The following is a 115,343-nucleotide window of genomic DNA, read 5'->3' on the forward strand; positions in this document are numbered from 1 at the left end:
GGCTGGCAAGCCTTTTTTGTTTGTTCAAGCTTCTAAGATTTTCGTTGCAATACTATCTACTTTTATATTGCCATAAACAACACTAATTCTTTCCATGCTAAAAACATATCCTCAACCTCTTCTTCTTAAGTTAATTATTCCTTTAATGATGTCAAGCTACTCTATCATACCTGTATTATATACTAACTACAATTTATTAATACTGAACATTTTATGCTAATGATAAGAAGATTCCATGAAAAAACCTCCGAGAGAGCGGTTAGGCTATCTCGGAGGTTGAGCGATTTTTGAGCGAAACGGTTATTCTATCTTATTACTGTTAAAAGCTTTAAACTTATCTTTCTTCACTTGTCAAGTATAGAGTGTGTAAGCCAACACCTGGTTCGTTTGGATCTGCACCGATAGTGATATCGTATGCGCCAACACGGTCATGAACTGGGAATGTTGCTGTACGGAATAGTGTAGGAATGACTGGTAGTTCTTCCATGAAGTACTCTTGCCAATCTCTGAAGACTTCCGCACGCCATTCAGTGTCAAATCCTTGCTCACTTAACATTTGCTCCATGAAGGCATCGTTTTCTTCTGTTGCCCAACGAGTGTAGTTAAATGGAGCTGTACGTCCGTATAGCCCATCAGGAGTTGGGTCAGTACCTGTTCCCCAAGCAGCTTGGTAGATATCAATGGCAGGGTCATCTGCTTCAACACGGTCATAGAAGGAGTTAAACTCATGTAGACGTCCTTCAAGTAGTTGAACATTAAGTCCAATGTTTCTCCATGATTGCATGTAGTACTCAGCAATTGGTTCTGCAACTTCTCCACCAGACATAGAAGCGAAGTTAATAACTAACTCTTCTCCTTCTGGCGTTTCACGGAATCCATCTCCATTTGTATCTACATATCCAGCTCCTTCAAGAAGTTCAATGGCACGTTCTGGATTATGTGGGTATCCTTCTAGGTCTTCGTTGTGGAAATCAGCGAAGTTAGGGATGATTGGAGAGTTAGCACGACGACGTAATCCTTGGTAGAAACGAGCACCAACAGCATCGTTGTCAATTGCATAAGCCATTGCTTGTCTTAAGTCTCTGTTAGCCATCTTAGCATCTGGGTTAGGAACAACTTGTGCTGGCTCTACTACGTTACCTTCAGCATCTGTTTGCGCATCTTGCCACTCACCCAATTTGAAACCGATATAAGTGTATGAGTTTTCTGGTTGACCTAAAACTGTGTAGTTTTCAATGTCAGCATAGTTCTCAAACTGGTCAGTAGGCATACCTACAAAGAGATCAAACTGTTCGTTTTCCATAGCTGCTACAGCTGTAGTAGTAGGGATAACTTCTAGTTCAATACGCTCTATGTTAGGTGTTCCCAAGTAGTAATCATCAAATCTTGTGTAAGATACTGCTTCACCAGGTACAATGTTTTCTACCTTGAATGGACCGAAACCGATTGGTCTTTCACGAATTTCTGGTGCTGATTCTAATTCAGCTACTGGAATATGTTCCAAGTAGTGACGAGGAGCAGCAGAAGACCAAACTCCACCACCAGCTTGTAGCATTTGTACCCCTACAGATTGGTATTCAATTTCTAAAGTTAATTCGTCTAGTATACGTACACCTTCAATAGAGTCTGCTTCACCGTTTTTGTATGCTTCCATACCAACGATATTAGCAAGGTCTGAACTATAACGAACGCCTGTGTAATCTGGGTGACCAATAATTTCTAAGGCAAAGGCTACGTCACTTGCAGTAACAGGTTCGCCATCATGCCATAAAACGCCCTCTTTAACTGCAATAGTTACAGTATTATTTTCTTGATCAAGTTCGAATGTTGCTGCACCTGAGTCATCAATTTGATAGTTTTCATCATATCCTAGTAGTGTTCCCATTGTATAACTCATAACGGTTGCATCTGGGGCACCAGTGTATAACTCCCAGCTGAAGATTCCTGTAAATGGTGAATCTGTTACGAAACCAATACCTAACGTTCCGCCATCAATTGGATCGCCTTCGTTTTCAACACGTTGTTCAAATTCAACTGGTGCAGGACCGTCAGCTTGTTCGCCGTCAGTTGTCTCACCGTTTTCGTCGGTGCCAGTATCTGTTTCTTCCCCCGTATCTGGCTCAGTTCCACCGTTACCAGTGTCAGTACCTGAATCTGTACCCCCGTTACCACATGCTGCCAAGATGAAAGCGACAGCTGCAGTACTTGCTAGCATGCTATACTTCTTTTTGTTTGACATAACTATTCTCCCCTTCTCTTATCCTAGTCGTTGTTTAGCGTCTGCCGCACGTTGTAAAGCACGACCGACGTAGTTTATACACAGCACTAGCACTAAAATAAGTGCAGAAGCTGGTAACCAAACCCAAGCTTTATTCTCCAGAATATCTGGATTGGTGGCATAGGAAACTAGTGTACCTAAACTTGGTGTTCCGGAAGGTAATCCGAATCCTAGGTAGGTCAAGCCTGTTTCTAAGCCGATACTGCCTGCAAAGTTCAATGTTAAGTTAACAATAATCAGTGAACTGATATTAGGCATCATTTCTCTAAGCATAATAATAATTGATGGTGTTCCCATTGTTTTGGAAGCACTAATAAAATCAAGTCGACCAACTGTTAACGCTCGACCCCTGATAAAACGGGCCTGACCATGCCAGTTGAATAAAATTAATATTCCTGCGAACGTAAACACGTTGTAGCTCGGTACCAAAGTGATGAAGATAATAATAATCATCAGCTGTGGAAGAATCATGATAAAGTCGATGATACGCATGAGCACATTATCAACCATTCCAGCATAGTAAGCTGCTAAGATTCCGACTACAATACCGATAATACTCGTTACCACTGTTACTGACCAACCTAAGGTAAGTGAGTTTCTAGCTCCAATAAGTAGTAGCCCGAAAATATCTCTTCCCGCTGAATCTGTCCCTAGGATGTACCGTGTCCCTTCAAAGGCAGGGTCTTCACTAAAAGACATAGGTGGTAAATAAGAGTCCCATAAGCTTACTGTAGTAACCACATCTTGATCAACAATGAATGACCAAATAAATATTGTAACCAATAATACTACTAATAATATTAAAGAACCTAACGCAAGTTTATCTCGTGCAAATTCCCGACTGATAACTTTAAAACCCATCGGTGGAGTAGAAGCCGCCATGTTATCCGATAAGACTGCTGCTTCTGCATCTTGATTTGCTGCCATAAGATTCATTCATTCCCTTCTATTAACTTTACATTAATTAATCAATTCTGATACGCGGATCTACAGCCATCAGTATCAAGTCGGACAATAATGTCCCTATTAAACCTAAAAATCCGTAGAACAAAACTAATACGAATATGACACTGTAATCTCGTGTATTAATTGATTGCAGGAATAAATAACCCATTCCACTATAAGTAAAGATTTGTTCAATAAAGATAGATCCTGTAAATACTCCAACAATTGTGTAGCCTAAACCGGAAGCAATGGGTAAAGATGCGTTTCTAAGAATATGTCTCGTATACACTTTCTGGATTGGTACACCTTTGGAACGTGCCGTTTTTACATAATCTGAAACTTTTGCATCAATAATTTCACTTCTTAAATACTGAATGATAGATGTCGTTCCAAGTACTGCCGTCGTGATTGCGGGCAGGATAACATGGTAGACTTGACTACTGAACACTTCCCAGGTCGTATTCGCGTTAACACTGACACTTCCTCGAGCCGGGAACCACGCTAAGTTGTATCCGAAAATATAAACCATGAGTAATGCCAAAACAAAGGTCGGAATGGCAAAGCTGACAAAGTTATAAACTAAAACAGCTTTATCAAGGATAGACTCATTATATCTTCCAGCCAAGATACCCAATGGTAAACCAATCGCATACGTTAATATAATTGATACAATGGATAATCTGACTGTATTGCCTAATCGACCAGCAATAACTTGAGTAACGGGACGTTGGAAGTTAAAGCTTCGTCCAAAGTTTCCTCTTAAAGCATCCCCCATCCAGTCAACGTAACGAACAGGAAGTGGATCATTAAGTCCGTATGCTTCTCTCATCGCTTCGATTTGAGCTGGATCTAAGTTCGGATCAACAAGTCCCGTAAACGGGTCCCCTGGCATAAAGTCAGCCAGTATAAAGATTAAAATACTTAAAATAAGAATTTGAGGGATCATGAGTAACAAACGTCTTATAATTGTTTTCCACATAACTAGATTCCCCCTCCTTTATTAATCGTTTCATTTAGTAAGGAAGAGTTCGGTTCATTCGGCTTTAAAGCAACAAAGTGATTATCACCAAATGGTTGAAGGTCGTATACTCGTCCCTCGGAATCATAATAATTCGTTTCCTGTGCAGTATATTCTGCTTCCACTCGTTGTCTTTCCACTTTATGGGCCGCTCGTGTCGTAGGGTCCATATCTGGAATAGCTGAAAGCAATCGTTTCGTATAAATATGCTGTGGGTTACTATAAATTGCTTTTTTGGACCCTTGTTCAACAAAACGTCCTTTATGCATAATAGCAATATCATCGGCCATGTGCTGAACTACTCCCAAGTCGTGAGAGATAAATAAATAACTCAAATCATATTCTTTTTGAATACGTCTCATAAAGTTTAACACCTGGGCTTGTACGGATAAATCAAGAGCTGAGGTAGGCTCATCTGCAATAATCAATTTTGGATCAGAGGCTACCGCTCGGGCCACACCGATTCGTTGACGTTGTCCACCTGAAAATTCATGCGGGTATTTATACATCGCTTCAGGTCTCATGCCAACTATTTCAAGTAGATCTACGACCCTTTTTTTAATCTCATCAGGTGTGTAATCAAAATAATTACGCATGGGTTCAGCCATTACATCAAGGATTCGTTTTTTAGGGTTCATAGACGACGTTGCATCTTGAAAAATCATTTGAACGTCTTTGTTATAATTTGCATATTTCTCTTTCCGACTTCTTGCTTTATTTGTAACATTTTGGCCTTCGTAGAAAATCTTTCCAGATGTTGCTTTTTCGAGACCAATAATTGTTTTACCAATCGTGGTTTTTCCTGAACCGGATTCTCCAACTAAGCCATATGTCTTACCACTTTCAATAGTTAAGTTCACACCATCTACAGCTTTTACATAGCTTTGTATTGTGTTTAAGATACCACCACGTACTGGGTAGTGTATTTTCAAATCTTTGACTTCAATAAATCCCATACTAGTGTGCCTCCCCTTCAAAGTGGAAATGTTTCCAACAAGAGCATCTCACTTTATGATTGGGTGACACTTCGTGCAATACTGGATGTTCTTCGTGTGCCTCTGCAGGTATCCAAGGAATACGTGGAGCAAATCTGCATCCTTTTCTTGGAAGTGTCTGAAGTGATGGTACAGTTCCTTGAATCACGTGCAACTCTTCTTCATCGTCATCCAATTCATGAGGAATGGAGTTTAATAATGAACGAGTATAAGGATGTAAAGGATTGGCGAATAGTTCTTCAACAGGTGCTTCTTCAACGATTTGACCAGCGTACATAACGGCTACTCTATCAGCTGTTTCTGCAACAACACCCAAGTCGTGAGTAATAAGAATAATTCCTGATCCTGTTTCATTTTGAATATCTAACATTAAGTCCAAAATCTGAGCTTGAATGGTTACATCCAAAGCTGTGGTCGGCTCATCTGCTATGATAATTGGTGGCTTGTTCGCTAATGCAATCGCGATAACTACCCTTTGTCTCATCCCGCCCGATAACTCGTGTGGGTAAGCTTTCATAATTTGTTCTGGTCTTGGAATACCTACTTGGTTTAATAACTCAAGCACTCGCGTCATACGCTGTTCTTCATTTAAATCTGAATGGTATTCAAGTGATTCTCCGATTTGGTCTTTAATAGTCATCAATGGATTCAATGACCCTAAAGGATCTTGGAAAATCATTCCTATATCGTTACCTCTAATACGGTTATACAGTTTTTCGTTTAAATCAAGGAGGTTCAAGTCTTTATACAGGACTTCTCCTTTGATTTTAGTATTCTTTGAATCATGAAGTCCCATGATTGATGTTGCAAGAGTAGATTTTCCACATCCGGATTCTCCTACAATTGCTAAGATCTCATTGTTTTTTAACGTTAGAGATACTCCATCTACTGCGTTATGGTATTCATCACCAAAACGAAAACCTGTTTCCAAATTGTTAATCTCTAACAAGCTGCGTTCGACGACCACTAGTTAACCTCCTATGCTATCCTTCTCACTTTAAAACTGAGAAGATTACTAAACTTTCATTTGTTTCTAATCAAAAGCTTAATAATATAAATCGAATTATACAATGCATTTACTAATATAGCAATGCTTTTTTTAATTTTATAACAATTAGTTAAATTTACAATAGTGTTTTATCATTATTCTCTAATTTAATTTGAGTTTGACAAATACTGTTCATATTTATTACATGCGGTCGTGAATATAATCGACTGCTTTTCCAACTGTAGTAATTTGCTCAGCGTCTTCATCAGAGATTTCATTACCAAACGTATCTTCCAGTTCCATAACCAATTCCACTATATCTAGAGAATCAGCCCCTAAATCATCTTTAAAGGTTGTGTCTCGATTAATTTTACTCTCATCTACGCCCATCCGCTCAACGATGATTGCTTGAACTTTGTCGAAAACTTCTTCTTTAGTCATGTCTTCTGCTCCTCGTCTCTTTATCTGTCTCTCTGTTACGTCTTTATTATAATTCGCTTACTAAATCTTCATTTAATTCACAATTGTTATTGTATCGCATTCGTTTTGTAATTTCCATCACTTTTTGAAATTTAGTGACTTTTATAGTGAATATTATGAGAGTTTTATTAACAAGCACTAATCTTTATTATCAAAATAATGGATTAAATCGGGCAACATATTGGTTTTTAACATCTCTCTCGTTTGTCTAATGGTATGGTAAACAGGTTCGGCAGTAGCGGATCCATGCGTTTTTATAACTGGTGCATTCAAGCCGAATAATACTGCGCCTCCGTATTTTGAATAATCTAACACATCTTTTAAAGATTTTAAACTATCCTTTAAAAGGATGCCACCAATTTTTGATTTCATTCCGCTATTCATAATGGAATCTTTTAGTAAGCCCATCATAGACAAGGCGGTTCCTTCAATTGTTTTTAATACAGCATTTCCAGTGAAGCCGTCTGTAACGATGACATCAGCTACGCCATTTAAAATATCTCTTGCTTCCACGTTACCAATAAAGGTTATAGAATCATTGGCTTTTAATAATTGGAAGGCTTCTTTAGATACTTCATTTCCTTTATTTTCTTCTGTACCGTTATTGAGTAGGCCGACAGTCGGCTGCTTAACCCCGTGAACATGTTTGGCGTATTGAGAAGCTAGTGTCGCATACTGGTTAATGTTTAATGGTTTTGAGTCGGCATTCGCTCCGACATCTATCATGTTAAATACAGACCGTTTATCCGATAATGATGGAAAAGTTGCCAATAAGCCCGGACGGTCAACGCCTTTGATTCTCCCTACTATTAATGTACCTGAAGCGAGTAAGGCACCCGTATTCCCTGCAGATATCAACGCATGATTCTCACCTGATTTGACTGAGTGAGCCGCTTTAACCATAGAAGATTCTTTTTTACGTCTGATGGAACGAACGGGGTCATCTTCACTAGAAATCACTTCCTCAGAATGAACAATTTCTATATTTGGAAGATTTTCTTCCAATTCATTTCTGATGGCATCTTCTTTTCCATATAATACTACTGTTATATCTTTAAATTCTTTTGCAGCGCGCACGCTACCTTTAACTATTTCTTTGGGTGCATGATCTCCGCCCATTGCATCTACCGCTATTCTCATGTTTTCACCTTCCTGTTTAATCTAACTGGGTATTAATCTAACACAAACAGATGACTCGCTTCTATACCTACTTCTTGCCTGATTAATTGGTATTCCTCACTTTCAAAAAAGACTTTTGAATTGAGTAATAGTGACGCCTTATGCCTTGCTTCTTCTAAGATAGGGAAATCCTCTACAATATCGCCCATTTTAAATTGAGGGATACCTGATTGTTTCTTACCAAACAAGTCACCTTGGCCTCTCATTTCTAAATCTTTTTGACTGAGTACAAAACCATCTGTTGTTTCTGTAATAATCTTCATCCGCTCAGCACCTTTTTCACCTTTTGGATTGGCAATTAAAATACAAAAAGACTCTGTGCTTCCACGTCCTACCCGTCCTCTTAACTGATGTAACTGTGCCAAGCCAAAACGGTCCGCATCATGAATGACCATTAAAGATGCATTGGGTACATTGACCCCTACTTCAATAACGGTTGTTGATATTAAGACTTGAAGATGATTATCTTTAAAGGCTTGCATAATATCATCTTTTTCTTTAGCGGGCATCTTGCCGTGCAAAAGACCTACGTTGATACGTGGCCCTAAAATCTCTTGATAGGTCCGGTGAAGAGCCGTCGCATTTTCTAAATCCATCATTTCAGACTCTTCAATTAATGGACTAATCACATACACTTGATGACCTTTATTCAGTTCTTTTTTCAAAAAGCCTATCATCCGGTCAAAATGTTTCGGTCTAATCCAGTACGTTTTTATAGGTTGTCTGCCCGCTGGCATCTCATCAATGATTGAGACATCCATTTCTCCATAAGCGGTGATTGATAAGGTACGGGGAATCGGAGTAGCGGTCATAAACAAGACATCCGGGTTCAAGCCTTTTTCTCTTAAGGCCTTTCGTTGATTGACCCCAAACCGATGCTGCTCATCTGTGATGACTAAGGACAAATCTTTAAAGAAGACATCGTCTTGAATGAGGGCATGCGTCCCTATAATACAATCGACTGTGCCATCTACTAAACCTTCCAATATGCTGTCACGTTCTTTTTTCTTTGTCGAACCTGTCAGCAACTCCACACGAATGGCTGTCTCTTTAAACATCTCGTCTAGAGACTCCTTATGCTGGGTAGCTAATATTTCAGTTGGAGCCATTAAAGCCGATTGTTTATCCGCTGTTTTAGCCGCTAAAATAGCTGCCGCTGCGACAACTGTCTTTCCGCTCCCCACATCACCTTGCAGTAATCGAAACATCTGACCAGGTGATTTAATATCCTTACAGACTTCATTAACCACTCGCTTTTGAGCATTGGTCAGTTCATATGGAAGAGATGCAAAAAATGCCTTCAGCTTCTCGACATCATAATCAATACTCAAGCCAGCCTGTGCTTGCTTTATCTGCTTTTTCATCCAACCAAGTTTCATTTGGTATAAAAAGAATTCTCTGAAAATAACTGAATACCTAGCTTTCTCTAGTTCCCACTCGTGTTCAGGGAAGTGCATTAAGTATATGGTATCTTTTAAAGGCAGGAGATCGTGTTCCTTTAAAAAAGGTTGAGGGAAGCTATCGTCAATATACGGATGGTATATTTCCCATGCAGCTTTAATAAGCTTTAAAATGGTCCCTTGCTTAATGTATTTACTTGTAGAGTAGATCGCTTCCCTAGCCGCACCTTCTGCTACTTGAGGGAGTATTTTTACTCCATTCAGCTGTTTTCTCACACTATCCCATTTTCCAAATACTTTTATGTCTTTGCCCGCTTCTATTTGGTTTTGCAAATAAGGTTGGTTAAAAAACACAACAGATACAATCACATGGTCGCAGTTCATTCGAAAGGTTAATCGGTTTTTCCGTCTGCCAAAATGAGTGACGACACCATCTGAAATGGCCACCCCTTCTAACACTACTTTTTCAGTGTCTTCTATATCTTCTATAGACTTAACAGTTAAATCCTCATATCGAAAAGGATAATGCGTTAATAAATCCATGATGGTTCGAATACCTAAATCTTCAAGCGCTTCGACTCGTTTCTCGCCTACGCCGGGAAGTTTAGTAACCGAATCGTTTATAGATACATCCACATCTGTCCTCCTCTCTCTCTTTAAAGTGATCTTATATAATAGAAAGAGCCCTAGTGTTCATATTAAAGCCATGAACAGTTAGGTAACACTCCCATAATAATAAAAAAGAATAGAGAAAACAACAGAAGAATGAGTTGTTTCTCTATTTCTCTTTTATTCTACTGATATTAAATAATGATAGACCGGTTGCCCACCTTCGTGAACCTCAACTTCTATTTCAGAATAGTTTTCTTCCAAATAATCCGTTAGTGCTTCAGCTTGTTCCGTGCTTCCCTCTTCACCGATTAATATCGTGACGATTTCACTGTCGTCATCTAACATGTCTTTAATTGTATCGACTGTCACGTTAAACAAATCATTAGCAGATACCTTTATGTTTCCATCAACAATACCCATAAAATCATCTTTTTTAATAGCCAAGCCGTTAATTTCTGTATCTCTCACCGCAAAGGTGACTTGACCAGATTTAACATGGCCCAACTCTTCAGTCATTGTTTCCTTGTTTGTAGACAGATCGGCTGTTGGGTTATAGCCAAGCATTGCCGTCAAACCTTGCTGAATGGTTTTCGACTCGACAACAGCTGCGTTACCCTCTATGACTTGAGTGGCTTGTTCAGCTGCCATAAAGATGTTTTTGTTGTTAGGTAAAATGATATAGTTTTTAGCGGGTACACTTTCCATCGCTTTTACAATGTCTTCTGTACTTGGATTCATCGTTTGTCCGCCTTGAAGTACGCAATCGACTCCTAGACTTTCAAACAATTCTTTCAAACCGTCTCCAGCTGCAATCGCAACGATCGCAAAGTCTTTAACAGGCGTCGCTTCTTTCGTCGTTGTATCATCTGACAAAGCTGAATGCTGTTCACGCATATTATCTACTTTAATTTTCATTAACGAACCAAATTTTTGACCATAGTTCATGACTTCACCTGGTCTTTCGGTATGCACGTGTACTTTAATTACTTCTTCATCTGCAACGACTAATAAAGAATCACCCATTTTATCTAAGTAATTCCTAAATTCTTCGTAGTCAAATTCACTTTCTACTGTTTCGCCTTCACCTCTACGAACCATGATTTCTGTACAGTAGCCAAACTCGATATCTTCCGTATTTAAATGTTCATGGACGCCTCCGCGGTGGTGTTCTGCACGAACCAACTCCTGTAAATCCGTTTCTTCTTCTTTTGGCTCTTCGCCAGTCATTGAAGACAAGAATCCTTCATAAATGTAAACCAATCCTTGACCACCACTGTCCACTACCCCTACCTCTTTCAGGATAGGCAGTAAATCTGGAGTCTTTTTAAGTGAACGCTTCGCCGCACTTAGTACAGTCTCCATGACTTCGACAACGTTGTCTGTTTCCTCGGCTTTTTTCACTCCTGCTCTAGCTGAATGACGAGCAACGGTTAGAATCGTTCCTTCTACTGGTTTCATGACTGCGCTATAAGCTGTGTCTACTCCACCTTGAAAGGCTTGAGCTAGATCTTTAGCAGAGAGCTCAGTTTTGCCTTCTGCTGCTTTTGCAAAGCCTCTAAATAACTGAGACAAGATAACGCCTGAGTTCCCTCTAGCCCCCATCAATAACCCTTTAGCTAAAGCTTGAGTAACGTCTCCCATCCGATCACTCGTTGACTCTTTAACAGCAGCAGCGCCACTGGTAAAAGATAAATTCATGTTCGTTCCAGTATCACCATCTGGTACAGGAAAGACGTTCAATGAGTTGACATATTCTGTATGTTTTTCGAGACGCTGTTTCCCCAGCACCACCATATTTTTAAATTGACTCGCTATTAAATTCTTATCATCCACTTTTTTACTTCCTCCTTTGCCACAAAACTCGTGACGTTGGCTTACAAAATAGCCTGAACTTTAACACCTTGAACAAATACATTAACCGAAGTTGCTTTAATACCTAAATCATTCTCTAGTTGATAAGCTACTCTTTCTTGGACATTCTTTGATACTTCAGTAATTTTTGTCCCGTAGCTTACAATAATATGCACATCAATGGCAATGTCTTCTTCCTCTTGACGGACAATGACTCCACGAGAGTAATTATCTCTGTTAAGAATCTCGTTTATGCCATCTTTGACCTGATTTCTGCTGGCCATCCCTACAACGCCAAAAATCTCTGTTGTTGCACCGCCAACCACAGTGGAAATGACGTCGTTAGACATTTCAATTGTTCCAAATTCAGAGTTTAATAAAATGCTCATTCTCTTTCCCCTTTCTCTTACTTATTCATTCATTTATTTATCAGTTGCTTTGATATTCAAACATATTTTAGCATACCGTACGCAATAAAAAAAGACAAGCCTTATAAAGCCCTACTTGAGCGGTTTCTCTCCTGTAGAATCTTATTCTATAATCTAATTGATATTGTGAAACAGCTTCTCTTAGTATACACTGTTATGGAAGGAATTTACAGTTTGTATTTGCATAAAGGCAGACTTCTTTACACTTTCCTTCTATGGATTAGGCGTTTTTCAATCAGCTGTAAAGTAAAAACACTTGATTGAATATGAAAAAATACTTGCGTCTTACTCAGAAATATGCTATTTTATATAAGTATGATTTAGCTTTGTAAGTAGGAGCTATGCACGAAGGAGGAGAAAAAATGGCTAAAGAATGTTATATTACTGGACGTAAAGCTAGAAGCGGAAATAACCGTTCACACGCTAACAACAAATCAAAACGTCGCTTTGCTGCGAATCTACAAAAAGTTCGTATCATGATTGATGGAAAACCTACTAAAGTATGGGTATCTGCCCGCGCTTTGAAATCAGGTAAAGTTGAACGCGTCTAATTTAAGATTAACATAAAGCCGGTATACACTACTTTCAGTGTCTACCGGCTTTTTATGTTTTATTTATTATAAGATCTAATCTCCAGTTGACAAAAAATCTGTCGTCGATGTCAAATCAATTGAGTTCACTGGGTCTCGGAAAACTCTCGGTCCATATTGAATCAACTGATACTCGCCATCTTCAACCGCTATCGTTAATAACTCTTCTTCTTCATCAAAAGACATTGTGTAATCAGCATACGTCTCCATATGTGTAAACGGAGTCGTGTACCGATCGATTTGTGTATCTATGCCATAATAGGTTAGTCCTTTGTCTTCAAAACTTAAAAATGTACTTCCTTCAATCGTTAAAGCAAAAGCTTCACCGTCTTCTAACGAATCTTTGATTCGTTAGAAGACGGTTTGTTCATTGCTTGTGCATCCCATTAATAAAGAGACCATTAATATGCCTAACGTTATCATTCGTTTATTCAGCTTGATCACCCTCACTTCCTTTTGCTTACTCTGTCATATTAATTTGATTCTACTATATTTTTTTCAAAACAACATATGTTAAGTTCTTGTTGTCCTATACTAATTTATTTTATTGAATACAAAAATACGCCCTCCATAGAAGTAACCATTAGGTTTGCCTTCTATGAAGGGCGTTGTGTATCTTCATAAATAAGGAATCGCTCATCAATCGGGTCAATCCCCACTTTGAATAACAGCAAGGATGCCTTTTTCAAAGGACAGTTGAGCATCATGGGTGAGGATTTCATTACTGACTAACGCCATTGGGTAGGTGTATGTTGCTTCACTTAATAGATACTTCATGCCTGAAAGGGTCAAGTTAGTCACTGGCGTCATGCCAATGACTGACATATACGTTTTGTCCTCTTCTTTTTGAATCCTATGCTGACCTGGTTTCAAAAAACTTAGCGTATTTTGCTTATTCTTAAATATCAGTTTTTCAAGAATCGATTCAAACCTTGGTTGATAAGCGAAAAATAACAGGCTCAATAGATGGTCGACTCTGCCACCCATCCAATTATATAGGATCATTTGCTCTGGGTTAAAGGTTTCCCATGCCCGACTGATAGCCAGTTCTGCATCCGTGTCATCTTTGTCTGCTTTAAATTCCTCAAGGCGGTCTGTATAAACAGCTAATTGCTTTTTCTCTTCAAGCGTAATGGAGTCGAAGTCTCCTAAAGCCAGATCAATCGGAATCCCTCTTTTATAACACTCGACAGCTCCACCGTCTACGCCTATAATCACATCTGTTTCTTTAGGTGTCGGAAATAAAGCATCTGGATCTGGGGCACCAAGAACAATATGAGCGGTCTTAATCACTGGCCGTCACAGCCTCTTTAAGCGCATCAATTGGGACTTTCACGTCTTTTGCACCGTAGATGTAAGAACCGGCAACAAACACATTCGCTCCCGCTTGAGCACAGGCTTTGGCTGTTTCAGGATTAACGCCACCATCCACTTGTATATCGAAAGCCGTATCGTGTTTTTCCTGCCAGTCTTTTAACTGACGTATTTTCGTTAAACTGTGCGCAATAAAGCTTTGACCACCAAAACCTGGGTTTACAGTCATCACCAATACCATATCTACCATCGGCAAGACATCTTCTATGGAAGAAACGGGTGTCGCTGGATTGATGACGATACCCGCTTTTATTCCTTTTTGCTGTATCATTTGAAGGGCACGGTGGACATGCTTGGTACTTTCCACATGAATAGAGATAACGTCCGCACCTGCATTGGCAAATTCTTCAATATAATATTCTGGATTATTGACCATCAAGTGGCAGTCCAAAGGCAAGGACGTATGCGGTCTTAATGCTCTGACGACATTTGCCCCAAAGGTCAGGTTAGGCACAAAGTTTCCATCCATTGAATCAATGTGAATCCAGTCGGCACCTGCTTGTTCAACTTTTGCTACTTCGTTTTTTAAATCAGCGAAATCAGCACTTAATATAGATGGTGCAATGATCATCTGCGATCCCCTTTCTTCCCATACTTAGGTTTTCTATTTTGTACTTCTTCGAGTAAGGACAGATAGTTTTTGTAACGGAATGCTTCAATCTCTCCTGAATCAACGGCTGCTTTTACAGCACAATTGGGTTCGTTTTGGTGAATGCACCCACTAAAGCGGCAGTCTTTTCCATGCTCCCATATTTCTGGAAAACAAGTCGGCAGTTCTTGTTCATCGATGACTTCAAACTGAATCGCACTGAAACCAGGAGTATCAGCGATTAAACCTCCAAGCATAGGGACCAATTCAACATGACGAGTCGTGTGTCGACCCCGTCCAAGTGATTTAGACGTTTCCCCTGTTTTGAGTTCAAGAGTCCTATCCATTTTATTTAGTAATGTGGATTTGCCGGCACCAGACTGTCCCATAAACACGGAGGTTTTTTTCTCCAATTTTGGTCTGAGTAAGTCATGAATCTCTTCAGATGTCAACACCACTCCTTGTTCAGGCAAGATCACCGTATAGCCTATCTTTTCATAAGCTTCGCAAATCAGCTTAATGTCTAGATAGGTTTCTTCAGACGCAATATCGGTTTTTGTGACATAAATAACCGGTTCAATATCATTGTATTCCAAAGTTACTAAATTACGGTCCAAAAGCGACACAGAAAAATCCGGATCGCTTATAGACATGACCACGACACCCACATCAACGTTCGATACAGGCGGTCGTTTCAATTCATTTTTTCTTGGCAGTATGTCTTCTAAGGTCCCTTCTTTATCTGTTCCATAGGTAAAATACACATGGTCTCCAACAAGGGGTGTGATATTATCTTTTCTAAATATACCCCTAGCACGAGTTTGATAAATATGTCCCTCTTCAGAGTGGATATAATAAAACCCACTCAACGCTTTAATGACTTGACCCTTATCCAAGCAAACACACCCTTCCTAATCGTTTGGTCCGATTCCACTCTCTTCCATTATAAGCTCTCCGTCTCGGTAAACTCTATAACTGGCCGTTCCTTCTTCTTCAACAACGAAATTTAGGAAAACAACCGTGTTTTCAGTAATATCAAATTCTCTATAAACAGTATCAAACGAATGATTGGCATCATCAATATAAATTTCGATACGGTTCGGTTCTGGTGAGGCATCTTCTGCTTCTTCCTCTTGTGTTTCCTCACCTTCGCCAGTTTCTTCACCCGTTTCAGCTTCTTCTTCTGTTTGCTCCGGTGTTTCCTCTTCGGGAGCCACGTATTCAACTGTAATAGGGTACTCAAATTGAATGTATTCTGGCTCTTCTGGTCCAGTTGAGATGACAACAGAAATGCGTTGTCCGGAAAAGACTTCTGTCCCTGGATCAGGTGATTGACTTGCTACTTGGCCTTCTGGCACGGTATTCGATGGTCCGGATGTAAAGTTAACTGATAAATTCAAGTCTGTCGCGTAACGGTCTACCCCGTCTTGCGTGTAGCCAGTTAAATCCCGTAAATCATAACCTTGAGGCCCACTACTGACGACAAGGGTTACAGTCGTTTCACTTGGGACGACATCTTCTCCTGGATTAACACTTTGTGATAAGACGGCGCCAGCGTCAACCGTGTCACTATACTCTTGAGTACTTGTTACAGAAAAACCAAGAGTGGTTAAAATGGCTCGTACTTCTTCGTAATTATCTCCCACATAATTGTCCATGCTGACACTTTCTTCACCCAAACTGACGTATAAATCGACTTCAAATTCTTCTCTAACAATGAATCGTTCGTCTGGGCTACTCCGTATAACCACCCCAGCATCCACTTCTTCATTGTGCTCTTCAAAGACTTCTCCAACTAAAAGATTTAAATTAGCTAGTCGCTCTTCTGCTTCTTCCAAAGTCAAACCTGATAACTCGGGAATCGAGACTTCTCTAGGTCGAGTCATGCTGAATATCAGATAACCTACAAAAACGAGTAGGAGCAACATAATGGTAGACAATATCCCTTTTTTAGATTTCTTTTTCTTTTCGTTACCCTCGCCATCCTTACTAGGATTGGCAGTTTCCGTCGGCTTTCCAGGCTGACTAGTTTCGCTAGCCACAACCTTCTGCTCAGGCGTGGTTACGGGTAAAGGTGTCAAGATACGAGTGGAATCATCTACGTTTGATTCCGGTTCAAATTTTGCTTCGTTGGCTCTTGATGGCGATAAAGCCGTCACCAAGTCTTCTTTCATTTCTCTAACTGATGTGTAGCGTTGATGTGCTTCTTTGGCTGTTGCTTTTAAAACGACATTTTCCAAAGGTTGAGGAATAGATGCATCCCGTGCTCTTAATGAAGGCATGTCTTTTTGGAAATGCTTCAATGCGATAGAAACGGCCGATTCGCCATCAAAAGGCACTTCGCCAGTCAATAACTCATACAGTAAAATACCCAAAGAATAAATATCGGACTGTTTTGTAGCCATACTACCACGAGCTTGTTCAGGTGAGACATAATGAACAGATCCGAGCAAGGAGTTCGTCTGAGTGATTGAGTTTTCAGATAAGGCAACCGCTATGCCGAAATCAGTGATTTTAACTGTATCGTCTTTATCGATTAAGATGTTTTGTGGTTTTAAATCTCTGTGTATAATATTATGGGCATGGGCATACTCAACAGCATCCAATATTTGCTTCATGATATTAATCGTTTTTTTGTAAGCTATTGGGTAATGGTCTTTAATAAACTCTTTTAAATCACTGCCCTCAACATATTCCATGACTATATATTGGTTTTCCTCTTCACCTACATCTACTACGTTAACGATGTTTGGGTGAGTCAGTTCAGTCGTTGACAACGCTTCTCGTTTAAATCGGCGAATGCTGGCTTCATCATTATGGAAATTATAGGCCATCAACTTAACCGCTACTTCTCTTTCCAGTATTAAATCTTCTGCCAAAAAGACATTAGCCATGCCGCCTGAGCCAATTTCTCTAATAATCTTATACCGATTGCTTATGCGTTCTCCGGATTTCATCTCGATTCCTCCTTCCCTTTTACTGTTTGAGCTTCTTCATTGGTCGAATGTGGGTCGATTAGACAGACAGTGATGTTGTCTGTTGACCCATTTAATAAGGCTTGTTCAACCAATTGGCTTGCTTTTTCTTCAAGCGTCCCGTTTTCTTCTAAAATAGACGAGATAGCTGTCTCTTCCAACTCATTTGATAAGCCGTCTGAACATAACATGATTAAGCTGGTTTCTTCGGTGTTAAGGATAAAGAAATCAACTTTTACTTTATCAAATACACCTAAAGAACGTGTCAAAGCATGCCGTTGACGATGTGTTCTGGCTTCGTCTTCAGTGATTTCGCCACTTAATCTCAGCTCATTGGCAAAAGAATGATCGACGGTGACTAACCTCAATTGGTTCTTTGTTAATTGGTAGGCTCGACTATCGCCGATGTTTCCAATAATGATATCCCCATTGATAAAGGCGGCAGCTACTAGAGTTGTCCCCATGCCATCAAGGTCAGTGTAGCGTTTAGCGACTCGATAAATCCGTTGGTTTTCTATGTTGATATGCTTCTCTAACCAAGCTTGACTCTCCACTGTCGTTAAACAGGCAGTCTGCTCCCATCGGTGGCCTAATTGAAGAACAGCCATTTCACTCGCTATGTCACCCGCTTTATGACCACCCATCCCATCACATAATATAGCTAACAGTTGATCGGATTGATTGACAAAAAACTCGACGTAATCTTGATTGATTGCACGTTTACCTATATGGCTTTTTTTGTATAGTTTCAGTTTTATTCACTCCTGAACGGTTCATTCCTGTGCTTTTGTTTATGTAATGCCTAAACGGTGCCATTCAGTTACTCACGACACCTTAAAAGCATCTCATTATCTTTTTCTGATACTGGCTATAAAAAATCCATCTGTCCCATAATAGTGTGGATACAAATGAAGAAATCCTTCTTTCGATTTTGCCAACTCCTCATGATGGGTGTAGACAGGTTCTAAATCAAATGTTGGATTCTCTTTTATAAATTGCTTAACGACTTCATCATTTTCTTTTTTAGTAATGGTACACGTACTGTATATTAAACGGCCACCCTTTTTAAGTAGTGGAGCTACACTATTTAAAATATCACCTTGTACTTTTTGTAAAGACAAAATATCCTTCATTGATTTTTGATACCGAATATCTGGTTTACGCCTCATCAGACCTAAGCCTGAACAAGGGGCGTCAACTAGGATTTTATCGAACTGTTCGTGCTCTAACTGGTCAGCACTCTCTCTGGCGTCCATTTCTTTAACCTTCACACGGTCTTGTACCTTTAATCGGTCAGCATTTTCTAAAACACGTTTCAGTTTATTGGCATGAATATCAAGGGCCAACACACTTCCACCAGCCTCTTTCGTTAGAAAAGTAGCCATGTGTGTGGTTTTGCCACCAGGTGCTGAACAGGCATCTAAAATCCGATCGCCTTCTTCTACTTGCATAGCTTCTGCTACCAACATGGAACTTTCGTCTTGAATGGTGATGATGCCCTCTTTAAATAAACTAGACTGCACAGGTAAACCATTTTCACAAATCAAGCCATCTTTTGCGACTTCACTTTGCCTGACGTTAAAGCCTTCTTCTTGAAGTTGCTTGATGACCTCTGTTACCTTCATGAGTGTTGTGTTGACTCTTAAACTAAGTTTTGCTCTAGAAGACAATGATTCTAGAACCTTTTCCGTTTCATCTATACCAATTTCTTCCTTTAATAAACCAACAATCCAATCAGGGTAGCTGTATTGAATGGCTAAGCGCTCGTCACTATTTTCAATAGCCGATACTAAACGGGTGCCATCACGGTCAATTGACCGCAACACCCCATTCACAAAGCCGGATGTTCCCTTGTGACCGCGCTTTTTTGCGATGCGAACCGCTTCGTTAACGACAGCATGCATGGGTATTTTATCAAGAAGAGTCATTTGATACAAGGACAGTCTGAGCAACTGCTTTACCCAATTGTCTATTTTCTTTTGCTTTTTGATAAAGGGCTCCAATTGATAGTCTAACAAGCGTTTATTTTGAATGACGCCATATACCAGCTCAGTCAAAAACGCTCGGTCCTCAGGTGTTAAAGATGCTCCTTGAACGGTTTCGTTTAGTAAAACATTACTGAATGACTGGTTTTTTTCTACTTTTTCTAAAATAGCGACGGCTAAATACCGGCTAGTTTGACTAATCGGCTTGGGTTGACTTTTATTCGGATGATTCTGCAAAGTGCATCCCTTCTTCCAAATAATTTAATGCCCCTGATAAAAAGCTCTCCACAGGCATTTTCGCTTTTCCAAAAGGCTGAACTACTTTGAGTGACAGAGCTGTCCCGTTTCCACAAGCAACCACTAGATTTTTCTTGTCTAGCTGGATAATGGTTCCTGGTAACTCATCCGTTTTTTGTTCAGTCACTTTCGCTTCCCATAGTTTAAATCGCTCACCGTTAAGTGTAGTATACGCTCCTGGAAATGGATTCATGCCTCGTATTTGATTTGCAATAACTGTTGCTTGTTTATCCCACTGAATTTGTTCTTCTTCTGGTTTAATCATTGGGGACAAGGTCACGTCTGCTTCGTTTTGTTTTATAGGTGTGATCGTGCCTTCGAATAGGCCAGGCAAAGTATCGATAAGCAAATCCCTTCCTAATAAACTCATTTTTTCAAATAATGTTCCGACATTATCGTCTTCTTCAATAGGTAAGGTCCGTTGACTAATGATATCACCGGCATCCATTTGTTTAACCATATACATAATCGTCACGCCTGTTTCTTTTTCACCATTGATTAACGCATAATGAATCGGCGCTGCTCCTCTGTATTTTGGCAGCAAGGAAGCGTGGACGTTAATGGCTTTGAACCGTGGTGCATTGAGTAAGGTTGTTGGAACATATTGGCCATAAGCTGCCGTCACAAGTAAGTCTGGATTTAACGCTAAAATGTCTTTCATTTCCTGTGAGCCTGATAATTTTTCAGGTTGAAACACAGGAATATCATAGTCTAGTGCTTTTTTCTTTACTGGAGGCGGAGTGACGAGCTTTTTTCTGCCAACTTTTCTATCCGGTTGGGTGACTACTGCAATGACGTCTACGTTAGACTCATTAATTAAAGCATCCAATATCGGCACCGAAAATTCGGGTGTACCCATAAATACGACTCTGTACATCATGTTTCACTCCTCTTTAACTCTTTCAATTTAATCCTTTAAAGCGTGTATTATATAAAATCAAGTGGCTGATAGTCGATGGAAATCATCACGCCTTTACTCTGCTCTTTTTGAGTGGCAGATAATAAGTCGTGCAATTTAGCCATCAACTTCTCTTCTTTTTTGTATTTTATCATCACTTGGAAATGGTAACGATTATGCGTGCGGGCTATCGACCGTGGCGTTGGTCCTAAGATAATGCTTTGATCAGATAAGGCCGGTTTAATAAAGTCCAAGTACTGGGCTATTTTTTTAGCAGCAGTCATCTCATTTTCATGACTAACTGATAATTTAATCAAGTAGAAATACGGGCTGTACTCACTAATATGTCTTAAGTGCATTTCCTTTTTATAAAAGGAATCGTAATCATGCTGCTTAGCTAATTGAATCGCATAATGATCTGGATTATAAGACTGAACAATGACTTTACCTTCTTTTTCACCACGTCCAGACCGTCCACTGACTTGGGTCAGTAATTGAAAGGTTTTTTCTGCCGAACGGAAATCAGGTAAACCAAGTGACGTATCCGCATTAATGACACCAACCAAGGTTACATCAGGGAAGTCTAATCCTTTAGCAATCATCTGTGTTCCGAGTAGAATATTGGCTTCTTTATTTTCAAAAGCTTTAAAGAGCTTCTCGTGGGCACCTTTACGACGAGTCGTATCCACATCCATTCGAATAATTCTAGCATCTGGCAGGAGCTCCTTCAATTCTTCCTCAACTTTTTGAGTACCTGTCCCAAAATAGCGAATGGATCGGCTGGAACAAGAGGAACAAATAGAAGGAATCCCTTCTTCGTGGCCACAGTAATGGCATTTCATTGTTTTGGTATCCATGTGAAGCGTCTGAGAAATATCACAATTCGGGCATTCTAATACGAAGCCGCAGTCTCTGCATAAAACAAATGAGGAATAGCCTCTTCTATTCAATAAGAGAACTGATTGCTCGTTCAAATCGATTCGTTTTTGCAATTCCTCTTTTAAAGTCGCCGAGAACGTCGAGTGGTTGCCTTGTTTCGCTTCTTCTCGCATATCAACCACGCTTACTTCTGGTAAGGATTGGTTATTTGCCCGTTTGTTCAATTCTAGTAGGGTATAGACCCCTTTAGTGGCACGTGCTCTGGACTCCAGTGATGGTGTGGCACTACCTAATATAACTGGGCAGTTATGATAGTCGCCTCTCCAAATGGCCACGTCTCGCGCATGATATTTAGGGAACTCTTCTTGTTTGTAGGTGGTTTCATGCTCTTCATCGATAATAATTAACCCAATATCTTTAAGGGGCGCAAAAATACTTGAGCGAGCGCCGACAACGACTTTGGCTTCCTCATTTTCTATCTTACGCCATTCATCGTACTTTTCCCCGTCAGACAAGCCGCTGTGAAGGACAGCCACTTCTTCTCCAAACCGGCTTTTGAATCGGTGAACCATTTGGGGCGTCAGTGCTATTTCAGGAACAAGCATCAAAGCCCCTTGACCTTTTTCAAGGACTTCGGCGATGGACTGAAGATAAATTTCTGTCTTACCACTTCCCGTTATGCCTTTAAGTAAAAAGACATCTGGACGGTTAGCTTCCATTGCTTCATTTATTTGCTTGTAGGCTACTTTTTGATCGTCTGTCAATGTCATAGCTACTGTCGGGGTAAACGTCGTGGAAGCGAAGGGATCTCGGTAGACCTCTTCTTCAATAATGTCGCACCAGCCTTTTTCCACTCCCGTATTGATAACGGCAGTCGATACCCCTTTTTCTTTAAAGGATGCTACAGTGGCTGCTTCTTTCCCCGCCTGTTGCAATAACTCCACTAGTCGTTTTTGTTTAGCTGCACGAAGAGATAGGCTTTCTTTTATCTCTGCGTATGCTTCAAAGCTTAATAACGGCTTTACTTTTCTTATGGTTTTCATATTCTTCTTATCATGCACATCGTATTCAATGCTTAATTTTTGTTCTTTTACTAATTTTATTGCCTGGTCTAACACACCTAACTCTTCAGCTCGCTCCCACTCTAAATCTTCTTTCCCTTTAAAGACTTCCCATAACAGGTCTTCAGGAATGTCATCAATGATTTTAAACCGTTTCGTATAGGTCGCTCTTAAAACAGCGGGAAGCATCGTCTGGTATAACTTCACTTGGAAACTGAAGGTTAGATGGGACAAATCTTGTCCAAGTTTAATTAATTCGTCTGTCAGTACTGGATTGGCATCCATGACAGTCGATATGTTTTTCATCTCTATATCTAAATCGAGTGGTAACTCGTCATGACGAACGTCGACGACAAACCCTTGAATACATCGAGAGCCTTGACCAAAAGGTACGATGACTCTCATGCCTTTACTAACTACCGTACTTAACTCATCAGGCACTAAATAGGTATAGGGTCTATTCGTCTGTAACGTTGGGACATCAACGATCACATCAGCAAGCAGGGGCATCTTACCTTTCCTTTCTTTTAAAAACTATCAATCAGTCCATGACTTTTAGGGATCAGTTACCTTCTAAATGGTCGGCTACCCAGTGCATGATATCCATAGCGATTGATTCTTTTTTTTTCAATTGGATGACTTTAGGTTCATGGTCATGTGTGAAGAAGATGACCTCATTATCATCCGAATCGAAGCCTCTGTCTTTTTTACCGACATCATTCGCTACGATCATGTCGGCCTGTTTATTAAGTAGTTTCTGTTGAGCGTATTCTTCTAGCTTCTCTGTTTCAGCAGCAAAGCCAACTAAATATTGATTCGCTCTTTTTTTACTACCCATTTCTTTTAGTATATCTGGATTCTTTTTAAGTGATAAAGTTAATTGATCTTGTTTCTTCATCTTCTGATCCGATGTCGACTCTGGCGTATAATCCGAAACGGCCGCTGACATAACCAAAACATCTGTTTCATTAAAATAGCGATCTACAGCACTATGCATCTCAAGAGCTGATTCGACAGACACGCGTTTAATTTGTGAGCGTGTTGAAAGAGAGCTGGCGGTTACCAAAGTAACATCGGCGCCTAGTTGCCATGCGGCTTCTGCCACAGCGTGACCCATTTTCCCGGAAGAGTTATTTGTTAAATACCTAACCGGATCGATTCGTTCCTTCGTTCCCCCTGCCGTCACCAGCACTTTTTTTCCAGTTAAAGGCAAAGTCGTGTTTTGTTTGCGTAAGAAGTATTCGAATTCTTCAACGATTCGTTCTTTTTCAGGGAAACGACCTTTTCCGCTGTACCCTTCTGCTAAAAAGCCAGTATCAGGTTCCATGACGTAAATCCCTCGGCCTCTTAACAATTGACTATTTAATTGAGTCGCTTCATTGTCGTACATATTCCCATTCATCGCCGGCACAGTAAAAATAGGGCTTGTCGTCGCAAGCAGCGCAGACGTTACAAAGTTGTCTGCTAAGCCGTGAGCAAGTTTCGCCAATGTATTCGCTGTTAGAGGAGCCACCATAGACGCATCCGCCCAGTCAGCTAAATGGATGTGGTTCACGACTTCAGGCGTCTCTTCGTCAAACGTATCAATGTGGACCTTATGTTTACTCAGTACTTGAAAAGTCAACGGAGACACAAATTGAGCAGCCGACGGTGTCATAGCCACTTTTACCTCTGCCCCTTTTTTTATTAGTTCTCTCATCAAATCAACAGCTTTATAGACTGCAATACCACCTGTTACAAAAAAGGCAATCTTTTTTCCCTTTAACATGGTCTCACCCTCGCTTTATATTTACTCACCTATTCTACCAATAAATACACTCGGTGTCTGTATATTCGGCGTACTTTCGTAAGACTTAAGAATGGAGGGAAAGACAAATCAGTCACTTGAGCAAGCGTTCCTTTTATAACCAGAAAAAACCTCTGCTCCACGTCTCTTGAAGGGTTCTCAAGTATAGATGTGGACAGAGGCGATATGACTCATTTATTTGCTGATGCTATCAGGATCAAGGACTAAATCTCCAGAAATGATTTCTTCCAAAGCTTTCCCTACGTTCTTTTTGCTTCCGTAAGTATCCAGCATTTCAGTTGCCGTATTATTATGCAGTTCTTTAGCACGTTTGGCTGCTAAAATAACTAATGAATATTTCGAATCAATTTCTTTAAGCAAGTCGTCCTGCGAAGGATATAACAACATCTACTCCAGCTCCTCAATAATTTCAGTAAATTCTTTTAGATTTCGTGTCACTTTCAAGTGTTCACTTTCAATAATATTTCTAATCTTCCTTGCGGCATTATCAACCGTGTCATTTTCCACAACATAGTCATAATATTGAATCAATTTTAATTCTTCAACGGCTTTCTTCATTCGTTTTTCAATCATTTCATCCGAGTCCGTTCCGCGATTAACAATACGGTTTTTTAGCTCCTCAAGATTAGGGGGCGACAGAAAAACAAATATTCCCTCCGGCATTTTTTCTCTAACCTTCAGTGCGCCTTGAACTTCAATTTCAAGAAATACATCTCTGCCTTTATCCAACGTCTCATTCACGTATTCTAAAGGTGTGCCGTAATAGTTTCCTACATATTCTGCGTATTCCAGCAGTCCGCCTTCCTCAATTAACTGTTCGAATTCTTCTTTCTTTCTGAAGAAATAATCGACAGCTTCGACTTCCCCTTCACGCTTTGGGCGGGTAGTCATTGAAACAGAATAATCAAACTCATTGGTGTAATTATCAAAGATTGCCTTTCTGACTGTTCCTTTCCCGACTCCTGAAGGTCCGGACAATACGATTAATAATCCTCTAGCTTTCATTAGTACTTCCTTCCCAACACATACTTCTTAAAAACTTATCCTCAATTTTACCATATATATTAGGAAAAGGAAAACAAATTTTCATTTATCGTTATGGTTGCGCTTACGGATGTACTGGCAAAAGAGTGCGATAATAAATGGAAAAGGTCTAATAGTAATAAACAACTGATATAATGGGTTAGTCACGTTCATTCTGTCGTTATCAATCTGCTCAATAAGGTAAGCAACCATTTGCCGGTTAGATAGTAACGGTTGTGTTTCTAAAAAGTGATCGGTCCACTCTGAACCGCTTAATACAAAAGGTAAATCAAATGGATTTGAATCTGAACTTCTCTTTTCCCTGAGTAGGATACTGACTCGCTTATCTATTTCTTGGCAAAAATCAGTAACAGCATACCGTCTGTCTGGTAGTATATTGAGTAATTTACCAGTTATTTCCATTAAAGCAAGAAAAACAGTCTGTTCATCTATTGTCCCATCCCACCTTTTGTTTAACTCTCTATATAAAGCGAGCTGGCGATTCTCATTTTTAATGTAATCGTAAAAATCACTTAATCGCTCACCTTCTAAAAACTCATGTAAGGCGACAAGAAACTGTTCGCTTTCACGCTTAACATCATCGGCTTCAAAACTATACCAATTGCCTACATAGTGACTTGGGTAGGCAAGCTTCATGGTTTCATCGTAGCCTAGACGGATATTTATTTCTGTTCTGTCTTTATCAAATAAAAGCATATCTCCAAGTGGCCATCTGCTTTCAATCCATAGCGTCTCGCTTTCGTCTAGCCGGTAATCCTTTTTAACGAGTCCAGGCCCTTTAATATCCACAATAATGAGTTGGTCAAGTGCTTTATCTAACGCCATATTGATGGGGATATTATTCAAATATCCTCCATCAATATAAGGGACCCCATTGATTATCGTTTTTTCCATCGCCGGGTAAAGGGAGGCACTTGCCAATAAATAGGTGTTCAGTTCGCCTTTTGGAATATCATCTAAGAAAAAGTATTCAATTTGTCGAGTTGATAGATTCGTTGTCGATAAACCTAAGTCAATCCCACTGTGACGAATCGCTTCTTCATTGGGTAAGTATTGACTAATCATGTCTTTTAAAGGCTTGGAGCTAATGCCTTTATCTCTTACTAATTTGATAAGGAAGCCGGTAAGTGATCGGCGGTAATCTTTAAAGCTATCAATATCAAGTGGCAAGTTGACATCAAGAATCCGTCCAGTTTCAATCTCTTTCCACATCCGCTCCGCTTCCTTTACATCTCCAAGCGCATATAAAGCTGCGTTTAAAGCACCGACTGATGTCCCTGTAACGATAGAAGGCTTGTAGCCAATATCTTCCAACGCCTTCCAAACACCAATCTCAAAAGCGCCTCTTGCCCCACCACCACCAAAGACTAGGGCTCGTTTCGCATCACGTTTTCTAAAAAATGAATTCAGCACTCCATCACCTCCCCTTTGGTCTAAGTATAACTGACTATGAGTATCTTTGAAAGCAAGGTGCAACGGTTTGCTTAGTTACTTATTCAGTTGCTTATTTTCTTTCTTCATCTGCATTAACAATCGTATCTTTTTCTTCTACTTTCAAAACAATAACTTTTCCTGGTCCTTCAATCTTATCTACAGGTATTTGTTACTTTATACGTCTCCTATCAACTTGGGTTCGTTATAGATGCGAAAAAGGAGGAAGCCAATTAGCTTCCTCCTTTTTGTTCTATTTATTTTCTATTTTTCTATTCTTTTTTTCGAAAGTCAAAATGATTCTTTCTACCAACTATTTTTTTATGTATACCATCCAGTAGGTACAATTCTCTAATCTTTATCGATAAAAAAATACAGCCTAAAAACACGACCAGAATAGAATGAGATAAGGGATCTATTAAATAAAAGACTATTAAAAATAAAATAGAAAGAACTAATACTAAAAAAAGCGAAGTTATTGCTTCCCTCTTTTCTATAGTGAAATTAGTCAACCACTATTTACTCGTATAGAAAAACAAACTGCTATTGATAGTGTGAATATACCATAAAAAAAAGCGGTGTCAATCATGCAAAAAAATTTGAGTATTAAAATAGAGTATAGTCGCACGTCTCTTTTTTCTACAATGCAAAAAAGCCACCCGTAAAGTCAGATTTCATTTTAATCTGCTTTACGGGTGGTTTTTTCGATTTTTTTAATTATTGTCCCATGTCTTTTACTTTCATGAGTCGAGTAATTGCCGCACGTTCACTTTCATCCAATTTCATTTGAATAAAGTAAATCGTTTCTTCCAATTGAGGAATGGTCATATACTCTAAAGCATTAACTCGGCGTCTTGTCTTTTCGATTTCATCGGCCATCAGCTGGCACGTTTTTTCAATCTCAGCCAATTCAAGCATTTGTGGCATGACATCAATTAACGAATCAAAGGTTAAATCGAGTTCGCCATTCGAATTCAAGAATCCATAGCTCAAGTCACTTGATTCTTCATCTGGATTGACATATCGAAAATGCATCTGTGGGACACGCACACTCATAATGTTTTTACGGTCAATCTGTAAAGACACACTGCGACTGGGCACTGCCATCAACTCTTCAATATAATTTTCATGAAGCAAGGATTTAGCCATGGAAAACGACTGCATCGCCTTCTCCAGCTTTTCTTCAACAACATTTCTGAGTTCATTGTTTTTTCTGATCAAGAGGATGAACTGACGCATCAGTTCATCTTGCTTGTCCTTCAATAGTTTATGCCCTCTAGTTGCCAGACTTAATCGTCTCTTTAAATTGGCAAGTTCCATTCGAGTGGGATTGACATTTAACTTAGCCATTTACCTCACTCTCCTTTTGGTAGATACTTGTCCAGCATATCATCTTTAATACGTTTAAGTTCAGCACGTGGCAGAACTTTCAGCAAGTCCCATGCAAGATCCAATGTTTCTTGAATGGTTCGGTTTGTGTAGTTCCCTTGGTTCACGTATTCTTTTTCAAATTTATTTGTGAATTCAACGAATTTTCTATCTGTTTCAGATAGGGCTGCTTCACCTAATACAGCTGATAACTCTTTCGCTTCTTTACCTTGAGCATAAGCCGAGAACATTTGGTTCATAGTAGCCGCATGGTCTTCACGCGTTTTACCTTCCCCTGTTCCTTTGTCTTTCAAACGAGACAAGGATGGCAAGACATCTATTGGAGGCTGGTAACCTTGGTTATACAGCTCTCTAGATAAAATGATTTGCCCTTCGGTAATATACCCGGTTAAGTCAGGTATGGGGTGAGTAATATCATCTTCCGGCATCGTTAAAATTGGAATCTGAGTGACCGACCCTTTCGTTCCTGTCAATCGACCGGCACGCTCATACAATGTTGCCAAGTTCGTATACAAGTATCCTGGGAAGCCACGACGGCCTGGAACTTCACGACGAGCCGCAGAAATCTCACGCAAAGCTTCCGCATAGTTGGTCATATCAGTCATAATAACTAAGACGTGCATGTCTTTTTCAAAGGCCAAATATTCAGCAGCTGTCAAAGCCATACGTGGTGTAGCAATACGCTCAATTGCAGGGTCATCTGCTAAGTTAATGAAGACAACAGAACGGTCAATTGCTCCGGTTTTCTTAAAGTCATTCATAAAGAACTCGGCTTCTTCAAAGGTAATACCGATTGCTGCGAAAACAACCGCGAATTTCTCATCAGAATTGGTTACAGATGCTTGACGAGCAATTTGAGCAGCCAATTCTTTGTGAGGCAGTCCTGAACCAGAGAATACGGGTAATTTTTGACCACGTACTAAGGTATTCAAATGGTCGATTGTTGAAATACCCGTTTGAATAAATTCATCTGGGTAATCACGTGCAATAGGGTTAATGGCAATCCCGTTAATATCTAAACTTTTTTCAGGGATTAAATCCGGACCGCCATCATTTACTCGACCCATGCCATCAAATGTTCGTCCGATCATGTCTTCTGATACATCCAATGTTAAAGGTTTAGCTAAAAAGCGGACCTTTGTATCTTTTAAGTTAATACCGGTTGAGCCTTCAAACAACTGAACAACAGCCTCGTCTCCATTTATTTCAAGAACTTGACCTCTTCGTCTTTCACCTGTTTGCATTTCAATATCAACCAGCTCGTCGAATTTAACGCCCTCAACACCTTTTACAGTCATTAAAGGACCGACAACTTCGGAAACTGTTTTATATTCTTTAAGCATCTGACTCAACACCGCCTTTTTCTAAAACCTTACGAACATCTGTCTCGATTTGATCGCGAATTTCGCCAATACGGGACATCTCTTCTTCAGGAATAAACTTCATACGTCCAATACGTTCTCGCACGCCATCTGTTCCTTCAATAATTTCATCATAATATGCACCAAGATTCATTGCTTTAATCGCTTCATCTTCATAGTGCAAAATAGTTCGCAGCATTTCATATTGTTTATCTCTTGACGTATAGGTATCCACGTCATCAAACGCGTTTTGCTGTAGGAAGTCTTCTCTAATCATACGAGCAGCAACTAATTTCAAACGGTCGCGTTCTGATAGGGATTCAACCCCAACCAGACGAACAATTTCTTGTAATTCTGATTCATCTTGTAAAAGTGATTTAGAACGCAAGACCATGCCATTCCAATCGACGTTTAGCTGTTTACCAATATACTCATTTAACTCATTTGAATAGAGTGAATACGATGATAACCAGTTGACAGATGGGAAGTGACGTCTTTGTGCTAATGAACTATCCAGTCCCCAATACACTTTTGCCACACGCAAGGTGTTTTGAGTAACCGGCTCAGACGTATCTCCTCCGGGAGGCGATACGGCACCAATGGCCGTGATACTACCTTGGCGTTCGTCGCTACCAAGAGCAACCACGCTGCCTGCACGTTCATAGTACTCAGCTAAACGGCTACCTAGATAAGCTGGGTAACCCTCGTCACCAGGCATTTCTTCCAAACGGCCTGACATTTCACGTAAAGCTTCTGCCCAACGAGAAGTGGAGTCCGCCATAATGGCAACAGAATAACCCATATCACGGAAGTATTCCGCAATAGTGATACCTGTATAAATAGATGCTTCCCTTGCAGCAACTGGCATGTTTGATGTGTTGGCGATTAATACCGTACGCGCCATAATTGACTCACCAGTTGATGGGTCAATCAGTTCTGGGAACTCGTTAATAACGTCAGTCATTTCGTTTCCACGCTCACCACACCCAACGTAAACAACAAGATCTACGTTTGCCCATTTAGCAATTTGGTGCTGAACAACGGTCTTTCCTGCTCCAAATGGCCCTGGAACGGCAGCCGCTCCACCTTTGGCGACCGGGAATAACGTATCTATAACTCGTTGGCCGGTGATTAAAGGTTCAACAGGATTCAATTTCTGGGCAATAGGTCTGCTACGACGAACAGGCCACTTTTGCATCATTGAAAACTCTTTGTCTCCCTCTTCTGTTTCCAGTACATAAACCGTATCCGTTACAGTAAAAGAGCCACTTTTAATGCTCTTTACTGTTCCAGACACGCCATGTGGCACCATAATACGGTGTTCAATCACATTTGTTTCTTGTACCGTTCCGACAATATCCCCTTCAGATACGCGAGTTCCTTCTTCTACTTTAGGAAGGAATTCCCATAGTTTATCTCTGTTAAGAGGTTCAATCGTCATACCTCTTTCCAAAAAGTTACTCTGCGTTTTTTTCATAAATTCATCAAGCGGACGTTGAATACCATCAAACATCTGAGCGATCATGCCTGGAGCTAATTCAACTGACAATGCCTCTCCTGTTGTTTCAACACTTTCTCCAGGGCCGACCATTGAGGTTTCTTCATAAACCTGAATAGAAGCGACGTCGCCTCTCATTTCAATAATTTCACCGATAAGGCCTAAGTTACCTACTCGGCATATATCTTGTATATTGGCTGTTTCCATCCCACTAGCCGTAACTAAAGGACCGGAAACACTCACAATTGTTCCTTTACTCAAATTCGTACCCTCCTATAAAATATTTTGACCCACAGCCTTCTCAACATTCTGCTGGACACGACGTTTTCCTATGCCACGAGAGCCAGCATGATTAGGGATCAAAATGATGGCAGGTTTCATTTTTTTATCATACCGTTTGATTGTATCAGGAACCATCTCTGCCAATTGTTCCGTCAAATAGATGACTCCGTAATCTTTATCTGCCAAACTGTCAATCAGTCGGCGGGTTTCTTTTGCTTCAGATGCGAAATAAACAGAAAAGCCAAGCATCTTAAATGCTAAAACTGATTCTTTATCTCCTATAACACCTATTTTACTGGCCATAGTTCATACGCATCCTTTCTCTAATGTGCTCAGCTGACACGCCGCTTTCTTTACCTGTCAAAATCAAACGAAGGTTTTTCACTTCAATTTCTTTAGCATAGATATAAGCAAGAACCGGCATGGCACCAAATGCTTGCAAGCGAGCCTCTCTCATTCGTGTCATGTAAGCATTATCTGTTTCAAAGTCAACTTTAACGGTAGATAATTCACCTGTTTCTGAATCAACACATCGGTCAATTAATTGGCGATACTGTGTGCCTCTAAAATACTGAAGCACAGCCGAATAATCTTTATCAGCCAAGTCGACTAAGGCTTCTTTTGGAATCGAACCAGAACTGGACAAGACCGTCGTTAAAAAGTTCCGTGTCCGTTTTTGCTTCATCCCACGTACCAGAGTGGATAGATTATTGTAATCAATCATTGTTTCCACTACTTCTGGAATCTCAGGCTCTTGCGTCTCATCAGCCAGTTGTCTCAAATGTGTAAAATAACGTCTGTCTAAGATAATATCGACTGCTTGAACATTCTGATATTCTTCATAGTCCGTTTTCACTTCATTGATACTATCTAAATAAGCTTTTGGCAACACATCCGATTCCCCTGTACGAACAGCTTGACGGAGGTCTGACAGTGGGTAACGACCGATTGGTATAACTATATGACTAAGGTCTTGATTAGTCACTTCTTCTTTAAATAATACTTTCAAGTTATGGTACGCATACCTTAAGCCAGCCAATTCGATCAGTTCCTTATTAGGTACTATCTCGAATAGTTCCTCAAAGGTTTGGTGCAGTTCATTCATAAACATGGAATCATAATCTCTATCTTCTTTAATACGGTCCACATCGTTACGGTAAGGTGTTTCACGCAAGACATTGACTGCCTGTTCAAATGACTCGGCAGACAGCATTCTTTCGTAATGAGCTCGAGTGAGGAGGTCATTCTCATATATACGAATGAGGACGTTACTTGATCCATACACTGTATCTTTCAAAATGATTCCTCCTCTTTAAAATAAGTCTTTAGATATATCTGATAGCAAGTCTGGTTTAATATCTTCGACCAATGAATCAAACAAGAAGTTATAATCGATTCCATCTTTTTCAATAATTAACCCGGATTGCTTTTGAACCGTTTCATTCGCCAATTCAACCGTCATCGTTTTAGGTGCCTGTGTCTCCACCCATTTTTGATCTAGTAAATTAGCTGTTTTTTCACCTAACACGAGTCTTAATTCACTGCCCGCTTCAAACTGATTCAATACGCCCAAAGCAAAACGCTGGAAATCCGCTCGTTCGATTTGGTCCAATTGTTTTTTGACATCCTTAAACACTTTATCCAAGACCACTTGTTTAGCCCCCAACAGTTGATTACGTTTATCAATCTCAAGGGTATTTTTCTTAATCGTGTACTCGTTTTGTGATTTTAGTGTCATGTCTTCTCTTGCTTGCTTTTCTCTAGCGACTTCTTTTGCTTTAAATGCTTGAATATCATCTTCAGCTTGTACTTTAGCAGCTTCTATACGTTCTCTAATCGCTGCTTTTTCTTTTTCTACTACTCGTTCAGTTAATAGTTTTAAATCTGCCATGGTTTCCCTCCATTCAATATCAAAGTAAAGAAAGAAAGGAATTCAGTTTCATTCGCAAAAGCCTATTCATCTTTCACTCACTTCATCTAAATTCCTTCGCTTTATTAATTATACAAAGATAATCATCATTAGAGAGATAACAAAACCTAAGATAGCATATGTCTCAACCATCGCTGAGAAAATAATTCCTTTTGTTGTGTGTTCTGGTTTTTGTGCAAGTATTTGCATAGCTGCTGCAGAAACGCGTCCTTGTAATGGACCAGAAATTAAACCAGTTACCCCTACTGGAAGTCCAGCGATTAGGTAGTACCAACCCATTGAAGGGTCGATGTTAGCGCCTAAGTTGATTGTAATCAATAAACCAATAACGAAACCATATAAACCCTGTGTAGCAGGAAGCATTTGTAGTACCAATGCCAAACCAAATTTTTCAGGTTGTTCTTTAACCAATGCAGCTGCTGTTTCCCCTGCTGCTCCAACCCCTCTTGACGATCCGATACCAGATAGGATAACAGCTAACGCTACCCCAATTGCTCCAAATACCATACCTAAGTTTTCACCGAAAAATAGTAAGAAATTATCCATTATTATTGTCCTCCATTATTTATCTAAAATTTTTATTCTTTTATTGAAATGTGTTTCTCAAGTGTTTTGAGCGGTGTCAGCGGCTTGCCTCCACCTTCATAAAACTTGCCGAAAAACTCAACGTACTGAAGACGAGATGTATGCACATACGCGCTCAACATGGTTAAACCAATATTTATTGCATGCAAGGCAACCATGAGTAATAGCCCGACAGTAAATCTAAAGATTGGAGGCAATAACCCAACAATCATATTAAAGGCCATTCCGATATTGGCACTCGCTACTGCTAAAGCCATTAAACGGGTATAACTGACTGCGTCTCCAACATAACCAGAGATGCCGTAAAGATTGTAAAGCCCTAAACCAAGTCCTAGTGCTTTATTCGAATTGGCTAACATACTGATAATTAAAATACCGATCACATTAATCACAGCAAGGATAATACCCGCTTGAGCGACTAAATCGTTATTAAAGACCATTGATCCTAATACCCATATGACGATACCAACAAGAATCATTGCCCAGGCGAAGCCATCGACATAAGCTGAAGACTTGTCGTTTTCGCTTGTCTTAATCACACCATTTAAAATTAAGCTGTAAATCATTTGAATTAGTCCCAGTGCGACAGACAATATCATTACTGTCAGGACATCATCTTGAAGTGATAAGACATTAAATGGCAATTCGGCTCCAAATATACTCCCGAAAAACAATCCAAAAAACATGGTTGAGTAGGAATTAATATGAAGGAACTTCATAAATCTAGCAGCGCCACTTTTGAGGTGTAACAATTTTAATGCTGCTAAGGTAACCCCAAATAAAAGCAGACCATAACCTAAATCGGCACTCATTATACCGAAGAATATAATGAAGAAAGGCACCATATGACCAGTCGGATCAACTCCTCCGTAACGTGGGAAGGAGAACATTTCCGTAATCATTTCAAACGGTTTAACGATCGTGTTGTTTTCAAGTACGACTGGTACATCTTGATACTCATCAACATCAATATCGTCGGTCAGTATCGCCACATTACTATCGCCACTTGTGTCTAACACAAATGCCTTCAAATCGTCGGCTTTGGCTTCTTCAATCCATCCAGTAAGCAGGAATAAATGTTCACTATTAACCAACAAGTCTGTTGCTGTTTTTCGTTCAGACAGATTGTAATAATATTCTTCGGCCAACTCCAGCTGTCTGTACTGCTCTTTCCACTGCTTCATCTCTAGTTTGATGGAGCTCACTAATTCTCTTTTCTCTTTTTGAGTTAAGAGATTCTGATACAAGGCATCTTCTGGTAGTACCTTGTACTCATAGTTAACTTCTTGAAAGCTGTATTGATTGGTTATTTGAGTTAATTTTTTGTGCTCTTCTTTTGGAAGTATGATGAGATAAGCATGCTCATCTCCTCTAATATAAATCTCTTCAAAATAAATTCTGCCATTTTCTTTGAACTCGTCGATCATGGGCGCGGCATGTTCTTTATCAACAGAACCGATCAACACGTCCATTAATCTTAAGTGAGCAACTTCCTCTGGCAAAAAGTTAAGGGAACGCCATCTTCTTAGATAGTCTTCTTCTTGTTTTAAGTCTTTCATCTCTTCGTCAAGCTGATTCAACTGCTTCTCTTTTTGAGAAACTTGGCTGATGACGCCTTCAATATCGTACTGTTCGACGCGCTCTTCCAATTCCTTCAATGTAAAGACTTCTTTTTTGGTTCTTAATTTCTCTAGGGTGCCTGGACCAGGTACAAAATCGTCCAAGTAGTTTAACGTGTATCTTATATCTTGAAGTGTCTCACTGATATCTGCTAAAGCAGTAGTATCAGCCGGGGTTTGTTCGCTATTCAAACCGACTAGCATGGTTTTTCCCATTTCCTCGCCTAAAGACATCACTTCAAGACTCTGCATTTCTTGAACACTTTTCAGAATCTCATCCTTATACTCTTGTTCAGCAAGAATGGTCAGTTTTTTCATTTTAGCTATTGCCATATCGACGCAACACCTCCTCTGCTATTCGAGTGGCTAATGAATCTTTCTTTTGTTCATAAGCTAACTCATAACGTTCGGTTTCTTTAGCAACTTCTTGATGAAATTGCTCTTCATCTTTTGCTAGTGCCACTTGTGTTTCTTGATTGCTTTCTTTTTGAAACGCATCAATAGCTGAATCTGTTTCTTGTTTCATTCGTTCTATTTCTGCTTCTTTGTGTTTTTTTATTTCCTTGATTTCGTCATCGGCTCTTAACCTCAGTTCATCAACCCGAGCTTCTGCTTCTTTGACATAGTTAATCGCTTCTCGGTTCATTATAATCCCCCTTTCAAAAAAAGGGCGTAGCTAACAAGCTTCTTCTCACCCCAGAAGAAATTTACCTTGAAAGCTAACGCCCAACCGTTTAATTAATATTTTAATCTCACTTCTATAATTTTAACACACGTCACAATTATGTCAATAGATGTGCTTGTGTAGTGGTGGCTTTCGGATATATTTTGGTATTATTTTATTTCAGTGGTTTCTCGGTTAACGCCATAGCTAAAAATGGATAGAGAGCCGAATCCCGTATGAGAAGCAACCGTTGGCCCATAGCTGCTGATAAAAATATCTTTAGGATTAGCACGTTCTTTTAATTCAGCTTTGATCTGTTCGGCTTCTTGCGGAACGCCCACATGACCGATAAAAATAGGGTGGTCTTCACTAGTTTCTAAATGCTTAACCGTCTGATCAATCAAGTACTTGATGGATTTCTTCCGGCCTCTTACTTTTGATTGAGGAACAAGTTTTCCGTTCGCATTCATGATTAAAATAGGTTTAACACTTAACAACGAACCAACTGTGGCGGCTGTAGCTGAAATTCTGCCTCCTCTTTGCAGGTGCTTGATATCATCCACGGTTACCCAAGAATGGTAGTGAAGCTTGTTCTGCTCAACGAAATTAATCAAAGCATCTTTCGTGTACCCTTCTTCTTTTTTCAAAGCTGCTTCGTATACTAATAGTCCTTGTCCTAAACTGACCGCTTTGGTGTCGATAATCGTAATATCCACCTCGCCATATTCTTCTTCAAGCATCTGTTTTGCTTGACGGGCACTGTTTTGTGAACCGGATAATTCAGACGACATGGCTAAGTAAATAACCGGTATCTTCTTATCCATGTAATGCTTAAACTTCTCAAGATACTGGTGCACATTAACTTGGGATGTCGATGCCGTCTCTCCATTTTTTAACCTTTGGAAAAAGTCATCTTTATCAAACGTTCTACCCATATCATCAAGCAGTTCTTCTCCACTAATATTGATGACAAATTGCATAATATCTAGATTAAAACGATCAACCATTTCCAACGGCAAATCACAGCATGAATCAGTAATCAGCTGATACTCAGTCATAATCTCCACTCCTTTATCATTACATATCTATTATACGTATTTTTATCAAAAATAGAAACGTATCCTATTGGAAATTTCTTTTTTTAAACTTTTTCACATCATTCTATCGCTTTAATAATTAGATTTAAAAAAAGAATTGACTAAAGAACGCTTGTTCGCTATACTAATGGTAACATATGTTCGGGAGGTCCATTATGGGAAAACAAGCAGCGGATACACCACTAGTTGACTATTTAAAAAGAGGCTATGGGTCCTTGGTGTCATCCTTTTCAAACGTTCAGCCTCAAATGCCTAAAGAGCAAATCGCCTTCTTTCTAAAACAAGCGGTTAGAAAACAAACACGTATTATTGTCCAAGTAAACCCTACTAGTCACGCAGATAGAATCACAGAATTTGGTGGAGTAGCCTATTTCTCTCCTAAATCGACTCAAATCATTTTGAAAACCGATAACCAACAAACGACTTACTTACTTAATGCTAAAGACATTCGACATATTCGTCGAATGGTGAAATAAATGAATAGAAAAAAACATCCTTCAACCACTTTCAAACGGTTGAAGGATGTTTTTTAGTTTAAGGTGTCTTGATTACAGTCTTTCATTAACTTTTACGAGCTCGGCTAGACGGATCTAATCGTCTCTCTAACCAAGCCAATACCAAGTCAGCAAGAACGGCCATCAAAGCTGTTGGGATCGCACCAGCAAGAATAATGGCACCACCACTGGATGCGTTCACTCCACGTTGAATGATGTCACCCAACCCTCCGGCTCCGATAAAGGTTCCGATAGCTGTGACCCCGATACCAACCACTAATGCATTTCTTAAACCGGCCATAATGACGGATAGAGCCATAGGCAGTTCCACTTTATAAGTCAATTGCCACCATGTCATTCCCATCCCTTTACCTGCATCGAGTAAAGCATTGTCAACGTTTTTAACGCCTGCGTAAGTATTCTTAATGATAGGTAGAATGGAGTATAGAAATACAGTAATGATAACGGTATTGGTCCCTATTCCAAAGCCCAACATTAAAATGGACAACATGGCTAGAGACGGAATCGTCTGGATAACGTTAGCGATACCAATAACCCAATCTGCCAGTTTTCCATGACGGGCAATGTAAAACCCTAGAGGAATAGCAATAATAGCAGCAAGAAGCACACCATAAATGGATATAAGGAAGTGTCTTAAAAATTGTTCCCAAAGGTAAGGACCATTTTGCTGAACATAATAAAACAATTGTTCTAGAATAGTCATATCTGTGACATCAGTTAATCCTTCTATATTCAGCATATTATTCCCCTCCTATCGGTTCTAGATATGGTTCAGTGTCTTCAAAATAATTGTTTTGTTCTAAAAATTCACGGGCTACAGTTGCTGGTTCAACTAAGTATTCATCAGCAACATAGTTCAGTTCTTGCATCATTTCCGTTGCGATAGTGCCTTCCATTTTTAACAAAATTTCATCTAGAATAGGGTATTCTTCAATAAGTTCAAATGTCGCTCCCGGACTTGCATCATAGGGTGGGAAGAAGTTTAAATCGTCTTCCAAGTAAACCAAATCATAACTGGCAATTCTTCCATCAGTTGAATAACCTAAAACGACATCCATATTACCAGAAGCAACCGCATCGTATACTAGACCAATTTCCATCGGGTAAACCGTTTCAAAATTAAATTGATAGGTCTCTAAGAACGCATTGTACCCATCACCTTCTCTTACCATCCAGGAGTTATCAACTCCGGCTGTTAACTCATCAGCGATAGGCGCTAAATCACTGACCGTTTCTAAGTCATACTCTTCGGCCATGTCTCTACTCACTAAGAAGGCGTAACTGTTCGCAAATCCATATGATGGATAAAACTTTTGGTTATATATGTCCGCAAAACCTTCTACTACTGTTGAATAAGCTAGGTCAGGATCAGTAATCGGATCCATGCCCAATTCACCAGTCAAAGCTGTTCCTGTATACCTAGCGGCCGCTATATCTGCATCCCCTTGAACAAGGGCCTGGTTAACCATGGTGGATGAGCCCAAGTTTTGAATCACTTCGACTTCTAAATCGGAGTAATGTTCAATCATTCCTTCTACAACGAAGCCTAAGATAACCATTTCCGTCGACGATTGAGTGGCAACGGTTATCGTTCCTTCTTCTAAATCCCCTCCTAATCCAGGTAAAGAGCAGGCCGCTGTCAATGATGTTGCCGCAGCTAATGCAGCTAATTTTAATTTATTATTTGTATTCACTATTTTTTAGCCGTCCTTTCTATCCTGAGATTAAGTTTCTAGGCGTTACTTTCTTTTCAAGTAAACCTAATAAGAAATCAACGAGTAATGCCAAGATGGTCACAGGGATGGTTCCGCCTATTATTAATTCTGGAATGTAGGCATTCAAACCATTAAAGATGAAATCGCCTAATCCTCCTGCACCAATGTAACTAGCCAAGGCTGCCCAAGCGATAACATAAGTACCCGATAAACGGATACCCGCCATGATAACCGGCGCTGCTTGAGGCAATTCCACTCGACGAATCAATTGCATTTCGGTCATACCCATTCCCCGTGCTGCATCCACCAAATCAGGATTCACTCGTCGCATCCCTGTATATGTGTTTCTCAAAATGGGAAGCAACGAATAAATGAACAAGGCAATAATTGCTGGTAATTGCCCGATACCAAATAAAGGAATCATTAGCGCTAATAAAGCAAGTGAAGGGACAGTTTGCAAAATAGAAGCTATTCCAATAACAATATCAGCCAATTTACCCGTTCGTGTTAACGCAATTCCTAAAGGAACAGCAACCAGTACGCCAAGGAACAAAGCAACTAGCGATATATATAAGTGTTCAAAGATTAATCGTATCAATTCCGATCCATATCTAGAAAAAAAATCGACCATTATGCATCCTCCTTACTCTACTTCACTAGGGATAATTTGCCCTAACGGTTGGCTATCTGCTTCCTCATCGCCTCCCCAAATCGTATCGTAAACGATATCTACTAAGGACGCGCGTGTGACCAGACCTTTTAATCGGTTCTCTTCATCTAATACAGGAATATTTTTAAATCCTCTTTTAAGCATTCGGTCCGCAGCATCACGTAATAAGGTGTGTGATTTAACATAAAAAACAGGTGTTAGAATTTCTTTTACTAAAGTTGCTTTATTTCGATTCCGGTTGATTGCTTCAAAGTCAATCATGCCAAGCAAGTGTGCCGATTCATCAATAACAAATAATTGGTCAACTCGCTTGTTCCTCATGATACGAATCGCATCTCCCAGTGTGGTATCAGCTGCCACACTGATTGGGTTTTTAACCATGACTTCGTCCACTGTTTGAATTGGCGAACGTTGTTTCAATCGGTCTTCACCTAAGAAACTCTCGACGAATTCGTTGGCTGGGTTCGCAATGATATTATCAGGTGTATCGTATTGAACAATTTTACCTTCGGACATAATGGCAATTTTATCTGCTAATTTTAACGCTTCGTCCATGTCATGTGTCACAAAAACAACTGTACGTCCCATTTCTTCTTGAAGGTGTTTTACTAACTCTTGCAATGCATCACGCGTGATAGGGTCCAGTGCACCAAAAGGTTCGTCCATCAATATAATGTCTTGGTCCGCAGCCAACGCTCGAATAACACCCACACGTTGCTGTTGCCCACCTGATAGTTCCTGTGGGTAACGATCTAAAAATTCGTCAGGCATATCCACACGGTCTAACAGACGTTTGGCAGACTGTTTCATTTTCTCTTGATCCCATTTTAGTAATTTAGGAACCATAATGATGTTTTCATAAACCGTCATATGAGGCATCAAACCGGTTTGTTGAATAACGTATCCAATTCGGCGTCTTAATTTCACTGGATCCTCATCTTTTATGTTCTTTCCATCAATCAGTATCTCTCCTGCAGTCGAATCGACCATACGGTTAATCATTCTCATGGTCGTAGTTTTCCCGCTTCCGGACGTTCCGATAAGTACGACAAATTCACCTTTATTTATCTTTAGCGAAATATTGTCAACAGCGACTGTACCATCATTATACTCTTTTGATACATTCTTAAATTCAATCATGTCCTCTACTCCTCTGTAGTAAATTTGACTGTTTTATTCACTTTATTACCTCATTCATTGACCAAAAAAAAGCTGTGTGAACGTCACAAAGGTAGACTTTTGCCATCTCCTCTATCTCACACAGTGCCATTGACGTGTTACCCTTATGTAAATGATGAGGGTAAGCTATCCAGTCAATCTCGTTTCTCATAACAATTGTATGCAACTATTTTAATGAAAAATTAGCTCCTCAAATATTATTACAGAAAGAGAAAGGGATTGCAAATGATAAGATTACAAGCATTACAGACTTCCACTGCGGGTTTGTAACTGATTTCAACCACTTTTCATAAACATAAGTAATTATTAGAATATGATGAGTTTTCACATTTATATATCGATTCTGACTTTTTTTATGCATTCGAACTGTATAAAACAAAAAAATGACCAACCCTCGTTATAAAGGCTGATCATTTTTTCTTTAAAGTATTGGTGAGAATAATCGACTAAACTGTTGTTTAAATATTTCCCATAAAGAGTAATTTTCAATAATTTCCTCTGTCAACAGGTAAGATTTTTCTACATCTTCTAAAAACACCTTCACTTGTTGTTTAGCTAGTAGCCGGTCGTAAACAAAAGCATTCACTTCGAAATTTAAGCGGAAGCTACGAATATCAAAGTTAGCTGTCCCTACAGACAGTATTTCTCCATCGATGACAATGGTTTTGGCATGTAAAAAACCATTATCGTAAATATAGACTTCAGCACCGTTTCTGACCAATTCTTCCGCGTAACTTAAGGTGGCTCTGTAAATAAAGGGATGATCCGGTTTATTAGGAATCATCAACTTGATGTTAATGCCTGATAATATGGCGATCTTCAACGTCTCCATAAGGGCTTCATCCGGTACAAAGTAAGGGGTTTGTATATAGACCGATTCTTTAGCCATGCTAATCATTTTAATAAACCCTTTTTTAATCGCCTGAACTTCATTATCCGGTCCACTGGAAACAATTTGAAGGTCCGTTTTTCCTTTTAATGGTGAAAAAGGGAAATAATCCGCCTCGTATTCAACAGCCATATCTTTGGCTGATGCATTCCAGTCCATTAAAAACCGGGATTGTAAAGTCAATACGCCATTTCCTTCAATTCTTAGATGAGTATCGCGCCAGTAACCCATTTTTTTGTATTCTCCTAGGTAGTCGTCTCCGACATTAAATCCACCCGTATAGCCTACTTCTCCATCAATTACCACAATCTTACGGTGATTTCGGTAATTTAAACGTAAATTAATCAAGAAGAATCGTGAATCCAAAAATGGTTCAGCTTGGCCACCGTACTCTCTCAGTCGGTCAAAGAAGTGTTTCCCTATCAATCGCGCTCCAACCGGATCATAGAGGAGCTTGACTTCAACCCCCTGCTTCGCCTTCTCTTCCAAAGCCTTCACTATTTTTGACCCTATCTTATCGCCTCTAAAAATGTAATAGGTCACGTGAATATGATGTTTAGCCTGACTAATATCTTCTAACAGGCTATCAAATTTGTCTTTTCCATCTGTAATCAGTCTTACCTTATTTCCTTTAGTCAAGACGGATTCATTGCTTTCTAAAAAGAGTCGAATCATTTCAAATGTTTTTTCTTGATAGTTCGATTCAGGTACGTCCAAATTTTCATTTTCAATTAACGTTTTTTGGGCTTCCACTAATTCATGCATCCCGATTTTTTCTTGGGATTGGATGTCAAAAATGTGATCCCTGGAAATTTTTCGTCCTAAAAATAAATAAATAACAAAACCGATACCTGGAAGCATCGTGATAACCAACAACCATGCCCAAATAGCTGCTATGTCTCTCTCTTTTTCTCTAAAAACGGTAAAAATAGCTAAAGCTGAGTTTAAAAAAATAAAAGCCCAAAATAGTGTGCTCAATAGTCCCATGTTCTGCTCCTCATATGAATGCTTTCGTTTCGTTTCTTTAGTTTACAATAGTAAGGCTTAATTTACCACAACATTTCGTTAACAGAGGGCAAAAATGGGTATTCTTGTACCCCTTTTTCTATTTCTTAGGCAGAAAAATTAAAGGTGTGCTTTTGACTAGCATGAACAAAACAATCGATGCCACGGTTGCTGTCGCAAAAAAGCTTAACCCGTTCATAACAAGTGAAAACACCATCGCGTTCATTCCCCATAAGGCGTAAGTTCCCCAAAAAATCCAGCCAGCTATAAAATGCCAGAAATAGCGTGCCAACGTCCCAACGATTGTCGCAATGAAAAGATAAAGGATTGTTTTACTTGTATCATTCGTCTTTATTGTCTGCCTAATTTTTGCACTGTATAAACCAGCAAAGCCCACACTGGCATAAGTAATGGTGTATTCAATCACTACTTGGTAGATATTAAGCATATAAACAGAGCCGGTCACAAAGTGCAATATTCCCCATAGAAACCCTGAAAATACCCCTGCAACAAATCCTCGTCGAACGGAAAAAAATAGTAGGGGAACCATCCCAAGAGATACACTAAAGGATGATCCGATACCCGTTGGAATAAAAGACAAAACCATTGCCATAGCGGCAAACAGTGTGCCTTCTAAATAGACTAACAACTTCTTATTTTGCATAAAAAAACTCCTCCCTCATTTTGACTGAACTAGGGAGGAGAAAAATAATCGGTCTGAGGGCATGATAAGCCATACTCTCACATTGATACACTATTTTTCATGTACTCTTCCTACGCACGCATGAACGTACAGGTTCGAAGGGTCTGAACTCACAGTTCACTCTCAGCCAATAGTATCGACTCCCCTAGTACAGTATTCATTTCTATTATAATGATTTATTTTAATTTGTAAAGCGACGATTTTGATTAACTTCCATAATGACTGGCAAGATAATTGGACGACGTTTTGTCTTTTTGAATAAATGATTACTCAATGTATCTCTAATATCTTGTTTAATGGAACCCCAATCGAAATCGTTGTGAGCTAAATTCTTTCGGACAATTTCTTTGACGAGATCAGTTGATTCATCGATTAAGTCCTGACTTTCTTTAACAAACACGAATCCTCGCGTCACAATATGTGGATTAGATACGATTTTCTGTTTCTTACGGTCAATCGTCACCACTGCGACAAAAATACCATCTTCAGACAGCAAGCGTCTGTCTCTTAGGACAATGTTCCCGATATCTCCAATACCAATACCATCGATTAAAGTATTGTCAGCTGATACTTGACCACTTTGAGTCATTTTGTTTTTCGAGTAGCTAACGACATCACCATTACTTAAAATGAAAATATTTTGGTATGGAATGCCGGTTTCATTCGCTAAGTTGGCATGCGCTGATAACATGCGGTATTCACCCTGAATCGGGATGAAGTATTTAGGTTTTAATAAGTTAATCATTAACTGCAAGTCGTAAGGTGTCGCATGTCCAGACGCTTTAATTTTGTCTGATAACTGGACAACGGATGCGCCTGCTCTGTAAATGAGGTTTTCTGTTTCTGCAACGGTTACTTCCATAGCGATAGACGGACTTGTCGCAATGAAAATCACGTCGCCTTCTTTGATGTTCACTTGGTCATGGTTACCAGTTGCCATACGGTTAAGCGTTTTGATTGGCTCTCCTGCTGCTCCAGTTTCCAAAACTAAAATCTGATCATCATCATACTTATCAATCTTATCTACGCTGACAATCAACTGATCATCTGGCAAAGTTAATTTATCAAGTTTTAAAGCCGTTTCGATAATGGCTTCAAGGTTCTTACCTGTAATGAAGACATTTCTTCCTGAATCGTGAGCCGCGTTTAATACTTGCTGAATACGCAAAATATTACTGGCTACTGCAGCAACGATAATTCGACTGCTCGTGTTTTGGAATATATCCACGACTTCCTCTTGCACGCGCTTTTCAGAAACGTTCTCCACAGGGCTTTCTGCATCGCCTGAATCACTCAACAAAGCAAGCACGCCGCCTTTACCCAAATCTGATATGTGGGATAAATCAGTGCTGTACATGTTTTGAGCACTTTGATCAAACTTAAAGTTACCTGTATAAACAATATAACCCTCATCTGTGTTAATGGCTATCCCCATTGAATCAGGGATTGTGTGAGTGGTTCTAAAGAATTTGATCGTTGTTTTATGGAAATCAATTTCTGTTTTTTCATCAATCACATGATAATCATCGAATTTCGGATTCAAATTGGACTCTTTAACAAATAATTTCGCTAAAGCAATGGTCAGTTCCGAGCCGAATACGGGCACATTAAATGTATCCAAGAAATAAGGCAATGCTCCAATAGCATCTTCGTGGCCATGCGTTAAAAAGACGCCTGCTATTCTGTCTTTATTTTCTTCCAGATACGTAAAGTCGGGAATGATTGCATCGATTCCAAACAAACCATCTTCTGGATACATTAAGCCGCAATCCAGGACAAATATATCCTCATCCACTTCTACGACATACAAGTTTTTACCATTTTCTCTTACTCCTCCAAGAGGAATAATTTTTATATTACTCACTTTTTTCCACCTCTAATTTAGCTTTTTAAGCTCAGTATTTTATAAATAGTGACATCTATTGCACGTATCAGTTCATATTTACAGTAATTTAAGTATAGCATAGATATAGTCAAAATCCTACTTATCCGGTATACTGGGCCTGTCAATTCGTTTATCATTTCAAAGGAGGTTCTTGAACTGGAATTAGCTATCATTCACCAGCTACAGATTGTTTACCCGCGCTCGATGAGTTTGCGGACCCTTTCATCACGTCTTAACGTCTCAGAAACCGAGTGCTTAATTGCTATTCATCGGCTAACAGATAAGCATTTTCCCATTACCGAAGAACAGGAAGGTTACCGCTTGAACATCCCTATGGTGACTCCCTCTATTATAGCAAAACCTATTGAACAGTTGGGGATTGGCCACTCCATCCTTGCTCTTGAAACAGTCGCATCAACGAATACTTATGCTCTGGACCAATTGCCTTCTTTAGACCACGGGACACTGGTGTTGGCTCTTGATCAATCCAAAGGTAAAGGACGCTTAGGTCGGGAGTGGCACGTTCCACCTGGAAAATCTGTCTCTCTTTCCATTGTCTTAAAACCTACTATTAGCTCAGATACATTGACCCTACTGACTCAGTTAACCGCAGCCGCTCTTTGCAGAAGTTTGAAAGCATATGGTGATGCGAAAATAAAATGGCCGAATGATATCTTAATGGATGGGAAAAAAGTAGCTGGCATCTTAATTGAATCTCACTTTGAACAAATATCTTTAACTGGTGTCGTCATTGGAGTCGGCATCAATACCAATCTTTTACCGGAAGATTTTTCTGATGAGTTGAAGGAAAAAGCTAGCTCGTTAAGGGATCTCTCTGGAAACGTCATTGATCCTAACCCTTTGATAGTGGACGTTATCCGTCAGTTGAATTTATTGTATTATGAGTGGATTGAGTCAAAAGATGCTTCTTTGTTTATAGACATCTGTAGGAAGGAATCTATTCTGATTAATAAAGACGTGCGTGTCTATTCTCCTGATGGGACGCACAAAGAAGCCAGAGTCACCGATATTAACTCGTTTGGCGAACTAATGGTTCAGTACGAAGGCCAACAGTCTCCTGAACCGCTGAGAACATTGGATTTTTCGGTTAGAGGTGTAAACGGCTATATCTAATAAACAATCCGACTTCCCTTTTTCAAGAATGGAGTCGGATTTTATTATAGTGTGGCAAGCCATATGAGCACAAGTTGATGCATTGGATAATAAACGTAAAAGAAATAACGAGGCAGTCGAGGAAGCTTGATTCTTGTTTTTATTGAGAAAAAAACGAGCGCCAGTAAGGAATAGCTCTGAAGTGAGATGCCATATATAAATTGAACAGCGATGGATAACAGTGTGCCTTGCTTCCAATCTTTTTCTTTAAACCAGTAGATGGCCCATCCAAATAAAAAGCCATAGATGCTGTATTCAGTAAACAGGCTAAGAAAACCGAATAAGACCGTCCACCGTTGGTACTTTAACGATAGTGAAAAACAAACAAGCAGAAAAATTACATTAATCGTATTGGGCGTGATGGGCATGGATAAGATGCCGACTAGTACCATTCGACTAATATACCGACCATAATGCTTTGTACGCTGAGTCCCTTCAATGGTCGAATACAAGAAGCATGGAAAAGCGAGTCGGCCGATAAGACGTAGCAATCTCCCTTGCGGAAAGAGAAAATACCCGATATGATCAATCGTCATCGTTATAATTCCGATCCATTTGATGAGATTTAAATGATGGTCAAATTCTTTTTTCATCGTTCCCTCGCCCCTCACCTACTCTACGATACTGCCTTTGAAAATCAATACATTTATTATAAATCGCCAATGAGTGGAACTCCAGATATTTTTTGCTTTAGTTAGTCTCAATATGAGTTTGGTCACAAGTTAATTTCCGTTTTTCATTTTAACTTGTATCAATATGGAGTTGGTCATAAGTTAGTTTCTGTTTTTCATTTTAACTTGTCTCAATATGGGTTTGGTCACAAGTTAGTTTCTGTTTTTCTTTTTATCTTGTCTCAATATGAGTTTGGTCACAAGTTAGTTTCTGTTTTTCATTTTAACTTGTATCCATACGAAAAAAAGCACCGCTCCTCTTTCTCTTTTGAGAAAAACAGGGCGGTGCTGATCGTTCAGTTATTATTCGCTGTCCGTATTCATGATCGATTTACGAGACAAGTTCACTCGTCCCCGGTCATCAATTTCTGTTACTTTAACGTCAAGGGTATCACCGACTGAGAATTCGTCAGCAACGTTCTTAATGTATTTGTCGGACAATTCTGAAACGTGTACCAAACCGTCCGTTCCTTTAATAATTTCTACAAAGGCTCCGAATTTTTCGATACGTTTAATTGTTCCAGTATACACTTTACCAACTTCTACTTCTTCAGTTAATTGCTGAATGATTTCAATGGCACGTTTGATACCGTCTGGGTCTTGACCGTAAATAGACACGTTACCTTCTTCATCGATATCGATTTTAACTTGCGTTTCATCAATAATTTTATTGATGGTTTCTCCGCCTTTACCGATAACCACTTTAATTTTGTCAGGTTTAATTTTGATTGACTCAATTTTTGGAGCGTAACGGCTTAACTCGCCACGAGGTGAATCAATAGTCGCTTCAAGGTTATCAAGAATTTCCAGACGTGCTTGTTTCGCTTGGACCAACGCTTCTTCCAAGATAGCACGTGTAATGCCTTCAATTTTAATATCCATTTGAAGTGCTGTGATTCCTTTACGGGTTCCAGCTACTTTAAAGTCCATATCTCCAAGGTGGTCTTCCAATCCTTGAATGTCTGTTAAAACAGTATAGTTGTCCCCGTCCATCACAAGACCCATTGCAATACCGCCAACTGGAGCTGTAATCGGTACACCCGCATCCATTAGAGCTAATGTGCCTGCACAGATACTTGCTTGGGAAGATGAACCGTTTGATTCTAATACTTCAGATACTAAACGAATCGTGTAAGGGAAGTCGATTGAGTTAGGGATAACATAGCTTAATGCTCGCTCACCCAATGCACCGTGTCCGATTTCACGACGACCTGGTCCTCTTGAAGGTCCAGTGCTTCCGACAGAGAACTGCGGGAAGTTGTAGTGGTGAATGAATCGTTTGCTGTCTTCACTGCTCAAACCGTCTAAGATTTGGTGCTCATTTAGTGGTCCTAATGTTGCAACAGATAGAGCTTGCGTTTGTCCACGAGTAAAGAGACCTGAACCGTGTACGCGAGGCAACAAGCCAACTTCAGATTCAAGCGAACGAATCTCGTCAACTTTACGGCCATCAGGGCGTGTGTTTTCTTCTGTGATTAAACGACGGACTTCATCTTTTTCAAGATCTTCTACAATCGCATTGACATCTTTTAATACAGAAGCAAGCGACGCATCGTCTTGGTATTTTTCTTCATAAGTAGCTACGATTTCGGCTTTCAATTCTTCAGTTTTTTCAGCACGTTCTTGTTTGTCGAAAGTTTGAATGGCTTCTTTCATTGCATCGTTGTATTCAGCAGTGATTTCGGCTTTCAAATCTGCATCAGGTAGAAGCAATTGAACGTCCATTTTTTCTTGACCCACTGCAGCAACGATTTCTTCCTGGAAAGCACATAATTCTTTAATCACATCGTGACCGAATAGTAAAGCCTGCAACATATCTTCTTCAGATACTTGATCGGCTCCACTTTCAACCATGTTAATGGCATCTTTAGTACCCGCAACAGTTAATTCAATGTCTGACTGTTCCATTAATTCTTCAGAAGGATTGATAACAAATTCGCCATCAATACGACCAATAGTTACCCCAGCGATTGGGCCATTGAAAGGAATGTCGGATATGCATAGAGCTAAAGATGAGCCTAGCATGGCTGACATTTCTGGTGAATTGTCTGGATCAACAGACATCACTGTGTTTGTGATTTGAACTTCGTTACGGAAGCCTTCTGCAAACATCGGACGAATGGGTCTGTCGATTAGTCGAGCGGTTAGGGTTGCGTTTTCTGAAGGGCGTCCTTCACGTTTGATAAATCCTCCTGGAATTTTACCAACGGAGTACATTTTTTCTTCATAGTTAACGGTTAACGGGAAGAAAGGCATCGTACTTGGGTTCTTACTCGCTACAGCTGCCGTTAAAACAACCGTGTCTTCGTAACGGACCAATACAGCGCCATTCGCTTGTTTAGCCAATTGACCTGTTTCGACAGTTAACGTACGACCACCGAGTTCTGTTGTAAATGTTTGTTTTGCTGACATAATATTCTCCTTATTTATTAACAGGAGGCCCCACCTACTAAACAAACCTCAACCGTCTTGGATTTAAAACGGCTCACATTTGTATAGTAGACTGGCAGGCTTCCTGTAAAGTGTATTTTCATCCACTATCATTATATAGGAATGTTTATAAAAAAGCGAGATTCCTAAGAATCTCGCTTTAACTATTTAACATCTTTATTTAAATCCTACTGCCAAAAGCAGTTAGTGTATAAATTAACGACGTAGTCCCAGTCTTTGGATTAGTTCACGGTAACGTGCAATATCCTTGTTACGTAGGTAAGCAAGTAGGTTACGACGGTGACCGATTTTTTTCATTAGTCCACGCATAGAATGGAAATCTTTCTTGTGTGTTTGAGCATGATCGTTCAACTCATTAATGTCAGCAGTTAATACAGCGATCTGTACTTCGGGAGAACCAGTGTCCCCTTCGTGACGAGCGTATTCTTTCATGATCTCTTGTTTTCTTTCTTGTGAAATTGCCATTGTTTACACCTCTTTTCTATTTTATGAATCCATTTACCGAGAACGCGTTGGTGAAACGACGAACCAAGTAAAGGTCTGTGCGTCTTAAGCACATTGTAAAGATTACACCAATTGGAGTGGAAAATCAAGCACATTGATTAAATTAAAACTAATCCGTCACTTCATGTACTTCGTTTTCAGTTCCATGACAACGTCTCTTAATTCAGCTGCTTTTTCGAAGTTCAAATCTTTCGCCGCTTCTTTCATTTCCAGTTCCATTGTTTCGATCAGTTCCATTCGTTCACGTCTACTTAAGTTCTTAATCGTTTCTTCAGATAGATCTTTTTCTTCATCGTCGACAGCTGTTGAAATACGTATCAAATCACGTACGTCTTTGCGAATCGTTGTTGGTGTAATGCCGTGTGTCTCGTTATGCTCTTTTTGGATAACACGGCGACGTTGCGTTTCGTCAATGGCTAATCGCATGGAGTCAGTAATGCGGTCTGCATACATGATGACACGCCCATTTTCGTTACGAGCTGCTCGTCCAATGGTTTGAATGAGTGACCGACCACTTCTTAAGAACCCTTCTTTATCAGCATCAAGAATCGTAACCAGAGACACTTCAGGTACATCCAGTCCCTCTCTTAATAAGTTAATGCCGATTAAGACATCGTATTTTCCAATACGCAAATCACGGATAATCTGCGTCCGCTCTAATGTTTTAACGTCACTGTGTAGGTATGCTACTTTTATACCAACTTCTTTCAAATAATCTGTCAAGTCTTCTGACATTTTCTTCGTCAAAGTGGTAATAAAAACCCGTTCATTTCTCTCCGTGCGTTTATTTATTTCTTCAATAATATCATCGATTTGACCTTTAATTGGCCTAACTTCAATAATCGGATCCAGTAAGCCTGTCGGGCGAATAATTTGTTCAACGACTTGAGAGGAACGGTTGATTTCATAGTCTGCCGGTGTAGCAGAAACATAAGTGATTTGAGGTACTCTTTCTTCAAACTCTTCCAAACGGAGTGGACGGTTGTCCAAAGCGCTTGGTAAACGGAAGCCATGATCAATGAGCTGTTGTTTTCGAGCTCTGTCTCCATTATACATCCCTCTAATTTGAGACATTGTCATATGCGACTCGTCAATAATAAACAATGAATCCTCGGGGAAAAAGTCCAGCAATGTATAAGGTGCCTCTCCAGGAAGTCTACCATCCATGTGTCTAGAGTAGTTTTCAATCCCTGAGCAGTAACCCATCTCCATTAACATTTCCAAATCATAATTGGTTCGTTGTTCCAATCGTTGTGCTTCAAGTAATTTATTTTCAGCTTTAAATTCTTTTAGGCGATCTTCCAGTTCTGCTTTAATCGCTTCAATAGCTGAACGAGTTTGTTCATCGTTGGATACGAAGTGAGTAGCTGGGAAAATAGCCGCATGTGATAAATCAGCTTTCACTTCTCCGGTTAAAACATCCACTTCTCTTATCCGGTCAATCTCGTCTCCAAAAAACTCAACTCTGATCGCTTCACTTTCACGTGACGCGAGGAATATTTCGACAACATCTCCTCTTACTCTAAACCGACCACGCTGAAAATCGATATCGTTACGTTCGAACTGCATCTCAACCAATCTGGTTAATAAAGCATCCCTGCTTATTTCCATACCGGATCTTAGTGACAAGACATGGTCTCTGTAATCTTTTGGGTTAACCAGTCCGTAAATACAAGAAACGGAAGCCACCACTATGACATCTCTTCTTTCCAAAAGAGAACTGGTTGCTGAGTGACGCAGTTTATCAATTTCATCATTGATACTGGCATCTTTTTCAATAAATGTATCTGTCGAAGGAACATAAGCCTCTGGTTGATAGTAGTCATAATAACTGACAAAATACTCGACGGCGTTATCAGGAAAGAATTCTTTGAATTCTGTATATAACTGACCTGCCAATGTTTTATTATGGGCCATAACCAAGGTCGGCTTATTGACTTGTTGGATCACGTTAGACATCGTAAAGGTTTTACCCGTACCGGTGGCACCGAGTAAAACTTGTTCTTTTTGGTTATCATTTATTCCTTGAACCAGTTTCTTTATAGCTTCTGGTTGATCCCCACTGGGTTGGTAAATCGATTTAAGTTTAAACGAATCTTTCACTCAAACAGACTCCTTTCTCAATCATTTATTAGTTCATAGTTTACCACAAAAAAAGTATTCTCAGAGGCGGACTGCCTAGTGAGAATACTTTTTTAAGTTAGTCATAATTAAGCTAATTTTTTGCTTAAACGAGATTTAATTCTAGCTGCTTTATTTTGGTGTAAAAAGCCTTTAGAAGCTGCGTTGTCAACACTTTTAACAGCTTTATTGAAAAGCTCTTGTGCGTTGTCAGCTTTAGCGTCTGCTGCTACCTCGAATTGTTTAACTGCTGTTCTTGCTGCAGAAACCTGTCCTTGGTTGTTTTCTCTCTTTTTAACGTCTTGTCTTTGTCTTTTAATCGTTTGTACTGTGTTTGCCATGTTTAAAACACTCCTTATCATTTAATGGTTTGAATTGAATCGTGACTGTGACGATACACAGCCTGTTCTGCCCGTATGGGTATTGTTCTTCATTCAACATTCTCCATTTTACAACAGTTACTGTCACTTTTCAATGAAAACTTGACATCCTGTTCAGTTAATTTACTTTGAAAGCCATAAATCAGCTTGTTTATGACAATGTTGAAAACTTCCATATAAATAATTCCACTGATATTTCTGGATTAACACGTCCTGTCTTAATGTCGTAATCAGTGTCAATTAACAAATGATGGGCTTGAGACAATACTGATTGAGGAAAGGCTTTTTCCTTTTGTATAGCTAGTTTAATCCGGTAAGGGTGGACCTTTAACAGCGATGCAATGTCTGCTTGTTGATAACCTTTTGAACGCAGTATTTTCACTTGTAAAAGTAATCTGAATTCTGCAATCATCAAGGCAATAATTTTTATCGGGTCTTCTTTTTGATTCAACAAATCTTGATACAACTCAATAGACCCTTTCACATTTTTCTTCAACACTCGTTCATTCAATTCAAATATATTCTGTTCCAAGGATTTCGATACCAATTTATGAATGGTTTCGTCTGTAATGTGTTTATCTGTTGAATGATACAACATCAATTTTTCTAATTCTTTCTTTCCTTTAGTCAATTGTCGGTCTGTAAGTTGCATTAAGAGGGCCAGTGACTCTCTAGATAGGTGATAGCCTTCTTCTTTAGCATAGGTTTTCAAATAAGTTGCCGTGTCGTGATCGGATGCTGGAGTCGCTTCAATGACCTCAGCATGCTTGAGCAGCAACTTCGTCACTTTTTTACGTTTATCCAATTTATCATAAGGGGCAAGGAAAACCACAATGGAAAAATCAGATGGATTAGTGATATAAGTCTCTAATAATTCCAAGGAATGATTAACCGAGGATGATACTTGCTTACCAGTCAATATGTAACTTGAATGAACAATGATGAGCTTTTTTTCTCCAAAAAACGGGAAGCTTTCCGCTTCGTAGATCACATCATCAATACTGGTTTCTGTTAAATTAAAATGGGAAATATTCATGTCATCTTCGTTGTTGTCTTTCATTCTATTAATAAATGTACGAGTCACTTCTTCTAGTATCATTGACTCCGTACCCCATGCCACATACAAAGATTGCATGTTGTTTTGCATAATTTTATTCAATTGAGCCGTCGTGTTCTTCATTTTAATCTCCTTCAGGCTGATAATAAGTGTTTATTGTGGGCCTTCGCTTGAGCCAGTCAGTTAATTTAGGATGGTGCGCATATCTATACTGAATGCCCCCCATCTGATCCGTCCGGTAAGGCATGATGTCGTAATCTTCCAGACGACTTAAAACCGACGGATGCGGATGACCATAAGCATTTTGTCTTCCTAAAGATAGCCATGCGTACGATGCATTTAATTGAGAGAGCAGTGTGTCATGAGTGGACGTGTCACTGCCATGGTGGCCTACCTTTAAAATATCCACCTGTAAATTGGGGTATAAATTAACTAAGGATGCTTCCCCTTCTTTTTCAAGATCCCCTGTGAAGAGCCATGTGTAGTCACCGATTTTAGATAGCAAGACAAGCGACTGGTTATTGCCACTCTTCTCCCCCACATCATTAATCGGATAGATGAGTCGGGTTCCTTTTGGAAGATAGTTTATAGAATCAGGGTGTTGTGAACGAATTGCTTTATCTTTAAGTTCAGAGACTGCTAGTATGCTCTGGACTTTTTCATCTGTTAGTGTCTGTTCACTAGCCATTACCGCTTTTATATTGAGCGAGGCTGCTATATCGCTTAATGCATCCACGTGGTCTGTATCTGGATGAGTCAAGAGAACGGTTTGCAGTTCATGGACCCCTTGTGATTTTAAAACCGGTACAACAATATCTGTTCCCACCGAGAAGGGCTTGGCTCTCTCTTGCCAAGGCTCTTTCTCTCCCCAAGACACCGTTCCTCCCGTGTCAATTAAGTAACTCCCTTTGCCCCAGGGTTCTTTAATCAGTATCGACTCCCCTTGCCCCACATCGATCATCATGACTTGCCCAAAGGGAGAATAACGAACAGACAGAAGAGTGGCTAGTATCAACATCAGTGAAACAGCTTGTAAACCGTTTTGTTTTTTTGTTTTTTCAAAAGATAATAAGAAAATGATTACGCCTACCACTAAAAATACAGAAGCAAAAAGCGATAGCCGCCCTGTAACAACCGTAAAATCAACTGATTGCTGAATGAACTGTGCTGACTTTTCCATTACTAATATAAGGCGTTCCGAGACAGATAGCAAGGCATTGAATAGTAGCGTTTGAGATAAGACGGGAGACACGAGAACACTAAATAACAGCATAGGTAATAGAAGCAGTGACACAAACGGAATAAACACCGCATTTAACAACACTACTCCCCAAGAAAATTCGAAAAAATGAAAGGTCAAAATAGGGAGAGAACTGAGAAATAGCACAAGGTTCATGACTCCATAGGCTTTGATTTTAGAATAGTTAAGAAAATAAGGTTGCGCGGTTAATATGATGAGAATCAACGTCATCACATAACTCAACTGAAAACCAATTTCAAATATAATGTAAGGATTAATCAGTATCGATACGGAGAATAAAATAGCCCACGTATCTAATGCCGGTAGTCTTTGCTCTCCTTTATCACTTACTAATCGAATCCAAGTCATACCAATTGCTCGAAACACACTCACTCCAAAACCAGTGAATAAACCATAAATAGGCAGTGTTACTAGAAGAAAACCCCTAATGCTTTCTTTTGTCATACGAGAGTGGATTAAAACTGACTCAAATAGATGAATAAATAAGTGGACGTGTAGGCCAGAAATACTGAGTAGATGAACAATACCCAGTTGTCTAAAGGAATCAGAAACGACATCCGGGAAATCTCTTTTATCCGCAAACACGAGCGCTTTTGTATAGATAGCCGCTTGTTTGGAAAAAGTCGAATCAATATAAGCCAGTAGCTTTTCCCTTATTGAATCCATTCGGTATAGCAGTGTGCGATTTTGACTAAGTGTTGGGACAGGAATTAATGCTTCTGCCTCAATGACTCTATAAATCTGTTGTCTATTCAAGTAGTTTTTATAATCGAATTGATGACTATTGCTAGCCTTAGTTGGACTCTTGGCTTCCCCTTTTACCCGATAGCTATGGGCCTTCTTTTCTTTTAATGCCACCATTGTCTCTTCTGTGGGACTTGTGTACCTGACTATCACTTCTTCGCGGGTCGTTTCGTCAGTATACATCCCCTGGAAGACTAAGCGGTCGCCGTCCCATTTCACCGTCGACGCCTTCACTTCAATGACGTAATCCTGAGTGCCTTCTTTCCAATCGACCACCGTTTCTTTTTGATGAAAGGACAGCCTGACAATCATCAACAGGCTAATCAAAAAGGTGAATAGGATGAGCTTGGGTTGACGAGTATAAAGGATACGACTAGACCAGACTAAAATCAATAAGAACGCTAAGCGCGAATCATCCGCTAGCATAAATAAACTGATAAAACAAAGCAGGACTGAAGGAAAAAACACCTTTCCTCTCAAGTGACCTTATTCCATTGCCTTTCGGTCATCTTGAAAGGTGGAGCTGTTGGTTGTTGGCATATCAACCTGGTCAGAAAGGTTATAATGCGACGTGATGCTACTGAAAAAATCAGCTGGTACAGATATTTGTTCTGTTTCCACATTGGCTAAAGCTAATAATTCTTCAGCATAAGGGTGATTTTTGTAATCGTTTAAGTAGTAAATTTTGGCGATGCCACTTTGTATCAGGAGTTTTGTGCACTGGAGGCAAGGAAAATGAGTCACATAGATATCTGCGCCTTCCGTTTCCACTCCAAATTTTGCACATTGAAGCAAGGCATTTGCTTCAGCGTGAATGGTTCTAAGGCAATGACCGTCAACGACATAACAGCCCTGCTCGGAGCAATGGACATCTCCACTGACTGAGCCGTTATACCCTCCTGAGATCATTCGCTTATCTCTAACGATGGTCGCTCCGACTGCTAAGCGAGAGCACGTACTTCTCATAGACAATAACATACTTTGTGACATAAAATACTGATTCCATGGTATCCGTTGAGTCATGTTAAACACTCCATTCTGTCGAATTCGTTTGGTATTCAATGAGTTGATTAAAAGCTTTATATCCTTAAGTATACAAAAGCAAGGCAAGTGAAGCAATCTAATCTGTCAGTCGACTACGACCTCCTCCTTCAGGCCTTCAAAGGTCTTTTCACCAATCCCCGATACATTCATCACATCCTCTATTGTTTTAAACAAGCCTTCTGTTTCCCTGTACTTAATAATCGCTAACGCCTTTTGTGGACCGATGCCACTTAATTGTTCAAGTTCTGTTTTAGGAGCTGTATTGATATTGATTTTTCCGGGAACCTCTTCCTCCGTAGTAGCATCTTCTTGAATGACTGGGGGCTCTTCTCCTTCTACTGGTATATAAAGTAGCATTTCATCTGTCAATTGTTTGGCGAAGTTAATTCCTTTCGTGTCTGCTTCATCCACTAAGCCCCCTGCTTCCGCAATCGCATCAATAATCCGCTTAGAAGTGTCTAATTCATACACCCCTGGGTAGTTAACAGCTCCTTTCACATCAATAAAAACGGCGTGTACAAGCTCCTCCTGTGGTCCTTCTGGTGTGTCTTCTAGTTGATTTGTTTCAACTGGTTCAGGAAGCAATAAATCATCAAGGTAGGCTTCCTCTGGTTGTTCTAATTCAATTGGCTTATCTTGCCATAAGCTAACGACAAAAGCAGTCACTAAAACAGCAACAATGGTCGTCATAGTCCCTTTATACTCTTTTAGTTTGTTTAATGTGTCCATTCGCTCATTCCTCCTGAAAAAACTCCCTACTATATATATTACCTTTTAAATCTCAAAAGCACTTTTTTTCTTCAGGAAAAATGAAAATAGGTGGTGATTTTACCTTTTACAGTAAAATCACCACCTATTTGGACGCTTTAATCCATATCGTTCAATTCATTTAAATAAGCAATGGCATCGCTAATATGTTTGACGGGAACGATTTCCATTTCTGTGTCGATATCTTCAGCTGCCTCAACGGCTACCTCATAATTTGATTTATAATCAGGAAAATACTCTAACGTTAATGCATCCGCTTCATCATCGGGAACAAAAAAGACAGAAGCCCCTTCTCTATCAGCAGCCACAACTTTTTTGTCAACCCCGCCAATACGGCCGACCAGTCCGTCTTCCGTAATCGTCCCCGTTCCTGCAATGGTATGGTCTCCTCTGATCGGCTCTTCTGTAATCATTGAGTAGATTTGCAAAGCAAACATCAAGCCAGCAGACGGGCCGCCGATGCTGCCCGATTCGATGGATACAGATGGTTCTGTTTGGACGGTTGAGCGAGTAACTAAACTAATGCCTATACCCGGGTTACCGGTTTCAGCTAATTCAACTAACTCTCCGGACGCTTTGAATACCTCTGATTCTCGCTCGACAGTTAACGTTACCGTATCCCCGTTGTCTTTATCAGCAATGTACTGGATAAACTCTTCCGTATTGGCAAAAGCCTGTCCATCAATGGATAATATACTGTCTCCAATTTCAAGACTATCACTGAAATCAGACTCTTGTGAAATAGACATGACATAGACACCAAAGAATTCGAGCTGATAAGGTAAATCTGCTGCATTAAAAGCGGCTGCTTTAGCCGTATTTTTAGAGTGAGTCATGTAATAATTTTGAATCAGACGGTAGGCGTCATAATCTTCTACATTACCTAAAAGCTCTTCTTCACCTAGTACCGTATGATAAGGAAAGAGTTGTAATAACGAGCTGAGTGGAGTGGCTTGAAGCATTTCTACCGTTGTCATCATAAATTCACCCTCTGATTCATCCCCCTCACCATTGACCTCAACCATTGAATTAACTTCAATCGCACTTCCGGGTCTTTCGATGTAATAAGGTATCGGTTGAAAAACAAGGAGATAAATCGCAATGACGATGAACAAACCTTTAAAAAGACGTTTGTTATTTTTCAATTAACCTTACCTGCCTTTATTAAACTTTGGAATCAAGGCTTCTTTTACATGTTCAGGAACGAGTTGACCCAATTCTCCATGATAAAAAGCAATTTCTTTAACCATTGTGGAGCTGATTGATCGATACCGTTCGTCTGATATAAGGAAAACCGTCTCCAGTGTCTCATGTTGCATCTTATTCAGTGTAGCAATATCTACTTCATATTCCATGTCTTTAACTGAACGAATCCCTCTTACCAATACGTTCGCACCTTGATCCTTAGCTAATCCAGCAGTCAATCCATCATAGCTCATGATGCTTGTGTTTTGCACACCAGTTTTTTTTACCGCCTTTTCAACCATGTCTAAGCGTTCATCAAGTGTAAACAAGTAGTTTTTTGATGTACTCACGCTAATAACAACAATAAGTTCGTCAAACAACTCGGCAGCCCGTTCAATAATATTTAAATGGCCATTGGTTAAAGGGTCAAAACTCCCGACATACATTGCCTTAGTCATTCGCTCTACTCCATTCATAAACAACTAATTTAGTCGTTCCATATACTTTTTCTTTGTATTTACTATAACCTGACTCATTAGGTTCAACAGCTGTATGCTTATCTGTTTCACATACAATGAGTGCATGGGGGTTTAACAAGTCGGCATGCACTAAATTAGATAACAAGGCTGTCCAGTCTTCCTTTTCATAAGGTGGGTCTAACAACACCAAGTCAAAGCTTACGCCAGACCCTTTTAATTGAGTTAATGCCGTCGTATCTTTCTTTTTCCATATCATAAACTTGTCTTCTTCTTTTGTCATTGCCACATTTTCTTTAATGGTTGTGATAGCCCCTGGGTATTGGTCGACTAAATAAGCTGCATCCATTCCTCTGGACACAGCTTCAATACCAAGAGAACCACTACCAGCATACAGATCAAGGGCTATTCCTCCGTCAAAATAAGGACCAATCATGTGAAACAAGGATTCCTTAATTTTATCCGTCGTCGGACGTGTGTTCGTTCCCTTGACCGCTTTTAACGGTCGCCCGCCATATTTTCCAGAAATAATTCTCATCTTCTCTTCCTCATTTGTATACTAAAATACCAATCTGGCCGATTCATCTTCTTTTTTCTTTACCGCTAATGCAGTCACTTGATCAAGAACACCTTCAAATGTTTTTGGTAACTCGCACTGGTAAGAATCCTCCACACGTCTAACAAAATGCTGTTTACTGATTGCTTTGCTTACGGACTCTTTCTCATCTCTATTGACATAAACAATGGCATAGTTCATATTTTTAGACACGTAATGGATTAATCCATAACGCTTTAACTTATTTATATACTTTGATGTGTATAACCAGACGACCAAGCCTGCTCTGGTTGGTTTAACTTCTTCCATTCTTTTCACCTACTTGTGTTTTTTTCATTATAACAAAAATAACACTTGGAACAATAGGCTTTATGAATAAAAGGTAAGTAGTATGTTTTTGGTTATAAAAAAGCACCCTCTCATCACGAAAGGGTGCTTAAATACTTTAATTAGTTGAGTTATTTTCGTAAGCTTCTGTATACACATCGTTAAGGTGTTTTTCAAGAGTACTTAACATCAATTGGCCTTCTTCTTCTTCAATCATGCCAACTGATACAGCGAATTCAACTTTTTTTGAAAAACCGAACATTTGCGTGTCAATCACTTCTTCAAATGCAGGACAAGACACACAGAGATGTTGCTGATTTTCAATTAATTGAGTAATTTTTCTTGCATCGTCGTTTAACACGTCTCTGGCAAGTTCAATTTGTAATTGATCCATTTTAGCATTTCCTTCCTTCTACTCATCCTACTTATTTAAAGCAAGTATATCACAATGTGTTTGTGAAAGGAACAATAAGCCAGCATTAGTCATCGGTTAGTCAAAGTTTAGCCGTTTGCTTTTTTCGCTGCTTTTTCACGCAAGTTTTTGTTTAGTACTTTCTTTCTTAAACGAATAGATTCAGGAGTAACTTCACAGTATTCATCGTCAGATAAGAATGCTAACGATTCTTCTAATGTTAAGATTTTTGGACGTTTAATGACGTTTGTTTGGTCTTTATTAGCTGAACGAATATTGGTTTTTTGTTTCTCTTTAACCACGTTAACGGCTAAGTCATTGTCACGGTTATGCTGACCAACAATCATCCCTTCATAAACTTCAGTACCCGGCTCGATGAAAATCGTTCCACGGTCTTCTAAGTTCATGATACTGTATGTCGTTGCCGCACCATTTTCCATTGAAACAAGAGCCCCAATACGACGCTCACCAGTATTTCCTTGTAAAAGAGGCAAATATTGGTCAAAGGTATGGTTCATGATACCGTACCCTCTTGTAATAGATAGAAATTCATTGGTAAAGCCAATCAAGCCTCTAGCTGGAGCTAAGAATACGATACGCACTTGACCATTGCCAGTGTGAATCATATCAAGCATTTCCGCTTTACGAGAACTTAAGCTTTCAATAACAGACCCCATATACTCTTCCGGTGTATCCACTTGAACTCGTTCAAATGGTTCATGTTTTTTCCCGTCAATTTCTTTGATAATAACTTGAGGACGAGACACTTGAAGTTCATACCCTTCTCTTCTCATGTTTTCTATTAAGATAGACAAGTGAAGTTCACCACGTCCAGAGACAACCCAAGCATCAGGTGATTCAGTTGGATCAATTCTTAAAGACACATCCGTTTGTAACTCAGTCATTAGTCTCTCTTCAATTTTACGAGACGTGACCCATTTACCTTCTCTACCTGCAAAAGGCGAGTTGTTGACGACAAAGGTCATCTGTAAGGTTGGTTCGTCAATGTGTAGAACCGGAAGTGGATCAACATGATTAATAGGTGTAACTGTTTCTCCAACAAAGATGTCTTCAAAACCAGATACAGCAATTAAATCTCCAGCTTTCGCTGTTTGAATCTCAACTCGTTCAAGTCCGAAGAAACCAAATAATTTTGTTACACGGAAGTTCTTAGTTGAACCATCCAATTTACTCAATGTCACTTGGTCTCCAACAGAAATCGTTCCTCTAAAGACACGGCCAATACCAATACGCCCAACATAGTCATTGTAATCAAGTAATGATACTTGGAATTGCAGTGGCTCGTCACTGTTATCGATTGGAGCTGGGATAGCTTTTAGAATTGTTTCAAATACAGGCGCCATTGTTTTCTCTTGATCAGCAGGATCATCTGAGAAGCTGCTTGTTCCGTTTAATGCAGAAGCATATAATACGGGGAAGTCCAATTGATCTTCGTCTGCATCCAATTCAATCAATAAGTCTAAGACTTCATCAACGACTTCTTTAGGTCGTGCAGTCGGCTTGTCAATTTTGTTTACTACAACGATTAAACGCATTTTTTTCTCTAACGCTTTTTTCAATACAAAACGGGTTTGAGGCATTGTTCCTTCATAAGCATCGACGACTAAAATAACTCCATCAACCATTTTCATAATACGCTCAACCTCACCACCGAAGTCCGCGTGACCAGGTGTATCCATAATATTAATGCGGTGAGTGCCATAATTAACGGCTGTATTTTTAGCTAAAATAGTAATGCCACGTTCTTTTTCTATATCGTTTGAATCCATCGCACGCTCGTGTAGTTCATTACGGGCATCCAGTGTATCAGATTGCTTGAGTAATTCATCAACCAATGTCGTTTTACCATGGTCAACGTGGGCAATAATAGCAATGTTTCTAACTTTGTCTCTTTTTTTCATAAAATTCCTCCAAATACTTTGGGTGTTCATTTTTTTCTATACAGTTGACAGAATGTCTTTACAGGTCATTTTCATATGGTTTTCATTGTGTTTCACACAAAAAAGCACCCATTCCTGATAATCTTCCTCATCAAAGAATAAATGCTCCACCATATATCCTCTTTTTGCTGCAGTGAGTATTATACCAGTAAATCACATAGAAACACAATGTTTTTTATTGACTATTATGTGAATTCACAATTTCTTTGTGAGCCGGTTCAGTCCCAAAGACCGCATGGTTACTTGATAGCATATCTAATTCACTTCCATCAAATTGAGTGGCTTTCATACCCAACTCTTCCATGAACACTACTCCAGGAGCAATATCCCAAGGTTTTAAATTTCTAGCCATGTAAGCAACCACGTTTCCTTTTGCCACTTCTACCACTTCAAGCCCCGCCGACCCAAGTGCTCTCACGCCCATACTTTGACGGCCAAGCTCTCTTACATACGCATTCTCTTCATTAACCATTAACACGGAACTCGTTGCTAATAAGCCTTCGGACAGCGGTAAAGACTCGGGCTTCTCAAGTGTTTGCCCGTTGCAACGAATACCATCGCCTTTTCTTGCTGAATACAACTTGTCTCTCATCACATCATAGACAGCTGCTAATTCCCCAACACCATCCACAAAGACACCAACCATCAAGGCAAAATTTTCTCTTTGTTTAACGAAGTTAAGGGTCCCATCTATGGGGTCTAAAAACCAAATAGTACCGTCTAAGGTATCAACATCGTCTCCATAACCTTCTTCTCCAACGATACGATCAGTTGGAAAATTCTCTCTAATTCGTGACGTCAATTCCTTCTCTACTGACTTATCCATGTTAGTAACCAAGTCATTGAAGCTTGTTTTTTCTTCTATTTCCATCGCTTCATCTTTATTTTTCACGATATCTTTCCCTAGTTCTTTCATCCACTCCAGGATTAATGTTTCTCTTTTTTTCATTTCATCCATGAAACAGCCCTCTTTTCTTCATCTTATCTATATTCTAATTGAGTCCACTAGATATTGCAAAAGTTTGCTTTTGGGGGTCAGTGTATGTAAAAACCCCTCGCCACAAGTGACGAGGGGTTTTATTAAACTATTACATGTGGATTGGGAATCCAAGAGCTGCTTCAGCAGCATCCATAACCACTTCACCTAATGATGGGTGACCGTGAATAGTCAAGGCGATATCTTCAGCGTTCATGCCGCTTTCGATAGCCAAACCAATTTCAGCGATAATGTCAGATGCGCTAATTCCAGCAACTTGAGCACCAAGGATAACATGGTCTTCTTTAGTCGTAATCAGACGGACAAAACCTTCTGTTGCGTTAAGAGACAATGCACGACCGTTACCACCAAGTGGGAATTTAGTGACTTTGATGTCCATTCCTTGCTCTTTAGCTTCCGCTTCAGTTAAACCAACAGATGCAATTTCAGGATCTGTAAAGGCAACAGCTGGCATAGCACGGTAATCAACAGCAACTTTTTTGCCTGCGATTGCTTCTGCAGCAACTTTTGCTTCATAACTTGCTTTGTGAGCTAGAGCTGGACCAGGTACAACGTCTCCAATAGCATAGATATTTTTAACGTTTGTACGGCTTTGGTTATCGACTGGAATAATTCCACGTTCGCCAATTTCAACGCCTGCTTGTTCTAGACCTAATTCATCAGTGTTTGGACGACGACCAACTGTAACTAATACATAATCAACATCTAGTGAGTGTTCTTCACCGTTTGCTTCATATTTAACTGTTACACCGTTGTCGCTAACAACTGATTCTTTAGCCATTGCTTCAGTAATGATTTCTACGCCACGGTTTTTGAAGTTTTTCTCAACTAATTTAACCATGTCTTTGTCAAAACCGTTTAGGATTGAAGGAAGACCTTCAAGAATCGTTACTTTTGTTCCAAGGTTAGAGTATACGCCTGCTAATTCAGAACCAATGTATCCTCCACCAACGATAACCATAGATTCAGGAATATCTGTTAAGTTAAGCGCGCCTGTTGAATCCAATACGCGATCACTGAACTTGAATCCAGGGATTTCTACGGGACGGCTTCCTGTAGCAACAATTGCGTTGTTGAATGAGTACGTTTGAGCACTGTCTTCACTCATCACGCGCAATGTGTTTTCGTCTACGAAGAAACCTTCACCTCTAAGGATTTCTACTTTGTTTTTCTTAAGAAGCATTTCTACTCCTTTAGTTAACTTAGAAACCACTTCATTGTTTTTCCACTCTTGAGTTTTAGCGAAGTCAATAGTGACGTTTTCGCTTGACACACCAAAAGAAGTTGAATCTAATGAGTCTTGGTATTTATGACCAGCAGCGATTAGTGCTTTAGAAGGAATACACCCAACGTTTAAACAAACGCCTCCGATGTATTCTTTCTCAACGATCGCTACTTTTTGGCCCATTTGAGCTGCACGGATAGCCGCGACGTATCCGCCGGGGCCAGCTCCGATAACAACTGTATCTAATTCAATTGCGAAATCTCCTACTACCATTTACGATTCACCTTATCCTTCCATTAATAACAATTCAGGATCAGCAAGTAATCTCTTCAATTCGTTCATTGCTTGTTGTCCAGTTGCACCGTCAATAACACGGTGGTCAAATACGAGTGACAATTCTTGAACACGTGCTGGAACAATCTCACCTTCAGCGTTAACGACTGGTTTTTGAGCAATACGTCCGACACCAACGATAGCCACTTCTGGGTGGTTAATGATTGGAGTGAAGAAGCTTCCGCCTACAGAACCAATGTTACTGATTGAGATGGAACCGTCAGCCATTTCGCTGCCTTTAAGTTTTCCATCGTGAGCTTTACCTGATAATTCAGTAATTTCTTTAGCAATTTGGAACATACCTTTGCTGTCTGCATCCTGAATAACTGGTACATATAAACCACGGTCAGTATCAGTAGCTATACCGATATTGTAGTAGTTTTTGTAAACAATTTCGTTTGTTGTATCATCTAATGATGTGTTCAACTCAGGGAATTTACGAAGAACTGCGATAACTGCTTTAACGATATATGGCAAGAATGTTAATTTAACATCTTGTTCAGCAGCAACGTCTTTGAATTTCTTACGGTGATCCCATAGTTTGTCAACAACGACTTCGTCAAACAAAGCAACAGAAGGAATAGTCAAATTACTGTTAACCATTGCGTTAGCGATAGCTTTACGAGTCGTAGACATCTTCTCTCTTGTTTCTTGATCTGAACGACCAGATTTGAACGGTTTAACGTCAGTTGACACTGCTGTTCCAGTAGAAGCTGCAGTTGAAGTAGACTCTTGAGTTGATTCTTCTTGAGTTGAAGTAGCTTCTTGTGCTCCTCCGCCTTGTAAGAATGTATCAATATCTTCTTTCGTTACACGTCCACCTTTACCAGTCGCTGTTACGCGGCTGATGTCAGCATCTTTTTCACGTGCATATTGTCTAACTGATGGCATAGCCAATACGCGTTTGTTCGGATCAGATGTTTCAACAACGTCACCAGTTGGCGCGCCTTCAGATTGAGCAGGGTCTGTTTCTTTCGCTCCTGCAGTTGCTTCTTCAGAAGAAGCCGCTGTTTCAGTTGCTGTTTCTTCTGCTGCATCGCTTGAATCTGAGCTATCTTCGTGACCTTCAGCATCGATCTCAACGATAGGATCTCCTACAGATGCAACCGTTCCTGGTTCTACTAAGAATTTTTTAATTGTGCCATCTACTGGAGAAGCTAATTCCTCAACAGATTTATCGTTTTGAATCTCAGCAATCGAATCGCCTTCTTCAACTGTGTCGCCTTCAGATACTAACCAGCTGACGATTTCGCCTTCTGCCATACCTTCCCCAACATCAGGGAGTTTAAATGTATAAGCCATTAATAGTCTTCCCTTCTTTAATTAAGTTTAAATCACTCATTAATCAATAAGAACACACTTCCTCTTCTATCTTTATGAGAAAGTGCGGTCCTTTTATCATTGATTATTGACGATTAAAATTCAACTACTTTGTTAATTGCTTCAGTAATGTCTGCTGCGCTTGGTAACCATAGGTTTTCAACTTGACCGAATGGATAAACCGTGTCAGGTGAAGTAACGAATTCAACAGGTGCTTCCAAGGAAAGGATAGCGCGTTGAGATACTTCAGAAATAACAGTGTTTCCAACACCAGCTTGACGTTGTGCTTCTTGGACCATAACCATACGACCTGTTTTCTCAACTGATGCAACAACTGTTTCATAGTCGATTGGAGAAACTGTACGTAAGTCGATCACTTCAACAGATACATTGTCTTTTTCTAATTGTTCAGCTGCTTTAAGAGCTTCTCTTACCATGTAACCGTAAGCCACAACCGTTACGTCCGAACCTTCTTTAGCAACATTTGCTTTTCCAATAGGAACAGTGTACTGCTCTTCAGGTACTTCGTCACGGAATGAACGGTAAAGTTTCATGTGCTCTAAGAAGACAACAGGGTCTTCGTCACGAATAGCTGAAGTCATTAACCCTTTAGCATCGTACGGGTTAGATGGGATAACAACTTTAAGTCCTGGAGACTGAGCCATTAATCCTTCTAAACTGTCCGCGTGCATTTCAGGTGTGTGAACCCCACCACCAAATGGTGAACGAACTACAACCGGCATGTTCAAGTTGCCGCCCATACGGTAACGTTGACGTGCAATTTGACCAACGATAGAGTCCATAACTTCGAATACAAATCCGAAGAATTGGATTTCCATGATTGGACGGAAACCTTGGACAGCTAAACCAAACGCCATACCACCGATACCAGATTCTGCAAGTGGAGTATCATTGACGCGTTCTTCGCCAAATTTATCGTAAAGACCTTGAGTAGCACGGAAAACACCGCCGTTTTTACCTACGTCTTCACCAAAAACCAAGACCTTTTCATCACGAGCCATTTCTTGGTCGAGAGCTTCTGTGATTGCTTGAATCATTGTCAGATTCGCCATGATTAATTATTCTCCTTTGCTTCGTATTTCTCAATCTGCTCAAGGATGTTTTGACCAGGCTCATTGTACATACTTCTTAGGAAGTTAGAGATTTTCATCTTAGGAGCTTGATCTGCTTCTTTAGCAGCTTGTTTCACTTCTTCTTTAGTTTTTTCGATTAATTCTTCTTCAACTTCATCAGACCATAGGCCTTTTTCTGTTAGGAAGTTACGGAAACGAATAAGTGGATCTCTTTGCTCCCAGTAATCAAATGACTCTTGTTCACGGTAACGTGTTGGGTCATCTCCTGAAGTTGAGTGTGGTCCGAAACGAGAGGTGATTGTTTCGATTAATACTGGACCGTTTCCTGCTGCTGCCCAATCACGAGCTTGTTTAGATACAGCGTAGACTGCTAATGGATCCATACCGTCTACTTGGATTCCTGGAATTCCTGCTGCTGCAGCTTTTTGTGCTAATGTGTTAGCTGCTGATTGCTTCTCACGAGGAGTAGAAATCGCATAGCCGTTGTTTTGAATATAGAAGACAACTGGTGCTTTGTAACGTCCAGCAAAGTTCATACCTTCATAAACGTCACCTTGAGAAGACCCACCGTCACCTGTATAAGTGAATGTGACCTCGTCTTCTTTACCAGCTAATTTTTGTCCTACAGCGTTACCCATAGCTTGGATATACTGAGCACCAATAATGATTTGTGGTGGGATAGCGTGTAGATCTTCTGGGTAATTGTTTCCTTCTACGTTACCACGTGACCATAAGAATGCTTTTGGTAGTGATAAACCGTGTTGGATCAATTGAGGCACATCACGGTAACCTGGATATAGCCAGTCTTGTTTCTTAAATGCGAAATGACTTGCTAATTGTGATGCTTCCTGACCCATTGTTGGAGCGTAGAATCCTAATCTCCCTTGACGAGCTAATGCCATCGAACGATCGTGAAGAACTCTCGACCATACCATTCTTCTCATCAATTCTACTAATTCATCATCTGATAAATCTGGCATGATGTCTTCATTGACAACTTTACCGTCTTTATCTAAAATTTGAACCATCGGAAACGAAGCTTCAATTGAACTCAATAATGCTTCGTAATCAACTGGTTGCTTTGCCATAGATAACCCATTCCTCTCTTGTGTGTTAAGTTTTAAAATGTAACAGTTATTTTTAGCTGTTTCATTTTTCCTCATACCTTTTTAAAGGTATCATGTTTCTAAGGAAAATGCAAGCGTTAATGTTCTGTAACAACCTTATAAATTACTGTTATATAAAGGTTTTCGCCTTTTGTGAATAAGATAACTTAGTTTCTGTTATACCTGAGAAAGCTCATTTTATATTGTTATATTGTAAGTGAAGTGATACAGGCTTTTTATCTGTTATATAAAAGAGGGCGCTCTCAATCTAGTGTATCAGTGTCATTTATAACGATTTTCTTATGTGAATGACCTAACATGGTCTGATTGTTCCCTCTATCCCTGTTTTATCGTGTTCATTTAATTGAAAAACTGTTAGAATAGTAGAGACGTTTATTACTTACTGTATTCTATTGTATGTACGCATTACAAATAGAACAGTACGTTCAGAATATTTCATTTAATTAGGAGGTTATCTTATGATAACAATGGAAGATATTATTAGGGAAGGTCACCCTACTTTAAGAAAACAAGCCGAGCCCATTACGTTTCCACTAGATAATGACACGAAGGAACTTGCAGAGGACATGTTGGAGTTTTTAATAAACAGTCAAACACCAGAAATTGCAGAAAAATATGAGCTTCGCCCAGGTGTCGGTATTGCGGCTCCTCAAGTGGATGTTTCCAAAAGGCTCGTTGCCGTTCATTTGCCAGCGACGGATTCTGAGGATGATCCTGATGAATTTAGCAAAATTTTAATCAACCCAAAAATCGTCAGTCACTCTGTTCAGCAAACGTGCTTGGCAGATGGGGAAGGATGCTTATCAGTAGACCGCGACGTTCCTGGTTATGTCCCTCGCCATAAACGCATCACGGTGGAATACTATGATCTAGATGGAAATAAACATAAAGAACGACTTCGAGAATTTCCAGCTATCGTTGTTCAACACGAAATCGATCACTTAAATGGCGTCATGTTTTATGACCGCATCGATAAAGACAACCCACTTGCCTTACCTGACGGCATTGATGTCTTAGGTGCAGTTGAAGAAGAGTAATTGATTAAGCAACAAAAGCCATGAGGTGCGTCAATACGCATCCCATGGCTTTTGTTTTATTTATAACGCTTTTAATTAAACGGATACAGATTATTGCGTCACTGTTCCTTCTGGCTTATCCCTTTTCTCCTGGCGCAATAACCTTAAGCCGTTGAGTATAACTAAAATCGTTGATCCTTCATGGAACACCACGCCCAAAGGTAAGCCGAGTAGTCCAAAGAGGTTAAATATAATAAGAGCGACAATAACAGCGATTGAAAAGATGACATTTTGAAGAATAATTGTATTTAACTTTTGACTCAAATTAAAGCTATAGAGCAGTTTAGATAAGTCATTTTTAACAATCACGACGTCAGACGACTCCATGGCAACGGACGAGCCACTCCCCATCCCAATACCGATATCTGCATTGGCCAAAGCAGGCGCATCGTTAATCCCGTCACCAATCATCCCAACGACTTTGCCTTCAGCTTGTTTTTTTAAAACAACGTTAATTTTATCCTCTGGTAAGCAGTTCGCTTCAAAGCTGTCTACTTGGACTTCCTCTGCCACTTTTTTCGCTACCAATTCATTATCTCCCGTTAATAAGATGACGCTTATGCCTTGTTTTTGAAACCCAGCAACCGCATCAGCCGCTTCTTCTCTCACTTGATCAGCTAATGACAAGTAGCCAACAATCGTTTGATCCCTGCCAATTAAAACAGTGGTATAACCTTCTTTGGCTTTCTTTCGGTACAGATACGGATCTTTATACTCATTAAATAAAGATGGTTTTCCTACCGTTATATTTCCTTTTTTCAATCCAGATCCCGGCACTTCTTCTACTGCTTCTGTAAGGTCAACCGTGTCGAAAGTTAACTCTTTGAAAGAAGAGACAATCGTATCCGCGATGGGATGACTGGACTGCTGCTCCATGTAAACCACTTCTTTGAGTATATATTCATCTGCTTCATACTCAACGACTTGAAACTCGCCAAAAGTGAGTGTCCCTGTTTTGTCAGTGTAAAGAACAGCCATTGAGCTTAATGCTTCCATAGCTGCCCCACCTTTAACTAATACTCCATTTTTAGCCCCGTTACTTATCGCACTCAAAGTAGCTGGAGTCGCTGATGCCACCAAGGCGCACGGACTGGCTACTGTTAGCAAGACCATGCCTCGATAAAAAGCTTCTTGGAAGGATAAATGGACAACCGAATACAGGATTATGATGAAAAGAGGAACCGTAATCAAAACTCCTAAGACGTATGTTGACTCGATCCGGTCGATAAATTTTGAAATACTGGACGGTCTCGTTTGGGCTTCTTCCACCATCCGAACAATGTTGGAGAAGATGGTGTCACTGCTTAACTTGTTTACAGTTAAATAAAACACATTTCCCTCATTGATTGTTCCGGCAAATGCTTCTTCACCTACTTGTTTTTCTACTGGTACAGACTCACCAGTCAATGCCGCTTCATTCACCTTGCTTTTCCGATCGACATACCCGTCGATGGGCACATGTTCACCTTTTGAGACAACCACCATGTCCCCAATTTGTAAGGCATTCGTTTGCACTTCAATGACTTCCCCATTTGCTTTTAGTACATGAGCGGTCTCAGGGATATGTGACATCAATTCTGAAATGGCGCTCGTCGATTTGTTTGTCGCATAGTCTTCCAGTACTTCTGCCCCTGCAAAAATCAGCAGCAGGACTGCCCCTTCCGATTCGTAGTTAATGGCAACAGCCCCTAAGGCAGCTAAAATCATAAGTAAGTCCACGTTCAACGCTTTCTTAAGAAAGGTATCCACTACCGCATGCTTAGCTGCGAAAAAACCTAAAAAAAATATTGCAATATAAAAAGCCAGACTGCTGCTTATATCATGGATAGGTATTAAGACAAAACCTAATACGGTCATGGCTATTCCTACCATTAAAAACTGCCCGTTTCTATTTTCTTTTAAGTAAGACAGCATGATGAATCATCCTTTCACTTAGTTTATTTTTTATTTAGGTATTAAAAAAGACACACTATGAGACAGACGTTACTGTCTCACAGATGTGCCTTAACGGACTAGTCTGCTGCCACCACCGGTGACCGGGCTGCGTTTTCTATTAAATAGAGGCGCAGCTTGCTCAGATTTAAAAAAGTTCCAAACAAATCGTTCAAATAGGATTTGCCTAAGAACTATTGAATTGTCAAGTAAGGATATCTTCAGCTATATGTTAACGCAACCAAATAAGTTTGTCAATCGTTTCACATGGTTTTTCAATAAATAAACCAAGGAAAGAAACCATCTCTTCCCCTGGCTCGCCATTACTTATGCTTCTTCTAGTGGGTCGTTGTCAAGATAAGCTTGGAACATCCAAATCGTCTTGTCGACTTCACCTTGAATAGCAATCAGCATATCGTTAGACACGAAATCTTTATGGTCATCTGTTAACTGAATGCCTTCGCTTAACGAATCACGTAGCTTTTTGTAGTCATCTACCAATGCTCTAACCATTTGATCTTGAGGCAAATTCTTATCTTCCACTCGCTCCTCTAAAACAGAATGCTCCAAGAATTCTCTTAAGGTCGCATACGGTTCCCCACCGATGGCTAACAATCGCTCTGCTACTTCATCCATGTCTTCTGTCACTTTGTCATACAACTCTTCAAATTGCTCATGCAAAGCAAAGAAATGCGGTCCCTTCACATACCAGTGGAATTGGTGAAGACGCGTATAAAGTAACCCCTGAGTAGCCACTAATTTGTTCAAATAGTCTTTTACTTCTGTACTGAACATATTTCTTCCTCCTTAGCGTATAGTCATACCTTTAAAGTACAACGATTATTTCTTCTTTATAATCATTATAAACTAAGCGATTTATAAAGCAAGACATTTGCATCGGGATAATTGAAGTATTCACTTTTTAATATTTATAAAAAAGAGACTGGACAAAACGTTATAAATGAGACATAATAGTAAAAGAGATTTAACGGGGGTATAGCTCAGTTGGGAGAGCGCTTCGCTGGCAGTGAAGAGGTCATCGGTTCGAGCCCGATTATCTCCATACATAGTTAACATTGAAGGGACGCCGTTTGTGGGCGTTCCTTTTTTGTTTGACTACTTCTTTTTCCAGTTAAAAGCACCATAAAATTGGTAGGTTCGAGTAGAGGTTGGAGTATTAGTCTAGAAATGGGAATTGAGATGCTGATTTTTGCATCTCGTTTCCCATTTTTTGTAGACATTGATTGATTCCTGGATGGTTACATACTCAGCATAAAGCTATTAAATATATCTGCAGTCTTATCTCGCTCAGCCTTAGTTACATGAGCGTATATATCCATAGTCGTTTTGATATTACTGTGACCTAAACGCTCTTTTACACTGTTCATTTCAACACCAGCTTCAAACAATAAGGAGCAGTGGGTATGACGAAACCCGTGTACAGTGATGTGTGGTAATTTGTGATTAGATGTCACTCTTTTGATAATTCTTCTTAAATAGGCATCTGTCATAAAATGATTATTCTCTGAAGTGAAAATTAATTGATCTGGTGAATTTACATTATGACCTCGTCCTATCAAAAACTCACGTTGATAATTTTTCCACTGCAGTAATATTTGAATAGTGTTTTTGTCTACTCCTATTTGACGAGTACTATTTTTAGTTTTAGGAGTAGAAAATTGAAATTGCTTAATCTGTTGATTGTAGATGAGAGTTCGTTCTACTGACAGTGTCATCTTATCAAAATTAATATCCCTCCACTGTAAACCAAATAATTCCCCGCGCCTTATACCCGTAAATGCCAGTAGATGAAACATTGTATATGCTTTTAATGATTCATCTTCTTTTACAGCTTTCAAAAATGTGAGTAACTCATTTTTTTCAAAAAATGGTGCATCGTAATTTTGTTTATGAGTATTCTTTGGACGGATCACTTTAGACATCGGGTTATCAGTGACATAACCTTGATTAATTGCGAATTTAAATATGCGATTGACTATACTCACCAATAGAGCAGCTTCTGAATATGTGCTATACCATAAGTTCGTAGCTTCCTGACATATTCTAATATCGATTTGATCAATATAGATGTCTTTGAATATAGGGAAAATGTGATTACGCAGAAAACTTTTTGTCGTTGTAAAAGTTGTTACCTTTACCTGCTTCTCATAATGGATGATCCAGTAATTAGCTACTTCACTAAATCTATATTTGTCTTTATTGGCTTTGGTGATTTTACTATTCTTTTCATACTCTTTAATTAGTTCTAATAACGCATTTCTAGCATCGGCTTTTGTAGCAAATCCTCGTCTTTCAATCTCATCAGCTTTGCCAGTGGATGCATCCACTCCAAAGTAATGGTAAAAACGCCATTTTGTTATTCCGCTCTTTGTCTCATACTTCTCAAATTTCATTTGTTATTTCCTCCTATAGCCCGACAGCTTAATAGGATTAACATAATTGTTTAAACGTATTCGATATCATCTTCAAAAAATACTTTCATAGACACTGCTTTACCAATAATATTTACATAATAAGGATCGTATGCAATTTTCCGCTCACTCATATCATTAGGCAAAAAGCCTATGCCATCGTCATTATCTTCAATGGCCATTCTAAAACACTTTTTGCCATCAAATTCAATATAGTAAAAGCTACTTATTTGAATCTTCTCACCTGGCTCCATTTGTCTAATTTTGACAAACGCTCCGTACGGTATTTCTGGACTCATTTCATCATCAGAAATAAAAATATTTAATTCTGGATCTCCAGTTGCATCATTTTGCTCGTTATAATTCTTATTAGCAAAGTCTTTTATATCGACATCGAAAATGAAGTTTGGATCATCTGTCATCCCCATTAAGTATGCTGCTGAAGTATCTAATGCTCTGGCTATCTTGATGATTAAATCAGGGTCCCATTTAGCGACACTATTATTTTCGTAACGTGATATAGTCGATGCTGATTTATCCACCTTGTCGCCTAACTCACTGAGAGACAAGGCTCTATCTATACGTAAATCTCTTAACCGATTACCATTCATTTACTTTTAGCCTCCAGATTCTTCTGAAATCTTAATAAACCAATAGAAATTATCTATTAATTAATTGTATTATAATTTACTGTTGCATCTTTTGCAACATAAATGCACAATCTTTTGCACATTATGCAAAACTGTGTTTACATTCACATAGGAGTATTGTATCTTAATCTAAGAATCATAAATAAGGCCTATTTATTTTCTAAAAATATATTTTTTGATAGCGAGGATTATAAAATTGTACATTATTGATTATGAATTATTGTTGAAACGTTTCCGCCAAAGTGAATACAATTATAATAGACTAGCACAGAATGTAAATGTCTCGAGAAACACTATAAGAAATATCATGTCTGGACGAACGACTCCTAGCCACTACTGTTCAGCGAGTATTGCTGAAGCATTAGAGCTAACCCACGAAGATATTATTGCTATATTTTTTCCAAATATAAATAATAAAGGGGTATTTGAAAATGACTAATATACATACCAACTTGAACAGTGTAATGGATCTAATCATAGATACAAAGATAGAACAATACGAGCAAACAATTAATGAAAAGCTAAGTCAACTTGAACGAAAACTATTAACTGCCCACACGAATCCCAATAATGAGATTCTTCAGCAAAAAGAAGTATTTGAGTTATTAGGTATTGGTCGCAGGCGTTTAAAAAATTGGGTTGATCGTGGCTTGAAAGAAATACGAATTGACAACCGCGTGTACTACAGATATTCCGAATTAATGAACTTCATAGAAAATAGTAAACCTTAGGATTAATATTAGAAAATATTGTAAGCGATGCCTTTTAATCTTCTTATATACCTATATAGATAGCCCGACAGCTAGGAGATTAAAAGGCTTGTTTTTGCATGGGAAAAATTCGATTGAACTATAGGAGGATATTATGGTTAAACGTATAGTAGATACAACTTTTTGGACGGATATGAGCGTAATTGATAATTATTCTGTGGAAGATAAGTACTTTAGCCTTTATTTAATGACTAATGGCAAAACTACCCAAGTAGGTATCTATTCCCTACCCAAAAAGGTAATAAGTTTTGAGACAGGTTTTACTAGTGATGTCATTCAAGTATTAATTGATCGATTTAGTAAAAATTATGGAAAGATTATATACAGCGAAGATACGCAAGAGGTTACTGTATTGCAAAGCTTACAGTACACAATATTAAAGGGTGGTAAGCCTGTCAGTGATTTATTAGAGCGGGAACTAGCTCATATTAAGGACAGCTCGCTTATTGCATCCACTTACGAGGAAATGAAGTCCTTTTGGGAATTATCAAAGAGAAGCTTTGATAAAACAATAAAACAACTTTTTGAAAATGAATTGATAAACCGTGGATTAATGAAACCTCAAAATGACAATGAAAGTATAAATGATATTGAAAAGGAAAAAGAAAATGAAATAAAAAATGAAAAAGAAAATGATATTTATATTTATAGTAACAATGTAAATCACAATGACAATGACAATGAAGAATCAGGGGCTACGAATCGTATACAGGATGTTGATTCAAACGAAATAGCTCTACAAGAACGATATATCGACTTTATCAGAGAATGTCAGCCAACATTTAGCGAGACCGTCACTCCAGATAATATTTTATCAATTTATTATAGTCAGTTAATCGGAGAGATTAATCCAATTATTGAAAATCAATTGAATCAATGGAAAAAGAATATGCCCACGTCTCTGGTACTAGAAGCTCTCCAGAGGTCATTAAAAGCAAATAACCCCTTACTCTACGCAGCATCTATTCTAAGTAACTGGAGAAAAGAAAAAGTTAGCAGTCTAAAGGATGTCGTAACCTTGGATAGACATTATCAATGGAATGATTAATTAAAGCTTTTTATATTAGTTGTATCAGTGGACTAATCAGAACGATGGATGTACTTAAGACTCAAATAATGCTCAACCGATTGGCCTTTACCTATTTCAACAGGACTATATAATTAACTTATATATTGAAAGAGGTGGGAGAATGGATCAGGCTTCTGTTAACGCAAGTAAATTAATAAAAAAATTTACACCACTTATTCATAAAACTATGCATCGATTAAATATATCAGAAACTCATATGCTATATGATGACTTTTATCAGGAGTTCCAAATCAAGTTGATTCAGCTCTATCGCTCTTTTGACGGAGACCCCTTAAACATTGAAGCTGATAGATACAGGTTTACAGCCTATGCACAGAAAGGACTATACTGGCGTGGAATTGATATTCTGAAGCCTAAATCTTACAACTTTAGCAACCCAATCGATGATAGCAAGTTAGCTATAATAATAGATAGTAAAGCTGAAAATACTAACGTAATAGAACAAAACCATATTATTAAGGAGTTCATTAGTCAAGCTAAGTCAAGGCTTACAGATCAAGAATACATGATTTTTCTGTATCTCACAGAAAGTAATTATAATAATCAAGAATTAGCAGATTTACTTAATGTTCATCGAGTTACTATCGCTAAGAGAAAAAAATCAATTCAAAAAAAACTATCAGATTTAAAATATACCTTAATGAAACAAGATGACGTGTAAGAGTTATCAATCGTTTTTAGGTGTGTAATAGCTATTACTTAAAATTAAGGAGGAATACAAATGAAAGAATTTGAAGGCGCAAGAGTTCAATTTACCTCTGTTGATCCAATGACAGAAGAGACTTATCGATTTTCTTTAGGAGATCTAAAAGAAGATGCTGATGCAGCAGTTATTCTATCTGTAGGCGACGCCCTTAAGGAAATTATCGATGGGGATTTAGAATCAACAAAATTGACACAAACATATAACATTGGTTAAGGGGGATAACTTAAATGAATGATACAACAAATCTAGAATTAACTTTTGAAAATTCATCTGGTAAAAGCAAAAAACTATCTATTCGTCGTCCAGTACTTGGTCTTACACAAGTTGAGATTTTGCCTGTCATGGAGACTATCGTAAATAGTGATATCTTTGATGAGGATGGTATTGATCCTTACGTAAAGGCTAAAAATGCCCGTTACGTACGTACTGAGATTGAAGTTCTTTTTGAAAACGAAGAAGCATAATAATTTATTAAGTTAGACTCTTGAGTGAGTCGGGCCCTCGCTTATTAGCGGGGGCTTTTCTTTTTATATTTTTTAAGAAAGGAGTTGTCCTTCATGCCTATTATTGAATTAGGAGCATTAGCTAGTGGTTTACTGGCTGTAATTACTTTGACTAGCAAGATAATCAAATTAATTACAACAATACAGTCACTGGTTAACCGCCTAGATCAATTACAAAAAGATATGGCCACTACCAAAGAAGTCTGGGCAGAAACCACCCAAAACTATATTGGTATTGATCAACGTCTTAGAGTAGTTGAATTTGAACTAGCAGAGGCCTGAGAAAGGAATGAATTAATTAAAATGAAGAATCATTTCTATGATATTGGTAAATGGGTTGTGTTAATCTTTATCCCCTCTTTTGCGGTGTTAATTAGCGGCCTAGGAGACTTATACGGTTGGGAAGGAACAGCTACTATGGTTACTTCTATTAACCTTATAAACGTCTTTTTAGGCTCACTTTTACAATTATCATCTTTCAAATATAACTTGAAATATAAAACAACTGGAGGTACTAATAATGCAACAAAATATATTAAATCACGCTAGGTCCTATATCGGGGCTAAAGAAGGTGATTACAAGCATAAAGAGATAATAGACAAGTATAATGCTATACGACCTTTGCCGGTTGGCTATAAGGCGAAATTGACAGATGAATGGTGTGCAATATTTTTAACTGTTATAGGAGACTTATCTGGTGCATCCACTTATTTTGGTCGTGAATGCGGTGTGCAGCGTTTTATCAGAATTTTTAAAGATAAAGCCATATGGTTGGGGTTAGTAAAGCCTAAGCCTGGTGACATAATAGTCTTTGACTGGCAGAAGGATGGCTGGGGAGATCATATTGGAATAGTTGAACAAGTAAATGGGAACCAAGTAACTACCATTGAAGGAAACACATCCAAAAGTGTAGCGAGAAGAACTTATGCTTATAACCATTGGCGTATTGCTGGCTATGCGAGACCAAACTATCCCTCGAGTGGTGGTACGAAGAAGACAATTAATGACCTCGCTCACGAAGTCATTAATCAAAAGTGGGGTAATGGAAATGATCGAACCTTTAAACTATCAGAAGCAGGCTACAATGCTGAACTAGTTCAAAGAGAAGTTAATCGAATACTCAATACAAGGCAACAAGGCACTAAATCAAATGAAGCTATTGCGAAGGAGGTAATCAATACTTCCAAATGGGGAAATGGCCAAGTTCGTAAACAACGTCTTGCGGATGCAGGATATGACTATCAAATTATTCAAAATTTAGTGAATAAGTTAATCAATTAATTTAACCCCACCCCCTTCATTGGAATTGGAAGTGGTTCAACTGCGTCGAGCGTAATCCGCAAAGCGGATGCAGCCGGCAACGCAGGTGAAACAATGTAGATGGAAATGAAGGGGGTGGGTTACTTAATACTTAAATTTGAGATTTATATCGCATTTTACTTATATTATAAAATTTGTTATTAATATACTTTGCTTCATACAAGTCTTTGCTTTTTCTTTCAATTAACATTATAAAGTCCGTTTCTTCTTCATAAGAAAATGGATCAATAGAAAAAGTTAAATACTGACCGTCTACTTTCCCGCTTGTATACCATGGATTTAAAATATAATTTCTATTTTTATCAATCATAATAATCCCTCCTCATACTAATTATAAGAACGTGCGTTCGTTTAGTCAATTCCGTATGTCATTATGAATCGACTATGTTTCTAAACTAATTAAAGCTATGGAATTTTCAGAATTGATTATATAGCCTGAATAATTCATAGTTTTTCTAAAAATGTTAGTTAATGCTGATTTTATAGTCTTTATATTCTTTTGCTTCATCACCTAATGGGTGATGAAGTAGGTTGCTTTAAATACTATTAAATCAATGTTTAAAAACAATATTAGTAAAACTATGAATTATTCAGGTCTTAGGCTGATGTAAAAAAGCGCTTCCTGTGAGATAATAAAGTATACATAAAAACGGATAAAAATTATTGGAGGGATCATATGCTACAAAAGTACGAACAATTGGATATCGAACTCAAAAGTTGAATTGGATAGAGCTGCGACTCTATTAGAGTCTACACATGAGCTGCTTGATATACTGGATGAAGAAGTTTTTCGTCGTGAGGAAGAGTTAAACCTATTACGTGAAGACTTAATGCAATCGAATCCGTCTTTCAGAGAACAAGTGACGAAGCAAGAGAAAGAAAAGCTTGAGTTAGAGCAAGAAGAAAAAGAAATCAATGAAGCGATTGAAGCTGGTGAACGAGTTCTTGATGAAATTAACGGTGTTTTAAAAGAATTAGATTCCGCGAACTCAATGGCTACTTGGGATATGTTTACGGATAGCTTTTTTATTGACTTGATGAAATATGACAAAATCGATAAAGCAGAAAAAGAGTTGGCTTATTTAGAACGTGCTTTGGAGCGTTATCAAAAAGAGTTAAAAGATGTTGATTTAGAGACATCTCTCGCTTATGAAGAATTAAGCCAAATGTCGCGTGCATTTGATATTTTCTTCGATAATATTTTTTCTGATTGGAATACTCGCGATACCATCCGTAGAAATATTGCCATGCTCGAAGACATGAATAATGAAGTAGATGACGTTCAAAATATATTACGTAAACGTAAAAGTGAAACCATTAAAAAAATTCAATTATTAGGTTAATATTAACCTCTAAAAAAGTCTCCCTCGATACGAAGGAGACTTCTTTGTTTAATATTCGATTAATTCTAATTTCTGATTGTTAATTTCCCATATCTGTTCAGCGATATTTTTCGTAAAGTATTGATCATGTGACGTAAATAAAATTGTTCCATTATAGCTCTTCATTAGGTTTTCTAGAGCTTCAATTGTTTGCACATCTATAAAATTGGTTGGCTCATCCAAGATCATGACATTACTTGGATCCGTGAAGAGTTTTGCGATAACTAAACGGGTCGCTTCCCCACCACTTAAATCGCTAATCGCTTTTGTGGATACTTCCCCTTGATTAAATCCTAAATTATTTAATACACTCCGAACAATCGGTTCTGTAAACTCGGTATCCTCCATCAAATAATCTACCATTGATTTTTCTCCACTCAATTGATAAGCCATCTGTTTATAAGTTGAAAAGACGACTTTCTTAGAGAGCGTTATCCCACTACCTTCTTCTAGAATATGTTGAAGCAGTGTCGATTTCCCAGATCCATTTGGTCCCACGATACCAATTCGTTTTCCAAGCGGAAACTGGAAATTCATTTCATGAAAGAGAACTTTGTCACTTTTTTTAATGGTCACATCCTGCCCCATAATCGGAAAGTCATTATGGATTTCAAGTAGTTTAGGTGTTGGAAACTGAATTATTTTGTCCGTTTGTAGCTGATCGACCTCATCTAATTGCTCAACTCTTTTTTCAATTGCTTTTGCGGCTTTATGTGCTGCCTTTTGTACCGTATCTTTTTGTTTGGAAGAGCCTAGTCTACCTGGGTTGACGGCTTTGTTTTTCTGTTTTGTACTGACTTGATTCAGCTTATCCGCTTGAGCCTGTTTAACTTTCGCGGCTTTTTCTAAGCGGTTCTTTTCTTTTAAAAAATTCTCATAGGCATTTTCTTGCTCAATTCGTTCTTGTTCTTTCTGTACCTGATAATCTGAATAATTACCGTTATACACTGTGATTTTACCCTCATGAATTTCCCAAATTATATCAACAACTTCATCTAAAAAGTAGCGGTCGTGACTCACTACGATTAAGGTGCCATAGTAGTATTTCAACTGGTCCACCAGAAACTGAATCCCTTCTCGATCCAAATGTGTTGTTGGCTCATCCATCATCAAGCCAAAGTGATAGATAGAGAAATACTCGGCTAACCGCATTCTTGTCTGTTCGCCTCCACTAAAATGTTGAATATTATGTTCCGGCACATTCAGTCGTGAAAGATATTCCGCATCTATTTTTGTGAAATCTGGTTGGATTTCGGATTCGATTTGACGGTAATATTGAAAATCTATTTTGGTGTTTATTTCACCGATATCTGGTTTTATTTCACCTGAAATTAGTTTTAATAAGGTGCTCTTGCCTTCACCATTTCGACCGACTATTCCGATTTTTTGATTTTCATATACTTTTAGATTCTCTATTTGTAAAATGTCTTTATTCTGATAACTTTTTTCTATATTTTTGAGTTCAATAACTAATTGGTTCATTTACTCATCTCCTGTATTTTATTTGTCCATTTGTATTAACTTGATTTTGGGCAATAAAAAATACAGGTCGAAGTCTAGCCGGCTTCAATCTGCATGGTTTGTCTTATTTTAAGCGTACTGAAAAGAGACCCCTCCTGTGTTCAGATGGGTATTCTTTTATAGGTTTCGCACGATAAGATTGTTACGCATGACAAAGAAGCCAATTTCATCTAGAAAATTGAGCCTGTTTTCTATTGCCATTTATTTGCGTAATCTCATGGATGCTATCACCTGTACACTTCCTTTTGTATTTATAGCTTTAATATAACATGCATAAAAGTCATTGTCAATTTTTATGAAAATTATCTTGTTGAAGCAGATAGTATGGAAAATATAACTGATAATCATAATTTTATTAAAAATTTCTTTATTGTTTTTTGTGGTGTCTAGCTTAAGTTTGAGCGGTAATTAGTATAAATTTCGTTTTTTGGATCTATATCTATACTTTATGTAAGTTTCAATAATACGATCCAAAATTGAAAAATAACGACTAAAATAACTCAATATTTAAAAGTATGAATTATTCAGGATATAGGTATTAGAGATAATTTTTTTGAGAATTGTTCTTATATATTAGTCAAAGTTCACCTTTCATTTTTCTTACCCCTCATCTCCAGAGTTTCATCTGCGTGTCGGCTTCATCCGCTACGCGTATTACACTCGACGCATCTGAACCACTTCCGATTTCACGCTAAGAAAAATGAAAGGTGAACACATCTTATAAGATTTTTATTCGATGAAGACTAAATTCAAAAAGCGGTATCTCAGTTTAAACTGAAATACCGCTTTTATTTATTATACTAACAAGGATACTTTATAGAGTTTAAGTTAACTTAAATTAGACTTACTTTTGTACTTCTCATTAATGCCATCAGAATACTTCAGTAATTATAAAAGGTAAGAGCTACTCTCCGACCATTCCATTGTTATTACGGTCATCCATGTATTGATATAACCAGTGATCACTATAGATTGGCATTGAGTAACCAGCATCTTTGGCTTCTTGAATAGTAACTTTACCATTGCCATTCGCATCTACTGAGGATAAATCTCCTCCAGCTGGTTTTTCTTCTGGCTTAGGTGCAGGTGCGGGCGCTGGTTTCTTTTCAGTTTTTGGTGCCGGCGTAGGAGTTGCTGGCTTCTTACTGCTAGAGCTACTGCTATTAGATTTATTGCCATTGTAGTTTGTAATTTCGCCTTCTTCTGCTGGCCCCGCTGGTCCAACACTTGAACCATTAGCATAATTAATTTCTACTCCCGGTTGAATATTAGGAACGTAAATATTAAACATAACGCCTTCGCCATTATCTTCTATGGAGAAAGCTTCCATGTATGCCCCAGAAGCTACTAGGTTATTGCCTTCAAATACGGGTGTGACACGATATCTAACAAGGTTTTCAGTTGACTCAACATAGTTAGCAACCCAGTTTTCATATTCTAACATTCTCATATTAAACCATCGTGTACCGGTCATTAAATTCTCTCGGTCATCATTTCCAGTCATTTGGTGTCCAATTAGATGCGAGCGATTATATAGCCATCCACCAGATCCGATATTCGCATATCTAGCTTGATTCCATCCTGACGGTTCGATATGGCCAATACTGCCACGTTCTTCTGCAGGCATAATATCAACACCGACTACTGCATTAGCTGCTGTTTCTCTTCCTAGTGAATCAAGAGAGCCATTGCGATGATATACCTCAGTACTCGAAATATCTTCGTTGCTGAAGAAAGGAATGTTGTTATTGACTTTGACATCCTCTTTACCTTGAGGTACCTCTACAGGCTTGTTTGGAGCCTTTGTGTCACTTGATTTATTAGGATTAGCTTCAGCTATTTCCTTTTCACGTTCTTCTTGTTCTTTACGCTCAAGCTCCTCTTGTTTCTTAAGTTCTTCTTGTTCTTTTTTCTGTTGCTCTTTTTTTAGTTCTTGTTCTTTCTGCTCTGCTTGCTTTTGTTCTTGTAACTTCTGATATTGTTCACGCTGCTTCTGTTCCTCAGCTAAACGTTTCTCTTCATCATCTTCATCATCTTCTTCTTCCTCAAAGTCTATTTCTTGACTATCTACTTCTTCAGTATTCTCTTCATTATCCTCTTCAGCAACTACAACCTGCTCTGTAGCCTGGTCAGATGCTACATTAATTTCTTCAGATTCTGAGTTCCCCATTAGTGTGAAGAAAACTAAACCGACGATACTTGCAATCACGCTATTCTTAGCAAACTTTCTAAATTTCTCATTTGGTTTCTTTTTGGTAAAGAACCACAATGCTATGAGTGAAATGACTAATGTAAAAGGACTAACAACAATTAATACGGAAAATGCCATTAATAGTCCAATTATTATTGCAAACCACTTCAAATATTTCTTCATGTTAAAACTCCTTCATATATGATTAGCTTAATAATACCATATGCCACAAGTAGGAATATATATACTTAAAAAAAACTCCCTTAAAACTAATCAATATTACAACTAGTGTTCACATCTCAATTTTCCTGCTTTGAAATCGGAAGTGGTTCGGATGCGTCGAGCGGAATACGCAAAGCGGATGAAGCCGACACGCAGACGAAACTCTGGAGATGAGGGGCAGGAAAATTGAGATGTGAACAGTAATATAGAGATCTAAAAGTTATTTGAAGAATAGCGATTACGATATTTTTGAATGCAGCTGTTGACTATGAGAACAATCGTTCTATAATTAGGATTAAGATAAAATAATGTCTAACTGATTTTAAAAAGAGGTTAAAGATTTAACTTGAGTAATAAAATCAGATTAGTATAGGTAATATCTCGAATTATCTTAGTTATCGAATGAGAATTTAAAATATATTTTCGGAGATATTTATGACAACTTTACTGAAAAGTTAATTTGCCATATACTAAACTATCAATTAATCAAGAGATTAATTAAAAAAACAGAGTTATATAAATTCTTTAAATAACCGATAATGTTCGCACTATAATTTGGAGTAAATTATTTTTGGTGGACAATTGAATAATTGAATCGAAAGTACACTTGGAAATGCATGGCTATATATTATCAAAATCAATAATTATAACTTCCATAGTACGTAAGTTCTTATTCTGATATAATTAAATTTACAAATTGAAAGTATGAAAACTATGTTAATTTTACTTGAATATATTAAAACATAAAAAACAGTAGTTATTGTTTTTTTATGTTTACAAAGGAATGTTTGTTATGGTTGATCTCGGCCAAGTTTTTACTACTAAAAGAGTAAGTGACTTTATGGTGTCTTTATTTTCTAAAGAACCGCTAAGTTTTTTAGACCCTTGTTTTGGTGAAGGAGTATTTATCAAGAGTTTACTTGCCCTCTCACCTAAAAGGATAACAGGATATGAATTAGACAGCAATTTATTTAATAATTTTCAATTAGAAATAAACAATAAATTCACATTAGATTTAAAACTTAGAAATCAAGATTTTTTACTAAGTCACATTTCGGAAAAATACGATGGGATAATATTAAACCCTCCTTATTTGAGACATGAAAAAATTGATTCTTTATCTGATTTTGGAATAACAAAGAAAAATCTAAAAAGCAAAGAAATTTTTAAAGAATTGCCATCCAATTCAAATTTTTATATGTACTTTATAACCAAATGTCTTAGTCTTCTTAAAGAAGATGGAGAGATGGTCATTATATTTCCAGGAAGTTGGAAAGGAAGTACTAACGAAAAAGTACTAAACAATATTATTGAGATATACTCTTCTAAGATTGTTTCAAAAATAAACATTATAGGGAATGCTTTTGAAACTTCTCCATTAGTTGATGTAATTGTTTTAAAAATTGTTAAAACAAAGAATGACAAAACCGTTAAAGAGAGAAACTTGTTTATTACTGAAGATGATTTCAAAGAATCAGATTTGAAATATAACTTACCTGATTTTGATTTAGGTTTTCCTATAAACATTCTAAAATACGCAAATACCAAACGTGGATTAACAACAGGTGCGAATAGTATTTTCGTAAATCCAAGTATAAGAAAAACATCGAATCTAAAAAAAATAATATCTTCTCCAAAAGATATTATTGGTTACAATGCAAATAATACAAGAATGGATAATATACTTTATATTACTAAAGACTCTAAGCTAAATGATGATGAAATAGTCTATTTAGAAAATTGGCAACGAACCATAATTGAAACTGAGAAACCTAAAACGTTGCACAAGAAGATTCAAAAAAGACAAGAATGGTATACCTTCAAAAAAACTAATTATGAAGGAATCATATTCGGGTATATTATTAGAGATAAAATTAGGTTTATTTTAAATGATACAGATGCTATTGTCAGAGATAACTTTTATGTAATCACACCTATTATAAACAAGTATATACTCTTGTCACTTTTAAATAATCATTATACTTATTATCAATTAGAGAAGCTTGGAAAAAGACACGGTAAAGGTGTTTTGAAAATTCAGAAGTATGATTTAGATTTGATAGTGTTTCCAGACATATCAAAAATGGAAACTAAAGACATGGTGAAACTAGAGTCTTTAGGTAAAAAAATTATAAATCATGAATCGGACCACTTAAAAATAATTGAAAATATTTCTAAAATTATTAGTAACTATTCTTGTGTCAGTTATCAACAGATTATTGAGGCTAGTAAGATATATAAAAAAGATAGAATGGATGTATAAAATGAAGAATTCAATTAATGTTGTAAGTTTGTTTTCTGGAGGAGGGGGACTAGATTTAGGATTTAAGAAACAGGATTATAATATCATATGGGCTAATGATAATGATAAGAATGCAGTTGCGACTTATAAGCATAATATCGGCAAGCATATCGTTCATGCTAGTATTAATGATGTAGATATTATGAAAATACCAGCAGCAAATGTGGTAATTGGCGGTCCACCCTGTCAATCATTTTCTTTATCTGGAAATAGAAATCCAAATGATGACAGAGGAAAACTGGTCTGGAAGTATATTGAGATTATTGATCAAGTTAATCCTCAGGCGTTTGTTTTCGAAAATGTGACTGGTCTCCTATCAGCAAAAGATGAGAACGGAAATAAAGTATTTCCAATGCTTGTTAAAACTTTTGAGCAGATAGGATATAAGATATCAGCTGAGGTACTTAATTCAGCGAGTTATGGAGTTCCTCAAAAGCGTAAAAGAGTTATAATTGTTGGTTTAAAAAATCAAAATCTATTTGAATTTCCTAAAGCTTTAATGACTGAAGAAAAAGAATTTGTAACTGTGGAAGAAGCATTAAGTGATTTACCACCATCAACAGAATCAGCGGACGAAGCTATTCCATATAAAACTGGCCCTAAAAGTAACTATCAAAGGTTTATTAGAGATTCTCAGACTAAAGTTGATGAACATAGCACCCCTACAGTAAGTGAACTAGACAAATATGTAATTAAACATGTTAAACCTGGAGGCAATTATTTGGATATACCCCGTGATGTTCCATCTAAGAGAATACAGCGGCTTCAAAGAGAAGGTGGTAGAACAACATTTTACGGTCGCATGAATCCAACTAAAGCTTCGTACACTATTAACACGTACTTTAATCGTCCTAATGGAGGTTGCTTTATACATTATTCAGAAAATAGATTAATTACGATCAGAGAAGCAATGAGACTGCAAAGTTTTCCAGATTCATTTAAATTAATATCTAGTAGCTTTCAGAGTAAAAGAAGCATAGTGGGGAATGCGGTACCTCCTTTATTAGCAGAAAATATAGCAAGACAATTAAAAAAATATATTGAGGTGTAAATATGTGGTTATCTTATTCCGATTCAGAAGTTGTAGCGTTTCATCCAGTATGTGAAGAGGCACTAGTCGAAGCACTAACATTGTTAAACATTCAAGATGATTATGAAGTGAAACATCATGAATATACTGGAACACTTGAAATGGATTTTGTAATAAAAAATAGGCATGACGGTAAATATTTGTGTGTTATTGAAGTGAAAAGAACCCCTTCTGATATTAATAGCGCAAGATATCAATATCAAGCAATGTCATATGTTCAAAGTAATGGTAATCAAACAGAACAGCCTTTCTATATTCTAACCAACTTAGAAAATATGTATATTTTTAGATACGATAGTGAAAGACCAAGAGTAGTTCAACAAATTCTTAAGCCGGGCTTAAAATCAATTGGAAAATTCCAAGAGTATACTAGAGAAATGTTTATTAATAAGCTTTCTAATGAGTTTAAAAATATTATAAAAACAAATATTCTTGATCAAGAATATGTTTATTCTAACTCTCTCAGTGAGTTTCAAGATCATATGAGAAGTGTTGTGAATAAAAATAAAGAATGGAAAACTAGTTTAGTTTTTTTGCTATACGAATATATACGTGGTGTTTTTAATGAGTTAGATTTAGATGGATTTAGATATGATATTCGTAGATTTCGAAATAATGTAAACAATGTATGTACGGAAGCGATGCGTGTCAATTTTAATGAAATATTTAATAAAGATGAAACAAATTATATAGTACCGTTTGATGTACCAGCTATGTTACTAGAACTAATGTATGAAAGTGGCAAAACATATGCTGATGGTGACTATATATCTAATCTGCTACATGAGGTTGCTTCTATAGATCAAGCTCATAATGGAGAAGTACCGACAGACTTAGAATTATCAAGATTTTTATCCATTCTAGCAAAACAAATCGCTAATCTTTCTGAGGATGGAAAAATCAGCGACCCTGCAAGTGGAAGTGGAAATCTTATTACCTCCGCAATTGAAATATTCAATATAACTCCAGAAAGAATAAAAGCAAATGATAAGAATGAGAAGTTACTAGAGCTTCTTTCCTTAAGAATCGGTTTAAATAACCCTAGAATCATTTCTAAAGATACAAGTCCTAAGGTTACAGCCAAGAATATTAATGATTTGGATGAAAATTATTTTAATGATGTTGATGTTATTTTATTGAATCCGCCTTATGTGGCAGGTATTAATAGCGTAGAAAGGAAAAAAGAATTATTTGCTAGTATTAAAAGAATTACTGGAAAAAGAGCAATTACTTCAATTGGTCAAATTGGATTAGAAGCTCCATTTATTGAATTAATTAGTGCTCTTGCAAAAGAAAATACAACAATAGCTTGTATAATACCTGTTGGTTACTTAACTGGAAGAGGTATAGAAGCTGTTAAGTTTAGAGAATTCTTGCTACAAAATTTTGGCTTAAAAACAATCTTTACATACCCGTCTAGTGGATTATTTGAGTCTGTGGCAAAGAAGACTTGTGTTGTGATAGGAAGAGTAAATCGACCATCAGAAAGCATTCAGGTTTTGTCAGCATATATGCCTCTAAAGGATATAAACGTCTCTAACTTTGAAAGAAACTTACAAATGAATGAATCTACTAATACTTTTACTGAACTAACACAAGGTATAGATGTATTAGAGAATGAGTACAAAGTTTTTTCAGACTCGGTCGGAGAAGGTTGGCGGGGCTTATCATCAGTAGGATTTAGTGCTGTAGAGTTCATGAACAATTATTTCTCTAGTCATCCCAAATTAGTAAGGTTAAAAGATATACCTAGTGATACCCTAAAGGTTAGGCGTGGATGGGCAGGTAATGATGGAGCCTCTAATTTAGTGTTTTTAGATAGAAATCATGAATTAATTAATACTGAAGGCCTAGAAACAGTTCAGGGAATCCGAAGTGTTCGCAAATTTAATAGTTGCTTTATTAATGAAGGTGATTATCTTACAATCGACTATAAGAAATCTACCAATGAATCAGTTGATAAAGCAATAAATACTTATTTAGAGACTCCACAATCAGTAGGTAAACAAGCCAGACGTCCTAAGAGCTATGATGAATTAAAGAAAATATTGATGAAAGATAGTAGCAAAATTATAGAGGGATATAAACTTTTATTACCTCGTGCTATAAGACCTACTGGAAAAGTATTCTATACAGATCAGCCTATAGTTATATCAACTAATTTTAATTGCTTTTATTCTGAGAACGAAAATGACATTAAGATTTATACATCATGGACATCTACAATTTTTTATCAATTAATGTGTGAGATAAATTCTAAAGATCAAGAAGGTGTTAGGAAAATGGAATTGCCAGACTATGAACAGACTTACTTTCCTATACTTGATAGACTGAGTGAAAATGAGCAGGTAACAATTCTTAATAATTTTAATGAAATTACTTTTTGTGACCTGAAAAATCCAGAAGCGAAAAACACCGACCAAATTTGGGCGGAAATTTTGTTTGAAAATCCTGAGTTTATAATAGAAGAGTCACTAAATGTTCTTACATTTATGGCTACTGAAAGAACCTCGAAATTTTAACTCAACGTATGTATTAATGTTTTTCATTTTGATGACTATAATTAATATAAGAGAATTGAAATTAATGTTTATGGTTAATCCGCAATAAGTTTAAAGTGTATAATTTGAATAATAATATGTGATAAGGCAAAAGATTTAAGCTGTCGGGCTTTTATAATTTTGTTCCAGTAAATCTTCCGAAACTTTTCTTAATACCTGTAAGTATCTGTCATGTACATTTTAGTTAGGAATCCTTTAAAAGCAACATTATGAGTGACCTGTTAGGCTCATCAATGTACATTTTCTAACACTGGCAGTGAAGAGGTCATCGGTTCGAGCCCGATTATCTCCATTACATAAACAAAAAGAAGGGACGCCAGAATATGGCGTCCCCTCTTTTTGTTTTAGAGCGAAATACTAATCATCTCTTTTGAAAAACTTGGTATGGAAACCTAAATGAACTTCATTTCCTTCAACGCATTCACTATGCCATCGGCCGTGTGACTGTCGGTGACGAGGTCTGCGACTGCTTTAACTTCTTCCCTTGCATTCCCCATCGCTACGCCAATACCGGCGTGTTCAATCATTTCTAAGTCATTTAAGCCGTCTCCAAAGGCAATGACGTCCTTCATGTCAATGTTCATGTGATCGGCTAACCGTTTAATGGTATTTAACTTCGAACCGTCTATGGGTAGAACATCGACGCCTGCTTCATACCATCTGACAAAACGGAAGGCTTTAAATTGGTCTTCTTCGTAAGTACCTGCTTCGTCTTCTGAATAAAAGATGAGGCACTGAACCAAGTCGTTTTCTTTATAAAAGTCTCTGTATTGTTCTGGAACGGGATAGCCAACATGCTTCATGCCATTTACCATACGGTCGTTCGGTTCTGCGTCTCGACGTTTTAAGTCGTCTACTGTTTCATAAATCAATTGGTGGCCGTTTTTATCAGCTCGTTCTATTAATTGCTTTACTTCATCACTGTCTAGTTTATTTTTATAAATGGCTTCATTCTTGTAAAAAGCAGCCGCACCGTTACACACAATGTAAGTAGAGATGTCGAGTTCTTCTATGATATCCATTGCCATTGTTCTGTTTCTACCTGTCGCAATCGCTACTTCATGTGTTTCGTTTATCTTTTTTAAGGCTTCTTTTGTACTATCTAACACAGCACCCTTATCATTTAAAAGCGTCCCGTCAATGTCGAATATAAAGAGTTTTTTATCTGCCAAAATCTCACTTCCCTTTCTCGTCTCACCTTCTACTATAGTTTATTTTTAACAACATCTCAATATGAACGGACCATTCTCTGACTACTGTGGCTTTGCTTAGCTTATTTCCTCGGCTCCCTTCTTCTATACTTATTTTTTTTAGTATGGTAAACTAATCATATCAGTGGTTTGTTTTGCCACAAAACGTTCGGATTATATAGATAACAGCCTTAGATTAGGCTGCTTGTGTAAGTGACTCAACAGCTAGTATCGACTCACATTGATGACGTTAAGAAAATTATAGAAATAAGGAGATTAACAAATGAAACCCAATATAAAAAACAATGAAACAGCTATATACGCACTAGGTGGTTTAAATGAAATTGGTAAAAACACTTACGCGATTCAGTTTCAAGATGAAATTATTATGATTGACGCAGGGATCAAATTCCCTGAAGATGATTTACTCGGTATTGATTATGTCATACCTGATTACACCTACTTGGTAGAAAACAAAGATAAGATTAAAGGCTTATTTATCACTCACGGACACGAAGACCACGTTGGAGGCGTTCCTTACCTCTTACGTCAACTGAATATTCCTATCTATGCTGGTAAACTAGCATTAGCCTTAATCAAAAATAAATTAAATGAGCACAATTTATTGCGCTCAGCTACGTTAAACGAAATTAATGAAGACACAGTTGTGAAGTTCCGCAAAACGACTGTTACCTTTTACCGCACCACGCATAGTGTGCCAGAAGCATACGGCATTGTAGTTAAAACACCCAACGGTAACATCGTTCACACGGGTGACTTTAAATTTGACTTTACCCCTGTTGGTGAACCGGCTAACTTGCACAAAATGGCACGCATCGGAGAAGAAGGCGTCTTGGCTCTTTTATCTGACAGTACGAACGCTGAAGTGCCTAACTTTACAAAATCAGAGCAAGTGGTTGGTGAATCCATCCGCAGTTTACTGAAAAAAATCGATGGCCGAATCATTTTTGCGACTTTTGCTTCTAACATCTCTCGTATTCAACAGGTGGTTGAAGCGGCTAATAAAACAGGCCGTAAAATTGCTGTCTTTGGTCGAAGTATGGTAAATGCTTTAGAAACCGGTCAAGAACTTGGCTTTATTCAAGCCGAAGAAGGCACCTTCATTCAACCGAATGAGCTGAAACGTTACAAAGATAACGAAGTGTTGATTTTATGTACGGGATCTCAAGGTGAACCGATGGCTGCTTTAAGTCGTGTCGCTAACGGAACGCATAGACAGATTTCCATTCACCCTGGTGATAACGTGGTCTTCTCAAGCTCCCCTATTCCTGGTAACACAGCTAGTGTGAACCGAGTGATTAACCAATTGCTTGAAGCGGGTGCCAATGTGATTCACGGTAAAATCAATAATATTCATACCTCTGGACACGGTGGACAAGAAGAACAGAAATTGATGCTTCAATTAATGAAACCTAAATATTTCGTTCCGATTCATGGTGAACACCGTATGCAACGCATTCACGCTCGCTTAGCAGTTCAAACGGGTGTTGAAGAAGATAACTGTTTTATTCTGGATAATGGTGAGATTGTTGCCTTCACTGAGGATAGCGCGAGACGTGCTGGGGAATTTGATGCCAAGGATGTCTATATTGACGGTAGCGGTATTGGTGATATTGGTAGTGTGGTGTTACGTGACCGTAAATTGTTATCAGATAATGGACTAGTTGTCGTGGTAGCCACTATCGATCCGAAGACAAAAGCCGTTTTAGCCGGTCCAGACATCATTTCTCGTGGCTTTATCTACATGCGTGAATCTGAAGAATTAATTCATAAAGCACAAAAAATAGCTTATAAAAGTTTGATGCGTTCCCTTGATAACCAACAAGTCAATGACTACAAGATGCGCAATGAATTAATCGATTCGATTAAACAGTTCTTATTCGCTGAAACAGAAAGACAACCAATTATCTTACCTGTTATTTTAACTAACGAGTAATAACAGACAAAAAAGAGCTTCCTTTGCCGATTGATTAATCAGGCAAAGGAAGCTCTTTTTTTTATTCATTGACTATGTCATGTCGGAAAGCATAGATAGCGACCTGTGTTCGGTCCTCTACTTCCAATTTGGATAATATATTTGATACATGGGTCTTGACTGTTTTCAATGTAATGAATAATTCATCTGCAATGTCTTGGTTAGTGTACCCTTTAGCGATTAACTGGACCACTTCGTTTTCGCGGTTAGTCAGTTGATCATGTAAATGAGTCCGTTCCATCTCTTCACGTTTTTCTTCCATTATACTAGTGACTTCGTCTTCTATATAGGCATTACCACTATAGGTCTCTCTTACCGCCTGAGCGATTTCTTTAGCAGAGGAGGTCTTCAATATATACCCGCACGCTCCTGCTTGCATGGCTGGGTAAACCTTTTCGTCATCGATAAAGCTGGTTAGTATAATGATTTTCGCTTCTGGCCACTGCCTTAATATTTCTTGGGTGGCTTCCGTTCCATCCACGCCATCCATTACTAAATCCATCAATATAATGTCCGGACGCTCCCTTAGAGCGAGGTCGATGCCCTCTTGCCCATCGATTGCTTCTCCAACGATCTCAAAATCATCTTGGATTGAAAAAAAGGACGACAGGCCCAAACGAACCATTTCGTGATCGTCCACTATAAGTAATCTAATCATGTTGAACTCCCTCCTGTGACTAGTGGTACATTTATTTCAATTCGAGTGCCTAAGTTAAGGATGGAAACTATTTTGACATTTCCTCCAATGCCTTCTATCCGTTCTTTTATATTTTGCAGACCATAACCGCCTGCTCTTTGTTTAGAAGAATCAAAGCCAATACCGTCATCAATCACTTTTAGTTGTGCACTGTCGCCGTTTTTCCTCAAATAGATTTCAAGTTCCTTTGCTTTGGCATGCCTTAAGACGTTGGACATAAGTTCTTGAATGATACGAAAGATATTGTCCTCCATCACTGAAGGCATTGTGATAGATTCAATACTGTATTGCAAATTTATATCGATTTTAGTTGATAATTCTTGCAGTAACTGTTCAATACCTTGTTTCAAAGATTTTCCATCTAATTGGATGGGACGTAAATGAAGGAGCAAGGCACGCATTTCATTTTGAGACGCATTGATTGTTTTTTCAGCTAGCAATAGCTGTTTTTTTACTCGTTCGCAATACTGGTCTGTTTGATGATTAGCTGCTGACAAGAGCATGGACGCTGCAAATAATTGCTGGCTCACCGAATCATGCAACTCTCTAGCGATGCGGTGTCGTTCTTGCTCAAGTATTTCTTCTTTGGTTTCATTACCCAACTCTTTTGTTTCTTCTGAGTGTTTTAATGCCTGATCTGCCATAAACATTAGCTTTTCATGTAATTTTAAAAACTGCCGATCAATGTCATCATTAATTTGGCGTGGGGTATCCATGGAGTACATATTCATGAATATAGATGCGGAATAGTGCCCTTCGCTCATCATACGTAAGCCTTCTTCTACTTTTCTCAACTTTTTCTTTTCAAAGGACCTTAAATATGAAAGAGTAATGATGGTTAAGGCGAAAGAAAAGCCAATCAAATAAAAGACAAGCGACACCCCTATAAAATTCGCCCGGTATAAAGCGGTCATAAAGTCGTACTCGGATAGCGTTAATAAAATAAAAATCGTAATGACAAGCAACATAAAAAAATAAACAGAGAAAAACTTGAACACATTCGATAAATACTTTTTCATATATAAATGACCTCGACTTCCCCAATCAAGGTGCTGGCTGCAATTTTAATTCGTCTTTGAGAGGAATAATAATCACTTGAACGCCATTTTATTGTTTCATTTTTCATATCAAACTCATCGCCGTCTATAATTAGTTTACCTAAAGCAATACTGACATTTAAAGAGACCGCAACGTCTCGCGGGATTAAGAGTTTCGTATCCCCAAACCCTTTTCTAAGAATAATAATGTTCTCGTTTTTTGGCAGGATGGTATTCCCAAAATCGAAAAAGGTATCGCCAAGAACTTTTTGAATATTTTTATCTTCCCATTCAAAGACATCTTTACCAATATAATCGTCCCCAAACCATTTGTTACGGTATAAACGCACATCTTTATTTTCATGCTCTTCCCATTCCACAGAGATAAATTCTTTTTCTCTCCAATATTGTTTTTTCCTAAACAACGGGTCGCGAATGGTATTCAATAATTTTTGATCAGAGTTCAGTTCAACCAATAAAAAAATCGTCACTAGAGCCCAAAAAGCAGTGGTAAATAAAAAGGAAGCTAGAAACAAAACGATACTGATCCAGAGGTAATCCGTTTTTTTAGATGATTGTTTTGGTGATGTTTGATATAAAAATAAAAAAACAATACCTAATATTAAAAATGTCATCAATAATCCACTGTGAGTCACTTCAAAAAGAAGCGAGACAACTAATAGTATCATGATGACTTTATAGAGTGTTGTATTCATGCTAACCGCTCCTTAATCTTCGTAAGGTAAGTATAACGAAATTTTCTAAGAATAGCACTAGGCCAAGTGTAAAATCAGTCTTAGGTATGACTACTATTAAACAGAAAAAGGGTTAAAGAAAAGGTGACCCCTTCCTTTAACCCTTTTATTAGTCGTTAATTAAAAGACATTAGTAATCTCTACATCCATTTTACCGCCTGGAGTATTAATGGTTACTTTATCTCCAATGGTTTTGCCAAGCAAGGCTTGAGCAATTGGAGATTCGTTTGAAATTTTACCAGAAAATGGATCGGCTTCTGCTTTTCCAACGATTGTATACTCTTCTTCAAGACCATCTGGTAATTCTTTAAACATCACCGAACGTCCCAAAGTCACAACGCCTTCTACAGAGTTAGAGCTGTCAATAATTTGAGAATTCTGAAGCATATTTTCAATCGTGCTAATGCGCCCTTCAATAAAGGCTTGTTCGTCTTTAGCTGACTCATACTCTGAGTTCTCAGATAAATCTCCAAAGCCACGAGCAATTTTTATACGCTCAACTACTTCTTTACGTTTAACTGATTTTAATACTTGCAATTCTTTCTCGAGTTTTTCTTTTCCCTGTTCAGTCATTGGGAATACTTTTTCTGTCATCATTCCTGCCACCTCATCTAATTCTTTCAATTTAAATTCACGTTTTCGATATTTATATCTTTTTGTAACAAAGTATACAATCTAAATTCTCAATGCAACTAAGATACCATTATCTCTTAGTAAAGTAAAGCGGTTTTCTAAAATTATGAGTATTTAGTTATCACATGTGAAGCGCATTCTTCACAGACTATAGTAAGATACGACCCTCACTCAAAGCAAGAAGCGTGCGCCGCTATCTATTACTTTTATGAAGGGTCGTATGCTTTTATTTATTGCGTTTAATCTTTACTGACACGTTCTTCAAAAATAGTGTTGATTTTAGTGGTCATCAAATCAATGGCTACTTGGTTTTCGCCGCCTTCTGGGATAATGATGTCAGCGAATTTTTTAGTTGGTTCAATGAATTGGGTGTGCATCGGTTTAACAACCGATAAATATTGTTCAATGACGTTATCTAAGGTACGTCCTCTTTCTTCAATATCTCGTTTTATGCGGCGAATGATTCGTATGTCGTCATCCGTATCGACATATACCTTAATATCCATCAATTCTCTTAAACGAACATCCTCCAGTATTAAAATACCTTCTAAAATGATGACGTCTTTTGGCTCTTGATGAATGGTTTGATCACTTCTTGTATGCCTGGTGTAATCATAAACAGGCTTTTCAATATCTTTATATTGCAGTAATGTATTTAAATGCTCTATCAACAAGTCTGTATCAAAAGCAAATGGGTGGTCATAGTTAGTTTTGAGTCGCTCTTCAAAACTTAAATGGTCTTGATTTTTGTAATAGGAATCCTGTTCAAGCATCATAATCGATTTGCCAGGGAAAAAGTTATAAATGGCTTGACTGACACTCGTTTTTCCACTCCCTGATCCTCCCGTTACTCCGATTACAATTGGCTTATGTATATTAGTCATAATAAAAATCCTTTCCATTTAAGTTTTCCTATTGTTTTTCTTAATAAAAGCACTGAGCCATTGCTGACTCAATGCTTTATCCATTATCTTAGGTATTCGTTTTGGTATTCTAAATGCTGGTCATAGGTTTCTGAGAAGTATATCTCTCTGGTGTTGAGGTCAGCCAAGAAATACATGTAGTCCGTTTCTGCTGGGTACATACTTGCTCGAATAGAGTCTTCTGCCGGGTTATTCACCGGTCCAGGTCCTAACCCTCGGTATTGATACAAGTTGTAAGGTGAGTCGACTTCTAAATCATCATAGGTGATGCGTTCTTGGTGTGCTCCTAGAGCATACGTAACACTCACGTCTGTTTGAAGTGGCATATCAATCGCTAGACGGTTATAAAAGACCCCTGAGATCAATTCTCTATCCTCGTAAGTAATCCCTTCACGCTCGATAAATGATGCCATTGTTAAAATACGGTGAACGGTTGTCTCGTTGTCCGCAATTTCTTGATAATACTGTTGCATGACTTGATCCATACGCGCAATCATTTGAGTCACTAAGCTTTCTAAGCTTGTATCATCAAAAAACTCATAAGTAGCTGGATATAAATACCCTTCAAGTGAGTACAACGTGTCTTCTTTGACAGCCATGGCACTAGATAAAAGTTCCGGGAATTCAGCTGCCTTTTCTTCAAGAAACTCATCACTTTCGACTAATTCGAAGAATTCTTCCACTGAATAATCGGTTTGGTTACCAATGACAACCCCCACTTGTTCAATGGTGTAGCCTTCAGGTATAGTCAAACGACCAGTGGATTCTTCCACAATAGGTGTACCGCCTTCTTGAAGTTGGCTCACAATCGTTTCTGTAGACATTGATGGCGAAAACATATAATAACCTGCTTGAAAGCCTTCTTCTCCGGTGAATCTCAAGTGATAGTTAAACACAAACGCGCTTCTTATAATATTGTTTTCTTCTAATATACGTGCAATATCTGTTCGAGATGATCCAATAGGTATTTCTACTGGCACATCTACATTGCTTTCAGGGTCTAGTGGCTCTAGTGAGGATGTATAGTATTGGTATCCTGACACCACAAGAACAACAATTAAAATAATTAGAATTGAAACAATACTCAATACTATTTTCCTGACTGTATGAGTAGATTGTTTATTGGGCATGTACTGTCCATCCTTTATCATCATAGTTATCTCTAATCATTATACACAAACTCACTAGTATGCGAAAGAAGATATTTCACCTCATGACCACCGAGTCACTTCTGTCTTATCTCTTAGGCCAGGATTCACGCCGGTTTAACGCTTCCTCTTACGGTGAATAAGATATGTCTGAATGGACTTACTCGTTAAAAAAGGCAGACGGAAAAGCTCCATCTGCCTGTTAACTTGCTTTTATATTAGTCTTGTTCTTCTTCTTCATCGCTAATAAAGGTGTTCAAGACTTCTTCAATCATTTCCCATTCTTCATCTGTTTCGATAGCACTTAGCGTGCCTTCGAGTCCGCCATCTGCTTCAGTATAAGAGAAGGCTGATAATTCAACTTCCTCTCCTTCACTGCTTCCAGAAGGGAATACTAAAACGTATGATTTATCAAAATCTTCAGAATCAAAAGTAAATAGAATCTCGTAAAGATCCTCATTTCCTTCTTCGTCTATAATGGTAATAAATTCATGGTCGTGGTCGTGATTATGGTCATGATCATGGTTGTGATCGTGATCGTGGTTGTGATCTGTCATTTCTGTTCCTCCTCTATAGTCTAGCTTGTTGGTCTAAATAATTTTGCAAAATAATAACTGCTGCTAATTTATCGACTACTTTTTTTCGTTTTTTTCTGGACGTGTTGCCCTCTATTAACATTCGATTGACTTGCATTGTGGTTAATCGCTCATCTAAATAGGTGACCGGTAAAGAAAACAGCTCTTCTAGTTTTTCACCGTATTCGATGGATAATTCTGCACGAGGCCCAATGGAGCCATCCATGTTTTTTGGTAAGCCAACAACAAATCTCTCGACGTCATAAGTCTCCACCAGTTCTTTCAATCGATCGAATCCATACTCTTCTTTGTCTTCGTTAATTGATATGGTTTCAATGCCTTGAGCCGTCCATCCAAGCAAATCACTCACTGCGACACCGACTGTTTTTGACCCAACGTCTAAGCCCATCACTCGATTATTTTTTTGCATCGTTTAAATAATGAGTGACCAGTTCTTCTAAAACTTCATCTCGCTCATGGCGTTTGATTAAGTTTCTGGCATCATTGTGGCGAGGAATATATGCCGGATCTCCAGACAGCAAGTACCCAACAATTTGATTTATTGGATTATACCCTTTTTCTTCAAGTGCTTTGTATACCATTCTTAATGTATCTTCAACGTTATGTTCGTCTGCATTTTCTACATTAAAACGAACCGTATGATCTTTTGAAGTCATAGTAAGGTCCCTCCATACTTTCATTACCGATTTAAACTATTGACGTTTACCAATAGTATCATTAATCTATATTTTACTAGAAAAGCAGGGAAAGTACAACGTTATCTGACAATACTCTTTAATTATGCACCATTTATTCTTATTTGGATAGAGCCTGCTCAATGTAGTCTGATACAGCTTTCAATGCTTCTGGTAAGCCTTCTGGTTTTTTGCCACCCGCTTGTGCAAAGTCCGGACGTCCCCCGCCCCCACCGTTCACATAAGGTGCAATATACTTAATCACATCTCCAGCTTTTAATCCTGTTTTAATCGCTTGCTCTTTAAGTGACACAATTAAATTGACTTTCTCTTCATTTCGCAAACCAAGCACTAAGATATCTGAACTATCTTCTTGTTTCCATTTGTCAGCCAGCTGTCTTAATTGATTCATGTCTTTTGCTTTTATCTCTTCAGAAATAAATCGAATACCTGAAATGGTCTGAACGTTGGTAAAGATATCTTCAGCCTGTGCGTTGGCCAACTTAGCATGCAAGGATTCATTGGTTTGATTTAGTTCTTTCATTTCTGTTTGCAATTGACTAATTCTAGCTGGCAAGTCCATAACTGATTGCAACTTTAAGGCTTGAGACGCTTGGTTTAAAACAGCCAATCGTTTTTCCATCCATTGATACGCGCCTTCACTTGTTAAGGCAGTCATACGTCTCGTTCCTGCCCCAATCCCACTTTCAGAAGTAATTTTGAATAGACCAATTTCAGCTGTGCTCTTAACGTGCGTTCCACCACACAATTCTTTTGAATAGTCATCAATAATAACCACTCGCACATCCGTCCCATATTTTTCACCGAATAGAGCCATTGCACCTAACTCTTTCGCTTGGTCTAATGTGGTCTCCAGTGTTTCGACGATGTGATTCTCAATGATTTTTTGGTTAACAAGTGTTTCCATTTCGACTAATTGCTCAGGCGTCACTTGTCCGAAGTGAGTGAAGTCAAAACGTAAATGATTCGCTTCGACTAATGAACCTGCTTGATTGGCATGATCCCCTAACACATCTTTTAATGCTTGATGCAATAAGTGAGTAGCCGTGTGGTTTCTTTCGATGAGGCGTCGGCGTTTTTGATCTATCGCTAGTTCATAGGTCTCCTCGACAGTCAGTAGACTGAGAATCTCTACTTCATGAATGGCCTGTCCTTCTGGTCCTGGTTTAACGGACAACACGCGTCCAACAAGGTTATTATCTTGATCGAGAATCATCCCCATATCTCCAGCTTGTCCACCTTTTTCAGCATAAAAAGGCGTTTGATCAAAGACTAATCGAGCGGTCGATCCTTCAGATACGCTGTCAACAAACTCTTCTTCCGCTATAATCTTTTTCAGTGTTGCAACTGTGCTGTCTTCTTCATATCCAATGAATTCACTAGATAGATTAATATTATTAAGCAATGCAGATTGAACAGCCATGGATCCTTCTGTTTGGCGAGCTGAACGCGCACGCTGTCTTTGTTTTTCCATTTCAGCCTCGAACTCTTCTATATCAATCTCCATTGCTTCTTCTTTAACTACTTCTTCTGTCAGTTCGACAGGGAAGCCAAAGGTATCATATAATTGGAAGACATCTTTCCCTGACAGACGCGTCCCTTTTTGTGCTTTTTGAGCATCGACTAGTTCCTTCACTCGCTCTAAGCCCTCTGCTAAGGTATCTAAGAATCGTTCTTCTTCGTTCAAAATAACTTTATTGATGAAGTCTAACTTCTCTTCTACTTCCGGGTAATGTTCTTTCATGATGTCTGCAACAACAGGAACGAGTTGTGTTAAAAATGGTTTCTCAATCGATAATCGTCTACCATGCATGACGCTTCGTCTAAGCAGTCGTCTAAGAACATACCCTCTGCCTTCATTACCTGGTAACGCGCCGTCTCCAATAGCAAAGGCTAATGCACGAACATGGTCAGCAATCACTTTAAAGCTAGTCTGTTTTTCTTTGCTACTTGTATAGCTGACACCAGAAAGGCCTTCAATTTTCTCTATAATAGGCATAAATAGATCTGTTTCAAAGTTTGTCGGCGCATCTTGTAAAACAGACAGCATACGCTCGAAGCCCATACCTGTATCAATATTTTTATTTGGTAAAGGATCATAGGTATGGTCAGGCTTATGGTTAAATTGAGAAAAGACAAGGTTCCATATTTCCAACCAACGCTCGTTCTCTCCACCTGGGTAATTTTCAGGGTCATCTTCTGCTAAATCATTAAAGTCTTCGCCTCTGTCGTAGAAGATCTCAGTATTCGGTCCACATGGTCCTTCTCCGATATCCCAAAAGTTACCTTCTTCTTTAACAATGTGAGATTCCTTTAAGCCCACTTTATCTTTCCATATTGCATAAGCTTCTTCGTCTTCCGGGTAAACCGTCACAAATAACTTCTCAGAATCCAAACCTAACCAGTCCGGACTTGTTAAGAATTCCCAAGCCCATACAATGGCTTCCTCTTTAAAATAGTCCCCAATTGAAAAGTTTCCAAGCATTTCGAATAAGGTATGGTGACGGGCAGTGACACCTACGTTTTCGATATCATTAGTACGAATACTTTTTTGTGACCCAGCTATACGCGGGTTTTCCGGTTTAACCGTTCCATCAAAATATTTTTTCATCGTGGCGACGCCTGAATTGACCCATAGTAAGGTTGGGTCTTCTACAGGGACTAATGAGGCACTTTTTTCTATCTTATGTCCTTTTCCTTCAAAAAAATCTAAGAACATCTGGCGCAGTTCTGTACTGTTTATTGTTTTCATAGCCTTCTCCATCCATTCTTTTGTAAGTTTATTCTGTTCATTTTAAAAAACGACACTAAAAAAACCGAATAAATCATTGCATACAAGGACGTCTTCACGCGGTACCACCTTGTTTGCAATAACTTATTCGGTCAGTTATTACCTCTTGAGTCTTGTTAACGCCAAGATACGGCACAATTTCTTGCGCATGTTTAAAAGGGAGCACTAAAGGGTTGTTGATATTCTCTCACCATCACGAATACCTCTCTGATTTGATTGGTTCACTTCAGCATATCCTTTTACATCAGTTAGAATTATAGCTTAGATTCCTTGGTCCGTCAATACTTACCCCTTTAAAAGGATTAGTCAGTCCACTCCGTTTCATTAGGTAGGAAGTATTTGTTCAAGGAGAATCCACGTCCCAATACTTCACTCGCAGGCATAGCCACGACAAAGGCATCTGAATCGGCTTTAATGACTGTTTCTTTCAGTAAGGTAAATTCTCTTTCTTGAATAACCACCATCAACATGTCTTTATCTGTATTCCCGTATCCGCCTCGAATACCTAAGTTGGTCACGCCACGCTGCATCGTATGCAAGATTTCTTGACGAATATCTTGAGGGTTATCTGAGATGATAAATACATTTTTATTTCGGTGGAAGCCTAATTGAACTAAGTCAATGGTTCTTGAAATAATGAATAAGGCAATGATGGAATACATCACTGTTTCAACATCAAATACCAAAAGGGCAATCATAATAATCGCACCATCAACCATCAGTGTTGTGAAACCTAATTGAAGGTTCAAATATTTATAAATAATTTGAATGATAATACTGGTTCCGCCAGTCGATCCTTTCGCTCGGAACACAATACCAATTCCAAGTCCAGTCAGTGCGCCTCCAAATAAAGCAGCCAAGAGTGGGTCCATCGTTAAGGGTTCCCAGTGGCCAATAAACAAGAGATAAAAAGGTAAAAGTAAACTACCTAGTATGGTTTTATAACCCGCTGCTTTACCAAGTAAAATAAAACAGATGATTAAAAGAGGTACACTTAATGCATATTGAACCAATGCCGGATCCCATCCAAATGACGCGTATGTCACTATGGACAAGCCCGTTATGCCTCCTGACACAATATTATTGGGAAGTAAAAAGACCTGAAAGGATATGGCCGTCAATAGGGTCCCAAAGAAAATGTAGACATAGTCCACTGCACTCAATGTGTATTTTTTTGCTACTCTTAACATATAATGTCCTCCTTCAAAAAGCTCAATCGTTATAAATATAAAAATCGTTTTAGTGCAACTCGGCAATTCTAACATTAATGGCAATGAAATAACACCAGTAGTTTGAATAAATCTATTTTTTGTCAATAATCATTTTAATCTTTTCAATCTCCGGATTAAACCGTATACTGTAAGTAGTACATAAGGAATTGGTGGCTAACATGACTGACACACACTTAATTTTCATCGTTAATGAACATTCTCGAAAAGGAAAAAAATTTACTTCAGACTTACATGATCTATTGAACAACTATAAACAGGTGACATATGACATACATATAACAGAATACAGGAAACACGCAGTTGAAATAGCTGATTCGTTGAGCCGGAGCATAGGTAGCAATAGTCTACTCGTTGCTGTGGGCGGCGATGGGACTTTAAATGAGGTGGTACAAGGGGTTGTCCAATCCAAAGCTGACATTCCCATTGCATACATCCCAACAGGATCTGGTAATGACTTCGCCCAGTCTAGAAACTTGTCCAAGAAAATCAGTGAATCCATCGACCATATTTTGTCTATATCCGAGCCCACTGTTTTGGATGTGCTGCTGGGTCAAATGAAAGACGGACCGATTGTGGCCGTTAATAGTACCGGATACGGCATCGATGGAACAGTTATTTCAAAAATGGAAAAAAACAGAAACAAAGAAACCGTTGGTCGACTATCCTACTTAATGAACGTGTTGTCAGGATACTTTTCCCAAAAACCGTTTCCGGTGACCATTAAAACCCCTGAAAAAGACTATTTTTTTGAGGAGTCCATGCTGGTTTTGTGTGCTAACCAAAAATACTTTGCCGGTGGCATTCCTATTCATCCCTTGGCTGACGCAACAGATGGCATGATCGATTTACTAGTAGCTGAAAAAGTTACCTTTTTCGAGTTGCTTTCCATCTTAATCAAAATCATGACCAAAGAAAGCCATTTATCTCATAAGAAACTACATGCTTATCGAGCAACCTCCTGTCAAGTTAGTGTTGGTAAGCCTCAATATGGCCAACGAGATGGCGAGTTAATTGATCCATCCAATACAACCCTTGATGTCACGACAATTAAACTACCTTTTTGGCTTTAACCAAAAATATACCCCCTGTGTCACTCACTCTAAAGTGGCTACAGGGGTTTTTTTTATGGCTGTGTGTGTTCCATTCCTATCATCGGATCAATTGTTTCGTTATCCACATCTTGGGGAGTCAATACAAAGGACCTTTTTTTTGTTTTAGTCACTGTATTAACTGCTTTTTCTAAGCTAACAGCTTTTGTTTTTTGAACTGACGGTTCACTTGATCGTGTAGGGTTTTCATCGTCAGCCGTTGACTTCTCCATGCTGAACGCGTCATCTTTATCTTTCAAACTCATTAAGCGCTCATCCAAGGATGTTTGCCTCAGCGTTGTGTCTTGAGAAATGCTTTTTATAAAGGCTTCTTTTTCTCCGATTAAAAGTAAGGTTTGACTGGCTCGAGTAATAGCCGTGTAGACAATATCTTTTTTCAACATACGACCATAGGCAAACACCATAGGTAAAATAACCATCTTGTATTCACTACCTTGGGATTTATGAATCGAGCAGCAATAAGATAAGGTGATTTTATTCCACTCATTTCTTAAGTAATTTACTTCATTCCCGTCAAAATCGACAACCAACTCTTCCACATTCGCACTGGATTCTTTCGCTGACAAGATACCTGTGATGATGCCCATGTCCCCATTAAAGACGTTACGTTCAGGATCATTAACCAATTGCAATACTTTGTCCCCTATTCTAAAGACTGAATCAAAAGCTTTTACTTCTTTTTTACCAGGTACGTGAGGGTTAAATAAGTTTTGCAATAAGGCATTTAAATGGTCGATTCCAGCTGTCCCTTTATACATAGGGGCCAATACTTGAATATCTTGAGCCGTGTACCCTCGCTCGATTGCTTTCTCTACTAATAAACTGACCGCATCTTGAACTTTATTTGTTCGACAAGCGAAGAAGTTACGGTCCGCTTTTTTCTCCGCAAAATTTTCAGGTAAGTGTCCTTTTTTTATGTCATGTGCCAATTCAATAATAGATGAGTGATCCCCTTGACGGTAAATTTCAGTCAATTCCTTGCTTGGTAAGACTTTAGAATCAAGCAAATCTCGAAGGACCTGTCCGGGTCCAACAGAAGGTAATTGGTCTTTGTCTCCGACCATGATAACTTTCATACCATTTGGAACGGCCTTTAATAATTGGTAGCCCAGCCAAGTGTCTACCATTGACATCTCATCTATGATAAGTAAGGACCCTTTTAGCGAGCGGTCTGATTCTTGTAGCTCATCATCATCCGACCCTGTCAAACCGAGCAACCTGTGAATCGTAGAGGCCGGCAGACCGGTTGTTTCTTTCATCCGTTTTGCGGCTCGCCCCGTTGGTGCAGCAAGCAAAACAGGATACGCTTCATCTATATAACTGGCAGGATCTAAATCAACGTCATTGAGTTCTGCATACAAAGAGACGATGGCATCCAACACCGTTGTCTTCCCTGTTCCTGGTCCTCCTGTTAAGATAAATAAGGGAGACTGAAGGGCTGCTGTAATGGCCAACTTTTGTGATTCGCCAAAAGTTAAGCCGCTTCGCTTTTCAAATTGTTTTAATATTTTCAGAATCTTTTTCTCACTGAGTGTGGTGTCATCCTCAAAAGAAAGCAAACGATCGAGTGCATTGGCTATACCCCACTCTGAAGCATATAATGACGGCACGTAAAAACGATCCTCGTCTTGAATCATGACTTGTTCGTCAACCATTTCGATGATATAGTCTGCGACTAATTCCGGGTTAATAATAAATGGACGGCTTTTTTCAAGGACATCGATGCTTTCTTTTAGTAAAACTCTGTTGGTCACATAAGTATCCCCGGCCTTCATCGTCTGTTCATTCAACGAATAAAGAACACCCGCTTTAATGCGTTCCGGAGAATCCCCTTCGATACCTAACTCTTCTGCAATGACATCAGCTCGGTTAAATCCAATGCCTTCAATCTCGTTAATTAAGATATACGGATTCGTTTGAATAGTGATGAGGGATTTCCCTTCATAACGCTGGTAAACTTTATAAGCCAGTTGATTAGATAAGCCTAAATTATTCAGTGCAATAATAATTTTTTGCATCCCTTGTTCTTTTTCCAGTACGGCTAGGAGTTGATCTTTTTTAGTGTCGTTCATCTGAGGCACGGCATCTAATACCGATTCATCTTCCAATATTTTATCGATGCAATCAATGCCTAAAGTATCCACGATTCTTTCGGCTGTTTTTTTTCCAATCCCTTTAAATCGCGGGCTGGATAAGTAAGCAATAACACCGTCTTCGCTAGACGGCTTCTCTTTTTCATATTTAGTAGACTGAAATTGCAAGCCATACCTAGGGTGATCAGTCCACGTCCCGTAAAAGCGGTAAGCTTCCCCTTCTTGAATCTGTCCAAAGTTACCTGTAATGACCGTCTGATCTTCTTTGACAGAGGTATTCGTGTCATCAATTTTTATCAGCATCACTTTGTAAAAGTTTTGCGGATTCGAAAAGTAAATAGATAATACTTCTCCTGATATATAACTCTCTTCTGTTGCCTCATGTTCATGTTCCTTAAATAAATCTTCTTGCAAGTCGAGTCCTCCTTTGCTCATTCAGTTTAACGAAGACTGTACAGTTTGACCAGTCTTATTTCGAGGTTTTCTTTTTATTTTCTCTATAGAATGAAGGAGACACTTTCTTGTAGTCTTTAAAATTTCGGTTAAAGGTGCGTAAGGTTTTATAGCCACATTTTTGAGCAATGTCACTTACCGTGTCTTCTGTGCTTTCCAATAAATAAGCTGCCTGACTCACCCGGTACCGGTTGACATAATGGGTAAAGGTGAGGTTGGTGTATTGATAAAACAATTTCGACAAATACGCATAATCGTATTGAAGGGCTTTGGCCACATCTTTTAGCGTACACTCTGTCGCATAGTGATCGTCAATAAATAACAGCATATTTTGTATAATTTTTCGCTTAGAGGATACTTCTACCGGGACCACTTCGGTTTGTTTTATAAACTGAGCACATATAGAATACAAAAAGCTTTTTTGAGAATAAATAAAATCCAACTCGTCTTCATTAGGAAGAGAGTTTAGTATCAGTTTATTATTGACTGGCATAAAGCCTTTATAAGTCGAGTAAAAATGTCCAATCATTTCTGGAGAAAAGATAATCACGCTACAGACAGAATCTTTGGGTGTATGTAGCTTGTGCAGTTGATTGGGAAAAATAAATACGGCTTCTTTTTCTTTTAATGTATAATCCACTTCTTCAATTGTAATGAGCATTTCTCCTTTTTCAACCGTGATGAACTCATACGCTCTGTGGAAATGTAAGGGAAACGAATTGGAATGCAGTCGTTGAAATTGAAAGGATTCCTCTTCTTCCATACCATGTTGTTCAAAAAAATACATACGTTTCTTTCCTCCGAATAACACTAATTTTGTCTATATCAGTATACTATATTCACTGGTAAATAGACAGTCCTGTATACATGAATACGCTTTTTTTCAGAAACAGAAAAAGACAGGCCATCCGTAGACAGTCTGTCTTTGTATTTAATTAAATCAATTGTAATTTTTTCTCATCTTTAAAGGCATAGTCAATGATGCCGCCGCCAAGACACTCATCACCATCATAAAAGACAATGGCTTGTCCAGGTGTGATGGCTCTAGCTAATTCATCAAACTCAACAACAGCTGTGTTGTCTTCTTTGTTCAAGTGAACAGTGACGCCAACGTCTGTTTGTCTGTATCTGAATTTGGCTGTACATTTAAAGGTTTCTGGTCTGTCAACATCAGTTGTGAAAGAGAATTCGCTAGCAGCTAAATGCGTCGCATAAAGTGTTGGGTTTGTATACCCTTGTCCAACGATCAGTTCATTATGTTCCATGTTTTTACCAACAACAAACCATGGCTCATTAGATTGACCATTTCCGCCAATCCCTAACCCTTTACGTTGTCCAATAGTGTAATACATCAACCCATCATGTTTACCCATGACTTCCCCATCTTCAGTTACCATGTTTCCTGGTTGAGCTGGTAAATAGTTCATCAAGAACGCTTTAAAGTCTTTTTCGCCGATAAAGCAAATCCCAGTCGAATCTTTTTTCTTGGCTGTTGCCAAGTCTGCTTCTTCAGCGAGTCTTCTGACTTCACTTTTTTCCATGCCGCCTAGTGGGAACATGACTTTAGATAATTGCTCTTGAGACAATTGATTCAAGAAGTAAGTTTGATCTTTGTTGTTGTCGATCCCTCTCAGTAGATGAGTGGTCCCGTCTGCATCTCTTTCCACTCGTGCATAGTGACCTGTTGCCACATATTCGGCTCCAAGACTTAATGCATAGTCCAAAAAGGCCTTAAATTTGATTTCTTTATTACACATCACATCTGGATTTGGCGTGCGTCCGTTTTCGTACTCTTTTAAGAAGTAAGAAAAGACTTTATCCCAATACTCTTTTTCGAAGTTGATTGAGTAGTAAGGAATCCCAATTTTATTTGCAACGAGAGCGACATCTTTATAGTCTTCCGTTGCTGTACACATGCCATTTTCGTCTGTGTCGTCCCAGTTTTTCATGAAGACGCCCACAACGTCATAGCCTTGTTCTTTCAAAAGCAGTGCAGTGACAGAGGAATCGACGCCTCCACTCATCCCTACAACGACTCTTGGTTTCTTGTTCGTCATATAAAATCACCATCATTTCAGTTAAATTCTGCTACTCAACGAATTGAAGGTTCGTTAGCTTACAGCTCATTCCATTATACTTACTCAAAGTAAGAAGTCAAGTCATTCCGGGCTTTTTAGCCTTTTTTTATGTTTATTTATGAACAGTCTAGTAACAGTAAAACACGACGGATAGGCGATTCTAAGTCTATTGAAAGCTTAAGAACCATTTATCTCGTCGTGTGCTATTTTTAGTTAATTGACTTTTTTCAATACAGAGGCTTCAGTCAGTGACACTAATATATTTTCAGCAAAATCACGTTGAGCTTTAAGCTGATCGTTCTTATATAAATCAACCTTCTTTAAGCCGTTTGCCGTTACTGCAGACAGTTTCAAACCGTCTAATTCTTTTGATACGGTGATTTTTAACTTGGGGGCTGTTTTATCTGTCACATTCAAACCCAAAACACGTTCATAAACAAATGATCCGTTTTTTGTTTCTAAAAAACCGTTATCCCTTAAGGTATACCGTTTCACCTGTTCATGAAGCGTATAAGACTCTTTACTTCCTAATAGGCTAGCGCTTGGTGGTGTACTCAATATAAGCATCCTCTCATTCTCTTTTCTTTCATTATTCGCAAACTAAGACAAAAAAGCAATAGCCTTTTCAATGTTATCGATTAAATAATGAATCCCTTCTTCATTATTACCTAATCCAAAGCTAATCCGAATGGTTTCTGAGATAGCCGGATGATGTTCACCATACAAGGCAGTTAAGACATGGCTCGGGTCTACATTTCCTGCAGAACAAGCTGATCCAATGGACACCGCGATAGTCGCTAAGTCCAAATGGATTAATAACCGTTCAGCGGGTACACCTGGAAGGTGCAAACTTAATATATGAGGCAAACTATTTTCTAAGGAACCATTGACTGTGTAGTTGATTCCCTTTTCCTCTAATGTTTGAACCGCTAAGTGTTTTAACCCCTTATACTCTTGTCTCAACTCGTCCTGCTGCGCTTGTCTCAGTTCAACCGCCTTTTGAAAGCCCAGAATAGCAGGGATATTCTCCGTGCCTGCTCGTTTTTTATTTTCCTGCTCGCCTCCAAGCATCATACTTGGAATAGGCATATCTTTATTTACATATAAAAAGCCAATGCCTTTAGGGCCGTTAATTTTATGAGAAGACACGGACAGCATATCAATGTGTTGCTTTTTGACATCAATTTTTTCGGTTCCATAAGCTTGAACCGCATCTGTATGAAAGAGAATTTTCCGGTCTTGATTAGCCAGCATCTGCCCGATGTCTTCGATAGGTTGAATCGTTCCCACTTCATTGTTTCCATAAATGATCGAAACTAAAATCGTATCTTCCCTCAACGCTTCTTCGACTTGATCGGCTGTGATGAAGCCTTCCTCGTTGACAGGTAAAAACGTGATAACATAACCTTCTTTTTCCAAAGACAATAACGGTTCCCTCACAGCAGGGTGTTCAACCGCTGTCGAGATGATGTGCTTCCCTTTTGATTTGAACTTTCTGGCCGTTCCCATAATCGCTGTGTTGTCACTTTCCGTCCCACCACTGGTTAAGATTATTTCTTTTGGTTCAGCATGGATACTTTTTGCAAAGACGACTCGGGCTTCTTCTAACATCCCTTTACTCTCTCTACCTATTTGATGGATGCTTGAAGCATTGCCGTAATGCTCGGTCATAGCCTGAGTCATGACTTGAATCACTTCAGGATGCATAGGTGATGTCGCCGCATGGTCAAAATACGTCTGTTTATTCATTGCTATTCCCTTCTCACTTTTTTCTTTATACTAGTATCAAGATAGTTCAATATCAGGATACAGCATCGTTAATACTTTTTTAGTTAACCTCTGACCTTCGCCTTTATGAACGTAGGCATGCATGTGCATAGCTGGGTTGTAATTGGCTTCAATGACCGAATAGGCCGCTTGAGTATCTGTATTCTCAAGCGTTAAATCAGGAATAATTAAGTCCAGTCCAGTCACTTTCACTCCAAGGGCATCCGCCATATCTTCTGCTAGCTTCTTAAAATAATCTGGCATCTGGTTAGTCATATCCACAGAGTCCCCACCAGTTGAGATATTTGAGTTTTCTCTCAAATAAACCGTCTTTCCTTTTTCAAGGATACTGTCAAACTGATAACCTTGTTCTTTTAGCATCAATTGTTCAATTTCACCCATTTTAATTTTCTCAAGAGGTGCACGGTGATTCCCTCCACGGTAAGGATGGGTATTCTTTTCTTCTATTAATTCTTTAACTGTATGCGTCCCGTCTCCAGTCACATTAGCTGGAATTCTTAACACAACAGCCTCTGTTCGTCCATTTAAAACGAAAAAGCGGTATTCTGTACCCTCTATAAATTCTTCAACTAAGACTTCACTGTCTTCTTTAAAAGCTAGTCTAATGCCTTCTTCGTAAGACTCCTTTGAAGGCGGGTTTTTAAATATCGTAATACCTAAGCCGTAGTTAGTGGATTTGGGTTTAATAACAATGGCTTTATCTTTAAATAAATCAAAATAAGCAACGGCTTCTTTAACAGTACTAAACTCATTCCCTTTAGGAACAGAGTACCCATGTTTTTCGAGTATCTTCTTCGTCACTGTTTTGTTACCCATAAGCCAGTGAGAAATGGTGGAATCCTTCGATGTCATATTGGCATTTCTCACATATTCTGTTTTGCCTTTATACGTTAATTCAAGAAATTGATCGTGTTTGTCTAAGACATCCACGTCTATACCCATTTGCAAGGCATCAAATAGGAGTAACTGTGTACTCATTTCCATATCGTCAAAGCCCCGGAGCAGGAATGGCTTCTCGTAAGACAAATTTTTATAACGTTTCCCTAATGAAATACCCAAGTTGACAAAGGATCCTTCTTCCTCGACTGCTCGGACAGTTCTAGCCGCAAGAGTGAGTTCAGGGTGTTCAAAAACTCTAACTGCTTTGTTTAAGACGTTTTGATAGTCAGGTGACAGATTCAAGTCCTTTGCCGTTTGCTTCATTTCTTCTATCAAAGCCAAGCCTTCTGCTTTATAGTGAGATTCAGAAAACGGGTCTTCCATCGCTGTGACTTCGTTTTGTTTCATTCCTTGTTCAACGTCTTGGCTGTCACTGTCTTTGTCCATCCATACCATTGTTTTTAAAAAGAGATCAACCAGTTGCGTTTGGTCATAAGAAAATCCCATCGCGTCAAACGGATTCACATCAAAGGATCGCAACTCAATATAGCGAATGCCATGAGTTAACAAGTTACTAACAGCCTTACCTTTCCCTCTCAAACGAGCAGCACCATAATATTCTCTTTCTTCTAAAAGAATGCCCTCTTCTACCATTTGTTCAATATCAGAAGCGTACTCTTTGACGGAATCATATGATACTGTATGGTCAAATGAGTTATGATACCCCAACGGACTGTTTCTAATACTTCTGCTGTAGCTTTTCACGTCATCTGAAAAGGTTGGGTCACACACTGGAGACGCACCAAATAAATAGGTCAATACCCACTGGTACCTAAAGAAATTGCGAGAAAGCTTCAAGTACGCCTCGTTCACTGCTTGCTGCTTGACTTCTTCACTTTCAAAATGACTAGACAAAGCGTTCAGAAAATCTGGCGAAAAGGAAAAGTTGAAGTGAATCCCACTAATCATCTGCTTCTTCTTGCCGTACTTTTCAGCCAAGCCTTCACGGTAGATAATTTCTTTTTTATCTTCTACATCAATGATTGGAATTAACTCTTCTTCAGGAAGCACACTCGGCATACTAAATGGCCAAATGAATTCATCTTCAGAGAGACTGCGGTTCGCCACATCGTGTAAAGCAGTCAAGAATTGATACTGCTCATTTAAAGCCGTCTGTGGAGGCGTGACCAGTTCCAGTTGCGATTCACTGAAGTCGGTTTGTATATAAGGATGAAAACTGCGGTTCCCAAAAACGCTGGGATGCGGTGTTAAAGCTAGTCGCCCATCCATTAAGGTTCTTAAGCCTTCCTTTTCAATACCGAAAGAGCCTTTTGAAAATAATAGTTCTAAATGGTGTTCTTTAATTATCGTTTTTATCATCATTCTACTCTTACCTCAATACTTATTTTTTACTTACTAATGTCAAGTATTATCTTATCATAAAGGGGACTCTCAACATAGAGAAAAGAAAGCTTCTCTTCTCGAACATTCGTTCACTATTGTTTTGTTTTGACAAACGAAATGCTATACTGTTAGTACATTTATCAAAAGATACGTTTCATTCATTATATATTAAAGGAGACTACCTGTGAATAAACCTTTAGCTTACCGCATGCGCCCAACAGCTATCGACCAAGTCGTTGGCCAGAAGCATTTAGTCAGTGAAGGGAAAATTATTTGGAGAATGGTTAAAGCCAAGCAATTATCCTCCATGATTCTTTACGGTCCGCCTGGCATTGGTAAGACAAGTATCGCCAGTGCCATTGCCGGCTCAACAAAATATGCCTTTCGTAAATTAAATGCGGCTACCGATACAAAAAAAGACTTGCAAATAGTGGTTGAAGAAGCAAAAATGAGCGGAACAGTTATTCTTCTCTTGGATGAGGTCCATCGATTGGATAAACCCAAACAGGACTTTCTTCTTCCGCATTTGGAAAATGGCCGGATTGTACTCATCGGCGCAACGACTGAAAACCCATATATTTCCATCCACCCGGCGATTAGAAGCCGATCTCAAATATTTGAGTTGCAGCCATTATCAGAAGCAGATATCACTCATGCTTTGAAACGTGCCTTAACGGACACGGAAAATGGACTAGGAAAAGTGGATGTGTCTATAGAAGACCACGTCCTCAACTACTTTTCTCGTGTGACTAATGGAGATTTGAGAAGTGCCTTAAATGCCTTAGAGTTGGCAGTTAATTCAACTGAACCCGATGATTCT

General features: G+C 38.6%; 105 protein-coding genes, 1 tRNA gene, 1 riboswitch and 1 other annotated feature (1 of these 108 running past the window's edge). Of the genes, 21 read left to right on the top strand and 85 right to left on the bottom strand.

The window, feature by feature from the left end; all coding sequences use genetic code 11:
- Positions 1–334 precede the first annotated feature (334 nt).
- The 10 genes from C3945_RS00005 to C3945_RS00050 all read right to left on the bottom strand — a co-directional run bounded on the left by C3945_RS00005 (position 335) and on the right by C3945_RS00050 (position 12,135).
- The gene (locus C3945_RS00005; RefSeq protein WP_161877627.1) at positions 335–2,239 is read right to left on the bottom strand and encodes an oligopeptide ABC transporter substrate-binding protein; all 1,905 of its coding nucleotides are present in this window, start codon (positions 2,237–2,239) and stop codon (positions 335–337) included.
- Positions 2,240–2,257: 18 nt separating this feature from the next.
- Entirely contained in the window at positions 2,258–3,205 is a 948-nt protein-coding gene (locus C3945_RS00010) for an ABC transporter permease (protein WP_161877820.1), read from the bottom strand.
- A 37-nt stretch (positions 3,206–3,242) separates the two neighbouring features.
- On the bottom strand, positions 3,243–4,202 hold the full coding sequence (locus tag C3945_RS00015) for an ABC transporter permease (protein WP_161877628.1): 960 nt from the start codon (positions 4,200–4,202) through the stop codon (positions 3,243–3,245).
- Positions 4,203–4,204: 2 nt separating this feature from the next.
- Positions 4,205–5,197, bottom strand: coding sequence for an ATP-binding cassette domain-containing protein (locus C3945_RS00020; RefSeq protein WP_161877629.1), 993 nt, complete (start codon positions 5,195–5,197; stop codon positions 4,205–4,207).
- A gap of 1 nt (position 5,198) precedes the next feature.
- Positions 5,199–6,203 (bottom strand): ABC transporter ATP-binding protein, encoded by a 1,005-nt coding sequence (locus tag C3945_RS00025; RefSeq protein WP_161877630.1) that lies wholly within the window; start codon positions 6,201–6,203, stop codon positions 5,199–5,201.
- A 222-nt stretch (positions 6,204–6,425) separates the two neighbouring features.
- On the bottom strand, positions 6,426–6,665 hold the full coding sequence (gene acpP / locus C3945_RS00030; protein ID WP_161877631.1) for an acyl carrier protein: 240 nt from the start codon (positions 6,663–6,665) through the stop codon (positions 6,426–6,428).
- 177 nt (positions 6,666–6,842) lie between these two features.
- Complete coding sequence (plsX, locus tag C3945_RS00035) at positions 6,843–7,844, bottom strand: phosphate acyltransferase PlsX (RefSeq protein ID WP_161877632.1); 1,002 nt, start codon at positions 7,842–7,844, stop codon at positions 6,843–6,845.
- Positions 7,845–7,876: 32 nt separating this feature from the next.
- Positions 7,877–9,919 (bottom strand): ATP-dependent DNA helicase RecG, encoded by a 2,043-nt coding sequence (gene recG / locus C3945_RS00040; protein WP_161877633.1) that lies wholly within the window; start codon positions 9,917–9,919, stop codon positions 7,877–7,879.
- A gap of 153 nt (positions 9,920–10,072) precedes the next feature.
- Positions 10,073–11,728: a DAK2 domain-containing protein gene (locus C3945_RS00045; RefSeq protein WP_202623253.1), complete on the bottom strand. Its 1,656-nt coding sequence runs from the start codon at positions 11,726–11,728 to the stop codon at positions 10,073–10,075.
- Between the two features lie 41 nt (positions 11,729–11,769).
- Complete coding sequence (locus C3945_RS00050) at positions 11,770–12,135, bottom strand: Asp23/Gls24 family envelope stress response protein (protein ID WP_161877634.1); 366 nt, start codon at positions 12,133–12,135, stop codon at positions 11,770–11,772.
- Positions 12,136–12,536: 401 nt separating this feature from the next.
- Here C3945_RS00050 and rpmB point away from each other — a divergent pair, with 401 nt between their 5' ends.
- A complete protein-coding gene (rpmB, locus tag C3945_RS00055) occupies positions 12,537–12,725 on the top strand; it encodes a 50S ribosomal protein L28 (protein WP_161877635.1) in 189 nt (62 codons plus the stop codon).
- Positions 12,726–12,800: 75 nt separating this feature from the next.
- Here the strand turns inward: rpmB and C3945_RS00060 are convergent, their stop codons facing one another.
- The 23 genes from C3945_RS00060 to C3945_RS00170 all read right to left on the bottom strand — a co-directional run bounded on the left by C3945_RS00060 (position 12,801) and on the right by C3945_RS00170 (position 37,490).
- The gene (locus tag C3945_RS00060) at positions 12,801–12,950 is read right to left on the bottom strand and encodes a hypothetical protein (protein WP_161877636.1); all 150 of its coding nucleotides are present in this window, start codon (positions 12,948–12,950) and stop codon (positions 12,801–12,803) included.
- Positions 12,951–13,412: 462 nt separating this feature from the next.
- A complete protein-coding gene (locus C3945_RS00065) occupies positions 13,413–14,057 on the bottom strand; it encodes a thiamine diphosphokinase (RefSeq protein WP_161877637.1) in 645 nt (214 codons plus the stop codon).
- Positions 14,050–14,709 (bottom strand): ribulose-phosphate 3-epimerase, encoded by a 660-nt coding sequence (gene rpe, locus C3945_RS00070; RefSeq protein WP_161877638.1) that lies wholly within the window; start codon positions 14,707–14,709, stop codon positions 14,050–14,052. Before rpe ends, C3945_RS00065 begins: the two co-directional genes overlap by 8 nt.
- Positions 14,706–15,623 (bottom strand): ribosome small subunit-dependent GTPase A, encoded by a 918-nt coding sequence (gene rsgA, locus C3945_RS00075; RefSeq protein WP_161877639.1) that lies wholly within the window; start codon positions 15,621–15,623, stop codon positions 14,706–14,708. The genes rpe and rsgA overlap by 4 nt, the downstream gene beginning before the upstream one ends.
- Positions 15,624–15,638: 15 nt before the next feature.
- The gene (gene pknB, locus C3945_RS00080) at positions 15,639–17,684 is read right to left on the bottom strand and encodes a Stk1 family PASTA domain-containing Ser/Thr kinase (RefSeq protein ID WP_161877640.1); all 2,046 of its coding nucleotides are present in this window, start codon (positions 17,682–17,684) and stop codon (positions 15,639–15,641) included.
- Entirely contained in the window at positions 17,681–18,460 is a 780-nt protein-coding gene (locus C3945_RS00085) for a Stp1/IreP family PP2C-type Ser/Thr phosphatase (RefSeq protein WP_161877822.1), read from the bottom strand. Before C3945_RS00085 ends, pknB begins: the two co-directional genes overlap by 4 nt.
- 90 nt (positions 18,461–18,550) lie before the next feature.
- Positions 18,551–19,924, bottom strand: coding sequence for a 16S rRNA (cytosine(967)-C(5))-methyltransferase RsmB (rsmB, locus tag C3945_RS00090; protein ID WP_161877641.1), 1,374 nt, complete (start codon positions 19,922–19,924; stop codon positions 18,551–18,553).
- Positions 19,905–20,861, bottom strand: coding sequence for a methionyl-tRNA formyltransferase (gene fmt / locus C3945_RS00095; RefSeq protein ID WP_161877823.1), 957 nt, complete (start codon positions 20,859–20,861; stop codon positions 19,905–19,907). Before fmt ends, rsmB begins: the two co-directional genes overlap by 20 nt.
- Before the next feature lie 50 nt (positions 20,862–20,911).
- Positions 20,912–23,332, bottom strand: a complete 2,421-nt coding sequence (priA, locus tag C3945_RS00100; RefSeq protein ID WP_161877642.1) for a primosomal protein N' — start codon at positions 23,330–23,332, stop codon at positions 20,912–20,914.
- 52 nt (positions 23,333–23,384) lie between these two features.
- Positions 23,385–24,590, bottom strand: a complete 1,206-nt coding sequence (gene coaBC, locus C3945_RS00105; protein ID WP_161877643.1) for a bifunctional phosphopantothenoylcysteine decarboxylase/phosphopantothenate--cysteine ligase CoaBC — start codon at positions 24,588–24,590, stop codon at positions 23,385–23,387.
- 213 nt (positions 24,591–24,803) lie between these two features.
- The gene (rpoZ, locus tag C3945_RS00110) at positions 24,804–25,016 is read right to left on the bottom strand and encodes a DNA-directed RNA polymerase subunit omega (RefSeq protein ID WP_161877644.1); all 213 of its coding nucleotides are present in this window, start codon (positions 25,014–25,016) and stop codon (positions 24,804–24,806) included.
- Entirely contained in the window at positions 25,017–25,634 is a 618-nt protein-coding gene (gene gmk, locus C3945_RS00115; protein ID WP_161877645.1) for a guanylate kinase, read from the bottom strand.
- 81 nt (positions 25,635–25,715) lie between these two features.
- Positions 25,716–27,086 (bottom strand): patatin-like phospholipase family protein, encoded by a 1,371-nt coding sequence (locus C3945_RS00120; protein WP_161877646.1) that lies wholly within the window; start codon positions 27,084–27,086, stop codon positions 25,716–25,718.
- A 735-nt stretch (positions 27,087–27,821) separates the two neighbouring features.
- Entirely contained in the window at positions 27,822–28,454 is a 633-nt protein-coding gene (locus tag C3945_RS00125) for a V-type ATP synthase subunit D (RefSeq protein WP_161877647.1), read from the bottom strand.
- 5 nt (positions 28,455–28,459) lie between these two features.
- The gene (locus C3945_RS00130; RefSeq protein WP_161877648.1) at positions 28,460–29,836 is read right to left on the bottom strand and encodes a V-type ATP synthase subunit B; all 1,377 of its coding nucleotides are present in this window, start codon (positions 29,834–29,836) and stop codon (positions 28,460–28,462) included.
- Positions 29,829–31,613, bottom strand: coding sequence for a V-type ATP synthase subunit A (locus C3945_RS00135; protein WP_161877649.1), 1,785 nt, complete (start codon positions 31,611–31,613; stop codon positions 29,829–29,831). Before C3945_RS00135 ends, C3945_RS00130 begins: the two co-directional genes overlap by 8 nt.
- A gap of 12 nt (positions 31,614–31,625) precedes the next feature.
- The gene (locus C3945_RS00140; RefSeq protein ID WP_161877650.1) at positions 31,626–31,937 is read right to left on the bottom strand and encodes a V-type ATP synthase subunit F; all 312 of its coding nucleotides are present in this window, start codon (positions 31,935–31,937) and stop codon (positions 31,626–31,628) included.
- On the bottom strand, positions 31,927–32,931 hold the full coding sequence (locus tag C3945_RS00145) for a V-type ATPase subunit (RefSeq protein ID WP_161877651.1): 1,005 nt from the start codon (positions 32,929–32,931) through the stop codon (positions 31,927–31,929). Before C3945_RS00145 ends, C3945_RS00140 begins: the two co-directional genes overlap by 11 nt.
- Positions 32,932–32,946: 15 nt before the next feature.
- Positions 32,947–33,525, bottom strand: coding sequence for a V-type ATP synthase subunit E (locus C3945_RS00150; RefSeq protein WP_161877652.1), 579 nt, complete (start codon positions 33,523–33,525; stop codon positions 32,947–32,949).
- 108 nt (positions 33,526–33,633) lie between these two features.
- Complete coding sequence (locus tag C3945_RS00155) at positions 33,634–34,110, bottom strand: V-type ATP synthase subunit K (protein WP_161877653.1); 477 nt, start codon at positions 34,108–34,110, stop codon at positions 33,634–33,636.
- 32 nt (positions 34,111–34,142) lie between these two features.
- Positions 34,143–36,101, bottom strand: coding sequence for a V-type ATP synthase subunit I (locus tag C3945_RS00160; protein WP_161877654.1), 1,959 nt, complete (start codon positions 36,099–36,101; stop codon positions 34,143–34,145).
- Positions 36,088–36,414: a hypothetical protein gene (locus C3945_RS00165; RefSeq protein WP_161877655.1), complete on the bottom strand. Its 327-nt coding sequence runs from the start codon at positions 36,412–36,414 to the stop codon at positions 36,088–36,090. The genes C3945_RS00160 and C3945_RS00165 overlap by 14 nt, the downstream gene beginning before the upstream one ends.
- A gap of 39 nt (positions 36,415–36,453) precedes the next feature.
- Positions 36,454–36,500, bottom strand: a sequence feature (sodium ion sensor (DUF1646 type); this cis-regulatory element may regulate processes involved in with the transportation of sodium ions).
- A gap of 102 nt (positions 36,501–36,602) precedes the next feature.
- The gene (locus C3945_RS00170) at positions 36,603–37,490 is read right to left on the bottom strand and encodes a DegV family protein (RefSeq protein ID WP_161877656.1); all 888 of its coding nucleotides are present in this window, start codon (positions 37,488–37,490) and stop codon (positions 36,603–36,605) included.
- Between the two features lie 194 nt (positions 37,491–37,684).
- Here C3945_RS00170 and C3945_RS00175 point away from each other — a divergent pair, with 194 nt between their 5' ends.
- On the top strand, positions 37,685–38,005 hold the full coding sequence (locus C3945_RS00175; protein WP_161877657.1) for a hypothetical protein: 321 nt from the start codon (positions 37,685–37,687) through the stop codon (positions 38,003–38,005).
- 85 nt (positions 38,006–38,090) lie between these two features.
- Here C3945_RS00175 and C3945_RS00180 read toward each other — a convergent pair whose 3' ends face one another.
- The 7 genes from C3945_RS00180 to C3945_RS00210 all read right to left on the bottom strand — a co-directional run bounded on the left by C3945_RS00180 (position 38,091) and on the right by C3945_RS00210 (position 46,069).
- Entirely contained in the window at positions 38,091–38,783 is a 693-nt protein-coding gene (locus C3945_RS00180) for an ABC transporter permease (protein WP_272928066.1), read from the bottom strand.
- A 1-nt stretch (position 38,784) separates the two neighbouring features.
- Positions 38,785–39,738, bottom strand: a complete 954-nt coding sequence (locus tag C3945_RS00185; protein ID WP_161877658.1) for an osmoprotectant ABC transporter substrate-binding protein — start codon at positions 39,736–39,738, stop codon at positions 38,785–38,787.
- A 19-nt stretch (positions 39,739–39,757) separates the two neighbouring features.
- The gene (locus tag C3945_RS00190) at positions 39,758–40,390 is read right to left on the bottom strand and encodes an ABC transporter permease (RefSeq protein WP_161877659.1); all 633 of its coding nucleotides are present in this window, start codon (positions 40,388–40,390) and stop codon (positions 39,758–39,760) included.
- A gap of 12 nt (positions 40,391–40,402) precedes the next feature.
- On the bottom strand, positions 40,403–41,569 hold the full coding sequence (locus C3945_RS00195; RefSeq protein ID WP_161877660.1) for a betaine/proline/choline family ABC transporter ATP-binding protein: 1,167 nt from the start codon (positions 41,567–41,569) through the stop codon (positions 40,403–40,405).
- Between the two features lie 460 nt (positions 41,570–42,029).
- A complete protein-coding gene (gene cls, locus C3945_RS00200) occupies positions 42,030–43,484 on the bottom strand; it encodes a cardiolipin synthase (protein WP_161877661.1) in 1,455 nt (484 codons plus the stop codon).
- A gap of 118 nt (positions 43,485–43,602) precedes the next feature.
- Positions 43,603–44,166: an energy-coupled thiamine transporter ThiT gene (gene thiT, locus C3945_RS00205; protein ID WP_161877662.1), complete on the bottom strand. Its 564-nt coding sequence runs from the start codon at positions 44,164–44,166 to the stop codon at positions 43,603–43,605.
- An 89-nt stretch (positions 44,167–44,255) separates the two neighbouring features.
- Positions 44,256–44,362, bottom strand: a riboswitch (TPP riboswitch).
- Between the two features lie 24 nt (positions 44,363–44,386).
- Complete coding sequence (locus tag C3945_RS00210; RefSeq protein WP_161877663.1) at positions 44,387–46,069, bottom strand: ribonuclease J; 1,683 nt, start codon at positions 46,067–46,069, stop codon at positions 44,387–44,389.
- A 342-nt stretch (positions 46,070–46,411) separates the two neighbouring features.
- On the opposite strand from C3945_RS00210, the gene C3945_RS00215 reads away from it, so the two are divergent.
- Positions 46,412–47,224 carry a biotin--[acetyl-CoA-carboxylase] ligase gene (locus C3945_RS00215; RefSeq protein WP_161877664.1) on the top strand — a complete coding sequence of 271 codons (813 nt, stop codon included), beginning with the start codon at positions 46,412–46,414 and terminating at the stop codon, positions 47,222–47,224.
- A 44-nt stretch (positions 47,225–47,268) separates the two neighbouring features.
- Here the strand turns inward: C3945_RS00215 and C3945_RS00220 are convergent, their stop codons facing one another.
- The 20 genes from C3945_RS00220 to pdhA form a co-directional block, all read right to left on the bottom strand.
- Complete coding sequence (locus tag C3945_RS00220) at positions 47,269–47,856, bottom strand: TraX family protein (protein ID WP_161877665.1); 588 nt, start codon at positions 47,854–47,856, stop codon at positions 47,269–47,271.
- A gap of 381 nt (positions 47,857–48,237) precedes the next feature.
- On the bottom strand, positions 48,238–50,346 hold the full coding sequence (gene pnp, locus C3945_RS00225; protein WP_161877666.1) for a polyribonucleotide nucleotidyltransferase: 2,109 nt from the start codon (positions 50,344–50,346) through the stop codon (positions 48,238–48,240).
- A 234-nt stretch (positions 50,347–50,580) separates the two neighbouring features.
- Complete coding sequence (rpsO, locus tag C3945_RS00230; protein WP_161877667.1) at positions 50,581–50,850, bottom strand: 30S ribosomal protein S15; 270 nt, start codon at positions 50,848–50,850, stop codon at positions 50,581–50,583.
- 156 nt (positions 50,851–51,006) lie between these two features.
- Positions 51,007–52,992 (bottom strand): excinuclease ABC subunit UvrB, encoded by a 1,986-nt coding sequence (uvrB, locus tag C3945_RS00235; RefSeq protein WP_161877668.1) that lies wholly within the window; start codon positions 52,990–52,992, stop codon positions 51,007–51,009.
- Between the two features lie 107 nt (positions 52,993–53,099).
- Positions 53,100–53,351, bottom strand: coding sequence for a 30S ribosomal protein S20 (gene rpsT, locus C3945_RS00240; protein WP_161877669.1), 252 nt, complete (start codon positions 53,349–53,351; stop codon positions 53,100–53,102).
- A 190-nt stretch (positions 53,352–53,541) separates the two neighbouring features.
- A complete protein-coding gene (gene holA / locus C3945_RS00245) occupies positions 53,542–54,570 on the bottom strand; it encodes a DNA polymerase III subunit delta (RefSeq protein WP_161877670.1) in 1,029 nt (342 codons plus the stop codon).
- A gap of 1 nt (position 54,571) precedes the next feature.
- The gene (locus C3945_RS00250; protein ID WP_161877671.1) at positions 54,572–56,878 is read right to left on the bottom strand and encodes a DNA internalization-related competence protein ComEC/Rec2; all 2,307 of its coding nucleotides are present in this window, start codon (positions 56,876–56,878) and stop codon (positions 54,572–54,574) included.
- 60 nt (positions 56,879–56,938) lie between these two features.
- The gene (locus tag C3945_RS00255) at positions 56,939–57,475 is read right to left on the bottom strand and encodes a ComE operon protein 2 (protein WP_161877672.1); all 537 of its coding nucleotides are present in this window, start codon (positions 57,473–57,475) and stop codon (positions 56,939–56,941) included.
- Positions 57,476–57,580: 105 nt separating this feature from the next.
- Entirely contained in the window at positions 57,581–58,225 is a 645-nt protein-coding gene (locus tag C3945_RS00260) for a helix-hairpin-helix domain-containing protein (protein WP_161877673.1), read from the bottom strand.
- A gap of 137 nt (positions 58,226–58,362) precedes the next feature.
- A complete protein-coding gene (locus C3945_RS00265; RefSeq protein ID WP_161877674.1) occupies positions 58,363–59,409 on the bottom strand; it encodes a SepM family pheromone-processing serine protease in 1,047 nt (348 codons plus the stop codon).
- 6 nt (positions 59,410–59,415) lie between these two features.
- The gene (gene coaD / locus C3945_RS00270; RefSeq protein WP_161877675.1) at positions 59,416–59,907 is read right to left on the bottom strand and encodes a pantetheine-phosphate adenylyltransferase; all 492 of its coding nucleotides are present in this window, start codon (positions 59,905–59,907) and stop codon (positions 59,416–59,418) included.
- Positions 59,900–60,463 (bottom strand): 16S rRNA (guanine(966)-N(2))-methyltransferase RsmD, encoded by a 564-nt coding sequence (rsmD, locus tag C3945_RS00275; protein WP_161877676.1) that lies wholly within the window; start codon positions 60,461–60,463, stop codon positions 59,900–59,902. Before rsmD ends, coaD begins: the two co-directional genes overlap by 8 nt.
- A 21-nt stretch (positions 60,464–60,484) precedes the next feature.
- Positions 60,485–60,790 carry a YlbG family protein gene (locus C3945_RS00280; RefSeq protein ID WP_161877677.1) on the bottom strand — a complete coding sequence of 102 codons (306 nt, stop codon included), beginning with the start codon at positions 60,788–60,790 and terminating at the stop codon, positions 60,485–60,487.
- Positions 60,791–60,926: 136 nt separating this feature from the next.
- Positions 60,927–61,202, bottom strand: a complete 276-nt coding sequence (locus C3945_RS00285) for a DUF1507 family protein (RefSeq protein ID WP_161877678.1) — start codon at positions 61,200–61,202, stop codon at positions 60,927–60,929.
- Between the two features lie 107 nt (positions 61,203–61,309).
- The gene (gene typA / locus C3945_RS00290; RefSeq protein WP_161877679.1) at positions 61,310–63,142 is read right to left on the bottom strand and encodes a translational GTPase TypA; all 1,833 of its coding nucleotides are present in this window, start codon (positions 63,140–63,142) and stop codon (positions 61,310–61,312) included.
- Positions 63,143–63,356: 214 nt separating this feature from the next.
- Positions 63,357–64,139 (bottom strand): inositol monophosphatase family protein, encoded by a 783-nt coding sequence (locus tag C3945_RS00295; protein ID WP_161877680.1) that lies wholly within the window; start codon positions 64,137–64,139, stop codon positions 63,357–63,359.
- A gap of 130 nt (positions 64,140–64,269) precedes the next feature.
- Positions 64,270–65,676, bottom strand: coding sequence for a dihydrolipoyl dehydrogenase (lpdA, locus tag C3945_RS00300; RefSeq protein ID WP_161877681.1), 1,407 nt, complete (start codon positions 65,674–65,676; stop codon positions 64,270–64,272).
- Between the two features lie 12 nt (positions 65,677–65,688).
- On the bottom strand, positions 65,689–67,038 hold the full coding sequence (locus tag C3945_RS00305) for a 2-oxo acid dehydrogenase subunit E2 (RefSeq protein ID WP_161877682.1): 1,350 nt from the start codon (positions 67,036–67,038) through the stop codon (positions 65,689–65,691).
- Between the two features lie 113 nt (positions 67,039–67,151).
- Complete coding sequence (locus C3945_RS00310) at positions 67,152–68,129, bottom strand: alpha-ketoacid dehydrogenase subunit beta (RefSeq protein ID WP_161877683.1); 978 nt, start codon at positions 68,127–68,129, stop codon at positions 67,152–67,154.
- A 2-nt stretch (positions 68,130–68,131) separates the two neighbouring features.
- Positions 68,132–69,238, bottom strand: a complete 1,107-nt coding sequence (gene pdhA / locus C3945_RS00315) for a pyruvate dehydrogenase (acetyl-transferring) E1 component subunit alpha (RefSeq protein ID WP_161877684.1) — start codon at positions 69,236–69,238, stop codon at positions 68,132–68,134.
- 497 nt (positions 69,239–69,735) lie between these two features.
- Here pdhA and def point away from each other — a divergent pair, with 497 nt between their 5' ends.
- The gene (gene def, locus C3945_RS00320) at positions 69,736–70,314 is read left to right on the top strand and encodes a peptide deformylase (RefSeq protein WP_161877685.1); all 579 of its coding nucleotides are present in this window, start codon (positions 69,736–69,738) and stop codon (positions 70,312–70,314) included.
- A 90-nt stretch (positions 70,315–70,404) separates the two neighbouring features.
- On the opposite strand, the gene C3945_RS00325 is transcribed toward def, so the two are convergent.
- Together C3945_RS00325 and C3945_RS00330 are read right to left on the bottom strand one after the other, a co-directional pair.
- Positions 70,405–72,267: a heavy metal translocating P-type ATPase gene (locus tag C3945_RS00325; protein ID WP_161877686.1), complete on the bottom strand. Its 1,863-nt coding sequence runs from the start codon at positions 72,265–72,267 to the stop codon at positions 70,405–70,407.
- Positions 72,268–72,612: 345 nt separating this feature from the next.
- A complete protein-coding gene (locus tag C3945_RS00330; RefSeq protein WP_161877687.1) occupies positions 72,613–73,080 on the bottom strand; it encodes a Dps family protein in 468 nt (155 codons plus the stop codon).
- Between the two features lie 195 nt (positions 73,081–73,275).
- On the opposite strand from C3945_RS00330, the gene C3945_RS00335 reads away from it, so the two are divergent.
- Positions 73,276–73,348, top strand: a tRNA-Ala gene (locus C3945_RS00335).
- A gap of 196 nt (positions 73,349–73,544) precedes the next feature.
- Here the strand turns inward: C3945_RS00335 and C3945_RS00340 are convergent.
- Together C3945_RS00340 and C3945_RS00345 are read right to left on the bottom strand one after the other, a co-directional pair.
- The gene (locus tag C3945_RS00340) at positions 73,545–74,699 is read right to left on the bottom strand and encodes a tyrosine-type recombinase/integrase (RefSeq protein WP_161877688.1); all 1,155 of its coding nucleotides are present in this window, start codon (positions 74,697–74,699) and stop codon (positions 73,545–73,547) included.
- A gap of 50 nt (positions 74,700–74,749) precedes the next feature.
- Positions 74,750–75,328: a helix-turn-helix domain-containing protein gene (locus C3945_RS00345; RefSeq protein ID WP_161877689.1), complete on the bottom strand. Its 579-nt coding sequence runs from the start codon at positions 75,326–75,328 to the stop codon at positions 74,750–74,752.
- A 346-nt stretch (positions 75,329–75,674) separates the two neighbouring features.
- Between C3945_RS00345 and C3945_RS12085 the strand changes: the two genes are divergently transcribed.
- The 9 genes from C3945_RS12085 (at position 75,675) to C3945_RS00390 (ending at position 79,718) form a co-directional block, all read left to right on the top strand.
- Positions 75,675–75,806, top strand: a complete 132-nt coding sequence (locus tag C3945_RS12085; RefSeq protein ID WP_337249264.1) for a hypothetical protein — start codon at positions 75,675–75,677, stop codon at positions 75,804–75,806.
- Positions 75,799–76,098, top strand: coding sequence for a helix-turn-helix domain-containing protein (locus tag C3945_RS00355; protein ID WP_161877691.1), 300 nt, complete (start codon positions 75,799–75,801; stop codon positions 76,096–76,098). Before C3945_RS12085 ends, C3945_RS00355 begins: the two co-directional genes overlap by 8 nt.
- 133 nt (positions 76,099–76,231) lie before the next feature.
- Complete coding sequence (locus C3945_RS00360) at positions 76,232–77,185, top strand: DnaD domain protein (RefSeq protein ID WP_161877692.1); 954 nt, start codon at positions 76,232–76,234, stop codon at positions 77,183–77,185.
- A gap of 142 nt (positions 77,186–77,327) precedes the next feature.
- Positions 77,328–77,888 carry a sigma-70 family RNA polymerase sigma factor gene (locus C3945_RS00365; protein WP_161877693.1) on the top strand — a complete coding sequence of 187 codons (561 nt, stop codon included), beginning with the start codon at positions 77,328–77,330 and terminating at the stop codon, positions 77,886–77,888.
- A gap of 60 nt (positions 77,889–77,948) precedes the next feature.
- The gene (locus C3945_RS00370; protein WP_161877694.1) at positions 77,949–78,146 is read left to right on the top strand and encodes a hypothetical protein; all 198 of its coding nucleotides are present in this window, start codon (positions 77,949–77,951) and stop codon (positions 78,144–78,146) included.
- Positions 78,147–78,160: 14 nt separating this feature from the next.
- Positions 78,161–78,397: a DUF2922 domain-containing protein gene (locus tag C3945_RS00375; protein ID WP_161877695.1), complete on the top strand. Its 237-nt coding sequence runs from the start codon at positions 78,161–78,163 to the stop codon at positions 78,395–78,397.
- 93 nt (positions 78,398–78,490) lie between these two features.
- Entirely contained in the window at positions 78,491–78,718 is a 228-nt protein-coding gene (locus tag C3945_RS00380; RefSeq protein WP_161877696.1) for a hypothetical protein, read from the top strand.
- A gap of 21 nt (positions 78,719–78,739) precedes the next feature.
- A complete protein-coding gene (locus C3945_RS00385) occupies positions 78,740–78,985 on the top strand; it encodes a phage holin (RefSeq protein WP_237585426.1) in 246 nt (81 codons plus the stop codon).
- Positions 78,957–79,718, top strand: coding sequence for a CHAP domain-containing protein (locus C3945_RS00390; protein ID WP_161877697.1), 762 nt, complete (start codon positions 78,957–78,959; stop codon positions 79,716–79,718). The genes C3945_RS00385 and C3945_RS00390 overlap by 29 nt, the downstream gene beginning before the upstream one ends.
- Positions 79,719–79,848: 130 nt before the next feature.
- Here the strand turns inward: C3945_RS00390 and C3945_RS00395 are convergent, their stop codons facing one another.
- The gene (locus C3945_RS00395; protein WP_161877698.1) at positions 79,849–80,067 is read right to left on the bottom strand and encodes a hypothetical protein; all 219 of its coding nucleotides are present in this window, start codon (positions 80,065–80,067) and stop codon (positions 79,849–79,851) included.
- Between the two features lie 412 nt (positions 80,068–80,479).
- Here C3945_RS00395 and C3945_RS00400 point away from each other — a divergent pair, with 412 nt between their 5' ends.
- The gene (locus C3945_RS00400) at positions 80,480–81,100 is read left to right on the top strand and encodes a hypothetical protein (protein WP_161877699.1); all 621 of its coding nucleotides are present in this window, start codon (positions 80,480–80,482) and stop codon (positions 81,098–81,100) included.
- A 48-nt stretch (positions 81,101–81,148) separates the two neighbouring features.
- Here C3945_RS00400 and abc-f read toward each other — a convergent pair whose 3' ends face one another.
- Entirely contained in the window at positions 81,149–82,621 is a 1,473-nt protein-coding gene (gene abc-f / locus C3945_RS00405; protein ID WP_153832468.1) for a ribosomal protection-like ABC-F family protein, read from the bottom strand.
- 943 nt (positions 82,622–83,564) lie between these two features.
- Positions 83,565–84,989, bottom strand: a complete 1,425-nt coding sequence (locus C3945_RS00410) for a DNA/RNA non-specific endonuclease (protein WP_161877700.1) — start codon at positions 84,987–84,989, stop codon at positions 83,565–83,567.
- A gap of 877 nt (positions 84,990–85,866) precedes the next feature.
- Between C3945_RS00410 and C3945_RS00415 the strand changes: the two genes are divergently transcribed.
- The 3 genes from C3945_RS00415 to C3945_RS00425 are packed head-to-tail and all read left to right on the top strand — an operon-like array spanning position 85,867 to position 90,987.
- Entirely contained in the window at positions 85,867–87,336 is a 1,470-nt protein-coding gene (locus C3945_RS00415; protein WP_161877701.1) for an Eco57I restriction-modification methylase domain-containing protein, read from the top strand.
- A gap of 1 nt (position 87,337) precedes the next feature.
- Positions 87,338–88,426, top strand: a complete 1,089-nt coding sequence (locus C3945_RS00420; RefSeq protein ID WP_161877702.1) for a DNA cytosine methyltransferase — start codon at positions 87,338–87,340, stop codon at positions 88,424–88,426.
- A 2-nt stretch (positions 88,427–88,428) separates the two neighbouring features.
- Positions 88,429–90,987, top strand: a complete 2,559-nt coding sequence (locus tag C3945_RS00425; protein ID WP_161877703.1) for a BpuSI family type II restriction endonuclease — start codon at positions 88,429–88,431, stop codon at positions 90,985–90,987.
- Positions 90,988–91,418: 431 nt separating this feature from the next.
- On the opposite strand, the gene C3945_RS00430 is transcribed toward C3945_RS00425, so the two are convergent.
- Entirely contained in the window at positions 91,419–92,198 is a 780-nt protein-coding gene (locus tag C3945_RS00430; RefSeq protein WP_161877704.1) for a Cof-type HAD-IIB family hydrolase, read from the bottom strand.
- Between the two features lie 301 nt (positions 92,199–92,499).
- On the opposite strand from C3945_RS00430, the gene rnjA reads away from it, so the two are divergent.
- Positions 92,500–94,173, top strand: coding sequence for a ribonuclease J1 (gene rnjA / locus C3945_RS00435; protein ID WP_161877705.1), 1,674 nt, complete (start codon positions 92,500–92,502; stop codon positions 94,171–94,173).
- 61 nt (positions 94,174–94,234) lie between these two features.
- On the opposite strand, the gene C3945_RS00440 is transcribed toward rnjA, so the two are convergent.
- From C3945_RS00440 to C3945_RS00490, 11 genes are all read right to left on the bottom strand, one after another.
- Positions 94,235–94,870 carry a response regulator transcription factor gene (locus C3945_RS00440; RefSeq protein ID WP_161877706.1) on the bottom strand — a complete coding sequence of 212 codons (636 nt, stop codon included), beginning with the start codon at positions 94,868–94,870 and terminating at the stop codon, positions 94,235–94,237.
- The gene (locus C3945_RS00445; RefSeq protein ID WP_161877707.1) at positions 94,867–95,928 is read right to left on the bottom strand and encodes a sensor histidine kinase; all 1,062 of its coding nucleotides are present in this window, start codon (positions 95,926–95,928) and stop codon (positions 94,867–94,869) included. The genes C3945_RS00440 and C3945_RS00445 overlap by 4 nt, the downstream gene beginning before the upstream one ends.
- A complete protein-coding gene (liaF, locus tag C3945_RS00450) occupies positions 95,925–96,662 on the bottom strand; it encodes a cell wall-active antibiotics response protein LiaF (protein ID WP_161877708.1) in 738 nt (245 codons plus the stop codon). Before liaF ends, C3945_RS00445 begins: the two co-directional genes overlap by 4 nt.
- A gap of 159 nt (positions 96,663–96,821) precedes the next feature.
- The gene (gene greA, locus C3945_RS00455; RefSeq protein ID WP_272928067.1) at positions 96,822–97,295 is read right to left on the bottom strand and encodes a transcription elongation factor GreA; all 474 of its coding nucleotides are present in this window, start codon (positions 97,293–97,295) and stop codon (positions 96,822–96,824) included.
- A 278-nt stretch (positions 97,296–97,573) separates the two neighbouring features.
- Complete coding sequence (gene udk / locus C3945_RS00460; protein ID WP_161877710.1) at positions 97,574–98,218, bottom strand: uridine kinase; 645 nt, start codon at positions 98,216–98,218, stop codon at positions 97,574–97,576.
- Positions 98,219–98,301: 83 nt separating this feature from the next.
- Complete coding sequence (gene mltG, locus C3945_RS00465) at positions 98,302–99,387, bottom strand: endolytic transglycosylase MltG (RefSeq protein ID WP_161877711.1); 1,086 nt, start codon at positions 99,385–99,387, stop codon at positions 98,302–98,304.
- 236 nt (positions 99,388–99,623) lie between these two features.
- Positions 99,624–99,962: a DUF1292 domain-containing protein gene (locus C3945_RS00470; RefSeq protein ID WP_161877712.1), complete on the bottom strand. Its 339-nt coding sequence runs from the start codon at positions 99,960–99,962 to the stop codon at positions 99,624–99,626.
- A 13-nt stretch (positions 99,963–99,975) separates the two neighbouring features.
- Entirely contained in the window at positions 99,976–100,410 is a 435-nt protein-coding gene (gene ruvX, locus C3945_RS00475; protein WP_237585427.1) for a Holliday junction resolvase RuvX, read from the bottom strand.
- The gene (locus C3945_RS00480; RefSeq protein ID WP_161877713.1) at positions 100,397–100,657 is read right to left on the bottom strand and encodes an IreB family regulatory phosphoprotein; all 261 of its coding nucleotides are present in this window, start codon (positions 100,655–100,657) and stop codon (positions 100,397–100,399) included. Before C3945_RS00480 ends, ruvX begins: the two co-directional genes overlap by 14 nt.
- Positions 100,658–100,796: 139 nt before the next feature.
- Positions 100,797–103,448 (bottom strand): alanine--tRNA ligase, encoded by a 2,652-nt coding sequence (alaS, locus tag C3945_RS00485; protein WP_161877714.1) that lies wholly within the window; start codon positions 103,446–103,448, stop codon positions 100,797–100,799.
- Positions 103,449–103,789: 341 nt separating this feature from the next.
- Positions 103,790–104,677 carry a YitT family protein gene (locus C3945_RS00490; RefSeq protein WP_161877715.1) on the bottom strand — a complete coding sequence of 296 codons (888 nt, stop codon included), beginning with the start codon at positions 104,675–104,677 and terminating at the stop codon, positions 103,790–103,792.
- A gap of 200 nt (positions 104,678–104,877) precedes the next feature.
- Between C3945_RS00490 and C3945_RS00495 the strand changes: the two genes are divergently transcribed.
- Complete coding sequence (locus C3945_RS00495; protein WP_161877716.1) at positions 104,878–105,789, top strand: diacylglycerol/lipid kinase family protein; 912 nt, start codon at positions 104,878–104,880, stop codon at positions 105,787–105,789.
- Between the two features lie 53 nt (positions 105,790–105,842).
- Here the strand turns inward: C3945_RS00495 and recD2 are convergent, their stop codons facing one another.
- From recD2 to gshAB, 6 genes are all read right to left on the bottom strand, one after another.
- Positions 105,843–108,335, bottom strand: a complete 2,493-nt coding sequence (recD2, locus tag C3945_RS00500) for an SF1B family DNA helicase RecD2 (protein WP_237585428.1) — start codon at positions 108,333–108,335, stop codon at positions 105,843–105,845.
- Between the two features lie 55 nt (positions 108,336–108,390).
- On the bottom strand, positions 108,391–109,161 hold the full coding sequence (locus tag C3945_RS00505; protein ID WP_161877718.1) for a helix-turn-helix transcriptional regulator: 771 nt from the start codon (positions 109,159–109,161) through the stop codon (positions 108,391–108,393).
- A gap of 148 nt (positions 109,162–109,309) precedes the next feature.
- A complete protein-coding gene (gene mnmA / locus C3945_RS00510; protein ID WP_161877719.1) occupies positions 109,310–110,431 on the bottom strand; it encodes a tRNA 2-thiouridine(34) synthase MnmA in 1,122 nt (373 codons plus the stop codon).
- 234 nt (positions 110,432–110,665) lie between these two features.
- On the bottom strand, positions 110,666–111,010 hold the full coding sequence (locus tag C3945_RS00515) for a DUF1831 domain-containing protein (protein WP_237585429.1): 345 nt from the start codon (positions 111,008–111,010) through the stop codon (positions 110,666–110,668).
- A gap of 42 nt (positions 111,011–111,052) precedes the next feature.
- Entirely contained in the window at positions 111,053–112,201 is a 1,149-nt protein-coding gene (locus C3945_RS00520) for a cysteine desulfurase family protein (protein WP_161877721.1), read from the bottom strand.
- Between the two features lie 36 nt (positions 112,202–112,237).
- Positions 112,238–114,502, bottom strand: a complete 2,265-nt coding sequence (gshAB, locus tag C3945_RS00525) for a bifunctional glutamate--cysteine ligase GshA/glutathione synthetase GshB (RefSeq protein WP_161877722.1) — start codon at positions 114,500–114,502, stop codon at positions 112,238–112,240.
- A gap of 205 nt (positions 114,503–114,707) precedes the next feature.
- Between gshAB and C3945_RS00530 the strand changes: the two genes are divergently transcribed.
- Positions 114,708–115,343: the 5' portion of a replication-associated recombination protein A gene (locus C3945_RS00530; RefSeq protein ID WP_161877723.1), read on the top strand. Its footprint extends 630 nt past the window's final position; 636 of the gene's 1,266 nt are visible here — the first part of the coding sequence; the start codon lies at positions 114,708–114,710; the stop codon falls past the right edge of the window.

The sequence above is a fragment of the Alkalibacterium sp. MB6 genome, from assembly GCF_009935905.1.
In the GTDB taxonomy this organism is placed as follows: domain Bacteria; phylum Bacillota; class Bacilli; order Lactobacillales; family Carnobacteriaceae_A; genus Alkalibacterium.

What these genes read in the sequence shown, in the direction of transcription:
- C3945_RS00015 (WP_161877628.1), bottom strand. Translation starts at nt 4,202, where the DNA reads ATGTGGAAAACAATTATAAGACGTTTGTTACTCATGATCCCTCAAATT.
- C3945_RS00325 (WP_161877686.1), bottom strand. Translation starts at nt 72,267, where the DNA reads ATGCTGTCTTACTTAAAAGAAAATAGAAACGGGCAGTTTTTAATGGTA.
- C3945_RS00195 (WP_161877660.1), bottom strand. Translation starts at nt 41,569, where the DNA reads ATGATTGAATTTAAGAATGTATCAAAAGAGTATAATGATGGTACAGTC.
- C3945_RS00375 (WP_161877695.1), top strand. Translation starts at nt 78,161, where the DNA reads ATGAATGATACAACAAATCTAGAATTAACTTTTGAAAATTCATCTGGT.
- C3945_RS00005 (WP_161877627.1), bottom strand. Translation starts at nt 2,239, where the DNA reads ATGTCAAACAAAAAGAAGTATAGCATGCTAGCAAGTACTGCAGCTGTC.
- holA (WP_161877670.1), bottom strand. Translation starts at nt 54,570, where the DNA reads ATGAAGAACACGACGGCTCAATTGAATAAAATTATGCAAAACAACATG.
- C3945_RS00345 (WP_161877689.1), bottom strand. Translation starts at nt 75,328, where the DNA reads ATGAATGGTAATCGGTTAAGAGATTTACGTATAGATAGAGCCTTGTCT.
- C3945_RS00415 (WP_161877701.1), top strand. Translation starts at nt 85,867, where the DNA reads ATGGTTGATCTCGGCCAAGTTTTTACTACTAAAAGAGTAAGTGACTTT.
- C3945_RS00440 (WP_161877706.1), bottom strand. Translation starts at nt 94,870, where the DNA reads ATGATTAGATTACTTATAGTGGACGATCACGAAATGGTTCGTTTGGGC.
- C3945_RS00295 (WP_161877680.1), bottom strand. Translation starts at nt 64,139, where the DNA reads ATGGATGAAATGAAAAAAAGAGAAACATTAATCCTGGAGTGGATGAAA.
- coaD (WP_161877675.1), bottom strand. Translation starts at nt 59,907, where the DNA reads ATGACTAAGGCAATGTATGTCGGGAGTTTTGACCCTTTAACCAATGGC.
- C3945_RS00020 (WP_161877629.1), bottom strand. Translation starts at nt 5,197, where the DNA reads ATGGGATTTATTGAAGTCAAAGATTTGAAAATACACTACCCAGTACGT.
- rpsO (WP_161877667.1), bottom strand. Translation starts at nt 50,850, where the DNA reads ATGGCAATTTCACAAGAAAGAAAACAAGAGATCATGAAAGAATACGCT.
- lpdA (WP_161877681.1), bottom strand. Translation starts at nt 65,676, where the DNA reads ATGGTAGTAGGAGATTTCGCAATTGAATTAGATACAGTTGTTATCGGA.
- C3945_RS00505 (WP_161877718.1), bottom strand. Translation starts at nt 109,161, where the DNA reads ATGTATTTTTTTGAACAACATGGTATGGAAGAAGAGGAATCCTTTCAA.
- C3945_RS00190 (WP_161877659.1), bottom strand. Translation starts at nt 40,390, where the DNA reads ATGGTCGATTTTTTTTCTAGATATGGATCGGAATTGATACGATTAATC.
- rpe (WP_161877638.1), bottom strand. Translation starts at nt 14,709, where the DNA reads ATGATCATTGCACCATCTATATTAAGTGCTGATTTCGCTGATTTAAAA.
- def (WP_161877685.1), top strand. Translation starts at nt 69,736, where the DNA reads ATGATAACAATGGAAGATATTATTAGGGAAGGTCACCCTACTTTAAGA.
- C3945_RS00180 (WP_272928066.1), bottom strand. Translation starts at nt 38,783, where the DNA reads ATGCTGAATATAGAAGGATTAACTGATGTCACAGATATGACTATTCTA.
- mnmA (WP_161877719.1), bottom strand. Translation starts at nt 110,431, where the DNA reads ATGACGAACAAGAAACCAAGAGTCGTTGTAGGGATGAGTGGAGGCGTC.
- C3945_RS00285 (WP_161877678.1), bottom strand. Translation starts at nt 61,202, where the DNA reads ATGGATCAATTACAAATTGAACTTGCCAGAGACGTGTTAAACGACGAT.
- C3945_RS00425 (WP_161877703.1), top strand. Translation starts at nt 88,429, where the DNA reads ATGTGGTTATCTTATTCCGATTCAGAAGTTGTAGCGTTTCATCCAGTA.
- C3945_RS00370 (WP_161877694.1), top strand. Translation starts at nt 77,949, where the DNA reads ATGAAAGAATTTGAAGGCGCAAGAGTTCAATTTACCTCTGTTGATCCA.
- typA (WP_161877679.1), bottom strand. Translation starts at nt 63,142, where the DNA reads ATGAAAAAAAGAGACAAAGTTAGAAACATTGCTATTATTGCCCACGTT.
- C3945_RS00010 (WP_161877820.1), bottom strand. Translation starts at nt 3,205, where the DNA reads ATGGCAGCAAATCAAGATGCAGAAGCAGCAGTCTTATCGGATAACATG.
- rpmB (WP_161877635.1), top strand. Translation starts at nt 12,537, where the DNA reads ATGGCTAAAGAATGTTATATTACTGGACGTAAAGCTAGAAGCGGAAAT.
- C3945_RS00155 (WP_161877653.1), bottom strand. Translation starts at nt 34,110, where the DNA reads ATGGATAATTTCTTACTATTTTTCGGTGAAAACTTAGGTATGGTATTT.
- gshAB (WP_161877722.1), bottom strand. Translation starts at nt 114,502, where the DNA reads ATGATGATAAAAACGATAATTAAAGAACACCATTTAGAACTATTATTT.
- priA (WP_161877642.1), bottom strand. Translation starts at nt 23,332, where the DNA reads ATGCCCCTGCTTGCTGATGTGATCGTTGATGTCCCAACGTTACAGACG.
- C3945_RS00395 (WP_161877698.1), bottom strand. Translation starts at nt 80,067, where the DNA reads ATGATTGATAAAAATAGAAATTATATTTTAAATCCATGGTATACAAGC.
- pnp (WP_161877666.1), bottom strand. Translation starts at nt 50,346, where the DNA reads ATGTCAGCAAAACAAACATTTACAACAGAACTCGGTGGTCGTACGTTA.
- C3945_RS00470 (WP_161877712.1), bottom strand. Translation starts at nt 99,962, where the DNA reads ATGACAGATCACAACCACGATCACGATCACAACCATGATCATGACCAT.
- rnjA (WP_161877705.1), top strand. Translation starts at nt 92,500, where the DNA reads ATGAAACCCAATATAAAAAACAATGAAACAGCTATATACGCACTAGGT.
- acpP (WP_161877631.1), bottom strand. Translation starts at nt 6,665, where the DNA reads ATGACTAAAGAAGAAGTTTTCGACAAAGTTCAAGCAATCATCGTTGAG.
- coaBC (WP_161877643.1), bottom strand. Translation starts at nt 24,590, where the DNA reads ATGTTAAAGGGAAAAAAGATTGCCTTTTTTGTAACAGGTGGTATTGCA.
- C3945_RS00360 (WP_161877692.1), top strand. Translation starts at nt 76,232, where the DNA reads ATGGTTAAACGTATAGTAGATACAACTTTTTGGACGGATATGAGCGTA.
- C3945_RS00410 (WP_161877700.1), bottom strand. Translation starts at nt 84,989, where the DNA reads ATGGCATTTTCCGTATTAATTGTTGTTAGTCCTTTTACATTAGTCATT.
- rsmD (WP_161877676.1), bottom strand. Translation starts at nt 60,463, where the DNA reads ATGAGAATTATTTCTGGAAAATATGGCGGGCGACCGTTAAAAGCGGTC.
- C3945_RS00250 (WP_161877671.1), bottom strand. Translation starts at nt 56,878, where the DNA reads ATGCTAGCGGATGATTCGCGCTTAGCGTTCTTATTGATTTTAGTCTGG.
- C3945_RS00280 (WP_161877677.1), bottom strand. Translation starts at nt 60,790, where the DNA reads ATGGAAGAAGTTAAACCAACCAGAGCAGGCTTGGTCGTCTGGTTATAC.
- C3945_RS00260 (WP_161877673.1), bottom strand. Translation starts at nt 58,225, where the DNA reads ATGGACACATTAAACAAACTAAAAGAGTATAAAGGGACTATGACGACC.
- C3945_RS00480 (WP_161877713.1), bottom strand. Translation starts at nt 100,657, where the DNA reads ATGACTTCAAAAGATCATACGGTTCGTTTTAATGTAGAAAATGCAGAC.
- udk (WP_161877710.1), bottom strand. Translation starts at nt 98,218, where the DNA reads ATGACTAATATACATAAGCCAATTGTAATCGGAGTAACGGGAGGATCA.
- C3945_RS00160 (WP_161877654.1), bottom strand. Translation starts at nt 36,101, where the DNA reads ATGGCAATAGCTAAAATGAAAAAACTGACCATTCTTGCTGAACAAGAG.
- greA (WP_272928067.1), bottom strand. Translation starts at nt 97,295, where the DNA reads ATGACAGAAAAAGTATTCCCAATGACTGAACAGGGAAAAGAAAAACTC.
- fmt (WP_161877823.1), bottom strand. Translation starts at nt 20,861, where the DNA reads ATGTACAGAGTCGTATTTATGGGTACACCCGAATTTTCGGTGCCGATA.
- C3945_RS12085 (WP_337249264.1), top strand. Translation starts at nt 75,675, where the DNA reads ATGTCTGGACGAACGACTCCTAGCCACTACTGTTCAGCGAGTATTGCT.
- C3945_RS00495 (WP_161877716.1), top strand. Translation starts at nt 104,878, where the DNA reads ATGACTGACACACACTTAATTTTCATCGTTAATGAACATTCTCGAAAA.
- cls (WP_161877661.1), bottom strand. Translation starts at nt 43,484, where the DNA reads ATGGGACTATTGAGCACACTATTTTGGGCTTTTATTTTTTTAAACTCA.
- C3945_RS00125 (WP_161877647.1), bottom strand. Translation starts at nt 28,454, where the DNA reads ATGGCTAAGTTAAATGTCAATCCCACTCGAATGGAACTTGCCAATTTA.
- C3945_RS00130 (WP_161877648.1), bottom strand. Translation starts at nt 29,836, where the DNA reads ATGCTTAAAGAATATAAAACAGTTTCCGAAGTTGTCGGTCCTTTAATG.
- C3945_RS00490 (WP_161877715.1), bottom strand. Translation starts at nt 104,677, where the DNA reads ATGTTAAGAGTAGCAAAAAAATACACATTGAGTGCAGTGGACTATGTC.
- C3945_RS00305 (WP_161877682.1), bottom strand. Translation starts at nt 67,038, where the DNA reads ATGGCTTATACATTTAAACTCCCTGATGTTGGGGAAGGTATGGCAGAA.
- thiT (WP_161877662.1), bottom strand. Translation starts at nt 44,166, where the DNA reads ATGCAAAATAAGAAGTTGTTAGTCTATTTAGAAGGCACACTGTTTGCC.
- ruvX (WP_237585427.1), bottom strand. Translation starts at nt 100,410, where the DNA reads ATGCAAAAAAATAATCGAGTGATGGGCTTAGACGTTGGGTCAAAAACA.
- mltG (WP_161877711.1), bottom strand. Translation starts at nt 99,387, where the DNA reads ATGCCCAATAAACAATCTACTCATACAGTCAGGAAAATAGTATTGAGT.
- rpoZ (WP_161877644.1), bottom strand. Translation starts at nt 25,016, where the DNA reads ATGTTGTTATATCCTTCGCAGGACGACTTGCTTAAAGAAATTGATTCG.
- liaF (WP_161877708.1), bottom strand. Translation starts at nt 96,662, where the DNA reads ATGAATACAACACTCTATAAAGTCATCATGATACTATTAGTTGTCTCG.
- pdhA (WP_161877684.1), bottom strand. Translation starts at nt 69,238, where the DNA reads ATGGCAAAGCAACCAGTTGATTACGAAGCATTATTGAGTTCAATTGAA.
- C3945_RS00050 (WP_161877634.1), bottom strand. Translation starts at nt 12,135, where the DNA reads ATGAGCATTTTATTAAACTCTGAATTTGGAACAATTGAAATGTCTAAC.
- C3945_RS00355 (WP_161877691.1), top strand. Translation starts at nt 75,799, where the DNA reads ATGACTAATATACATACCAACTTGAACAGTGTAATGGATCTAATCATA.
- C3945_RS00150 (WP_161877652.1), bottom strand. Translation starts at nt 33,525, where the DNA reads ATGGCAGATTTAAAACTATTAACTGAACGAGTAGTAGAAAAAGAAAAA.
- abc-f (WP_153832468.1), bottom strand. Translation starts at nt 82,621, where the DNA reads ATGAACCAATTAGTTATTGAACTCAAAAATATAGAAAAAAGTTATCAG.
- pknB (WP_161877640.1), bottom strand. Translation starts at nt 17,684, where the DNA reads ATGAAATCCGGAGAACGCATAAGCAATCGGTATAAGATTATTAGAGAA.
- C3945_RS00170 (WP_161877656.1), bottom strand. Translation starts at nt 37,490, where the DNA reads ATGACTGAGTATCAGCTGATTACTGATTCATGCTGTGATTTGCCGTTG.
- C3945_RS00420 (WP_161877702.1), top strand. Translation starts at nt 87,338, where the DNA reads ATGAAGAATTCAATTAATGTTGTAAGTTTGTTTTCTGGAGGAGGGGGA.
- C3945_RS00380 (WP_161877696.1), top strand. Translation starts at nt 78,491, where the DNA reads ATGCCTATTATTGAATTAGGAGCATTAGCTAGTGGTTTACTGGCTGTA.
- C3945_RS00165 (WP_161877655.1), bottom strand. Translation starts at nt 36,414, where the DNA reads ATGAACCGAGAAGCGATTAACTATGTCAAAGAAGCAGAAGCTCGGGTT.
- C3945_RS00220 (WP_161877665.1), bottom strand. Translation starts at nt 47,856, where the DNA reads ATGAAAAAAGAATTTGACCATCATTTAAATCTCATCAAATGGATCGGA.
- C3945_RS00310 (WP_161877683.1), bottom strand. Translation starts at nt 68,129, where the DNA reads ATGGCGAATCTGACAATGATTCAAGCAATCACAGAAGCTCTCGACCAA.
- C3945_RS00520 (WP_161877721.1), bottom strand. Translation starts at nt 112,201, where the DNA reads ATGAATAAACAGACGTATTTTGACCATGCGGCGACATCACCTATGCAT.
- C3945_RS00385 (WP_237585426.1), top strand. Translation starts at nt 78,740, where the DNA reads ATGAAGAATCATTTCTATGATATTGGTAAATGGGTTGTGTTAATCTTT.
- C3945_RS00140 (WP_161877650.1), bottom strand. Translation starts at nt 31,937, where the DNA reads ATGGCCAGTAAAATAGGTGTTATAGGAGATAAAGAATCAGTTTTAGCA.
- gmk (WP_161877645.1), bottom strand. Translation starts at nt 25,634, where the DNA reads ATGAAAGCTAGAGGATTATTAATCGTATTGTCCGGACCTTCAGGAGTC.
- C3945_RS00365 (WP_161877693.1), top strand. Translation starts at nt 77,328, where the DNA reads ATGGATCAGGCTTCTGTTAACGCAAGTAAATTAATAAAAAAATTTACA.
- plsX (WP_161877632.1), bottom strand. Translation starts at nt 7,844, where the DNA reads ATGAGAATAGCGGTAGATGCAATGGGCGGAGATCATGCACCCAAAGAA.
- C3945_RS00175 (WP_161877657.1), top strand. Translation starts at nt 37,685, where the DNA reads ATGGGAAAACAAGCAGCGGATACACCACTAGTTGACTATTTAAAAAGA.
- C3945_RS00340 (WP_161877688.1), bottom strand. Translation starts at nt 74,699, where the DNA reads ATGAAATTTGAGAAGTATGAGACAAAGAGCGGAATAACAAAATGGCGT.
- alaS (WP_161877714.1), bottom strand. Translation starts at nt 103,448, where the DNA reads ATGAAAACAATAAACAGTACAGAACTGCGCCAGATGTTCTTAGATTTT.
- C3945_RS00445 (WP_161877707.1), bottom strand. Translation starts at nt 95,928, where the DNA reads ATGAAAAAGTATTTATCGAATGTGTTCAAGTTTTTCTCTGTTTATTTT.
- C3945_RS00060 (WP_161877636.1), bottom strand. Translation starts at nt 12,950, where the DNA reads ATGTCTTTTGATGAAGAAGAAGAGTTATTAACGATAGCGGTTGAAGAT.
- C3945_RS00390 (WP_161877697.1), top strand. Translation starts at nt 78,957, where the DNA reads ATGCAACAAAATATATTAAATCACGCTAGGTCCTATATCGGGGCTAAA.
- C3945_RS00330 (WP_161877687.1), bottom strand. Translation starts at nt 73,080, where the DNA reads ATGTTCAGTACAGAAGTAAAAGACTATTTGAACAAATTAGTGGCTACT.
- rpsT (WP_161877669.1), bottom strand. Translation starts at nt 53,351, where the DNA reads ATGGCAAACACAGTACAAACGATTAAAAGACAAAGACAAGACGTTAAA.
- C3945_RS00255 (WP_161877672.1), bottom strand. Translation starts at nt 57,475, where the DNA reads ATGACTCAACGGATACCATGGAATCAGTATTTTATGTCACAAAGTATG.